The following is a 111,656-nucleotide window of genomic DNA, read 5'->3' as shown; positions in this document are numbered from 1 at the left end:
TAATCGATGGGAAGCAGGTTAATATTCCTGCACGACTTGTAATTGCGATGGGGGGACGGAGAAGGCTAGGTGGGCCAGGCGACGGTTGTCCTGGTGAAAGTGCGTAGGCGGTATCTCTAGGCAAATCCGGAGATGCAACGCTGAGACACGAGACGAAGCCACTACGGTGGTGAAGCCATTGATGCCCTGCTTCCAGGAAAAGCCTCTAAGCTTCAGATTACAAGTCATCGTACCCCAAACCGACACAGGTGGTCGGGTAGAGAATACCAAGGCGCTTGAGAGAACTCGGGTGAAGGAACTAGGCAAAATAGAACCGTAACTTCGGGAGAAGGTTCGCTCTTGACAGTGAAGTCCCTTGCGGATGGAGCAGTTGGGAGTCGCAGTGACCAGATGGCTGGGACTGTTTATCAAAAACACAGCACTCTGCAAACACGAAAGTGGACGTATAGGGTGTGACACCTGCCCGGTGCCGGAAGGTTAATTGATGGGGTTAGCGCAAGCGAAGCTCTTGATCGAAGCCCCGGTAAACGGCGGCCGTAACTATAACGGTCCTAAGGTAGCGAAATTCCTTGTCGGGTAAGTTCCGACCTGCACGAATGGTGTAACCATGGCCATGCTGTCTCCACCCGAGACTCAGTGAAATCGAATTCGCCGTGAAGATGCGGTGTACCCGCGGCTAGACGGAAAGACCCCGTGAACCTTTACTACAGCTTGGCACTGAACATTGAACCTACATGTGTAGGATAGGTGGGAGGCTTTGAAGGCGTGACGCCAGTTGCGCTGGAGCCGTCCTTGAAATACCACCCTTGTATGTTTGATGTTCTAACGCAGGGCCCTGAATCGGGCTCGCGGACAGTGCCTGGTGGGTAGTTTGACTGGGGCGGTCTCCTCCCAAAGAGTAACGGAGGAGCACGAAGGTTGGCTAATCCTGGTCGGACATCAGGAGGTTAGTGCAATGGCATAAGCCAGCTTAACTGCGAGACGGACAGGTCGAGCAGGTACGAAAGTAGGTCATAGTGATCCGGTGGTTCTGAATGGAAGGGCCATCGCTCAACGGATAAAAGGTACTCCGGGGATAACAGGCTGATACCGCCCAAGAGTTCATATCGACGGCGGTGTTTGGCACCTCGATGTCGGCTCATCACATCCTGGGGCTGAAGTCGGTCCCAAGGGTATGGCTGTTCGCCATTTAAAGTGGTACGCGAGCTGGGTTCAGAACGTCGTGAGACAGTTCGGTCCCTATCTGCCGTGGGCGTTGGATGATTGAAGGGAGTTGCTCCTAGTACGAGAGGACCGGAGTGAACGAACCTCTGGTGTTCGGGTTGTCACGCCAGTGGCACTGCCCGGTAGCTAAGTTCGGAATCGATAACCGCTGAAAGCATCTAAGCGGGAAGCGAGCCCTGAGATGAGTCATCCCTGACCCCTTGAGGGTCCTAAAGGGCCGTTGGAGACCACAACGTTGATAGGTGGGGTGTGTAAGCGCGGCGACGTGTTGAGCTAACCCATACTAATTACCCGTGAGGCTTAACCATACAACACCCAAGAAGTGTTCTGGGCCTTGTAGCAAGTGAACGAACTACTACCTAATTCAGTGATAATGACAAAGCAAACTAGCTAAGTCGTTATTCACGTCAGCTTTCCGAGATTGAAGTTTTTTGCCTGGCGGCCATAGCGCCGTGGAACCACCTGATCCCATGCCGAACTCAGAAGTGAAACGCGGTAGCGCCGATGGTAGTGTGGCATTCGCCATGCGAGAGTAGGACACTGCCAGGCACCCAATTAGAAGAAACCCCGCTCAATGAGCGGGGTTTTTTATTGCCTGAAATTCAGCGCTTCAGCACTGATTTTCTTATGGAGCAGAGAACGCTCAGGCCATCTGCCTCAATAAATGGCCCGTTGTTTAGCCACTTGATTACCTTTCGACCCTTCTACTCTCTCGCCCACCAACCCTGATAGCCCCTGGCTATGCCTCCTGCTTATGCCCACTATTGCCGTAATGGGGAGTGACAAGGCGGGCTGGATCCATAGACTGTGAGTTTCATCGGCAAGGGAGCTGTGTATGTTGGGGATCCACGATCTGGCGTTGTTTATCGTATCCGGGCTGTTGCTGAACATGATGCCGGGGCCGGACTCTCTGCTCATCATGCTGCGCAGTGGCTCGCAAGGCTGGCGAGCGGGCTCGGTGGCCGCGCTGGGCATAGGAACGGGCACCATGGTGCATGTGCTGGCGGCGGCCCTGGGGCTGTCTGCGCTGCTGAGTGCCTCGGCCGAGCTGTTCGCCGTCATCAAGCTGATGGGGGCGCTCTATCTGGTCTATCTGGGGATTTCCCTGCTCAGGCAAGGCGCAAGCTCATCTGTTGCGAGCGAGCCCGCAGTATCGCTGCCAGCGCTCTCCTATGGGCGGATCTTTAGGCAGGGCCTGCTGACCAATGTACTCAACCCCAAGGTCGCGCTCTTCTTCCTCGCCTTTGTACCTCAGTTTATCGCCCCCGATGCGCCGCAGAAGGCGCTGGCGTTTATCGTGCTGGGCTGCATCTTCAACATTAACGGGATGATCTGGTGCCACCTGCTGGCCTTCTCGACCGCCTATGCGAGTCGCAAGGTGCGCCTGCCTGCCCGGCTGGGACGCTGGCTCAATCGCTTGATGGGGGGCCTGTTCGTGGGGCTCGGCATCAAGCTGGCCGCGGAGTAAGGCGCTGTCCGGAAAGCCGGCCATAGAAAAAGGCGTATCCCATCGCTGGGATACGCCTTTATCTGCACTGCAGCAGGATGATTGAAATCAGTTCATGCCGTAGCGCTTGAGTTTCTTGCGCAGGGTGCCACGGTTGATGCCCATCATCACGGCAGCGCGAGTCTGGTTACCACGGGTGTACTGCATGATCACGTCCAGCATGGGGGCTTCGACTTCGGAGAGAACCATATCGTACAGATCAATCACTTCCTGACCGTTCAACTGGGCCAGGTAGTTACGCAGGGCCTGTTGCACAGAGTCACGCAGGGGGCGCTGGGTCGGCTCGGCAGCGTGATTGTGAGTAGTTGTTACCAATGCATCAGAAGTCAGGGTTTGTTCGAACATATTCGGTCGGCTCTTTAGTTATGCGTTAACCTAATCCATCGAAATACATTTCAAGCGCGTTCAACTGTGCGTCTGCACAATCCAGGGCATTGAAGTGCTTACGGAATTCTCGGCCCGTCTCTTCTTCATCCAGATACCAGCCCACGTGTTTACGGGCAATGCGCGCTCCCAGATATGCACCGTAAAACTGATGCAGATTGGTAACATGCTCGTTCATCAGGGTGCGAACCTCTTCCCTGTCGGGAGGCGGCAGCTTGGTGCCCGTCTCAAGAAAATGACGGATTTCCCGGAAAATCCAGGGTCGTCCTTGCGCAGCACGGCCGATCATCACGGCGTCGACGCCGGTATAGTCGAGGACATACCGGGCCTTCTCCGGGCTGTCTATGTCACCATTGGCGACAACAGGAATCGATACGGCCTGCTTAATCGCCCTGATAGTGTCGTACTCCGCTTCGCCCTTGTAGAGGCAGGAGCGGGTACGACCATGCACGGCAAGGGCCGCGATACCGCAATCTTCGGCGATTCGGGCGATCTCCTCGCCATTGCGGTTATCCGGATCCCATCCTGTGCGGATCTTCAAGGTGACAGGTACCTCTACTGCATTCACCACAGCCTGGCAGATGGATCTGACCAGATCGGGTTGGCGCAGCAGGGCGGAGCCTGCCAACTTTTTATTCACTTTTTTTGCCGGACATCCCATGTTGATGTCGACGATCTGAGCGCCCTGCTCCACGTTGTAGCGGGCAGCAAACGCCATCATCTCGGGGTCGGCTCCGGCAATCTGGACCGATCGCAGTCCGGTTTCGGCAGAGTGGCCCATTCTCATCCTGGTTTTCTGGGTATCCCAGACATCCGGGTTGGCCAGCAGCATCTCGGAAACGGCCATGCCTGCTCCCAAACGTAAACAAAGTTCACGAAATGGTCGGTCTGTTACACCGGCCATGGGGGCCACGATCAAGGGAGTTTCAAGCGTGTGGGGACCTATCTGCATTCCACGGTTACCATCGGCTTAGGGCGGCGTATATTACGCATTTTTTAGTCAGGAGAAAAGGTTAGTATTTGAGCGTCAGCCATTTTTTTCTGAAAAAAACGTCGCGCCAAGGCTTGCAAATTCAGGAGTGCTTGAAAATCAGACATATTGTCTGGGACCATGGTCAGGGTCAAATGAGTGAGGGACTCGGTGATTTGCCAGTCTCTTTCCGGCGCCTGTTTACGCTATGATAGCGAGCCTGAATCGAGCAAAGGCTCCACACAATTTTATTACAAACATAAATTGGGGATGTATGACGTCAAGGTTCATCAAATTGCTCTGCCCGGGCCTGCTGGGAGCCATGCTGGGCTCGGCGCAGGCGCAGACCGTCAGCTTCACCGAGGCCTGGAGCCGGGTCATCCAGCAAGATGACGGGCTGGCGGCGGAGCAGGCCGGGGTGGCGCGGGCAGAGCAGTTGCGCGAGGCGGCCAAGGGCATGTACCTGCCCAAGGTGGATATGGGGGCCAGCTATACCCACCTCGATCAGCCGATGGAGCTGGACATGCTGGATCTGAACCCCATCGCCAATCATCCGGAATTTGGCAAGGTGCTGGGCCCCGTCATGCAGGCGCTCAACCTCAGTCCCAGCGACTTCGTTACCCCCCTCACCAAGCAGAACGTGGTCACCAGTTCGGTCAAGATGCTCTGGCCCCTCTTCACCGGTGGACGCATAGATGCGGCCCAGGACATCCGCCAGGCGCAGGTGAGCGAGGCGCAGCAGCTGCTGGTGCTCAAGCAGCAGTCCACCTTCGAGAGCCTCTCCCAGACTTACTTCGGCGTGGTGCTGGCGGCCCAGGTGGTGCAGACCAAGCAGGAAATAGAGCAGGGGTTGGCCCACCATCTGGATCATGCCAAAAAGCTCGAAGCCCAGGGCCAGATAGCCCGGGTCGAGCGACTCTCCGCCCAGTCGGCCTATGACAGGGCACGCATCGATACCCAGAAGGCGCGGCGCAGCCTGGAGATAGCCCAGCTGGCGCTCGGCCACATGCTCAAGCTCAAGCAGGCGGAGCCCAATACCCGGCTCTTCATCAACGAGGGGATGCCACAGCTCACGCCCTTCGTGGAGGAGACCCTGGCGGTACACCCTGGCCTCAAGCTGCTGGCGGCCAAGAAGGAGCAGGCCCAGGGCATGATCAAGCTGGAGAAGGGCAAATACGCCCCCGAGCTCTTCCTGTTCGGCAACTACAACCTCTATGAAGATGACTCCATCGTCTCCAAGACCACCCCGGACTGGCTGGTCGGGGTCGGGGTCAGCATGCCGCTGGTGAGCCGCGACGGCCGCTCCGAGACTGTGCAGGCGGCCAAGAGTGCCGAGCTGCAGGTCAACCTGCTGCAGGCCAAGACCCGCCAGGATCTGGAATTGCTGGTCGAGAAGACCTGGCGCGAGGCGGCGCAGGGGCTGGAGGAGTATCACGCCCTCTCCTCGACCCAGGCCCTGGCCGAGGAGAACGTGCGGCTGCGGGACAAGGCGTTTGGTCAGGGGCTCTCCACCTCCCTGGATGTGGTGGATGCCCAGAGCCAGCTGGCCGGGGTCAAGACCCAGCGTGCCGCGGCAGCCTATCAATATGTGATCTCCCTGGCCCGCCTGCTGGCGCTCTCCGGTCAGATGAACAGTTTCAATCAATATCAGCATGGTCAGGCGATAGAGGTGAATTCATGACTTCGACCCTGCAGGTCCATCTGTCCATCACTGTTTCGACCGCCAAGGGTCGCCCTTTTGCCGAGGTGAATTCATGAGTCATCCCCCCATCAAGAAGAAGATGAGCCAGGGCAAGCCTTGGTTGCTGCCACTTGCCCTGGTGCTGCTGGTCATCTGGCTGGGCTGGCGTTTCTGGCTGGCTTATCAACCGGAGCCGGTGCGCCTGCAAGGGCAGATAGAGGCGCAGCAGTATGCTGTCTCCTCCAAGGTGGCGGGGCGCATCGACGAGGTGCTGGTGAAGAAGGGAGATCAACTGGCCAAGGGTCAGCTGGCGTTCACCCTGGCGAGCCCGGAAATCGAGGCCAAGCTGAGCCAGGCCAAGGCCGGTCAGGCGGCCGCTGGCGCCATGGCGCAGGAGGCCGAGAAGGGGGCGCGGGCCCAGCAGATAGCCGCGGCCAAGGATCAGTGGCAGCAAGCCAAGGCGGCCGCCCTGCTCCGTGGAAAAACCTATGAGCGTATCGCCAGCCTGCATAGGGACGGCGTCATGCCGCTGCAAAAGCGTGACGAGGCCTGGACGGCCTGGCAGGCGGCCAAATACAGCGAAGGCATGGCCTGGCAGCAATATCAGATGACCCTGGAAGGGGCGCGGGAGGAGACCAAGGTCGCGGCACGGGAGCAGGCCAAGATGGCGGCAGGCGGAGTGGCCGAGGTCGAGGCCTATCTGGCCGACACTCGCATCGCCAGCCCCCACACGGGGGAGGTCGCCCAGGTGCTGCTGCGCAGCGGCGAGCTGGCGCCCCAGGGCTTCCCCGTAGTGACCCTGCTCGACATGAAGGATGCCTGGGCCCAGTTCCATATCCGAGAGGATCTGCTGCCCCGTTTCCCTGTCGGCACCGAGTTTGATGCCCGCATCCCGGGCCTTGGCGATCAGACGGTACGCTTCAAGGTGGCCCATGTGGCCGCGATGGGGGATTTCGCCACCTGGCGAGCCACCGACACCCGTCAGGGGTTCGACATGAAGAGCTTCCAGGTGGAGGCGCGCCCCTTGCAACCGGTTGAAGGGTTGCGGGTTGGCATGAGCGTGCTGGTCGAACTCTGATGGGACGAGAATGGCGGCTGCTGTGGCAAGACCCCTTCAGCCGGGCCCTGACCAGCTGGATCCCGCTGCTGCTGATCGGGCTCTTGTGCTGGATCTTCTCGGCGGGGTTGGCGCGGGATCTCAAGGTGGGTCTGGTGGATCTGGACAGGAGCTCGCTCTCCCGCCAGCTCGCCTTCTCGCTGGATGCCTCCGCCGGGCTTAAGATAGCGCAGCAGTTTGACACCATAGACGAGGGTGCCAGGGCGCTGCGTGGGGGGGACATCTATGCCCTGGTGGTGATCCCCAACCACCTGGAGCGGGATGCCCGCGAGGGCACCCAGCCCAAGGTGACCGTCTTCAACAACGGCCAGTTCATCCTGATCGCCAAGCTGGTCAACGCGGCCCTGGCCCAGGTGGTGGGCACCCTCAACGGCCAGGTGGGCGTGCTCGCGGCCATGGCCGACGGCAAGGCGCTTCCCGGGGCGCTGGGGCAATCGGTGCCCATCGCGAGCCAGGTGACGGCGCTCTACAACATCAACTCCAGCTACGCCCAGTTTCTACTGAGCGCCCTGCTGCCCGCGGTGTGGCAGATCTTGGTGGTGCTCTATGGCCTCAACGCCCTGGCCCGCACCGATCGACTCGGTCTGGACTGGACCACCAGAGGGGTCTGGTTCGGCCTCTGGCGCACCTTGCTGCCCCATGTGCTCATCGGGTGGGGGTGGGGGCTGGCGTGGAGTCTGCTGCTGTTCAAGGGGTTGGGTTATCCCATGCAGGGGAGTTGGCTGGTGTTGACGCTGGGTCTGGGGCTGGCCTCGGCCGCCTGCGTCAGCATGGGGGCCTTCTTCTACGGCGTCATTCGGGATCCGGCCCGTGCGCTCTCCCTGGCGGGAGCCTACACGGCGCCGGGCTTCGCCTTCATGGGGGTGACCTTCCCGGTCAGCGCCATGGGGGATGTGGCCCAGTTCTGGCGCAGCCTCTTGCCCATCTCCCACTATGTCGAGCTGCAGATAGGCCAGACCAACTACGGCCAGCCGCTGACGGCGGCCCTGCCCCAGTTCGGCGCCCTGCTGTTGTTCCTGCTGCCGCTGCTGCTGGTGGTGCGGCGCTATCAACCCCAGGCAACTGCTGCCCGAAGCCAGGAGGCGTCCACGTCATGATGGGATTCTGGGATCTGGTGCGTCTCGAGTTGCGTACCCTGCTGGCGGACAGGGCCATCATGCTGACCCTGTTTGGCGGCGTGTTCTTCTACTCCTTCCTCTATCCGCAACCCTATCTGCATCAGTTGCCTCGCGAGGAGGCGGTGGTGGTGGTCAACGATGATGGCAGCCAGCTCTCCCGTCAGCTGGAGTTCATGGCCGACGCGACGCCCCAGGTGAAACTGGTGGCGCGGGTCGACAGCCTGACACAGGCCCGTCAGTGGCTGCTGACCGGCAAGGCCAGCGGCATATTGCACATTCCCCGTCACTTCTACCGGGATCTGATGCTGGGCAAGAGCGTCACGCTGAGTTACGCCGGGGACGCCTCTTACTTCCTGGTCTACGGCACCATAGCCGAGGGGCTGGCCCAGGCCGGAGGCACCCTGGCTGCTCAGGTCAAGGTGGCCAGGCTGCTGAGCCAGGGCGAGGCGCTGCCCCAGGCCGCCATGGGCTGGAATGCGGTCGGGCTCAACGTGGTGCCTGTGTTCAACCCTTCCATGGGTTATGTCAACTACGTGGTGCCGGCTGTCTTCGTGCTGATCCTGCACCAGGTGCTGCTGATGGGCACCGGCATTCTGGGGGCGACCCAGAACCAGCGAAGCGGGCGAGGGGAGCAGGGCTATTGGCAGCAGGTGCCCGTGCTGGCGTTGCTGCTGGCGCGCACTCTGGTGGTGGGGGGGCTGTTTGTGCTGCCAGTGACCTACTTCTTCGGCTTCTGCTTAGACTACTACGGCATAGCCCGCACCGCCGAGCCGGCCGCCTTGTGGCTGTTCACCCTGCCTTTCCTGCTGGCCACCACCTGGCTTGGGGTGGTGCTGGGGGCCTTGTTTACCCGTCGCGACCTGCCGACCCAGGTAGTGCTCATTTCCTCGTTGCCGCTAGTCTTCCTCGCGGGCTTCATCTGGCCGCTGGAGCTCATTCCGACCCCTCTCAACTGGCTGGCCCAGTGGGTGCCGAGCACGCCGGCCATAGAGGGGTTCCTGCGCCTCAACCAGATGGGGGCCGAGTTTGCTCAGGTCTCCCACTACTGGTGGCAGCTATGGGGGCTGGCACTGCTTCATGGCGGCCTCGCCTGCCTGCTGCTGCGTTGGCGTCAACAGTCGCTGCCGGTTGCCAAGGTGGCGAGTGTCACGGCCGCCAGCCAGGCGAGATAATGCGGCGGCGACAGAGTGTGAAACGGTCAGCCCAAGGGCTGACCGTTTTTTTATGCGGTGGATTGGGTCTTGGATGGGTCAGGTGCGATGGAGCTCGGGATCGCCGATGGCGTAGATCTGCCCCAGCGCAGCTTCATCGGTCAGCAGGCGCAGGCCATGGGCGGCCACGTCGGCGCGGCGCACTAGGCCGTGCACCTCCTTGCCCTGGCTCAGCTCGGCACGCCCGGTTGCCTCCCCATCCTGCAAGCCGGCCGGCCTAAGGATGGTCCAGCCGAGCGTGCTGCTCTGCAGCCAGCTCTCCGCCAGGCTCTTCAAGCGCACCTCATGACCAAACGCCGCCCTGGCCCGCTCGGGCAGGTATTGCCAGCTGTCGCCGCAGCCGAGGGACGTCACCAGCAGCAGGCGTATGAGCCCGGTCTGCTCCATGGCGTCGATGACGTTGCGATTGCCTTGATAATCCACGGGTTGTGGCTGACGGAAGCTACCGAGGGTGGAGATGACCCGGGCAGTTGGGCCCGCTTGCGCGCAAGCCTGCTGCACGGCGGCCGGGTCCAGCGCATCTCCTTCGATGACCTCGACTCCCAGGGTGCGCAGCTCGGCGGCCATCTCAGGTTGGCGAACCAGGGCCAGGACCCTGTGACCCTGGCGCAGGGCCTGATCGGTGAAGGCGCGGCCCAGCCCGCGGCTGGCTCCGAAGACAAGTGTGGTTGGCATGTGCTGCTCCCTGTGGCGAAAGGGTTAGCCTAAAGGGTTGGCACAGCGCTGTAAATGAGAGTTGTTTTTATTTGAGAGGAGGGAGAAATGCGGCGAGCCCGGGCAACTGGCCCGGGCTCGCACAGGGTCAACCGTTGTAGTGGCCTATGCTGGGGCGACGACTGGGGCCGCTCAGGTGGATATCCACAGGGTTGAACGCCTTGATCGCCTCGAAGCTGAAGTCACCTATGGCCTGATGCAGGCTCTGTGGACTGTGGTTGGTGATGATGATGACGCTTTTCGAGAGGTTGCGACGGCGGCGCAACAGGTGGCCGAGGAAGCTGGACTGGCTCTCCGCCATCTTGGCGCGGTTGGCCGCGACCTCGTCGATGATCAGCAGGTCCACCTCTTCCAGGGCGCGGCGGTACTGGTTGCGCTCCTCCTGATCCTGGATCACGTTGAAGAAGAGCCTGTCCACTATGGATGCCCACTGCTGGAAGATCACCGATTTCTGGTGGCGCTCGATCAGCTCATGGGCCACGGCACCCGCCAGGGTGGACTTGCCGGTGCCGTAGTCGCCGTAGATGAGCATGCAGCCGCCGCCGCTCTTCTCCCAATGCTCGAAGCCGCTGATGAAGTAGCGGGCAGTCTCCATGGGGTATTGCAGCGCGGGGTCGCCGGCATCCATCTTCTCGAAGATCCAGTCCGGGTTGAGGTCGGCCTGGGCGATCAGCTTCTGGATCCGCTCCTGGCGCGCCGCCTTCTGCAGTTCGCGCACCTCGGCATTGGCCTTGGCATCGTACTCCTTGCGCAGGGTCTCGTAGTCGTACTGAGTGCCGCCGGTTTGGGCCTGCAGGCGACGAATGCGCTCGAGCAGGCCGCCCACGTGTTGGCTCAGCTCGGGATCGTGCACACGATGGTCCTGTTTGGCCTTGGCGATCCTCCGGCGCTTGGCCTCGATCTCCTCCAGCTCCTGGCGCAGAGGGTCGTGCGGATCTGTCATGGGATACTCCTTCTGCTGGGGCTAGGGTGGCAAGGGGTTAATAGTGCCTGCTGCGGGCATCCGGGATCAATCATTGTCCGGCTCCTGGGTCTGGGCCAGCCGCTTGGCGGCCTCGATCATCTCCTGGGCCCGCTTGCTCGGTCCCGAGTCGACGGGGGCTGGAGTGATCTGCTGATAACCGGCCACCTCGGTCGGCTGACGCCTTGTGTATCGCCGGCTCTTGAGGGTTCGGATGAATTTGAGCATCCACTGATGCTGGGAGTCGAACACCTCGGGGCGGCCCAGCCAGTAGGCGATGAACTCCCCCAGATCCTCTTCGCTGTAGCTGGCATCGATCACCCCGCACAGGCGGGCGAGGGCGGGCAGCTCTTCATCCGGCCGCCACCGCAGATGCATCTGGAAGGGGCGCTCCGGTAGCGGGCTGCGCACCCGCTGGCTCAGCAGGGGCAGCTGGAAGGGGCACTGATGGTAGTGCTCACTGTCCGCCTGTGCCTCGACCTGCAACAATTCGGCTTCCATCAGCTCATCGAGCAACTCGGTGAGCTGGCGGGCATTGACCTGATAGCAGAACCCGCTGGGATTGCCCGGATCGACCACCGCCAGGGCGCGCCCGAGTTCGGGATAGTTGAGCCTGGGCAGCCGATTTTCCAGCACCAGCCGGCGCAGCTGCAGGGTATAGAGGCTGCGCGCCGGATGGGAGAGTCTGGGATGGGCGAGGGCGCTGTATTCGGCTGGCGTCATGGTCTGCTTCACGATCTAGAGTGGGGGGCATTATCCCTCATGGCGGGGTTGCATACAATTCACGGTGCCCATGGATGACAGCCTGATGATGCCGTGGCGTCCCTTCATCCAGTGCGGAATGGGGGCGCTGACCCTCCCGCTCGGCAAGGAAGAGGCATAAATTGCTGACAAAATAATCAGCCCATTTCAAATGCTTGGGTGGCCGACTGACCATTTGAAGGGGCTGTCCGGCAATATTGGGTGGCAAGATGGCGCTCCCATGATCTAGGCTTAGTGCTCAAATAACCGTCTGACTAATAAGAGCTTTGTCAAGATGTCAAAAGCCGGACTACGGATCTTGGTGGTGGAAGATGAAGCGGTTTTTCGCCACTCGCTGGTCACTTATCTCGAGCATGATGGGGCCTGTGTCTTTCAGGCCGAAGATGGAATCGAAGGGCTCTCTGCAGCCGCACTCTATCACCCCGATATCGTGTTATGCGACCTGAACATGCCCAACATGGATGGGCATGAGGTGATCGCCTGCCTCACCGCCCGCTACCCAGAGGTGCCTGTCATCGTCATCTCGGGCCAGGATCAGATGGCCGCCATCGAGCGGGCGTTGCGGGCGGGAGCGAGCGACTTCTTCATCAAGCCGGTGGATGACTATGGCCAGATCCGGCGCAGCATAGATCAGTGCCTGACGAGCAACGCCCACCAGAGCCAGCAACTGGAGCTGATGGAGCACATTGACTTCTTCCGGGCTCACGATCTGGCGTCCAGCCGCCTGCTGGCCTGGCTGGCACCACCGGGCATGCAGGAGTGGGGGCCCTGGCAGGTGACGTTCGCCGGCATGGGCAATCTGTTCATTCCCGACACCTTCAAGCTGGGCGACAAGCTGCTGGTGCTGGTGATGGAGCTGCCCATCCTGGGGGTGGATGCCGCCTTCTGCGGCGCCCTGGTGCGCTCCTTGATGAACGGCCCCTATCGCCAATATCAGCAGCAGGAGAGCCAACTACTGACCCAGCCCCACAGGTTGCTCGACTACCTCAATCTGCAATTGCTGGAGTCGGGTCTGCGCCACTCCTTTTCCATGGCGGCATTGCTGTTCGATCAGGAAGACGGACTGGTGTTTGCCAATGCGGGCCTCACCTCCCCCCACTGGCTGATGCGCTCGGGGGGATTGCCGCTCGGACTGATGCGCAGCAGCCGCTATGGGTTGCACAAACGCAGCTGGCACGAACCCTTCGAGCTGCAGTTTCGCAGCGACAACGGCAGCGCCCTGAAGATGCAGGTTCGTCACCACTGAGGCCGTGCTTTAGAGCCGAAACAAACAGGGCGCCCAATGGGCGCCCTGTTTGCTGTGCAGTCCGGACCGGTTAGACGGCGGCGGATTGCAGCTTCTTGTCGTGCTCGTCGGCCTCTTTGGCGGGGCCTTCGGCACCGTGCATCCAGTAGACCAGGCGGTTGGCCATGGTCAGCAGGATCAGGGCACTGATCACGGCGGCCAGGGCGATGCCACCGAAGATGGCGATCGGACCCGCTTCACCGACGAAGGAGCCGATGAAACCGGCCGCATAGTTGGCCAGGGCGACGAAGCCGAACCAGGCACCCATCATCAGAGAGGCCAGGCGCAGCGGTGCCAGCTTGGTGACCATGGAGAGGCCGATGGGGGAGAGGCAGAGCTCACCCAGGGTGTGGAACAGGTAGGCACCGACCAGCCAGAACATGGAGGTCTTGACCGCCTGATCGCCGCCTTGCTCCAGCACGGCACCGATCATGAAGAGGAAGCCGACGGCCAGGAACAGCAGACCCATGGCGAATTTCACCGGGGAGTTTGGTTCCTTGCTGCCGAGCTTGATCCAGATGGCGGCTACGATCGGGGCGAGCGTAATGATGAAGAAGGGGTTCAGGGACTGGAACCAGGCGGTCGGCACTTCGAAGCTGCCGATCATGCGGTCGGTATACTCCTGTGCGTACAGGTTCATCAGACCACCGGCCTGCTCGAAACCGGCCCAGAAGATGATGGTGAACAGACCCAGCACCAGTATGACCTTGATGCGATCCACTTCCTGCTTGGTCAGCGGGGCTTTCTGCTCCTTGGAACGCTGCATGGCGGCGCGCTGGGCGGCCGGCACGCGGCCGATGTCACCGAGGAAACGCTGGGCCATGGTGGCTTGTACCACTAGGGAGAGCAGCATGCCGATACCGGCGCTGACGAAGGCGGCTTGCCAGCCGTAGGCGGTGGCGGCGGCGCCACAGATCACCCCTGCCAGCAGGGAGCCCAGGTTGATGCCCATGTAGAAGATGGTGAAGGCACCGTCACGACGGTGGTCACCTTCCTGATACAGGTCGCCCACCATGGTGGAGATGTTCGGTTTGAACAGACCGTTACCCAGGATCAGCAAGCCAAGGCCTGCGTAGAAGACGGTGTTGACCATGTCCGGGAACATGGCGTGGGGCAGGGCCAGGGTAAACTGACCCGCAGCCATGAAGATGGCACCGATCAGGATGGCGCGGCGTTGACCGAGGAAGGTATCGGCCAGCCAGCCCCCGATGATCGGAGTGATATAGACCAGGCCGGTATAGATGCCGTACAGCTTGAGGGCGTCGGCCTGGGTCCAGCCCATGCCGCCGTTGGCGGTCATGTCAGTCAGATAGAGGACGAGCACGGCACGCATGCCGTAGTAGGAGAATCTCTCCCAGAGTTCGGTACTAAAGAGCAAAAAGAGCCCTTTAGGGTGACCTAAAAAGGTCCCTTTGGACGGGTTATTCATTGGAACTTCCACCTGTGTCTTATATTTTTTTAGAAATTTTATGCAAGGGCTAGGAACAAGCCATATTCCTTATAAAACAAGCAGGATTGAATTACAACGAGAGCTTTTGACGATATTTTATCTATCAATGGTTGAATTTTTGTTTATAAAATGAAAATGGGCATCGAATGATGCCCAGTCTTTTATTCTGTGTATTGTGTGAATTTTCAGCAATTACAACTGTTTGACGAACTGCTTGAGCCAGGCGGTAAATTCGCTGTCCATCTCCCGATGGCGTACCGCGTATTCCACGTTGGCCTTCATGTAACCCAGCTTGCTGCCGCAATCGTGGCTGCGACCCTTCATGAAGTAGGCATTGACCTGTTCGTGTTCCATCAGCATGGCGATGGCATCGGTCAGCTGGATCTCGTCGCCCGCCCCGGCCGGGGTCTTCTCCAGCAAGGGCCAGATGTTGGCGGAGAGCACATAGCGGCCGACCACGGCCAGGTTGGAAGGCGCCTCGTCGCGCGGCGGCTTCTCGACGATGGCCTGCATCGGCAGTGACATGCCGGCGCTCAGGGCCTCGCCCTTGATGTCGGCGATACCATACTTGTCCACTTCGCTCTCGGGGACGGCTTCCACCATGATCTGGCTGATCTGGTCCGCCTCGAACATATGCACCATCTCGGCCAGGTTGTCCTGCTTGAGATCGCTGGCCACCTCGTCGATCAGCACGTCAGGCAGCAGCACGGCGAAGGGGTTATCCCCGATCAGCGGGCGGGCGCACAGCACCGCATGGCCCAGGCCCTTGGCCTCGCCCTGGCGCACGTGCATTATGGTGACGTCTTTCGGGCAGATGTGCTGTACCTCTTCCAGCAACTGGCGTTTGACCCGCTTCTCCAGGGTCGCCTCCAGCTCGAAGCTCTTGTCGAAATGGTTCTCGATGGAGTTCTTGCTGGAGTGGGTCACCAGGATGATCTCCTTGATGCCGGCGGCGATGGCTTCACGCACCACATACTGGATCAGCGGCTTGTCGACCACCGGCAGCATCTCTTTGGGGATGGCCTTGGTGGCGGGCAGCATGCGGGTACCCAGACCGGCAACGGGGAGGACGGCCTTGCGAACAACGAGGGGTGTCTTTTTCATGGAATGAGTCCGAGGATACAAAGTGCGTTCATGATACCCCAAGACAAATAGGGCAGCCACAGGCTGCCCTCGGATGACAGGGATTCAAACCGGTTACTTGACGATAATCATGTCCCGGTTCGCATCCAGGGTGGCGGGCCCGATACCGCTCACCTCTTCCAACTGATCCACCGAGGTGAACTTGCCCTGTTTATCGCGGTAATCGACGATGGCTTGCGCCTTCTTCTCGCCAACGCCCTTCAGCGCCGCGAGTTCATCGGCACTGGCGGTGTTGAGGTTGATCTTGCCGGCCTCCTTAGGGCTGGTGACGGTCGTAGCGGGCTTTACAACCGGCTTGTCGGCGGCGAGCGCAGGCTGGCTCAACAGGGGGAGTCCGCTCAGCAACAGGGTGGCAATCAGGATCTTTAGGTTCATGGTTTCACGTCCTTGTGTGGTGCCGTATGGCTATAAAAAGCTAGTCGAGCAGCGCCACTTTTTGTCTGTCAGAAGTAGCAAGGAATAACTCAGGCAAATCGGCTATAAGCCAGACAGGTCCGAAATAGGTACACTGGCTAACCATTTGAGCGAGATGTCTTTTCTATGTTCTTACCCGCCATTTCCGAGCTGGAACCCATCGCCCGCGCCGCCGGTGACGCCATCCTGACCATCTACCGTCAACCCTTTGCGGTGGAGTACAAGCAGGACGAGAGTCCGCTCACCGCCGCCGATCAGGGGGCTCACGAGGTGATAGTGCAGGCGCTGGCCCGCTTGACACCGGATATCCCCGTGCTGTCGGAAGAGTCGGACGCCGAGACGATGCAGGCACGGCTCGGCTGGTCCCGCTACTGGCTGGTGGATCCGCTCGATGGCACCAAGGAGTTCGTCTCCCGCAACGGCGAATTCACCGTGAACATTGCGCTGATCGAGGAGAGCAGGCCGGTCTGGGGACTGGTCTATGCCCCTGTGCTGGACAAGCTCTGGTATGGCGGTAAGGGGGTCGGGGCCTGGCGTGTGGCCGATGGCACGCATAAAGCCATTCAGACCCGCCCCCATGAAGCAGGGCAAGCGTGGCGGGTGGTGGGTAGCCGCAACCATCTCTCCCAGGCAACCTTGGATTACCTGGCGCCGCTCGGTGAAGTAGAACTGGTCTCCATGGGCAGCTCCCTCAAGTTCTGCATCATCGCCGAAGGGGGCGCCGAGCTCTATCCGCGCCTCGCCCCCACCTGCGAGTGGGACACGGCGGCGGCGCAGGCTGTGCTGGAAGGGGCGGGTGGGTCCGTGACCCAGCTCGATGGCTCTTCGCTTGCCTACAACAAGCCGAACATCCTCAACCCCTGGTTTGTGGCGCGGGCCTGATTGTCGCCGCCAGGGCGTGCAGATGTAAAAAGGCCGGACAGTGTCCGGCCTTTTGCATTTTTGCGTTTAAAGATGCCAATCGTCCCGCTTCAGAACACCTTCTTGAACGGCTTGATGGTCACCTTGGCATAGACGCCAGCCGCCACGTAAGGATCCGCATCGGCCCAGGCCTTGGCGTCGGCCTGGCTGGGGAATTCGGCGATGACTGTGCTGCCGGTGAAACCCGCATCGGCCGGATCCTCGGCATCGATGGCTGGATTGGGGCCGGCCGTCAGCAGGCGCCCCTCATCCTGCAGCGCCTGCAGACGGGCGAGGTGAGCAGGGCGAGCCAGCTTGCGCTGGGGCAGGCTGCCGGCGACATCTTCGGAGTAGATGAGATACCACATGAGAGGGTCCTTTTCTGATTGCGGTTATTTTTTCTGTTCTGCTTTCTGCTCGGCCGGCATGTGGCGATAGAGGTAGACGCCGCTCAGCAGGGTGAACACCAGCGTCATGCCCAGCAGGCCGAAGACCTTGAAGTTGACCCACATCTCCTGGGACAGGTTGAAGGCCACATAGAGGTTGAGCAGACCGCAGAGGGCGAAGAAACCGACCCAGCCGAGGTTGACGTTGTCCCAGACGCGGTCGGGGGCTTGCAGCTCCTTGGCCAGCATCTGCTTGATGAGATTCTTGCCAAAGCCGTAGCGGCTGATGAGCAGGGCCAGGGCAAAGAGTGCATTGATCACGGTCACCTTCCACTTGATGAAGGTATCGTCGTGGAAGAAGACGGTGAGGCCGCCGAAGAAACCGACCAGCAGGAAGGTAAACACCTGCATCTTCTCGACCTTGCGATAGCGCACCCAGCTGTAGAGCAGCTGAAGGCCGGTGACGACCACCAGGGCGCCGGTGGCGGTGTAGATGTCGTAAAACTTGTAGACCGCGAAGAAGACGATCAGGGGAATAAATTCAATAAACTGCTTCATGCTGGGCTCTAACCTCAAAATTTCATTCAGTGTACCTGCCCGTTAGGCAACGGCAAATGAATAAGACCGTTCATTTAGTGTGCAGTTCCCCGCTGCGGGGTCTTCATCCCTCGGGGTGAGGATGGCACTTGCTGCCTTATGCCACAGGACCTTGTTGCTGCGTCTGGTCGAACAGCTGGCTGGCAATGAGGCTGCCGAGCCGCAACTGGTCATCCAGCAAGCCGCGGATATGGCGCTCCTCGATGAGGGGATTGAGCAGGACGGCGCGCAGCAGGGTGAGCGGTTGTGTGCCGTAGCGACTCACCGCCCGCTGGGTACGGGAGACGAAGCTGTGCCCCTCGGCGCGCTGCGCCTTTTGCAGCGCCACGTTGAAGGCGTTGATCTGCTCGTTGGCCGCCTCGTCCAGGGCCTTGCCCTGCAGGTGGGGCGGAATGCAGCGATAGGAGAGCAGGTTCATCACGGGGGCCGACATCAGCTCGAAGGCGGGGTGGGCATTGATGAGCTCCGCCATCCGCCGCGCCCTGTCGTAATTGGTGTCGATCAGCTGGGCATAGCCCTGCTGGCCCAGCAACTGGAAGGCGGCATCCAGATAGAGCGCGTTGGCGGGGCGGGTGCCCTCCAGGGTGAAGCGGCCCTGATCAAAAGAGCTGGCGCGAATGGCGTAGGGAGCCTCCCGCTTCACCGTCATCATCAGGTCCGGCTGGCGGCAGAGCAGCATGCCGGTGCCGAGCGGTACCAGCAGCTGCTTGTGGCCATCCAGGGTCACGGTATCGGCCTGCGCTATGCCGTCCAGCAGGCCCTGATAGCGGGGGGAGAACAGGGTCGGGCCACCCCAGGCGGCATCCACGTGAAAGTGGATCTGCTCGCGTCGGGCGATGGCCGCGAGCTCGGGCAGGGGATCTATTGAACCGAAGTCCGTGCTGCCGGCGACCCCCACCAGGGTCAGCACCTTGAGCTTCTGCTCCCGGCATTGAACCAGTGCGCGCTCTAGGGCCGAGAGGCAGAGCCGGTTGTCGGCATCCGTCTCGAGGCGCCAGACGCGGCAAGCCCCCAGCCCCAGCAGATCCATCCCCTTGTCGAAGGAGTAGTGCATCAGCCTGGACCCCAGGATCACGGCGCCCCGGTAGCCCTGCTCGTAGAGGGAAAACAGATCGTCGCCACAGGCCCGGTTGCGGGCCAGCCAGAGGGCGGTGACGTTGGCTATGGTACCGCCGCTGGTCATGACGCCGAGGGCCGCATCCTTGGCATGCATCTGCGCCTCGTAAAAGTCGTCGTTCTCCCGATAGACGAGGCGGTGCAGCTTGGCCAGCACCTCCCGCTCCAGGAAGCTGAGCAGGCGGGAGGACTCCATCTTCATCGGATTCTGGTTGAGCATCACCAGCAGGCGGGAGAGCTCGGCGGTGAAGGCCGGCAAGGGCGCCGTCATGTGCCCCATGTAGTGGGGCGAGGTGAGATGGGAGGCGCCGGGCACCAGGGCGGCGAGACGCGTGAGGTACTCTGTCATGCTCATGCCGCTGGCGGGCATGGACGACTGATCGAGCTGGTGGACGAAACTGTCGCGCTGATAGGGGGCCTGACTGTCATCCGAGTGATGGAAGGTCTCCAGCAGGGCCGTCATGGCCTGGCCGAAGTCAGGATCCGGTTGTGTAAACAGTTCAGTCAGCTTCATCAGGTTCTCCAGACCAGCCTGTCGGGCAGAAAGTACCGGGCGCGCGCCGTGCCGGACAGACACGGCCATCTGCGCGGGGGGCGTCGGCCGCAGAGCATACACCAAAGGGGCGGGGGGAACAGCCACCTCCTGACGCCAAGACTCCCCCCGAGCCGACCCCCTTTTATTTTGAGCTAACACTTGTAGCCTGAAACGCCGGCCGCTAGAGTGGATCGGATCTTGGCTGGAGGTAGTGATGACAGATGTGACGGGGTATTCCCCACGGGAAGAGTGGGCCAATCGTCTCAGCCACGGGCTGGGGCTGCTGCTGGGGATCATCGGCCTGATCCTGCTGCTGCACAAGGGCTGGGATCAGGGCCCCCAGGCGTTGCTGAGCTACGGCCTCTACGGCACCAGCCTGGTGCTGCTCTATCTCGCCTCGACCCTCTACCACAGCATGGGGTCGGCGGTGGCCAGACGCCGGTGCAAGCTGCTTGATCACTGCGCCATCTACCTGCTGATCGCCGGCACCTACACCCCCTTCCTGCTGGTGGCGCTCGATACCCCGCTGGCGCAGGGCTTGATGGTGGTGATCTGGGGGCTGGCCCTGGCCGGGGTGGTATTCAAGCTCTTGTTCATCAACCGCTTCAAGCGCCTGTCACTGTTCACCTATCTGATGCTGGGCTGGCTGTCTCTGGTGGTCGTCTATCAACTCTATCTACATCTGGATGGCACCGGGCTCCTGCTGCTGGGGCTTGGCGGGCTGATATATAGCCTGGGCACCATCTTCTACATGGCCAGACAGATCCCTTACAACCACGCCATCTGGCATCTGTTCGTGCTGGGGGGGAGCCTCTGTCACTTTGTGGCCATCTATGGCTATGTCGCCTGACTAGCCCTTAATTGGTATTTTCGCACCCATCAAAGCCTGAATTCGTGCGGCATCCCACAGTTGCCCCCTTCGTTTGCTGACAAGCTAGTGCCAGTTCAGCTTGGAAAGGATGCAAAAATGAGTGAGATCGCGCTTTCCATCAGCATGTTGTCGCTGGTGGCGGTGCTGGGACTCTGGCTGGGAAACTGGCGAGTCTATGGCGTGGGTTTAGGAATTGGCGGTGTGCTGTTCGGCGGCATCATAGTGGGTCATTTTGCCGGGCTATCCGGCCTGAAGCTGGATGAGCAAACACTTCATTTTATTCAAGAATTTGGTCTGATCCTGTTCGTCTACACCATAGGCATCCAGGTCGGTCCCGGCTTCTTCTCTTCCCTGCGCAGCTCGGGGCTCAAGCTCAATGGCTTCGCCGCCCTGCTGGTGCTGCTCGGCTGCGTGGTGGCCGCGGCGCTGCACCAGCTGTTCGACGTGCCGCTGCCGGTGATCCTCGGGGTCTTCTCCGGTGCCGTGACCAACACCCCTTCGCTGGGGGCGGGTCAGCAGATCCTGGCCGAGCTTGGGGCGGATCCGGGCTCCACCGGCCTGATGGGGATGGGCTATGCGGTGGCCTACCCGTTCGGGATCTGCGGCATCCTGCTCACCATGTGGCTCATTCGCATGTTCTTTCACGTCAAGATCGACGAAGAAGCCGCCGCGTTCGAGCAACAGGCGGGCAAGACCAAGGAGAGCCTGCAAACCATCAATATCGCGGTGCGCAACCCCAACATGCACGGCCTGATGCTCCGCGAGATCCCGAGCCTGGACGAGGCCGATGTCATCTGCTCCCGCCTCAAGCGCGGTGACGAACTGATGGTGCCCAAGCCCGATTCGCGCATCGAGCTCGGCGATCTGCTGCACCTGGTGGGAGAGCGCCACGCCCTGCACAAGGTGCTGCTGGTGCTCGGGGAGGAGGTGGATACCTCCCTCTCCACCCGGGGCACGGATCTGCGGGTCGAGCGGGTGGTGGTCACCAACGAGCAGGTGCTCGGCAAACGGATCCGGGATCTCGACATCAAGCAGAAATACGATGTGGTCATCTCGCGCCTGAACCGGGCCGGTATCGAACTGGTCCCGACCAGCCAGACCAGCCTGCAGTTTGGCGACATCCTGAACCTGGTGGGGCGGCTCGATGCCATCGAAGCCGTGACCAGCGTGGTCGGCAACGTCCAGCAAAAACTGCAGCAGGTGCAGATGCTGCCGGTCTTCATCGGCATCGGATTGGGTGTATTGCTCGGCTCCATTCCCTTCTATCTGCCGGGATTCCCGGCGGCCCTCAAGCTGGGTCTGGCGGGCGGCCCTTTGGTGGTGGCCCTCATACTGTCCCGCATCGGCAGCATCGGCAAGCTCTACTGGTTCATGCCGCCGAGCGCCAACCTGGCGCTGCGGGAGATAGGCATAGTGCTGTTCCTGGCGGTGGTGGGGTTCAAGTCAGGGGCCGGTTTCATCGACACCCTGATCAACGGGGATGGTCCCGCCTGGATGATGTACGGCGTGGCCATCACCCTGATCCCGCTGCTGGTGGTCGGGGTGCTGGCGCGCCACTATGGCAAGGTCAATTATCTCACCCTGTGCGGTCTGCTGGCCGGATCAATGACGGATCCTCCCGCCCTGGCCTTCGCCAACGGCATGCACCCCACCAGTGGCGCCAGCGCCCTGTCATACGCGACCGTCTACCCCCTGGTGATGTTCCTGCGGATCATCTCTCCCCAGCTGCTGGCCATCCTGCTCTGGGCCGGGGCCTGAATCGACGTGAAATGGGAGCCAAAAAGGCTCCCATCTTCGTTCTGTCATTTTTGATGCTATTGATTTAACTAATTTTATTACCCTTCAAACACCCTTCGTTTTCGGCGCGAATCCAAGCCTCATTTCGGTCTGTTCGTTCGATTTTTCTCACTGGTATCTGGTCGGACGAACGGGCACATTGGAGGCTGGAAATCTATGCCCATTGATATTTCAGGAGAAACCATGAGCAGCAAGAGCATCGTACTGGATCAGGATGTCGTCGTTACCCAATTGCAAGGCAAAGTCTACCTGGTTGCCGCTGACGGGAGCCAGACGCTTCTTTCTGAAGGCGATGTGCTGCCCAAGGATGCAGTATTGCTCGCTCCTGAGGGGGCCAGCTTCCAGGGGGGGGAGACCACCTTCACCCTGAGCCCGAGCAACACTCCCGAGGCTGAAGAGCCCCAGCTGGCACAGCAGGGGCAGGGGGATGTACCTGACGACATCGCCGCCCTGCAGCAGGCGATTCTGGCGGGGACAGACCCGACCCAGACATTTGAAGCGTCGGCGGCGGGCGGGGCACCCGCTGCGGGCAACGTAGGCGGCGTTGCGGGTGCCAGCGGCAACGGTGGCTTCATCACCATCGACAGAACCGGTGATGCCACCATCTCCACCGCCGGCTTTGATTCCGCCAATCCGGATGATGCCGCTCCGCTGGCCGAAGCGCAGGATGACGAGGATGAGCTCCTCGATCTCACCGCACCCACCATCACTGTGTCCGCGCCGGACAACATCAACGACAGCACCCCGACCCTCACCGGGACCACGGATGCCGCTCCCGGCAGCACAGTGACCCTGGTGGTGACCGATGCCAACGGCAACCAGCAGACTCTGATCACCACTGTCAATCCGGATGGCAGCTTCAGCGTGGATGTGCAGACCCCTCTGCCGGACGGCGGCTATGACGTGACCGCCAGCGTGACCGATCCTGCCGGCAATACCGGCACCGCCGCCGACGATGGCAGCGTGGACAGCACGGCGCCTTCTGCGCCGCTGGTGGAGATCCAGGATGGCGCGGACAACATCATCTCCGCCAACGAGCGGGAGAGTGGGGTCGATATCATCATCCGCCTGCCGGCCGATGCAAAAGTCGGTGATCGTCTTGATGTGGACTGGAATGGAGATGGGGTACCTGACAGCACTTCCATTCTGACTACCGACGATATCAACAAGGCTCAGGTCAATCTGACCATTCCCACGACGGATCTGCCGAACAATGGTCCCATCTCGGTCGATGCAACCCTGACTGATCCGGCGGGCAATACCTCGCCCAAGGGCACGGACAGCAGCATGGTGAACGCCCCTCCCTTGCCCGAGAATGATCAATTCAGCGTGGAGGAAGACGGCACCGTCACCATCAATGTGACCGGCAACGATGCCGATGCCGATGGCGATCGTCTGACCATCAATGCCATCAACGGTCAGGCCATTGCCGAAGGTGGCTCTGTTGCCATCAACAATGGCACTGTGACCCTCAGCAATGGCCAACTGGTATTCACGCCCGCGCCAGATTTCAACGGTAGTATCTCCTTCGAATACACGGTCACCGACGGCCTGCACAATACCACCGCAGAGGTGACAGGCACCGTCTCGCCGGTTAACGATGCCTCCATTATTGGTGGCGCTGACAGCGGCAGAGTGACCGAGGATGCGAGCAACCCGACCCTGACCGAGACCGGCACTCTGAGCGTGACCGATGTGGACGGTGCGGATGAGGCCAAGTTCGTGGTTGGCAATGGCGTGGCCAGTGCTGGTGCACTGGGCAGCCTGTCCATCACCGAGGACGGTGCCTGGACTTACAACGTCGACAACAGCAAGGTGCAGTATCTGGGTGAGGGGGAGACCAAGGTCGAGAGTTTCATCGTGCAGTCGGTGGATGGCTCGACCACCACGGTCACCATCACCATCACCGGCACCGACGATCTGCCGGTCATCTCCGCCGACAGCGGCGCGGCCACCGAGGGGGATCTGACCCCGGTGACCGGCACCCTGACCGCGAGCGATGCCGACAACCCGGGCCTGACCTTCGTGGCGGGCAACGAGAGCCGTGACTACGGCCGCTTCGAGGTGGGCACCGATGGCAAGTGGAGCTTCGTGCTGGCGGACAACGCCACCGTCGATGCCCTGGCCGCCGGCGACAAACACACCGAGCAGTTCACCGTGAAACTGAGCGATGGCTCGACCACCACGGTCACCATCACCATCACCGGCACCGACGATCTGCCGGTCATCTCCGCCGACAGCGGCGCGGCCACCGAGGGGGATCTGACCCCGGTGACCGGCACCCTGACCGCGAGCGATGCCGACAACCCGGGCCTGACCTTCGTGGCGGGCAACGAGAGCCGTGACTACGGCCGCTTCGAGGTGGGCACCGATGGCAAGTGGAGCTTCGTGCTGGCGGACAACGCCACCGTCGATGCCCTGGCCGCCGGCGACAAACACACCGAGCAGTTCACCGTGAAACTGAGCGATGGCTCGACCACCACGGTCACCATCACCATCACCGGCACCGACGATCTGCCGGTCATCTCCGCCGACAGCGGCGCGGCCACCGAGGGGGATCTGACCCCGGTGACCGGCACCCTGACCGCGAGCGATGCCGACAACCCGGGCCTGACCTTCGTGGCGGGCAACGAGAGCCGTGACTACGGCCGCTTCGAGGTGGGCACCGATGGCAAGTGGAGCTTCGTGCTGGCGGACAACGCCACCGTCGATGCCCTGGCCGCCGGCGACAAACACACCGAGCAGTTCACCGTGAAACTGAGCGATGGCTCGACCACCACGGTCACCATCACCATCACCGGCACCGACGATCTGCCGGTCATCTCCGCCGACAGCGGCGCGGCCACCGAGGGGGATCTGACCCCGGTGACCGGCACCCTGACCGCGAGCGATGCCGACAACCCGGGCCTGATCTTCGTGGCGGGCAACGAGAGCCGTGACTACGGCCGCTTCGAGGTGGGCACCGATGGCAAGTGGAGCTTCGTGCTGGCGGACAACGCCACCGTCGATGCCCTGGCCGCCGGCGACAAACACACCGAGCAGTTCACCGTGAAACTGAGCGATGGCTCGACCACCACGGTCACCATCACCATCACCGGCACCGACGATCTGCCGGTCATCTCCGCCGACAGCGGCGCGGCCACCGAGGGGGATCTGACCCCGGTGACCGGCACCCTGACCGCGAGCGATGCCGACAACCCGGGCCTGATCTTCGTGGCGGGCAACGAGAGCCGTGACTACGGCCGCTTCGAGGTGGGCACCGATGGCAAGTGGAGCTTCGTGCTGGCGAACAACGCCACCGTCGATGCCCTGGCCGCCGGCGACAAACACACCGAGCAGTTCACCGTGAAACTGAGCGATGGCTCGACCACCACGGTCACCATCACCATCACCGGCACCGACGATCTGCCGGTCATCTCCGCCGACAGCGGCGCGGCCACCGAGGGGGATCTGACCCCGGTGACCGGCACCCTGACCGCGAGCGATGCCGACAACCCGGGCCTGACCTTCGTGGCGGGCAACGAGAGCCGTGACTACGGCCGCTTCGAGGTGGGCACCGATGGCAAGTGGAGCTTCGTGCTGGCGGACAACGCCACCGTCGATGCCCTGGCCGCCGGCGACAAACACACCGAGCAGTTCACCGTGAAACTGAGCGATGGCTCGACCACCACGGTCACCATCACCATCACCGGCACCGACGATCTGCCGGTCATCTCCGCCGACAGCGGCGCGGCCACCGAGGGGGATCTGACCCCGGTGACCGGCACCCTGACCGCGAGCGATGCCGACAACCCGGGCCTGATCTTCGTGGCGGGCAACGAGAGCCGTGACTACGGCCGCTTCGAGGTGGGCACCGATGGCAAGTGGAGCTTCGTGCTGGCGGACAACGCCACCGTCGATGCCCTGGCCGCCGGCGACAAACACACCGAGCAGTTCACCGTGAAACTGAGCGATGGCTCGACCACCACGGTCACCATCACCATCACCGGCACCGACGATCTGCCGGTCATCTCCGCCGACAGCGGCGCGGCCACCGAGGGGGATCTGACCCCGGTGACCGGCACCCTGACCGCGAGCGATGCCGACAACCCGGGCCTGACCTTCGTGGCGGGCAACGAGAGCCGTGACTACGGCCGCTTCGAGGTGGGCACCGATGGCAAGTGGAGCTTCGTGCTGGCGGACAACGCCACCGTCGATGCCCTGGCCGCCGGCGACAAACACACCGAGCAGTTCACCGTGAAACTGAGCGATGGCTCGACCACCACGGTCACCATCACCATCACCGGCACCGACGATCTGCCGGTCATCTCCGCCGACAGCGGCGCGGCCACCGAGGGGGATCTGACCCCGGTGACCGGCACCCTGACCGCGAGCGATGCCGACAACCCGGGCCTGACCTTCGTGGCGGGCAACGAGAGCCGTGACTACGGCCGCTTCGAGGTGGGCACCGATGGCAAGTGGAGCTTCGTGCTGGCGGACAACGCCACCGTCGATGCCCTGGCCGCCGGCGACAAACACACCGAGCAGTTCACCGTGAAACTGAGCGATGGCTCGACCACCACGGTCACCATCACCATCACCGGCACCGACGATCTGCCGGTCATCTCCGCCGACAGCGGCGCGGCCACCGAGGGGGATCTGACCCCGGTGACCGGCACCCTGACCGCGAGCGATGCCGACAACCCGGGCCTGATCTTCGTGGCGGGCAACGAGAGCCGTGACTACGGCCGCTTCGAGGTGGGCACCGATGGCAAGTGGAGCTTCGTGCTGGCGGACAACGCCACCGTCGATGCCCTGGCCGCCGGCGACAAACACACCGAGCAGTTCACCGTGAAACTGAGCGATGGCTCGACCACCACGGTCACCATCACCATCACCGGCACCGACGATCTGCCGGTCATCTCCGCCGACAGCGGCGCGGCCACCGAGGGGGATCTGACCCCGGTGACCGGCACCCTGACCGCGAGCGATGCCGACAACCCGGGCCTGACCTTCGTGGCGGGCAACGAGAGCCGTGACTACGGCCGCTTCGAGGTGGGCACCGATGGCAAGTGGAGCTTCGTGCTGGCGGACAACGCCACCGTCGATGCCCTGGCCGCCGGCGACAAACACACCGAGCAGTTCACCGTGAAACTGAGCGATGGCTCGACCACCACGGTCACCATCACCATCACCGGCACCGACGATCTGCCGGTCATCTCCGCCGACAGCGGCGCGGCCACCGAGGGGGATCTGACCCCGGTGACCGGCACCCTGACCGCGAGCGATGCCGACAACCCGGGCCTGATCTTCGTGGCGGGCAACGAGAGCCGTGACTACGGCCGCTTCGAGGTGGGCACCGATGGCAAGTGGAGCTTCGTGCTGGCGAACAACGCCACCGTCGATGCCCTGGCCGCCGGCGACAAACACACCGAGCAGTTCACCGTGAAACTGAGCGATGGCTCGACCACCACGGTCACCATCACCATCACCGGCACCGACGATCTGCCGGTCATCTCCGCCGACAGCGGCGCGGCCACCGAGGGGGATCTGACCCCGGTGACCGGCACCCTGACCGCGAGCGATGCCGACAACCCGGGCCTGATCTTCGTGGCGGGCAACGAGAGCCGTGACTACGGCCGCTTCGAGGTGGGCACCGATGGCAAGTGGAGCTTCGTGCTGGCGGACAACGCCACCGTCGATGCCCTGGCCGCCGGCGACAAACACACCGAGCAGTTCACCGTGAAACTGAGCGATGGCTCGACCACCACGGTCACCATCACCATCACCGGCACCGACGATCTGCCGGTCATCTCCGCCGACAGCGGCGCGGCCACCGAGGGGGATCTGACCCCGGTGACCGGCACCCTGACCGCGAGCGATGCCGACAACCCGGGCCTGATCTTCGTGGCGGGCAACGAGAGCCGTGACTACGGCCGCTTCGAGGTGGGCACCGATGGCAAGTGGAGCTTCGTGCTGGCGGACAACGCCACCGTCGATGCCCTGGCCGCCGGCGACAAACACACCGAGCAGTTCACCGTGAAACTGAGCGATGGCTCGACCACCACGGTCACCATCACCATCACCGGCACCGACGATCTGCCGGTCATCTCCGCCGACAGCGGCGCGGCCACCGAGGGGGATCTGACCCCGGTGACCGGCACCCTGACCGCGAGCGATGCCGACAACCCGGGCCTGACCTTCGTGGCGGGCAACGAGAGCCGTGACTACGGCCGCTTCGAGGTGGGCACCGATGGCAAGTGGAGCTTCGTGCTGGCGGACAACGCCACCGTCGATGCCCTGGCCGCCGGCGACAAACACACCGAGCAGTTCACCGTGAAACTGAGCGATGGCTCGACCACCACGGTCACCATCACCATCACCGGCACCGACGATCTGCCGGTCATCTCCGCCGACAGCGGCGCGGCCACCGAGGGGGATCTGACCCCGGTGACCGGCACCCTGACCGCGAGCGATGCCGACAACCCGGGCCTGATCTTCGTGGCGGGCAACGAGAGCCGTGACTACGGCCGCTTCGAGGTGGGCACCGATGGCAAGTGGAGCTTCGTGCTGGCGGACAACGCCACCGTCGATGCCCTGGCCGCCGGCGACAAACACACCGAGCAGTTCACCGTGAAACTGAGCGATGGCTCGACCACCACGGTCACCATCACCATCACCGGCACCGACGATCTGCCGGTCATCTCCGCCGACAGCGGCGCGGCCACCGAGGGGGATCTGACCCCGGTGACCGGCACCCTGACCGCGAGCGATGCCGACAACCCGGGCCTGATCTTCGTGGCGGGCAACGAGAGCCGTGACTACGGCCGCTTCGAGGTGGGCACCGATGGCAAGTGGAGCTTCGTGCTGGCGAACAACGCCACCGTCGATGCCCTGGCCGCCGGCGACAAACACACCGAGCAGTTCACCGTGAAACTGAGCGATGGCTCGACCACCACGGTCACCATCACCATCACCGGCACCGACGATCTGCCGGTCATCTCCGCCGACAGCGGCGCGGCCACCGAGGGGGATCTGACCCCGGTGACCGGCACCCTGACCGCGAGCGATGCCGACAACCCGGGCCTGATCTTCGTGGCGGGCAACGAGAGCCGTGACTACGGCCGCTTCGAGGTGGGCACCGATGGCAAGTGGAGCTTCGTGCTGGCGAACAACGCCACCGTCGATGCCCTGGCCGCCGGCGACAAACACACCGAGCAGTTCACCGTGAAACTGAGCGATGGCTCGACCACCACGGTCACCATCACCATCACCGGCACCGACGATCTGCCGGTCATCTCCGCCGACAGCGGCGCGGCCACCGAGGGGGATCTGACCCCGGTGACCGGCACCCTGACCGCGAGCGATGCCGACAACCCGGGCCTGATCTTCGTGGCGGGCAACGAGAGCCGTGACTACGGCCGCTTCGAGGTGGGCACCGATGGCAAGTGGAGCTTCGTGCTGGCGAACAACGCCACCGTCGATGCCCTGGCCGCCGGCGACAAACACACCGAGCAGTTCACCGTGAAACTGAGCGATGGCTCGACCACCACGGTCACCATCACCATCACCGGCACCGACGATCTGCCGGTCATCTCCGCCGACAGCGGCGCGGCCACCGAGGGGGATCTGACCCCGGTGACCGGCACCCTGACCGCGAGCGATGCCGACAACCCGGGCCTGACCTTCGTGGCGGGCAACGAGAGCCGTGACTACGGCCGCTTCGAGGTGGGCACCGATGGCAAGTGGAGCTTCGTGCTGGCGGACAACGCCACCGTCGATGCCCTGGCCGCCGGCGACAAACACACCGAGCAGTTCACCGTGAAACTGAGCGATGGCTCGACCACCACGGTCACCATCACCATCACCGGCACCGACGATCTGCCGGTCATCTCCGCCGACAGCGGCGCGGCCACCGAGGGGGATCTGACCCCGGTGACCGGCACCCTGACCGCGAGCGATGCCGACAACCCGGGCCTGATCTTCGTGGCGGGCAACGAGAGCCGTGACTACGGCCGCTTCGAGGTGGGCACCGATGGCAAGTGGAGCTTCGTGCTGGCGGACAACGCCACCGTCGATGCCCTGGCCGCCGGCGACAAACACACCGAGCAGTTCACCGTGAAACTGAGCGATGGCTCGACCACCACGGTCACCATCACCATCAACGGCACCAACGATGCGCCGACACTGAGCATCGACAAGGGAGCTGTGGTATCCGAAGAGGGCCTCGTCGGCGGTATTGCCGATACGGCAGGCAGTAGCGATACGACTGACAGCGTGGCTGCCAGCGGCAAGATCACGGTCGGTGATGTGGATAGCCAGGATAACCTGACCGTCAGCCTGAGCGGGCCGGCCGGCCTGACATCCAGTGGTGCTCAGGTCCAGTGGAGCTGGAGTGCGGGCAGCAAGACGCTGGTCGGTTACACCGGCACCATAGGCGCTGCCGACTACAAGGCAGTGGTAGAGGTCAAACTGACCGCGCCGACTGGCAGCACCCAGGGGGACTGGAGCTATGATGTGACCCTGAAGGCCCCCCTTGACCACCCGGGCAAAGTGAGTGAAGACGCACTCGACTTCCAGATCGGTGTGACGGTGTCGGATGGCAAGACTACCACTACTGACAGTCTGCCCATTTCGGTCGAAGATGACTCCTCCATCGCTGGCAATGCCGATGCCGTGTCCGTCGTCAAGACCAATATCCCGAACACCTTGACCGGGTTCTTCGATCTGACCCAGTTCAGCGGCAACCATTCGACCCTGAACATGACGGGCTTCACCATCAGTGGTCTCGGCTTCAAGTCGGCCACCGACTCAGAGTTGGTTGAGGCGAGTGTCAACGGCTCCGGATCGGGTCTGGGGGTAGCCAGCGGCGCGGCGCCCTATCACAACATCGCCAACGAGATCGACTTCCGTCACTTTGCGGATGGCACCTCTGCCTCCGAGCAGTTGGTCATCAAGCTGGATGCGGGCAAGGTCGCCTATGGCGCCAATATCAAGTTCAGCCAGATGTTTGGTGGCGAGCTGGAGAGCGGGGTGGTGGAGTTTTATCGCGGTGGTGTGCTGATCAATACCCTGGTATTCAACTCGACGGCAGCAGGCGGGGAGTTCAACCAGAACTTCCAAGTGCAACAAGGCGGCTTCGATACCATGGTGATCAAGGCGACCAACAACGGCAACACCAATACCCAGGACAACAGCGACCTGACGGTGAAGAGCATCGAGTTCCTCGGTGCCGATACGGCGCAGGCCATCGCCTATGGCTCCGGCACTGTGACGCCACAATGGGGGGCTGATGGCAAGGGCTCGATGGGACTGGTCCTGGATCCAAGCGCCTTCGAGAGCGGCCTGCGGACGGCAGCCGGTTCTCTGATCACCATCAGCTCAAGTGGGGCCAACACCCTGCTCGGCAAGGATGCGGGCGACAACCTGGTCTTCAGGCTGGAGTTCACCCCCGCCACCGGCAAGTGGGAGTTCTTCCAGTATCAGAACATGTCCAAGCCCCAGGGGGACAGCGACATCGACTTCCAGATCAAGGTGACGGATGGCGATGGTGACGTGAGTATCGGGTCGTTTGCCACCAAGCCACTCTTTACGCCCATCGTTCAGGGGATCTCTGCCGACAGCGTGACCGAAGGCGGTAGCCTGCAACATACGGTGACCCTGTCCGACGCGACCCAGGAGGCGACGCAATATGACTTCGCCATCAGGGGCAGCGGCAGCAACCCCGCATCTAACCTGGATTGGGGGACTGCCCAGTTCAGCAACGGGGTGACCTACAACAGCACCACCGGCAAGATCACTGTGCCGGCCGGGGTATCCGGTTTCACCGTGACGATACCTACGGTGAACGATCGTCTGGTCGAGGCAAACGAGACCCTCTCGGTGACCATAGGTGGCCAGAGCGGCACAGGTACTATCGTCGACAACGATCGGGCGCCGACGGCGGCCGGGGGCCACAGTGCCGGGCAGGAAGACAAGCCCCAGGTGCTGACCTGGGCCCAGTTCGGTGCCAGCGACGATCAGGCTGCGACCGATCTCGGGGTGAAGATCAACACCCTGCCCCTGAACGGTACCCTCGAATACCTCAATGCCGCGGGGCAGTGGGTTGCGGTGCAAACCGGATCCCTCATCTCCTACGCCGAGGTGAATGCGGGCCATCTGCGCTTCGTGCCCGGTCTGAATGAATCGAGCACCAATGCCGCCAACGGAAATGGCGCCCTGGCCGGCAATATGAAGGGGGACTATGCCAGCATCGGCTATCAGATAAGCGACGGTGCTAACCTCAGCAACGGCGGCAAGCTGGTGATCGATGTGGCGGCGGTGGCTGACAAGCCGACCGTGGATGTGGTGCTGAGTGGTAATGGTATCCCCCTTTACCAGGGGTTCCCGAGCTCTGGCATCAGCACCGACAGTTTCCAGTCAGGCACTATCGACCGGACCGCACTGGGAGTCGGTGCTCCGCAGCGGGATGCCAGCAGCAGTAATGATCAGCTGAATGGATCCAATACCAAGAATGACTACCTGTTGAGCAGCAAGGGCGGCGGCGACATGCTCTACGGCAAAGGGGGAGATGACCTGCTGGTTGGCAGTGACTCGACACAGGGGGACTCTCTCTATGGTGAGGCTGGCAACGATATCCTAGTAGCTGGTCTTGGCAGCGATGGTCTCTATGGTGGCACGGGCGATGACATTGCCGTACTTCGCGGCAACCGGGCCGATTATGTGGTTCAGAAAGGGAGTGGCCACTCAATCCATGATGCCTGGTTTGATTTCAGCGTGAGTGAAAGGGGCGTCGGGATCATCAAGGCGCTCCATGACATAGAGCATGTGCAGTTTGACGACGGCATTTATGCCATCAATCAGACCACGGGTGAGCTGACTCTGGTACAGCCGACCAAGGTGGATTACCCGATCGACATTAAGGTTTCCCTCACTGATCGCGATGGCAGTGAAGTACTCGACAGCCTGGTGCTGAGCGGCATGCCGAAAGGCTCCGAGCTCTATAAGGGCGATAAGTTGCTGGGCACAGTCGGGGATGATGGCAAGCTGACCTTCACCGCAGCGGACAAGCTGTGGAGTGGCAATGCCTTGGATCTGAATCTGACCGGGCTGACCCTGAGGGTGCCTGGCGCCAGTGCTGGCCAGGTCGACCTCAAGGTTGAGGCTATCGCCAGGGAGGTGGGCACCGATCAGACCAGTACCGCGACCGATGATGACAGCATCCGCCTGAGCTACTTCAACGCCACCGAAGGGGAGCCGGGCAATCAGAACCGCACCTATGGCAGCGAGCACAATATCGTGGTGGGGGATCTGGATGGCAGCGTGGTGTTGCCGGGTCAGAACTACAACATCGCCTTTATGGTCGACAGTTCCGGCAGTATCGGCAGCGATGCCATGGCGACCATCCGAACCCAACTGTCCCAAGTGTTTACCAGCCTCATGAACTCCGCGGGGATGGCCGGGGCGGGTAAAGTCAATATCTTCCTGGTGGACTTCGATACGTTGGCCAACAAGTCAGTGAGCGTCAATCTCAAGGACTCGGATGCGTTGACCAAGTTGCAGGCGATCCTCGATAGCATGGATGGCAGCAAAGACAACGGCGGTGGTACCAACTATGAAGATGTGTTCCAAACCACGGCTAACTGGTTCAACGGCTCTACGGCACAAAGCAATACCAATGCCAAGAACCTCACCTACTTCATTACCGATGGCAAGCCGACCTTCTATCTGGATAGTCAGGGAGGCAATCCGATCGTCAATGACAAGTGGTGGGATTCAGATGATGTGCGTCTTAGCTCGGTGCTCAATGGCAGCTATGTGACGGGCAGAGTCTATAGCAACGATGGAAAGACCATCATCGATGCTCAGGGCAAGGTTTACTCCTACGACTGGAGGGGAGCCCAGAGCACCATTGGGGCCATGCGAACTGATGGTAAAGGTGGTTATGTGTACTGGTCTCTTGGCGGTAATGGGCAGGACTCCTCCGACACAACCATCACCAACTCGGTAGCTGGCTTCGGGCTGCTGAGCGGAATGGGGGTGACAGTCGAGGCAATCGGACTGGGGGCGAATATCTCCTATAACGATCTCAAGTCCTACGACTCTGACGGCGTCATCAAGACCGGGGTCAATGCCTCCGATCTGGCCAATACCATCCTCGGAACTTCCGTCAACAACCTGCCGGGGGCCGATCGCTTCGATGGTGGGGCGGGCGACGACATACTGTTTGGCGACGCGGTGCGCTTTACCGGCATCAGCGGGGAAGGGTATGCGGCCATCAAGCAGTATGTGGCCGGCAAGCTGGGCGCAGGGTCGGTGACCGATGCCCAGGTGCATTCCTACATCAGAGATCATGCCAGCGAGTTCGATCAGTCGTCGGCCAATGACAAGGGTGACACCCTCTACGGTGGGGATGGCAATGACATCCTGTTCGGCCAGGGGGGCGATGACTTCCTGTACGGCGGTGCCGGCAACGACACCCTGTTCGGCGGCAGCGGCAACGATATCCTCTATGGTGAAAGCGGCAACGACAGTCTCTCTGGCGGCAGCGGCAACGACACCCTCTATGGCGGTACCGGCAATGACATACTGAGTGGCGGGCTGGGCAACGACATCCTCATCGGTGGGCTTGGCAACGATGTTCTCAAGGGAGATGCCGGGGCTGACACCTTCACCTGGCTGAAGGGGGACACGGTCGCAGGCTCCGTTGCCAAGGACTATGTGGTCGATTTCTCCAAGTCGGAAGGGGACAAGCTGGATCTGAGCGACCTGCTCGACAGCGATGGCAGCAAGAACCAGAGCTCCCTGAAGAGCCTGCTCTCTGTGTTCCAGGACAGCGAAGGGGTGCACCTGCAGGTGAAAGAGAGCAGCGCGGCACCTGTGACTCAGGAGATAGTGCTGGTGAACCACACCTTCGACACCCTGACCGGGGGATCGGGGTCCACGGCCAACCAGGTCATCGACTACATGTTGAATAACAATCTGCTGGATATCGACAAGTAAGCCAGCCAGATGGACACAAAGCGGCAGAGCAATCTGCCGCTTTTTTTATGTGCGTCATTCGGCTTGTGGGGTGATGGAAAGTGGGGTGAAGGAAAGAGGGGGGTATGCAGGTCAGGGGAGGGGGCCGTTGACCCTGTGTTGCCGCATAAAAGAAGGGCGCCACCTCGCACGAGGGGCGCCCCGGGGTCATCAGCATTGGGTGCTCAAGGATCAGGCATTGACCTGGGCCAGACGGGAATCGCGCTGAAAGCAGTTCACCAGCAGCAGCAGGGTGGTGACGCCGACGGTGCCGAGCACCAACCAGGGCAGCCAGGGTTGTCCCTGGGCCATGGCGTAGTCGTGCAGGGCGCCGCCCCCCACGTAACCCGTCATGCCACCCAGCGCCAGACCCAGGCGACTGAACCCCATGTAGCTGCCGCGCGCACCCGGCTGGGCCAGCTTGGTCATGAGCGTCTCCCGCGCTGGCTCGGCGATGACGATGCCGAGATAGAAGCAGGCAAGCAGCATGAAGACGGCGGGCAGGGTGGTGGCAAAGGCCACCAGCCCTATCCCCGCCGTCATCAGCAATACCCCCGCCATCAGGCGGTTTTCCAGCTTGAAGTGGCGCTCGCCGTAACGGGCAAGGGGGTAGAGCAGGGCCAGGGAGATGGCCGTCTCCAGGGTATACATCCAGCCCACCGCCGTGGTGCTGCCCGCCATCTGCTTGACCAGGATGGGGAAGATCAGCATCACCTGCACCCAGAGTGCGTAGTAGCCGCTCAGGATCAGCACCAGCCGGCAGAAGGCCTTGTCCGCCAGCACCTGACCCAAGCCTGTCCGGATCGGCGTCGGGCGCAGGGAGAGCTTGTAGGGGGGCAGGATCAGCAGGTTGCACAGGGCCGCGCAGACGAACAGGCCGGCCCCCAGCAGGCAGACATATTCAAAGTCGAAGTTGAGCAGCCAGCTGCCGAGCAGGGCCCCCACTACGGCGCCGGCGCTCTCCAGCATCATCAGCAGGGAGATGTAGCGGCCGCGCTCCCGCGGGCGGGTGAACTTGATCACCAGGGCGGCGCGGGGGGGATCGAACAGGCAGCCGCCTAGCCCCGAGATGATGCAGGAGACGATGAGTTCAAGCCCGCTCTGGGCGTAGGCCAGGCTGGCAAAGCCCAGCGCCCGCAGCAACATGCCGCAGACGATGAGGGGGCGAGCCCCGAACTTGTCGGCGAGGGAGCCGCCGAAGACCCCCAGCCCCTGCTGGGTCAATTGACGCAGGCCCAGCGCCAGCCCGACCACACCGGCGGCCCAGCCAAGCTGGTCCACGAATCGCAGGCTTATCATGGGCATCACCACGAAGAACCCCAGGATCACCAAGAGGGAATCCAATGCCAAGAACCACCGCCCCAACCGCCTCGCCCGCTCCACCATGACCCTTATACCCCTGCTTGCTTCGATGACATTATTTGTTGTGTACTCATTATCCGAATGGCGCCGTCACCAAACAGAGCCAAGGGCGACGATAAGTCCCTGACTCGCTGGCGTTCTGCCATTTCACGACGATTGATGCTGCTATTCTGGTGGGGCTCCAGATATAGTGGTAGCCGACAACTGGCTATATTTCATATTGGATTTGGTTATGGCTGTGACACTCGACGATTTGCAATTGCTGCTGGATGTGGCCAACCGTGGCAGCTTCAGCAAGGTGGCGGCCATTCGCGGCTGGTCACAACCCATGGTCAGCCAGCGGATCGCCGTGCTGGAGCAGGAACTGGGCCAGTCCCTGTTCCGCCGTCACCGCCGTGGCGCCACCCCCACACCGGCCTGCGAGCAGTTCCTGCCAGCGGCCACCAGCGCTTTGAGTGCTCTGGAAGGGGGGCGGCTGGCGATGCAGGGGGCGCCCGCCCTGCCGCGGATCCGGCTCTCCTGCCTTCCCTCCCTGACCACGGTCGTGTTTGGTCCCTTGCTGCTGGCCCTGGTGGACGAGGCCTTCGAGATCCGCTGCAGCACGGATCACTCCGGCGTCATCATGCAGGAGCTGCTGACCGGGGAAACCGATGTCGGCTTCATCCTCAAGTGTCCCGCCATCGCCGGCATCCAGCTCGAGCTGCTCTATCGCTCCCCCATCATAGCCGTGGCCTGCGCCACCCACCCGCTGGCCGGACGGCAGGGGCTGACCCTGCAGGACATCGCCAACGAGCGGCTGGCCCCCCAGCAGTGGGGCACAGGCTGCGACGAGCTGATCCTGCAACTGCGGCTGCTGCGCCAGGTGGCCAGCCCGCTGCACGCCATCCAGCCCGCCAGTGCGGCGCGGGAGCTGGCGCTAGAGCACGGCTTCATCACCCTGATGCCGGCGCTCGCCATCACCCGGGATCTGGAGTTCGGTCGCCTGGTGAAACTGGATGTGACGGATCTGCCGCCGGATCATTGGGACGTGATGATGGCCTGGCGTAGCGGCAAGCGGCCCAACCCCGCCAAGGAGCGGGTGCTGGAGGCGGCGCGGACTCTGGCCAGGCGCTGGTCGGGCAAACCCACATGAAAAAAGCGCCGGACAAGTCCGGCGCTCTCTCTTCACTGACATTCGGGATCAGTAGCTGGCCTTGAGGCTCACCCCCGAGAAGGCACCGAAACCGCTCAGCTGCACGTGCCAGGTGCCGGCCTTGGGTGCGTTCAGGGTGCAGGTCTCGGCGTTGCCGCTCTTGTAGGGGCGGCAGTCATAGCTGCTGCTGGTCGGGGCCGAGCCGAATTTCACGTAGAGATCCGCATCCCCGCTGCCGCCGCTGCTGGTCACCACCAACTGGCTCTTGCCGGTCGGCACCTCAATGGTGAAGTTCAGCTTGCCACCCTTGGCGGCGGATAGACCGCTCACCGGTACCCCATTTTGCAGCACACTGCCGGGTTGCGGCGTGGTGCCACCACAGGAGGCATTGACCCCCACAGTGGTAAAGGCCGCCGCCACGTCGGTCAGGCTGTAGCCGAGATCGGTAGCCGCCCTGGTCACGCCGCAGGCGCCCTGATCGAAACTGGTGTTGGCCCCCCAGTAGAGGCGGTTTGCCAGCACGAACACCTCGAATGCCTTGCGGGTGTTCCAGCCGCCGGTGTTGGCCAGCAGGTAGAAGGCGCGGTTGTAGACCCCGGAGCTGTGGTGCACGTCGATGCCGTCATAGTAATCGCTGGCATGGCCGATGGAGCTGCCATCCCGGGTCGGATCCTCGAAGTAGCGCAGAGAGCCGTTGCCCTTGAAGATCTGGGCCCCCACCAGCCAGTCGTTGCTGCCCTTCATGTAATTCTCGGCCGCTTCCCCCGCCATGTCGGAGAAGGCCTCGTTGATGCCGCCCGACTGACCCGAGTAGACCAGTCCCGAGTTCTGCTCGGTGAAGCCGTGGCTCACCTCGTGGGCCGCCACATCCAGGCTCACCAGCGGATAGAAGGTGGTGGCACCGTCGCCGAAGGTCATCTGGCTGCCGTCCCAGAAGGCGTTTTCGTAGTTGCGGCCGTAGTGCACCCGCATCTTGAGCTTGAAGCTGAGCGGCGCCGTGTTGTACCAGTTGCGGTACATGTCGAACACCACGTTGCCGAAGTAGTGGGCATCGTTGAGGGGGGAGTAGGCGCCGTTGATCTCCTTGACCCTGTTTTCCGGGCAGCTGAACTGGTGCACTGCGCCCCCACTGGTGGCGTGATTGAGGTTGATGGTGTCCACGTTGGTGCTGCTCATGCGGCAGCTGTCGTCCACCTTGAGGGGACCAAAATCGGCGCCATAGAAGTACTTGCCGGTCTTGAGGTTGCCGCCAGGGCCTGTGGCGTCCTGGTGATTGATCCCCTCCCAGCGCTTGATCTCGGTGCCGCTCTGGGCATCGAGCATCACGAAGGGACGGCTCGGCTTATCGCTTGCCGCGAGCCAGGAGACCAGATAGACCAGACGGGCCTGACCGGCGTCGTCCTGCATCACGAACAGTTTGACCTGCTCGTTGCTGCCCTTGGCACCGGCGCGGGCCTTGAGGGCGGCATCGGTGGGGGAGAGCGCCGCCGTGGGGCTGGCGACGTCGGCGCCGATCTGGCGCAGCACCCGGCCGGAAACCTGATTCACCTGACCCGCGGGAGATTGCTCCGCCACCACCACCTGACCCCAGACCGGGATGCCTTGCCAGGTCTGCTCATAACGCACCCGCTGCTGGCCGTTGGGCAGCTTGACGACCCGTACCTGGCGAAACTCGCCATCCCCTGTGGCGAGGGCGCCTATCCTGGCGGCGCCGCTCACAGCGCCGGTCAGGTCTGAGACCTGGTTCACTTCCACCTGTTCTGCCGCCATGGCGGCGCTTCCCCAGCAGGCCAGTACCACGGCCAAATAGACTTTGTTCATCTCGTCTTTCCTTAGTCGATGAAGATTGCACGCCGGGTCCGTTGCCCGGCGCTCTTACACTAGTGCGCCGGTCTGAAATAACTGCCTGTCATATGTGACAGAGCAGCATAAAGGCATAGCAGATCTGACTGTTGCCATTTGTGACTGCTGAAATTCGTCATGAATAGGGTGACTTGTGCCAAGGGAAGGGCTGATTGCTGCAAGGTACAAAACAGTGCCCAAATGGGCACATCCATATAGGGATTGCCTGCCGGTTGAAGGCGCCGAAAGTCCTTGGCAAACAAGGGATTGATTGACTACATTGGCTCCCATGACGGCGGATGCCGGACCAAAGGCGGGGGAGGAGCAATGTTTTCATGGCAACTGGATGACGAGCTGGCGCTCCTGTTTCTGCAGCCCGACATGGCCAGCGAACTCTTTCGCCTCTGTCAGCGCAATCGCGACTATCTCTCCCAGTGGCTGCCCTGGGTGCCCCATATCCAGCAGCCCTCCGACAGCGCCACCTTCATTCGCCACGCCATCGAGAAATTTTCCCGAGGCGAGGGGCTGACCACCGCCATCGAGTATCAGGGGGAGGTGGTCGGTGTCATCGGTTACAACCAGATCGATCAGGGGCTGGCCAAGGTCAGCATCGGCTACTGGCTGGCGGAGCGCTGGCAGGGCAATGGCATCATCACCCGGGCCTGTCAGGCCCTGATCCATCACGCCTTCGAGGAGATGGGGATGGAGAAGGTGGAGATCAGCGCCGCGCTGGAGAACGAGCCCAGCCGGGCTGTGTGCGAGCGGCTCGGCATGCAGCAGGAGGGGATCACCCGGCGGGCGGAGCGGCTGGCGGACAGGGTAGTGGATCATGTCCACTATGGTCTGCTGCGAGATGACTGGCTCAGGCTGCGGGAAAGGGATTACTGATGGGGTCCCGGCCCAGCCCGGTCGCTGGCACCCTGCATGGCCAGTATGGGGAGGCACAGTGCTGACCCTGCCCCATATCACCACGGCCCGCACCCGGCTGACCGTCCTGCCCCCGGAGCGGGCCGAGCTGATGCTGGATTTCTACCGGCGCAACCGCACCCATCTGCAGCCCTGGGAGCCGAGACGGGACGAGAGCTTCTATACCCTGGGTCACTGGCAGGGGCGGCTGCGCGACGGTTATGGCCAGTTTTTCGACGGCAGCGCCGTGCAACTGGTGGCGCTCGATCCCAAAGGGGAGCGGGTGCTCGCCACCTGCAATTTCACCCACATCATGATGGGCATGTTCAAGGCATGCCATCTGGGCTATGCCATCGACCAGGATCATGAGGGGCAGGGGCTGATGCAGGAGGTGGTGGCCGCCGGCATCGACTACCTGTTTCGGGAGCGCGACCTGCACCGCATCATGGCAAGCTACATGCCGGTGAACCGGCGCAGTGGCGCCCTGCTGGCGCGTCTCGGGTTCGAGCAGGAAGGCTATGCCCGGGACTACCTGATGATCAACGGCCGCTGGGAGGACCATGTCCTCACAGCGCTGCTCAATCCGGCCGGTTGAGGAGCATGTGGCTTTCTTAGTGCGGGACCAGTTCCTCGCCAATCCATGGGCGCAGGCCGTCCTGGATCCTGGCTCCCCATGATTTGGCGGCTTTTTCACGGCAAGATCGCACTATCTGTATGCCTCTCATACCCCTGACCCCAAAAGCGTGTAAAATTGCGCCCTGAATTTTCCCGGCCAGCAGCAGCTGGTCGCGACTCCATACATGCAAGGCTGACATTGTGACAGAAGTAGATAGATTCGCGGACATTCGCCCCTATCGCGATGACGAAGTGCCGGCTGCCATCGAGCGGCTGATCCAGGATGACGAGTTTATCGGCGCCATCGCCAAATACCGTTTCGGTTCCCTGATGAGCTGGCTGGGCTGGGCCATTCGCCCGCTGATCCGCCAGTTCCTGCGCCACAAGTGGGCCAAGGTCAGCACCATCCATCAGGTGCAGATGGGGGTGACCCGCTACATGAGTCGCATGATAGCCACCTCCACCCAGGGGGTGAGCTTCTCCGGTCTCGAGCATCTGAAGAAGGAGCAGGGCTACCTGTTCGTTTCCAACCACAGGGACATCGCCATGGATCCGGCCTTCGTCAACTGGGGGCTGCACACCCATGGCTTCGATACGGTGCGCATCGCCATCGGTGACAACCTGCTGCGCAAGCCCTGTGCCACCGAGCTGATGAAGCTCAACAAGAGCTTCATCGTCAAGCGCTCCGCCAAGGGGCCGCGGGAGATGATGAAGGCCCTCGGCGAGCTGTCGGCCTACATAGGCCAGTCGGTGCACGAAGGGCACTCCATCTGGATCGCCCAGAAGGAAGGGCGCGCCAAGAACGGGGACGACAAGACGGATCCGGCCATCCTCAAGATGTTCTATGTGGACGGCAAGAAGCAGAAGATCGACTTCGTCGATTACATGCGCAGCCTCAACATAGTGCCGGTCAGCATCAGCTACGAGGTGGATCCCACCGACAAGGCCAAGGCGCGGGAGCTCTACGAGAAGTCGGTCAACGGCAGCTACGAGAAGGGCGAGTTCGAGGACATCGAGAGCATAGTCGCCGGCATCGTCGGCCAGAAGGGGCGGGTACATGTCTCCTTCGGCGCCCCCATTACCGAGGGCTTCAGCGATCCGGACGAACTGGCCGCGCTGATCGACAAGGCGATCTGGAGCAGCTATCGCCTCTTCCCCGGCAACTACCTGGCCGCGGATGTGCCCGGCAAGGCCAGCACCATAGAGCAGACAGCCTTCCTGACCCGTCAGTCGGAAGTGCCGGAAGAACATAAGGCAATCTGGCGTGCCATGTATGCCAAGCCGGTGGAGAACGCCAGCAAGGTTTGAATGACGCCGATTCGGTGAAAAAAACGGGAGCAGATGCTCCCGTTTTTGCGTCTGGTCAAAGTCGGTGGCAATGGACTAGTGAATAATATTGTTTCAACTGGTACGATCATCGGGTAAATGAGCGGGTAACTCTTGGCAAGGGGCGGGCGACTGTGCAACAGTGACCCGGCGCCAACAAGATGAACCAGGCGCTCTTCGAGTCTGCACGGATGGCAGGCGACGCAGAATAAGGACCTTTAGGGGTCCTTTTTCATTGATGGACAAAGATAGACGGCAGATATACCTAAGGATGCGAACCCCATGATCACCGGCAGTCTGGATACCTTGCAACGCACCCCCTTGCCCGCGCCGCTGGCCCGCATCATGGCCGAGGTGGTGAAGAGCCTTGCCCACTGGCGTGAGGCGCCCCTTGGCAAGCAGGACATAGACGGCCTCAAGCTGTTCTGTCTGGTGAGCGAAGAGCCGACCGAGCCGGTCGCGGATCGCCGCGGCGAGTTTCATGAGCAGTATCTGGATATCCAGCTGCTGCTGCGGGGGGAGGAGTGGATCGGCGTAGGGCCCCATGCCTATGTGAGCGACGGCGCCGATCATCCCCACCCCGATCTCTGGTTCGTCGATGACGACCAGACCAGTTATCTGGCGTTGCAGCCCGGCGACTTTGCCATCTTCTGGCCGGGAGAACTGCATCGCCCTCTCTGTACCCTGACTACCCCAGGCTTGGTGAAGAAGCTGGTTGTCAAGGTCCACCAGTCGCTGCTGAGCTCGGTCTGAGCCGCAGCGCCGGGTGCCCGGGCACCCGCCAGGACAGGGCCGCGTCGAATGGGCGCTGGCCTGTCCCGCATTGACGATTCGATGTTCGCGCCAGCCTCCGGGTCTGCACCAGAGCGTTTGAGAAAGATGAGCGCGCCAGACTATGGGTCGGTGCCAGAGAGTTTGAGAAAGATGAGCGCGCCAGACAATGGTCGGCGCCAGACAGTTTGAAAAATTGGGCGCACTTTCCTGCGACCATAACGCCCCCGGCAGGGGAATCCCATCCATGTTGGATGACACGACACTGTCGGCATAAAGCCGAAGCACAGGAAGATGTAGAACATGAGCAAGTTGGTATTGATCCTTAACTGCGGTAGCTCTTCCCTGAAATTTGCCGTAATGGACGCCGAAACAGGTGAGGACATGCTGTCCGGCCTGGCCGAATGCTTCAATCTGGATGACGCACGTATCAAATGGAAACTCCACGGAGTCAAGGGCGAAGCCATGCTGGGCGCCGGTGCCGCGCACCAGGCCGCCCTTGACCACATAGTTGGCCACATCCTGCCCCAGGATCCGACACTCGCCGAGCAGCTGGTCGCGATCGGCCATCGCATCGTGCACGGTGGCGAGCAGTTCTCCCGCTCCGTTCGCATCGATGATGGCGTGATAGCCGGCATCGAGGCCGCCATTCCGTTCGCCCCCCTGCACAACCCGGCGCACCTCATCGGCATCCGTGCCGCCCTCAAGGTCTTCCCGGCCCTGGCCGAGAAAAACGTGGCCGTGTTCGACACCGCCTTCCACCAGACCTTGCCGCAGGAAGCCTACCTCTACGCGCTGCCCTACAAGCTCTATCAGGAGAACGGCATCCGTCGTTACGGCGCCCACGGCACCTCCCACCGCTTCATCGCCGAAGAGACCGCCAAGGCGCTGGGCAAGCCGCTGTCCGAGCTCAACATCATCAACTGCCACCTGGGCAACGGTGCCTCCGTCTGCGCCATCAAGAACGGCGAGTCCGTCGATACCTCCATGGGCCTGACTCCGCTGGAAGGGCTGGCGATGGGCACCCGCTCCGGCGACATCGATCCCGCCGTGGTCTTCTTCATGCACGACCAGCTCGGCTACAGCGTGGACGAGATCAACCATGTGCTGACCCGCGAGTCCGGTCTGCTGGGGATGACAGAGGTGAGCAGCGACTGCCGCTATGTCACCACCAACTACGCCACCGACGCCGGCGCCAAGCGGGCGCTGGATGTGTTCACCTACCGGGTAGCCAAGTATGTCGGGGCCTATGCCGCCGCCATGGACGGTCGCCTGGACGCCCTGGTGTTCACCGGCGGGATCGGCGAGAACGCCGCCATGGTGCGCGAGATGGTGCTGGCGCGTCTGGCCCTGTTCGGCTTCAAGGTCGATAAAGAGGCCAACAACGCCGCCGTGCTGGGCGGTGAAGGCCCCATCACGGCCGAAGGCAGCCGCCTGGCCCTGGTGATGCCCACCAACGAAGAGCTGGTCATCGCCCGCGATGCCCTGAGCCTGGTCGGCTAAAGCCCCCTCGCACCGAAACAACGCCCGGCCTGTGCCGGGCGTTGTTGTTTCAGCGGCACATTGAGCAAGCTGTCATTTGACATGAGGGGCCAGATACGTACCCTGACGGCAGTTTCACGTCGCAGAGGTAGAGATGAAGGAGATATTTTTCAACTGGTTGTCCGGTCTCGGGGTGGAGGTCACCGCCATGATGGCGCTGGTGATCGCCCTGAGCTTCATCGTGCTGACCGCATTGGCACTGCACCTGGTGCTGCACCGCATCCTGCTGGTGCGCCTGGTGGGGCTGCTCGGCAAGACCAAGCAGGTGTGGCTGCCGCCCCAGTTGCAGCAGCGGCTCTTCTACCGGCTCGCCCTGGTACTGCAGGGGGCCGTGCTGCTCGGTCAGGCGGAGATCTGGCTGCCCAAGGCATCCGACAGCCTGCAGCTTATCGAGATGCTGGCCCAGCTCTGGATCCTGCTGTTCCTGCTGCTTGCCCTGTTCGCTCTGCTCGACTGCCTGCTGTCGGTGAGCCGCTATACCCGGCTCGGACGGGATCTGCCCCTTCGCGGCATCTTCCAGGGGGTGAAACTGGTGGCCAGCATACTGGTCGGCATCCTGATGATAGCCCTGCTGCTCGGCAAGTCGCCGCTCTTCCTGTTCAGCGGCCTGGGGGCCATGACTGCGGTACTGATGCTGGTGTTCAAGGACCCCATCCTCGGTCTGGTGGCCGGGATCCAGCTCTCCGCCAACCGCATGCTGAGCGTCGGTGACTGGCTGCAGATGGACAAGTACGGAGCCGATGGCGAGGTGACCGACATCGGCCTCACCACGGTCAAGGTGTCGAACTGGGACAAAACCATCACCACCATTCCCACCTATGCCCTCATCTCCGACTCCTTCAAGAACTGGCAGGGGATGACGGAATCCGGTGGCCGGCGCATCAAGCGCAGCGTCAACATCGACATGACCAGCGTGCGCTTCCTGACCGCCGAGGAGCAGCTGACACTCAAGCAGGCCAAATTGCTGGCCCCCTATCTCAGCCGCAAGGAGCAGGAGCTGAGCAGCTACAACCAGCAGCTCAGCGACGCCATCAGCTGCCCCATCAATGGCCGTCACCTCACCAACCTCGGCACCCTGCGCGCCTACCTGGATGCCTATTTGCACGCCCATTCCGGCATTCGCAAGGACATGACCCTGATGGTGCGCCAGCTGGCACCGACTTCCGACGGCCTGCCCCTGGAGATCTACTGCTTCACGGCGACCACCGCCTGGGCCGATTACGAAGGGATCCAGGCCGATATATTCGACCATATATTCGCCATTATCGGGCAATTTCATCTGCGGTTGCATCAATCGCCAACCGGTTATGACATGCATGCCTGGAAGAACGGGTGATTTGATCCTTGTTACAGGATGAGGCCAGGGGAAAACGCCATATTAATCATCGACCCGTCACCACGTGTCGGTTGAAATTTGCGGTGCAGAGGAGAAAAATGGCGGCCTTCTCTTCGCCCCGGGCGCGCACGCCCCGGCCTGGCCAGAGTCCTGAATCACCCCAATATCACAGGAAAGTTATGAAGCTCCTCCACAACACGGCGGCTGCACTGTGCTGCAGCCTGCTCCTGACCGCCATGCCCGTGCTTGCCGTCGAATATGCCCTGCCTGCGGCCAACAGCCGCCTGGTGGGCGAGAACCTGGAATACGTGGTGCCGGCCGAAGAGGCGGGCCAGCCCCTGGAAGCGGTCGCCGCCAAGTTCCAGCTGGGATTGACCAACATGCTGGAAGCCAACCCCAAGGCGGATCCCCTGCTGCTGCAGGCGGGCGAGAAGCTGGTCGTGCCGCACCAGCTGATCCTGCCGGATGCCCCCCGGGAGGGTATAGTGCTGAACGTCGCCGAGATGCGCCTCTACTACTACCCGAAAGGCAAGAAGGTGGTGGAGGTGCTGCCCATCGGCATAGGCCAGCTCGGCACCGACACCCCGGAAGACTGGGTGACCAGCGTGCAGCGCAAGAAGGCGGGCCCGACCTGGACCCCAACCGCCAAGATGCATGCCGAGTACGCCGCCCGTGGCGAGACCCTGCCTGCGGTCTGGCCGGCCGGCCCGGACAACCCCATGGGGCTGTTTGCGCTCTACATCGGCAAGATGTACGCCATCCACGGCACCAATGCCCAGTTCGGCATAGGTCTGCGGGTGAGCCACGGCTGCGTGCGGCTGCGTAACGACGACATCGAGTATCTGTTCAAGCAGGTACCGGTCGGCACCCGCGTCCAGTTCGTGAACCAGCCGATCAAGGCCTCGGTCGAGCCGGATGGCAGCCGCTATCTGGAAGTGCACCAGCCGCTCTCCCGCAGCCAGGAGGAGTTCAACTCCAGCCTGCCGGCGCCCTTGTCCATGTCGACCGCGGTGACCCGTTTCATCGCCCACGCCGACAGCGATTCCCAGCTGGTCAAGCAGGCCCTGGAGCAGCGCAGCGGCATGCCTATCGCCATCAACCGCTGATCCGCTTGCCCTCGATGTCGAGCCCCGGCCAAGGTCGGGGCTTTTTTATGATGCAGAAGAAGGGGGCTGCCCGGGTAACTCCTTGCACCGTCGGGATAAAATCCGGCCTAACCCCTCTTGATTGGTTACTTGATTAGGTGTGAAACGTTTTCTCTGTGTTTTTTATTTGTTAAAAGTGGTTGTGATCAGGCGATCTGCTGATTAATCTAGGCCGGTTTTTTAAGGAAGAGCCCGTCGCGAGAACGGGTACAAGAGTCACATAACGGAGTTTTGAATGACAGCTAGCACCCCAATGCTCATCACCTTCCTGGTGTACATCCTGGGTATGGTCCTGATCGGTTTCATCGCCTATCGCGCCACCCGTAACTTTGACGACTACATTCTCGGCGGCCGCCGCATGGGGAGCTGGGTGACAGCCCTCTCCGCCGGGGCCTCCGACATGAGCGGCTGGCTCCTGATGGGCCTGCCTGGCGCCGTCTTCATCGGCGGCATCTCCGAGAGCTGGATCGCCATCGGCCTCACCATAGGTGCCTACTTCAACTGGCGTTGGGTGGCCGGTCGGCTGCGGGTTCACACCGAGAAGAACCGCAACGCCCTGACCCTGCCGGACTACTTCACCTACCGCTTCGAGGACAAGAGCCGGGTGCTGCGCATCCTCTCCGCCCTGGTGATCCTGCTGTTCTTCACCATCTACTGCGCCTCCGGCGTGGTGGCCGGTGCCCGCCTGTTCGAGAGCACCTTCGGCATGAGTTATGACACCGCCCTCTGGGTCGGTGCCGCGGCCACCATCACCTACACCTTCTTCGGCGGCTTCCTCGCGGTGAGCTGGACAGATACGGTGCAGGCCACCCTGATGATCTTCGCCCTGATCCTGACCCCGGTGTTCGTCATCATCGCCGTCGGCGGCATCGACACCGCCATGGTGCAGGTAGCGGCGCAGAATGCCAGCAACCTCGACATGTTCAAGAACCTGGACTTCATCGCCATCATCTCCCTGATGGCCTGGGGCCTGGGCTACTTCGGCCAGCCCCACATACTGGCGCGCTTCATGGCGGCGGACTCCCACCACTCCATGGCCAGCGCCCGTCGCATCAGCATGACCTGGATGGTGTTCTGCCTGGGCGGCGCCGTGGCCATCGGCTTCTTCGGCCTCTCCTACTTCTCCACCTTCACCGAGCAGGCTGCCGGCGTCACCGCCAACCCGGAGCGCGTCTTCATCGAGCTCTCCAAGATACTGTTCAACCCCTGGATTGCCGGCGTGCTGCTCTCCGCCATACTGGCGGCCGTGATGAGTACGCTGAGCTGCCAGTTGCTGGTCTGCTCCAGCGCCATCACCGAAGATCTCTACAAGCCCTTCCTGCGCAAGAATGCCTCCCAGAAAGAGCTGGTGTGGGTCGGCCGCGCCATGGTGCTGGTGATTTCGCTTATCGCCATCGCCGTGGCGGTGAACCCGGAGAACCGGGTGCTGGGGCTGGTGAGCTACGCCTGGGCCGGCTTCGGTGCCGCCTTCGGTCCCGTGGTGCTGCTCTCGGTGCTCTGGTCGCGCATGACCCGCAACGGCGCCCTGGCAGGCATGCTGGCCGGTGCCCTGACCGTCATCGTCTGGAAGCAGTTCGGTTGGCTGGGTCTGTATGAAATCATCCCGGGCTTCGTCTTCGCCACCCTGGCCATAGTGGTGTTCAGCCTGCTGGACAAGGCGCCCTCCAAGGCCATGCTGGATCGCTTCGACGAGGCAGAGCGTGAGTTCCAGACTCCCATGCCTGACGCCATCCCGGTGAAATGACCCCCTGTGACAGCAAACAAGAAGCCCCGCAACTGCGGGGCTTTTTCATGGTGGCGCGGGTTTATTGGCCGCTGACCCGGCACTGCCGGGTGGGTTGGTCATAGCGCTCCAGCCTGGCCTCGTTCCCCTTGGTCAGCAGCGTGAGATTCTGCCCCTCGTAACGGGCACCGCTGGCGCTGGGGGCTTCAAAGGCGAGCACCTGCGACTGCTGCGCCCCCTCGCTCAGGTTGATCACGGCGGCGGGCCGCTTGGCCTCGTGATAGAAGTAGGTCGAGAGCCGGATCTCGCCATCGCACTGGTAGTCGACCGGGCTGGGCACCATCAGCTGGCCCCCCTTTATCTGCAACTCTGTGATGCGCAGCTGGTAGCTCTCCTCCACGCATTGGCGCGAGTCGCTCTCTTTCCAGCACTCGTTGCGTCCCTTGATCCAGCCGCGCTGCATCGCCTTCTCCGTCTTCTGCTGCTCGGCCGACAGATTAGCCAGCGCCTTGGGATAGAGGGCGGCGAGTTCGTTATCCAGCGCCGCCAGCCCGGCGTCCTGGCAGACAAGCTTCTCGGCCGCGCTGTGGGCCTTGGCGCAGTCAAAGGAAGGGGTAGCGGCACTGGTCAGCAGCGGCATCAAGGCGAGGGTGCCAAGCAACATCTTGTTCATCGAAAAGGCTCCAGCAAGGGGGATTCCCACTTACTACAGCACAAGGGTGCCGGGCCGCCGAGGACTTTTTCACCCCAGGCAAGCTTGTCCGTCTCTTTGGGCCCCGCTGCCGACAACCCTAGTCACCAGGGACGCCGCCGCCCTGACTCAGGTACGTCGCCGCGCCAGCCGCTGCACATCCTGGCGAGCCGCAGCCTCGGCACGGCCCAGCCAGCGCTGTCGCTCCCGCTCGCCCGAGGTATGGACAGGCCCCAGATGCTGGCGATGGGTCAGCTTGATGCCACAGAGCCCCAGCACGGGCTTGTCGAGGGTGCGCTCGACGGGGGAGCCCAGCCACCAGCGGTAGTACCAGAGCGGGCTGTCCATGGTGAGCAGCAGGCGCGCCGTCTTGCCCGCCAGCAGGCGCTCGGGAAGGGCCTTGCCCTTCTGATAGCGAAAGGCAAACCCCGAGAGCAGCGTTCTGTCGAGCAACCCCTTGAGCCGGGCCGGCAGGTGGCCCCACCAGAGGGGGGCGACGATCACCAGATGGTGGGCCTGCTTCAGACTCTGCTGCAATGCCAGCAGATCGGGTTCGAGGGGCTGCGCCTCGTCATAGCCATGGTGCAGATCCGGCTCGAAGGCGAGCTCCCCCACGTGATGCAGGGTGACTTCTGCGCCGCCCTCCTCGGCGCTGCGGGCATACTCTCTGGCCAGGGCATGGCAGAGGCTGTCGGGTTTGGGGTTGCCGTTGATGATAAGCAGCTTGGGTGTCATGGCGTGGCTCCTTGAAGTGAGCCCCCATTACACCCCTTGTCCCATGGGACAGAGTCAAGCCACCTTGTGCGCCCGTCCTGCAAGCCCTTGCTCAGCCTGTGGGAGCGGCTCGCTCTGGCCGGGGGCGCCATAGCGGCAGGGGTGCTGCGCCAGCAGCGCGGCGCACTGGGTCAGGGAGTGGTGCTGGTGCTGCAGCCTGGCCACCTCGGCCTCTATCTGCGCCAGCTTGCCCGCGATAAGCTGCTCCACCTTCTGCCAGGGAAACTCGGCGAGACTGGTGAGGCCCGCCAGCAAGGGGACAAGCTCGCTCAATTTGCAGCCGAGCTGCTGGGCCTGGCGAATAAAGCCGACCCACTCCAGATCTTCGGCCCGGTAGATTCGATACTTGCCGCGCCGCCTGGGCTCGGGAAGCAGCCCGAGCTGTTCGTAGAGGCGGACTGCCTTGGGAGTGGTGCCCGCCAGCCGGGCAAATTCGCCGATATACATACTGCTGCTCGCAGAGGTTGTTCGAGTAGGGGCTCACTATAGGCCAGTGGCAGGGGGGATTGAATCCCCACAGGGGAGGGGCGATTTGGATTGGCAGGGGACATCCACCTTGCTAGGCAAGTCTGCTATCGAGATGGTGGGTATCATAAATTGTTATATGGAAACCACCTTAATCACTAGAATCAACGTGAAGCAGAAATACCAAGCGTTACAAATCACTTTTAAACGCTTTGTTATACATGTTTTCTTCAACATAAAAAATATTAGTGCTTACATCCAGAAATGCATAAGCGGCTTCTACCTTTTTAAGAAAAGACTTATCCCTAGAAAGTAATATGTCAGCGAAAGTTGCGAAACTTGCATGACTTTGGTCACTTATCGAGGCAATGAATCGCCGTTCTATATGAACCTTTGAATCAGGATGATACCCCAGCATATTTAACATGTGATATATTGAGTTGACTTCCTGATACTTAAAAAATTCTATTGTTGGGTAAATGGGGTTGCTTTCTATACCGAAAAATTGCTCTAAGGTTATGTCTGCTTCTTTTGGGAGTTTTTCATGAAAAAGAGACCATATCTGCTGAATAACGTTTGGTGGTTCTATGTTATTCAACTGTATCGGCCCTATATCTAAAGATTTACGAAAGTCTCTTATGCCCGACCAACCAATAGAGTCACTAACATTCTCTGACGCAAGTCTTGCGCTCTCAGAAATGGCATCTGACACCTTCTTTTTAATTTCACTGGATTGAGTTTCTAACTGTACTGCTAACTCAGGGAAATGGGGTTTCAAATCTTCAATGTTTTTAAGCATGAAATCATGCAACTCATTATAAGCGTCAATTTGTGTATCTCTGATGTCCCAAAATGTATTCTGACTTAAACCACCGTAAACCTTTTGAACATTAAGCATCATTGATTGATAGATGCGTTCGTATACTGGTTCGTTTGAGTTGTATTCATTAAAAGAAAGATAACTATCTCTTTCTGTAATTGTTGCCTTACCTGTTGGCTGGAAGTGCTCATCCAAACAAATTTTCAAATGAAATGCACCTAGCTGGTTCAGTATTTCAAGAAATTTGCTCTCATAGCCAACTGAACGCTTTATCTCTTTTAGAGTTTCATCTGAGTAAATGACTTGGTATTTACAAGCAAGCATTTTTCCAAGTTCACCTAAGCCAAATTTCATGAACATATCTAACATGTTTTGATCTAGATAAACTGTCAACTTACCTTGATATATCGGAATGTTTTCCATGTTGTTTCTCGTAATGCATATAACAGTTAATAGATGGAGGGTGGTATTAATCCGATAATCGAGTCTTCCGCATAACTCCGTACCTACTTTATCACTGTGACGGAAAATTATTTAAAATAATAATATTGCCAGCTTGGCTCTGAGTCTGCCCGTCTTCGCTTGACCTCTTCATCTGGCGCTACCATTACGACTGAATAAAAATACAGTCGATAAGAAACTCTGGGCGTCACTATGTTGAGCAAGGCGTAGCCACCTCGTTGCACCTTGGCGAGGCCCATATCACCGGCGTTTCGCTCTCTTGCTAAAACCGAATTTCCACTGACCCCGCACTCCGCTTTGCCTCGCCGTGATATACAGCTTCGATATTATTGCCGTCGGGGTCGAGCACAAAGGCGGCGTAGTAGCCGGGGTGATAGACCCGCTCGCCGGGGGCGCCGTTATCTTTGCCGCCGTTGGTCAGGGCCGCCTGATAGAAGCGATCCACCATGGCCCTGTCTTGTGACTGGAAGGCGAGGTGATGGCGGCCGGTCAGTACGCCAAGCGCAGCCGGGCTGTCCACCGCCGTGACAAATAGCTCGTCAGCCCAGAAGTAACCATCACCCGTGCCGCCTATGGGCACATCGAGGGCGGCCAGCGTGGCCCTGTAAAAGCGCTGGCTGGCAGTAAGATCCTGCACCACCAGCTGGATATGGTCGATCAGCCGACCCCGATGCAGTGTTTGCGTTTCCATGCACAGCCTCCACTCAGAAATTTTTGGACAAGAAACCGGTCTGATTGCAGGTTATCGCTTTTGGGCAAGCTACCGCCCCTGAATGTCAGCTTCCAGTGTGCTGCTATTTGGCTGCGCTTGGGGGATGGCGTGACTCATGGGTGACTCCAACGAGGCATATATTGCCATTCGGGTATGTTAGCGAGGGTGGCGCTGAGGGGAAGGGCAGGGTGATGGATTTTCGGGCGGGATCAAAGAATGAGTCGCTATGGCAAGGGATGTGTCGGCGTAGCGGGTCTGTGAGAGGGGGCTCATTGGGCTCATGGGGCCAGTTTTGCTGGCCTCCTTTAGGCCAGCACCAGGGTTTGGCGGCTGTTATAGCCGCTCGTGAAGGGGAAGGGCTGGTTGCCCTCCATTATGCCAGCGCCAGTTGCTGGCGGGCGCGCCACAGCCGCTCGTGGAAGAAGAAGACGACGGTATTGATAGCGGGCTCTATCAAGGCCATCACGCCACCGGTGAGCAGCTCGCCACTCAGCAGGTAGGCGACGGCGAAGGCCACCGAGAAGTGCACCAGGGCGAAGCTGCTGGTCTTGGCCTGCAGGCTGTGATCGGGTTTGAGCTTGTGCCAGCCAAGGTCGTGGAAGTAGAAGGCGACGGTGTTGACGGCGGGCTCGATCAGGGCGATCAGGCTGGCGGTGAGCAGTTCGCCGGTCAGCAGGTAAGCCACTGTGAAGGCGACACTGAAGTGCAGGACGGCAAAGCTGATGGTCTTTTTCATGATGGTGTCTCCTCTGGCGATGAGTGCAGTATCACCCGGAATCACATCAAATGAAAACTATTCTCATCTATCAGCTGGATAGAAAAAGCCTATCGACCGAGGTCGAAACCACTAGATTGGGGACTTGCCTGGGGCCACGGCGGCGATAGAGTATGTCTTTTGCCATGAAAAAGGAGTTTTCATGACCCTCAATGCCAACATTTATGTGCTGTTCATCTTGCTGCTGATGATCGTCGTCGGCGTCGTGGCCTGGCGACTGGCCCGCCGCAAGAGTCGGCATCCTGTGCTTATCACCTTCCTGTGCGTGCTGCTCTGCTTGGCCCCGCCTTTGGTCCTGCTGGCCTTGCTTGTGCTGGCGCTCTGGCGGGATCTGCCCGTCCGGGCCTGAGGCGTCATTCCGGCAACGGCAGACAGAGAAAAGCCCCTTTCGGGGCTTTGTCATTTTTGTGAGCGATGAGGGCTCAGTCGGCGGCTTTGTTGAGCCACTCCACCCTGTACTGGGCGCCAGCGCCCTGAGCCAGTTTGGCGCACAAGGGTTTGAGGAAGGTTTCAATCTGCTCGGCCAGCATCCAGGGTGGGCTGACGATCAGCATGCCTGAGCCGTTCATGCCCCAGTCGGCAGTCTGACCGGCCACTTCCAGCTCGGCCACCAGGACGTTACCGAAGTTTTCCCGCTTGATCGCCTTGAGCATGTCGCGGGACTTGTCCGCCTCCTGCCCGAGGATGGGATACCAGAGGGCATAGATGCCGGTGGCCCAGCGTTTCTGTGCCTTTTTCAGGGTGTCGACCACGGCGAAGTAATCTTCCTTCAGCTCGTAGGGGGGGTCGATGAGCACCAGCCCGCGGCGCGGGGTGGGGGGCAGCAGGGCGATCAGCCCCTCGAAGCCGTCACGGTGGTGCACGGCGACGCGGGGGTCATAGCCCATGTTGGCGCGCAGGTCCTCCACCTCGTTGTTGTGCAGCTCCATCAGCGCCAGCTTGTCCTGCTCGCGGGCGAGACGGCGGGACAGCTCGGGGGAACCCGGGTAGTAGTGCAGCTGACCATCGCTATTCATCTCGTCGATGACGCCAAGATAGGGGGCCATGGCGGACCACTGGGCCCGCTCGTCCCACAGCCGGCCTATGCCGTCGGCGTACTCCGCCTTCTTCTGGGACCAGTCGCCGCGCAGGTCGTAGAGACCGCCGCCGGCATGGGTGTCCAGCACGATGAAGGGTTTCTCCTTCTTCTTGAGGGACTCGATGATCAGGGCCTGGACGGCGTGTTTCAGGACGTCGGCATGGTTGCCGGCGTGAAAGGCGTGGCGGTAGCTCAGCATATTAGGTCTCTGAGGGGGCCCTGCTGGGCACCCAATAACGATAGGTAGTTCAACAAGTTGTGGCTCTTGCCACGAAACAGGGAGAGGCCGCGCAGGGTCTGCAGCAAGACCCCCTGTTGCAACCGCTCCAGCTCCAGCTCGTGGGCCAGCATGGCCTGATACTCTTCCTCGGCCAGCCGCGCCTTGGCTTGCTGGCGCAGGGTGCGCCAGGGGAGCAGCACGGCCTCGGTCTGGACCAGGGCCGGTTGCAGATCGGTGAGATCGACCGGGATGCCCAGCAGATCCAGGTGGTGCAGCAAGAGCGCCAGATTGACGTTGCCCCCCAGCGTCTGCACGTTGAGCCAGTCCTGGCTGCGCTCACCATAGACCTTGCCGCTCCAGTGCCAGAAGCCGAGCGGCGTCGGCAGCTCGTGCACGGCGACCCGCTCGCTTGCCATCAGCTGTTCGTCACGCAAAGAAGGCCTGCTCCATGGTTTCCAGCTCCTCACAGAGGCTCATCCACTCCAGCTCCACCTCTTCCAGCTGCTCCTTGAGGGGGCCCTGGGATTTGAGCAGCTCGGAGAGCCTGGTTTTAGCGTTCTCTTCGTAGATGGCGGGATCGGCCAGCTGGCTCTCTATGTCGCCGAGCTTGCCCTGCAGCTTCTCCATGCTGGCCTCGAGCTTCTCGAGCTTCTGGCGCAGGGGCCGGGTCTGCTGACGGAACTGGGCCTCGAGCCGCTTCTGATCCTTGCGAGCCACTGCCGAGTTGGCGGAGACGGTGCCGTCCGTCGGCTTGGCGTTGGCCTCTTTCTCCTGCTCCCCGAGCCACTTGTGATAGTCGTCCAGATCGCCGTCGAACGGCTCTACCCGACCACCGTGCACCAGATAGAAGTCATCCGTGGTGGTGCGCAGCAGGTGACGGTCGTGAGAGACCACCACCATGGCCCCCTCGAAGCCTTGCAGCGCCATGGTCAGGGCGTGGCGCATCTCCAAGTCCAGGTGGTTGGTCGGTTCATCCAGCAGCAGCAGGTTGGGCTTTTGCCAGGTGATGAGGGCCAGCACCAGCCGCGCCTTCTCGCCACCGGAGAAGGGGGCCACCTTGTCCAGCGCCTTGTCGCCGTGGAAGCCGAAGCTGCCGAGGTAGTTGCGCAGCTCCTGCTCGGACTTGTCCGGCGCGAGGCGAGCCAGGTGATCGAGGGGGGTATCGTCCAGACGCAGGGTTTCGAGCTGATGCTGGGCGAAGTAGCCGATGCTGACCCCGGCGCTCACCTCCAGCTTGCCCGACAGCGGCGCATTGGAGCCCGACAGCATCTTGATGAAGGTGGACTTGCCGGCGCCATTGCGTCCCAGCAGGCCGATGCGCGAGCCCGGCACCAGGTTCATCTTTATCTTCTCCAGGATCACCTTGTCACCGTAACCGGCGCACAGGTTCTCCATGGCGATGAGGGGTGTCGGCAGGGCCGAGGGCTCGCGAAACTCGAAGCTGAACTCGGAGTCGGCGTGGGCGGGCAGTATCTTCTCCATCCGCTCCATGGCTTTGAGGCGGCTCTGGGCCTGGCGCGCCTTGGAAGCCTTGTAGCGGAAGCGGTCCACATAGGCCTGCATGTGGGACATCTCCCGCTGCTGCTTCTCGTACATGGATTGCTGCTGGGCCAGTTGCTCGGCGCGCTGCAACTCGAAGTCGGAGTAGCCGCCGGTGTATTCGTTCAGCTTGCCGTTCTCGATGTGGATGATGCGATTGATGACCGAATCGAGAAAGTCGCGGTCGTGAGAAATCAGCACCAGCGTGCCCTGATAGCCCTTGAGCCACTTCTCCAGCCAGATGACGGCGTCGAGATCCAGGTGGTTGGTCGGTTCATCGAGCAGCAGCAGATCGGAGCGGCAGAGCAGGGCCTGGGCCAGGTTCAGGCGCATGCGCCAGCCACCGGAGAAGCTCTTCACCGGCGAGTCGAGCTGATCGCCACCAAAACCAAGACCGTGCAGCAGCTCGGCTGCGCGGGCGCGGATGCTGTAGGCGCCTATGGTGTCGAGCCTGCCGTGCAGCTCGGCGACCAGGAGGCCATTGTCATCCGCCTCGGCCTGGGCCAGCTGGGCTTCGAGGGCGCGGAACTCCTTGTCGCCATCGACCACGTATTCGAGCGCGGAGCAGTCCAGCGCCGGGGTCTCCTGGGCCACGCCGGCAATCTGCCAGCCGGCGGGCAGGCTGAAGCTGCCGTTGTCGATGGCCAGCTCGCCCCGCACCAGCGCAAAGAAGGTGGACTTGCCACAGCCGTTCTTGCCCACCAGGCCCACCTTGTGGCCGGGGTGAATGGTGGCGGACGCGTTGTCCAGCAGCGTGCGGCCGCCGCGGATCAGTTCGATTTGACTGGCAACTATCATGGATGGATCTGCTTGGCTCAATGAAGGGGAGAAACTGGCGCGGATCTTACGTGAAATGACTCGGATTTGCACTTGAGGCTGGGGGGCATGGCTGGCTGCGGCAAGAAAAACGTGCCATAACAGAGACATCTGTCAGGGGGCAGGAGGCTTCCATGTTGATTAAAGAGATCATGACGACCCGGGTCGCGACCGTTTCCATGGATGACAGGCTGGGTGTCATCAAGGAGATCTTCGAGCAGGCCCACTTTCGCCACCTGCTGGTGCTGGAAGAGGAAGTGCTGGTGGGAGTCATCTCGGACAGGGATCTGCTACGCGCCCTAAGCCCCTATCTCGACACTGATGCCGAGATGAACCGCGACACCGAGACCCTCAACCGGCGGGCCCATCAGATCATGAGTCGCCAACCCATCACCATCTCTCCCGAATCGTCCTTGCCGGAAGCAGCGGCCATCATGCTGGAGCAACATGTCTCCTGCCTGCCGGTACTGGAAAACGGCGCCCTGGTCGGCATCGTCAGCTGGAAAGACCTGCTGCGCGTCATGCGGGACTGGCAACCTGCCTGAGGCCTCTTTGGGAGCGAGTGGAACCCGCTCCCTCGAGCTTTCATTGACCCCTCCTCGATATAACCCTCTGTCATTTATAGTTATGGCATTCCTGTTGTTCTGAATTATTCATTTAATTGGCTTGAAATTCTACAGCCATCTTTATTTGCGACATTTTATGTCGCAACAGGCAGGATAAATCGAGTATTTCTAATTAATCGACCCCTTCTTCAGTTCCCATCAAGGTTCGCAGATCTACCCTAGGTCATCGGAAATGAACCCGATTCAAAATGACAACGACCGAGCACAGGTCTGGTTTACACCTCAGAGGAACGAACAATGAAAAAGACAGCATTGACGATGGCCATCTCCAGCCTGCTGCTGGCCGGTGGTGCACAAGCTTCTACCGTTTACAACCAGGATGGTACCAAGCTTGACATCGGTGGCCGTGTTCAAGGCATGTACTACGGTAGCGACAACGACGACGAGAGTGGCGATCAGAGCTACCTGCGTCTGCGCATCGGTGGTGAGACCCGCATCAACGAAGAAACCGTCGCCAACGGCTTCGTCGAGTACAACGTACCGACCAACGGCTCCGACACCGAACTGCGTTATGCCTACGTTGGCATCAAGAACGATCGTTTCGGCGCCTTCAGCTACGGTCGTCAGGATGGTCTGATTGCCAAGGCCGTTAACGATTACACCGACGTTCTGCCGGAGTGGGGCGGAGATGGCCTGGGCAAGGGTACCGAAGTGTTCGGTACCGGTCGTACCAACGGCCTGGCTCAGTACCTCTACACCTTCGACGGCCTGGTGCTGGGTGCCCAGTTCACCGGCGAGAACGAAGCGCAAAATGGTGATGATGTTACTGTCGGCGGAGTTAACACTGGCTACAAATCTAGCTGGATGAGAGGCTCTGAAGAGGGCTACGCCCTGTCTGCCAACTACAACTTCGACATGGGCATCAGCCTGGGTCTGGCCTATAACCAGGCTGGCAAGACTGCCGATCAGGCTGCCAACTCCAACTTCGGTGGCAGCGAAGACGCCAAGCTGACCGCTGTCGGTATCAAGTACAACGCCAACAACCTGTACGCTGCCGCGACCTACGCCTATGGCGAAGACCACGTCTATGTGAACCAGTCTGGCTACAACGGCTACGCCGAAGAGAGCAACGGTTACGAAGCCGTGGTTCAGTACACTTGGGGCCAATGGAAGCCGTCCCTGGCGTATAACCGCCTGGATGTGAAGGGTGAAACCTTCGACGACACCCTGACCGAATACGTCTCCATCGGTGCCTGGTACAACATCAACGATAACTTCGACGTCTACGTTGATTACAAGGCCAACCTGCTGAGCAGCGACGGCACTGACGGGTACAACAAGTTTGGCCAGAACACCGACGACGTCGTTGGCGTGGCCATGCAGTACCACTTCTAAGTCGTTCCCTGACTGCCTACTGTATTTTTTTGACCGGCCGCCTCGCGGCCGGTTTTTTTATGGGCGCAAAACCCGCAGTGCCCTTTGTCGGCCGTCTGGCCAATCCCGGGTTCAGCATTGTCCCCTCCTGGTCGATAACTCTTATTGTCGGGTCGATGGGGATGAGGGGTTGCTGGCATGGGGCTATGGGGTGAGGATCACGCCCCGCGGTCAAGATCCTATCTTTTCTCGACCCTTTTCATTATTTGTATAGAGACTTGCGTTGCTCCTGTCGGGGAAATGCGGGTCTGGTTGGCATGCTGGCGCCCCATCGCGGGGCGGCACTCGGGAAACGGACGTAAGGGCTTTATATGGCGAGCATATTGGATTCAGTGGATCAACGTACCCAGCTGGTGGGGGAGAATCGCCTGGAGTTGTTGATGTTCCGGCTGGGTACCCAGCAGCTGTTTGCGATCAACGTCTTCAAGGTGCGGGAGGTGGTGAAGCTGCCCCATCTCAACAAGATGCCGGGCTCCCATCACAACATCAGCGGGGTGGCGAACATCCGCGGCGTCTCCATTCCCGTCATCAACCTGCGCGGCGCCATCGGCATGCGCCCCATGGCGGTCGACAACGAATCCAACCTCATCATCACCGAATACAACCGCACCATTCAGGGGTTCCTGGTGGGGCAGGTGGCCCACATCGTCAACATGACCTGGAAGGACATACTGCCGCCTCCCCGTTCGGCGGGTCGTGCCAACTACCTCACCGCCATCACCCGCATCCCGGAGGGAGGGGTCGACCAGATAGTCGAAATCATCGACGTGGAGAAGGTGCTGGCGGAGATCATCACCTATGACATCCGCATCTCGGCTGAGGTGCTGGACAAGGAGATCCTGCCCCAGATGCAGGGGCGCCGGGTGCTCATCGTCGATGACTCCAGCACGGCACGCAATCAGGTGCGCGAGACCCTCGCCCAGCTCGGCCTCGAGGTGATCGAGTGCCAGGATGGGCTGCAGGCGCTCAAGCTGCTCAAGGGGTGGTGCGATGCGGGCAAGAAGGTGACCGACGAGATCATGCTGATGATCACGGACGCAGAGATGCCGGAGATGGATGGCTACCGCCTGACCCACGAGGTGCGCAGCGATCCGCGCATGGCCGATCTCTTCATCACCCTCAACACCTCCCTGAGCGGCAACTTCAACGAGGCCATGGTCAAGAAGGTGGGATGTGACCGCTTCATCTCCAAGTTCCAGCCTGATCTGCTGGTCGGGGTCACCCAGGAGCGCATGCGCCAGATACTGGGGGTTTGAATAAATACGATGACAAAGCACCCGCCTCGGCGGGTGCTTTGTTTTAGGGACTAGCGGCCTATCACAAGGGGCTATTGGGTCAGCAGGGGCTCGATAAAGCTGGCAACCCGGTCGCGGATCTGGGGCTGCGCCGCCGCCGTGGGGTGGAGCCCATCGTTCATCATGAGTTCAGGGCGCAGCACAATATCATCGATAAAGAAGGGCATCAGCGGCAGGTCATTGGCCTGCGCCAGCTCCGGGAATATCTGCTCGAACTGCTGCAAATAGCGGGCGCCATAGTTGCGGGGCAGCTGGATCTGGGTCAGCACAGTCTTCGCCTGGCTGGCCTTGGCCAGCTCCACCATCTTGGTGAGGTTGGCCCGGGTGATGGCGGGGGCAAAGCCGCGCAGGCCATCGTTGGCCCCCAGTTCGATCAGCACCCAGTCAGGCTTGTGCTCCGCGAGCAGGGTGGGCAGGCGGGCCAGCCCCCCCTGGGTGGTTTCACCACTGATGCTGGCGTTGATGAGCCTGTGCTCGCCACCCTGCTGCTGCCACTTCTCATTGAGCAGGGCAGGCCAGCTCTGTTCGGCCTGCATCTGGTAGCCGGCACTCAGGCTGTCCCCCAGTACCAGCAGGGTTTGCGCCTGGACCGATGAGATCCAGCAACACAGGCAACTCAAGACGAACAAGACACGCGTCATGCATTCAACTCCCACGATCTATTGTCATTACAGGTTAAGGTAAACAGGAAACGCATCATGAGTTCAACGCCCATTATCACCGTCAGGGGGCTCGGCAAAACCGTTCGCCTCGGCCAGGAAAGTCTCACCATCCTTGAAGGGATCGATCTGCAAGTCAATACCGGCGAGACGCTGGCCCTGGTTGGCGCCTCCGGATCCGGCAAGTCCACCCTGCTCGGCCTGCTGGCCGGACTCGACCTGCCGAGCAGCGGCGAGATAGAGATCCTGGGCCAGTCCCTGACCCGGCTGGACGAGGAGGGGCGGGCCAGATTGCGCGCCGAGCAGGTGGGGTTCGTGTTCCAGTCCTTCCTGCTCTTGCCCACCCTGAGCGCCCTGGAGAACGTCATGCTGCCGGCCGAGCTGCGCGGCGAGACCGACTGTGAGCCCAGGGCCCGCGAGCTGCTCACCCAGGTCGGGCTGGCCGAGCGGCTGCACCACCTGCCGCCGCGCCTGTCCGGGGGGGAACAGCAGCGGGTCGCCATAGCCCGGGCCTTTATGACCCGCCCCAGCCTGCTGCTGGCGGACGAGCCGACCGGCAACCTCGACAGCAAGACGGGGGAGACGGTGATCGAACTGCTGTTCCGTCTCAACCGTGAGCACAACACCACCCTAGTGGTGGTGACCCACGATCATGAGCTGGCCCAGCGCTGCCAGCGGCAGCTGGTGATGGCGGCGGGACGGCTGGAGGCGGATGCGCCAGCATCCGAAGCCACCTTGGCTCCCCGTGTCAGGGAGCTGTCATGAGCCAGTGGAGAAAGAACCGCCCGGGATTGTCAGGGCTTGTGCAGGCGCCGGGTATGGGGAGCAAGTCATGAGTCAATGGAAGAAACGGGAATTCAAGCTGCTGCGCCGGGAAGGGTTCAGCGGTGAGCTGCTGTTCTGGCTTGTGCTGGCGCCGGGCATGGGGAGCAAGTCATGAGTCAATGGAGACTGGGTTTCAAGCTGCTGCGCCGGGAAGGGTTCAGCGGCGAGCTGCGCTGGTTCGTGCTGGCGCTGGCCCTGAGCGTGGCCTGCGTGCTGAGCGTGGCCCTGGTGGCTGACCGGCTGGATGCGGGGCTCAAGGCCTCGGGCCGTGACTTCATCGGGGCGGATCGGGTGCTGCGCTCCGCAACCCCGGCGCCCGAGGCCTGGCTCGCCCAGGCGAAGCAGGAGGGGCTCCTCGTCCAGACCACGGTCAGCTTCAACAGCATGCTGTTTCACGGCGACGGCCTGCAACTGGCGTCCATTCGCGCCGTGCCGAGCGATTTCCCCTTCTATGGCAAGCTGGAGCTGATGCCCCAGCGCGCCCCTGCGCCCGGCGAGATTTGGCTCTCCTCCCGGGTGATGCAGTTGCTCGGCGCCAAACTCGGGGACGAGCTGGAGGTCGGCAACACCAGATTGAAGGTTGCGGGGGAGCTGGGCCAGGAGCCGGATCAGGGCTTCAGCCCCTTCCAGATGGCGCCAAGGGCGCTGATCCACAGCGCCGATATCGAGGCGACCGGCGCCCTCTTGCCGGGCAGCCGCCAGCAGTGGCGTTATCTCATCAAGGGGCCCCGGGAGGGGATCGCCCGCTATGAGCGCTGGCTGAAGTCCAGACTCACGGCCGGGCAGAAGCTGATCAAGCCCGACGATCAGGGCTCCCAGGTCGGCAAATCCCTGGCCAATGCCGAGCGCTTCTTCCGCCTGGCGTCCCTGGCCGGCGTGCTGCTGGGGGCCCTGGCCATGGGCATAGCGGTGCGTCACTTCGCCGAGCGCCAGACCAACATGGTGGCGCTGCTCAAGACGCTGGGGGCGTCGCGGCGTACCCTCTGGCAACTGATGGGGACCCTCCTCGCCTCCCTGACCCTGATAGGTGCCCTGATCGGCCTGGTGGCGGGGAGCGCCATGCAGTGGCTGACGCTGCAACTGCTGGGGGATCTGCTGCCAGCTGATCTGCCACCGCCCTCCTGGCGTCCCTTTGCCCTGGGTCTGGCGGTCGCCTTCTTCATCACCCTGCTGCTGGCCTTCATCCCCTTCCTGCGCCTGCTCAAGGTGCCGCCGCTGCGGGTGCTGCGCCGGGAGCTGGAGGCGGGCATTCCCCCCTGGCTGACGTTGCCCGTGGGCCTGCTCGGTCTGTTCGCTCTGGTCTGGGGCTTTACCGCCGATGCCAGGCTGGCGCTCGGTCTCATCGGGGGCATGGGGTTGCTGATGGTGCTGCTGGCGCTGCTGGCCTCCGGGCTGCTGCGACTCGGTGGTCGGCTCAAGGGACCCCATGCCCTGCGCCTCGCCATCAGCCACCTCTCCCGCGAGCGCGGCAGCGGCCTGTTCCAGCTGGCGGGCTTTGCCCTGGCGCTCATGCTGTTCGGGCTCCTGTGGGCGGCGCGGGTCGATCTGCTGGATGATTTTTCCGCCCGTCTGCCCGCGGATGCCCCCAACCGCTTCCTGGTCAATGTGGCCGACGGGGAGCGTGACGGCATACTGGCGGACCTGCACAAAGCAGGTGCCATCACCTCGGACTTCTATCCCATGGTGCGCGGGCGTCTGACCCGGATCGCCGGTCAGGCGGTGGGTGAGGATGCGGCCCGGGAGGGGGTGAACCGCGAGCTCAACTTCACCACCACGGCGACCCTGCCCCCCGACAACCAGGTCACCTCGGGCCAGTGGCTCGGCGGCAAGGGGGAGGTTTCCGTCGACGAGGTGCTGGCGGGCCAGCTCGGCATCGCCCTGGGGGATGCCCTCAGCTTCACCATAGAGGGGCGCAGCTTCGAGGCCAGGGTGACCAGCCTGAGGTCCATCAAGTGGGATAACATGAGACCCAACTTCTACATGATCTTCTCGCCGGACGTGCTGGCCCCCTTCTCCCAGACCTGGCTTGGCAGCTATCGCCTGCCGCCTGAGGGACGCAGTGCCGAGGTGGAGCTTATCCGTCGCCACCCCACGGTGAGTCTCATCGATGTGGAGGATCTGATTGGGCGGCTGACTGTGGTTTCGGATCAGGTAAGCAGGGCACTGGGGCTGATGCTGGGGCTGGTGACTGTGGCCGCCCTGCTGGTCCTGCTGACCCAGACCCAGGCCAGCATGGCCGCCCGGCGTCGGGAGCTGCTCTTGATGCGCACCTTGGGGGCGGGCAGCAAACTGCTGGAGAAGATGCTGCGCTGGGAGCTGGTGGCCAGTGGCGCCCTGGCGGGGCTCTGCGCCGCCATGGTGGTGGAGCTCTGCTCCTTTGGCCTGCAGTGGTGGTGGTTCGATGGCCAGTGGCAGTTCCACTGGGCCATCTGGGCCGGCCTGCCCTTGCTGGGGGCCCTGCTGGTGACCCTGGCCGGTCAGGGCATGCGCCGCCAGCTGCTGGCGGGCACCCTGAGCGACCGGCTAAGAGGACTGGGGCAGGGGTTGCTGTAGGTTCGATTAGCCACGAAGTGGCGTAATCGGACTAACGGGGATGCTGATGCTTGGTTGCCAGCTACGCGAGCGTTCGATGACTAATCGACCCAGCACCCTTCTCTCAAAAAGCGCCCGGCCTTGGCCGGGCGCTTTTTTATGGATCTCAGCGCGGGGGCTGCAGCAGGTTGCCGAGGGCCTCGGGGAGCGCCGGATAGGTGAAGTGGAACCCCGCCTCCTGCAAGCGTGCGGGCAGTATGTGCTGGCCGGTGAGCAGCAGATCCGCCGCCTCCCCCATCAGCAGCCGAAGCAGCTGGGCCGGCACCATGCAGAAATGGGGGCGATGCAGTGTCCTGGCCAGGGTCTGGCTGAACAGGCGATTGCTGACCGGCTGCGGGGCCGTGCCATTGAAGATCCCCTCGCACTCGTCGTGCTCGAGGAGAAACAGCATGGCCCGCACCAGATCCTGCACGTGGATCCAGCTCATCATCTGGCTGCCCGGGCCCATGGGGCCGCCGAGCCCCAGCCGATAGGGGGGCAGCATCCTGGGCAGGGCCCCCCCATCGGTGCCGAGCACCAGGCCGATGCGCACTACGCAGACCCGGGTCTGGGGGCTGCGGGCCTGCAGGGCCAGCTGCTCCCACCGCTGGCAGAGGCGGTGGGTGAACTCGTCGTGGGGATGGTGGCAGCGCTCGTCCAGTGGCTCATCCCCCTGGCGGCCATACCAGCCGATGGCGGAGGCGTTCAGCAGCAATCTGGGGGGCGTGCTGGAGAGCTTGACCAGATCCACCAGTTGTTCGGTCAGCAGCCAGCGGCTGTTGCACAGCAACTGCTTGCGGGATTCGCTCCAGCGGCCATTGGCGATGGGCTCCCCGGCCAGGTTGATGACGATGTCCACATCGTTGAGGTGGTCCAGCCGGTCCAGGTTGTCCAGCAGAGTGACATCATGGCCAAGCAGCTCATAGGCCCGGCTGCCCTGGCGGGTCAGCACCACCACCTCGTGTTGCACCTTGAGGTGTGCCACCAGGCGGCGGCCGATAAAGCCCGTTCCCCCCGTGATCAGTATCTTCATGTCCTGCCTCCCAGATGGCTGTTGGCTCTACTCTAGAGGCTGGGCACTGGATGGACAAGCTCCTGTTTTTATGAGCATTATAAATTCATGATGTCGCCGCCTCGCACGCCTTGCGCCAGGGGACTTGCGCTGGCGCAAGGCATGGGATCTGGATGGGGAGTGGGGCTTGCCTCCCAGAGTGGGCGCCATTCGGGTTTTGCCCGAGCGCATTATCATTGCTTGCCAAGCGGGCTGTGGCGGGTAAACTTGTCCGCTTTTTCGCCGTTACCATGAGGACGGTTATGCCATTTCGTCGTTTAAGGGTGCGTCAATTCTATGTCCGGCTGGTCTGTGCCCTGCTGGCGGGTTTGCTGCCCATGGTGCTGGGGCTCGCCGTCATCACCTGGCAGACCGCCACCGGGGTGCGGCAGGATGCGGTGGAGCGGCTGCAACACGCCAGGCTGATGTTTGACCGCACCCTGGATAACGCCCAGCAGGCGGCATCGGCTCTTGCCGGCAGTTTGAACAAGCCCTGCCTCGAGGTGGTTCAGGGGCTGCGGGATCAGGTGGCGACAGTGCCGGATGTGCGCAGCGTCAACCTGGCCGAGGGCACGACCATCTACTGCACCTCCCTCTATGGCCCGGTCAGCGGGGAGATCCAGCTGAACGACTACGTGGGTGGCAAGCTGGATCTGATGAAGGGCAACCCCGTCACCCCGAATCGCCCCCTCATCGTCTACCGGGAGGAGATCGGCGCCTTCAGCGTGCTGGTGGGGGTCGATGGTTACTACCTGCTCAACATTCTGGATATGCTGAGCCGCAACTCCCCCCTCGGGCTGGTGGTGGGTCAGAAGATGCTGCAGCGGGACAGCCAGCTCACCGATCGCCTCATCCCGCCGGACAGCCAGGGCTATCTGGAGGAGGCCTCCGGCAAGTATCCGTTCAAGGTGGTGACCCGGGTATCGGTCGATGAGTACAGGGCCCACATCTGGGACTACTCCAAGGTCGGCATCATAGTCTATCCCCTGCTGAGCGTGCTGTTCGGGGTGGGGATCTTCTGGCTGACGGGGCGCTCGACCTCCCCGACCCAGGAGCTGAAGCGGGCGCTGGATCAGCAGGAGTTCATCCCCTATCTGCAACCCGTGGTGACGGGGGAGGATGCACACTGGAGCGGCTGCGAGGTGCTGATGCGCTGGCAGCATCCCCGGCAGGGCATGATCTCGCCGGATCGCTTCATTCCGCTGGCGGAAGACAGCGGCCTCATAGTCCCCATGACCCGGCTGCTGATGGCCCAGGTGCGGGAGGCCTTTGCCCCCCTGGCGGACCAGCTGCCCAGGGGGTTCCACTTCGGTTTCAACATCAGCGCCAGCCACTGCAAGGATCTGAGCCTGCTGGACGATTGTCGGGACTTTATCGGTGCCTTCCGGGGGAACCCCATCAAGCTGGTGCTGGAGTTGACCGAACGGGAGCTGATAGTGGCGGACGAGACGACGGATCGGCTGTTTGCCGAGCTGCATCAGCTCGGGGTCTTCATCGCCATCGACGACTTCGGCACAGGCCACTCCAGCCTGACCTATCTGCAGGCCTTCCAGGTGGACTTCCTCAAGATCGACAAGAGCTTCGTCGGCATGATTGGATCGGATGCGCTCTCCAGCCACATCGTCGAGAACGTCATCGATCTGGCGACCCGGCTCGGTTTGCTGCTGGTGGCGGAAGGGGTGGAGAACCAGGTGCAGGCCGATTATCTGAAGGAGCGTCAGGTGAGCTTCCTACAGGGCTACTTCTATGGCAGGCCCATGCCGATGACGGCCTTTGCCAGCCTGCTGCCCACCCAGACGTCGCCGTCAGCCTGAGGGGGCCGCGCCAAGGCGCTCGGCTCCAATGGCTTGCCGCCCGCTCACAGGGGCTGACGGCGAGGCATAAAAAAAACCAGCGACCCAGGTCGCTGGTTTTTTTTCATCCCCGGAGGGCTCAGAGCATGCGGGACAGGGCGCGGCAGAGGCGCTTGATGCCCTCTTCCGTGGTGGCCTCATCCACACAGGAGAAGCTCAGACGCAGGGTGTTCTGGATCTCGGGGCGCACATAGAAGGGGGCGCCGGGCACGAAGGCGACCTTCTCCTTGATCGCCTCGTCGAACAGGGCCATGGCACTGATGCTGGGCGGCAGGGTCAGCCAGAGGAACATGCCCCCCTCGGGGCGGGTGTAGCTGACGCCGGGCGGGCAGTGACGGCTCAGGGCGGCCTCCATGGCGGCCCGCTGGCGGCCATAGACCTCCTTGATCTTCTCCAGATGAGCGTCGAGCGAGTGATCGGTCAGGAAGCGGTGCAGCACCTGCTGGCTGAAGGCGTTGCTGTGCAGATCCGTGGCCTGCTTGGCGATGGTGACCTTCTTGCGCAGCCAGTCCGGCACCAGCATCCAGCCCAGACGGAAGGCGGGCACTACCGTCTTGGAGAAGGAGCCGAGCAGCACTGTATTGTTCGGCGCCAGCTTGGCGATGGGGGGCAGGTGTTCACCCTCGAAGCGCAGCTCGCCATAGGGGTCGTCTTCCACCATCAGCAGATCGTGGCGCACCAGCCGCTCGGCCAGCGCTTCCCGGTTGGCACGGCTGTAGGAGACCCCGCTCGGGTTCTGGAAGTTCGGCACGCCGTACAGCAGCCTGGCGCTGGAGCCCTGCTCCAGCAGCGCATCCAGCGCGGCCAGATCCAGTCCCTCTTCCCCCAGGGTGATGGGCTTGAAATTCGGTTGATAGACGGAGAACGCCTGGATGGCACCCAGGTAGCCCGGTTCTTCGATGATGAGATCCTGCCCTTCGTTCACCAGCACCTTGCCCAGCAGATCCAGCGCCTGCTGGGAGCCGCTGGTGATGAGGATGTTGTCCGGGTTGACCTCCATGCCGTGGCGGCTCTGGTAGCGATCGGCGATGTACTGGCGCAGCGGGGCGAACCCTTCGGTGGTGGCGTATTGCAGCGCCGCGGCGCCCTGTTCGCGCAGCACGTCCTGGCAGGCTTGCTCTATGGCCTTGACCGGGAACAGGTGGGGATTGGGCAGGCCGCCGGCGAAGGAGATGATCTCCGGATTGGCGGCGACTTTGAGGATTTCACGGATAAAGGAAGGCTCGACCTTCTCGAAGCGCTGGGCAAAAAACGGCTGCATAGGGTTCTCTCTGACTAGGTGGCGGTCGCTCCATTCAACCGCCAGGTTATCCGTTTGTATCAGATTTCAGAAATGAGGCAATGGCTGTCACAAAAATCCATAAAAAAGGGCAGGTTTGGCACCTGCCCGAATTTTATCGTCTCTACCCTGGCCGGGGGCGCAAAAACCCCTGTCAGGTGTTCATCTGCCCTGAGCCTGGAGCCCGGGTTCTTTCAGCTTGAAGACGCAGATCATCGGCTTGGTGCTCAGAGCCCGGGTGCTTTCAGGAAACTGATCATCAGATCCGTGTTGGCACCGAGTTGCTGCTGGACCCGGCCCGGGAACAGTTCGGCCATCTTGTCGAGGCGGTCGTGCTCTGTGTGCCAGATCTTGCCCCACTGGGTCTCGCTGTCCCGATCGCAGGCGCTCTTGCTGGCCTCGTCGTAGCAGTCCCACAGCGCCGGGTTGGTGCTCTGGGAGTAGCCGTCATAGCCATCTTCCCCGTTGATGGTGAAGTTGGTGGCTTCCACGTAGGCGATGGGCACCCCCAGGCAGGCAAAAGGCGCATGATCCGACCAGCTGCCGGTCTCCCCTTCCGGGTAGCCGCCGTAGCTGGGGTGAATGGCGAACGGGGTGGCGCTCTGCTTGGAGATGGCCAGCAGGCGGTCGCGCACCTTGGGATCGAAGCTGTAGCGGCTCGGCTCGGCGCAGTTGTACTCGGCCACGTCCGAATGGGCGGAGTGGACGTAGACGATGTCGCCCCCGGCTATGGTATCGTAGTTCACCATGGCCAGCAGCTTGGCGACGGCGTCGGCATCCAGGCTGGCGGCATAGGCCTTGGAGCCGTTGAGGCCGTTCTCCTCAGCCCCGAAGAAGGCGAAGCGCACAGTGTAGGGCAGGGTTTGATCCTTGAGCGCCTCGGCGACCGCCAGCAGGGCCGCGACACCGGCGCCGTTGTCGGTGGCACCTTCGGAGCCCTTCTTCTCGCCTGTGCTGTCGTAGTGGGCACCGATGAGGATCACCTTGTCACTCTGGCCCTTGAGCTCGGCGACCAGGTTCTGGGAGTGCTTCTCGGTGCCGCTTCGGGTGTAGGTGAAGGGCTGGTTCTGCACCTCGTAGCCCCAGCCGGTCAGATGGTCCTGGATCCAGGCGGCGGCGCGGGTCTCGGCCTCGGTGCCCGTGGGTCTGGCACCTATTCCCTCGGCACTCGAGCTCAGCTGCACCAGGTATTCATAGGCTTGAGTGGCAGGGGCGGGGGGCTGGGAGTCATTGTCCGAGAGGTTGCACCCGGCCAGCAGGGCCGAGATGGCGAGGGTCAAAAGGGCTTTTTTCATACTGCAATCCTTTGTTGTGTATGGTTTTATTTTTCCGCGTCAGGATGCACCTGACGCCCCGCAGATTCTGTGAAGGGGGTGGCATTTGTCAACCGCAGTGGCGGAATTGGTCAGTCAGGGGGGATTTGTTTTGCGAAACACTTGCGCCTTGGGCCTATCTTGGGATAATTCGCTCCCCTGTTTTTGCCGATTGATGAAATAACGAACCAACCAGGTCGGCCTAAACCCGGATTGACCCCGGTTCTGTTACCCGGATTGATGAAATAACGAGACAATTATGCCTGTGACCCAAGATGTATTTAACGAAGACGGCAAGTTCATGCGCAAGATCCGCAGCTTCGTCCGTCGCGAAGGCCGCCTGACCAAAGGGCAGGAGAAGGCCCTGGAAGAGCTCTGGCCGGTCATGGGCATAGATTTCGCACCACAGCCCCTCGACATGGTGGCGCTGTTTGGCCGCGAGGCTCCGGTGGTGCTGGAAATCGGCTTCGGCATGGGCGCCTCCCTGGTGGAGATGGCCAGGAATGCCCCCGAGAAGAACTTCATCGGCATAGAGGTGCACTCCCCTGGCGTGGGTGCCTGCCTCGGCACCGCACAGGAGGCGGGCGTCACCAACCTGCGCGTCATCTGCCACGATGCGGTGGAAGTGCTGGAGCACATGATCCCGAACGGCTCACTCTCCTGTCTGCAGCTCTTCTTCCCGGATCCCTGGCACAAGAGCCGTCACCACAAGCGCCGCATAGTGCAGCCGGCCTTCGCCCAGGACATCCGCCAGAAGCTCGCCATAGGTGGCGTCTTCCACATGGCCACCGACTGGGAAAACTATGCCGAGCACATGCTGGAAGTGATGAGCGCCGCCGAGGGGTACGAGAACACCTCCGCCACCGGCAACTGGGTGCCCCGTCCCGACTGGCGTCCGCTGACCAAATTCGAACAACGTGGCCATCGTCTGGGCCACGGTGTCTGGGATCTGATTTTCAAGCGTGTCAGCTGAGCTGGCACGTCAACTCGCGTATCAACTAACTTGAGGAGCTATCATGGCCAATCGTAGCCGCCGTCTGCGTAAGAAACTGCGCGTCGATGAATTCCAGGAAATGGGTTTCGACATCAGTTTCAACTTCCCGGTCGGCACTGCCGAAGAGACCATCGATGCGGTAGTCGATGCGATGATCGATGAGGTTGTTGAACCCCGCAAGCTGGCCTTCGCCGGTTCAGGCCACCTGGCCTGGGAAGGGATGATCTGCACCCAGCAACTGGGCAAGTGCACCGAAGAGGACCGCGCCGTCGTCAAAGCCTGGCTGGAAGGCAAGGGAATGGAGGCCGTGGTGGTCACCGAGCTGTTCGATCTCTGGTACGGCGAGCCGGCCTGATATCTGACTGCCTCTCGGGCAGATAGAAAATCCCGCCGCCGGCGGGATTTTTGTCGGTGAGCCTGGCCTCACCCCGTCTCACGTCATGGAATCGTCTATGGTGTTGTCATCCGAATTACTGGCCAGCATCCTGGAAGAGGTGCGCCCGCTGCTCGGGCAGGGCAAGGTGGCCGATTACATTCCCGCGCTGGCGCAGGTGCCGGCGGACAGACTCGGGATCGCTGTCTGCACCGTGGAGGGGGAGCTGTTCACCGCCGGTGATGCCTTCGAGCCCTTCTCCATCCAGAGCATCTCCAAGGCCTTGAGCCTGACCCTGGCGCTCACCCTCTATCGGGAGGAGGAGATCTGGGCCCGGGTGGGCAAGGAGCCCTCCGGCCAGCCGTTCAACTCCCTGGTGCAGCTCGAGTTCGAGCACGGCATTCCCCGCAACCCCTTCATCAATGCCGGCGCCCTGGTGGTGAGCGATCTGCTGGAGACCCGGCTCACCGCCCCGCGCCAACGCACCCTGGAGCTGGTGCGACGCCTCTCTGGCAATCCGGCCATCATGGCGGACCAGGTGGTGGCTCGCTCCGAATATCAGCACGCAGCCCGCAACGCCGCCATCGCCTACCTGATGAAGGCCTATGGCAACTTCGAGAACGAGGTGGACAAGGTGCTGCAGAGCTACTTCAATGCCTGCGCCATCCGCATGAGCTGCGTCGATCTGGCACGGGCATTCATCTACCTGGCCAACCGCGGCGCGCCGCTCGGCGAGAGCACGCCGCTCTTGCCTGCCCGTACCACCAAGCAGGTCAACGCCCTGCTCGCCACCTGCGGCCTCTATGACGAGGCTGGCGACTTCGCCTACCGGGTCGGCATGCCGGGCAAGTCCGGGGTGGGGGGCGGCATCATGGCGCTGATCCCCGGCGAACTGACGGTCTGCGTCTGGTCCCCCGAACTCAACAAGGCGGGCAACTCCCTGGCGGGCACGGCGGCGCTGGAGCTGCTGGCCGAGCGCCTCGGCCGCTCCATTTTTTAACTTTGTTCACTATGCATCGAGACAACATCATGAAACGAATGACTGGACTGTGGCGAAGCGGCCTGGCTGCCTTGCTGCTCTGGTGTGCCTGGCCCGCCCTGGCCGCCGAACTGCCCCCTCTCTCCCTGGCCGATGCCAAGGCGAAGCAGGCCGTGATCCTGGATACCCGCCCCAGCTACTTCTACCAGGGCTGGCCCATGGCGGGCGAGAAGCAGGGGGGCCACGTGGCTGGCGCCGAGAACCTCTCCGCCGAGTGGAAATACAGTGACGAAGAGTGGCCCAAGGCGCTCGCGAGCAAGGGGCTGAAGGCCGATCTGCCGGTCGCTCTCTACGGCGCCCCGCGGGAAGTGGCCGAGGTGGCCCGCCTGCTGCGCCAGCAGGGCATCAAGCAACTGTTCGAGCTGCAGGGCTGGCAGAGTGCGCCGCGCGAGCACCTGGCCCGCTGGCAGCAGCTGGTCTACCCGCTCTGGCTCGCCGATCTGCAGGCAGGCAAGCCGGTGGCCGCCGCTCCCAAGGGGGACTGGAAGGTCTTCGAAGTCGACTGGGGTGCCCCCAAGGCTTATCTGCTGAGCCATATCCCGGGGGCTGGTTACATCGACACCAACCGCCTGGAAGAGGAACCGCTGTGGAACAAGGTGTCTGACGAAGCCCTCAAGCAGCTGCTGCTGGAGAACGGCATCCGCCATGACACCACCGTCATCCTCTACGGTCGCAACACCATGGCGGCGGCCCGTGCCGCTCACCTGATGATGTATGCCGGGGTGGAAGACGTGCGCCTGCTGGACGGCGGCCTGGATGCCTGGTTCGTGCAGCACCTGCGCACCGAGACCGGCCTTGCCAACAAGTTTGAGCCGGTGAAGGAGTTTGGCGTGGCCATTCCGGCCCACCCCGAGTATTACACCACGCTAAGTCAGGCTAAAGAGCTGCTCAAGCAGCCCGATAGCGCCCTGGTCAGCGTGCGCACCTGGGACGAGTTTGTCGGCAACACCTCCGGCTACAGCTACATCAAGCCCAAGGGCGACATCCCAGGGGCCAAGTGGGGTCACGGCGGCGTGGATGCCAACAGCATGAGCGACTTCCACAACCCGGACGGCACCATGAAACCGGCCCGCGAGATCCTCGCCATGTGGGACCAGTGGGACATAGCGCCCACCCAGCAGGCCGCCTTCTACTGCGGTACCGGCTGGCGCGCCTCCGAGGCCTTCTTCTACGCCTGGCTGATGGACTGGAAGCGGATCAGCGTCTACGACGGCGGCTGGTACGAGTGGAGCTCAGACCCCAAAAACCCCACAGTCACAGGTGAGCGCAAGCCGCAGGGCTGATAACGCCAATGCGTTGCCCACTCGAAGGCCGGACCCATGTCCGGCCTTTTTTCATCTGGGTATCCTGGCGCATCCCGCTGTTAACCCGCTGATTCAGCTCGCTGTTCTCATATTTTGGTGACACTCATTCGGGTGAGGGCGCTTGAGCTAGGCTTCAAGAAACATCCTCGTCCTGAGGATGCAGGAGGGAGAAGAGGCGGGCGATGAAACGACTGATGATGGTCCTGGTGTGCATGCTGGGGCTGGTGGCGTGCAGCTCTCAATACATCATGAGCACCCGGGACGGGAAGATGATTACCACCGACAGCAAGCCCAAGCTGGATGAGGACACGGGCATGTACCGCTACTACGACGAAGAGGGGCGGGAGATGTTGATCAACAAGGATGACATCACCCAGATCATGGAGCGCTGACCCTGACTGGCTGCTGGATGTGTTCACAGGGGCGTCTCGAAGGAGGCGCCCTTGCCATTTTCTGGCAGGCATTTATTCATCGTTACAAGAGGTGGCCCCATCCTTGGTCGACATGTCCAGCCAGGGTGACAGCCCTTAAATAATGAGGCTATACCTGCCTTCTTCATCCTCCTTTCTATGACTTGAATCCCATGGTGGTGCTGGCGAACCCGTTGTCTGGCTGGGATAAAAAGGCAATATTTTCCAATACAAATTCATCATGAATGGTGTCATATGACCTCATATTACATGGAGGTAAATGATGAAGATGGAATTTTGGCCCCCCAGGGCGACGCACTCTGTCCATATGCTGACGCTGATGCCGCCCCCTGCGCTCCCACCCAGGCTGCGGGAGGATATCTGCCGCGTGCTGAGCCTGGTTGCCAGTCTGCGTGAGCTGGAGGGAGACCTTGAGGGAACACGCCCTCAGCAAAACCGTCTGTGCGAGTCCCTGATGATATTACTCGCGGAGATGGCCCAGCGGGCAGAGGATCCCGAGCTTGGACAGCTGTTCGGTGCCTTGTCGGAGAGCCTGGTTGGTGAGAGTCAAAAGAGCTCGATGTTGGCCGCGTCTTGGGCAGCAGGGCCCTGGCAGGGAGAGGGTGACCGTTACCATCAAACCATCTGGGAGAAAGTGTGACATGGCATTTTACAATGGATTTCTGTTGAGTCTTTCTCTGTGCCTAGACATAGGCCTGGCCAACATGGCGATGATCACCCTGGCCATGTCCCGCGGCTTTTCCCATGGCTTCTGGCTCGGGGTGGGAACCTGTGTGGGGGATCTGATCTATGCCATGCTCGCCATGGTGGGCATGGCCGTGCTGTTGCAGTTTGAAATGGTGCGCTGGAGCCTCTGGATATTTGGTTCGGTCACCCTGATCTGGTTGACCATCAAGATGGGCTACGCGGCGCTGCAGGCACAGGATGGCGAGTTGAATGGCGTTGCGCAGTCTGGGGGGCGCTGGCGCCTGTTCGGCCGCGGCATGGTACTGGCGCTCTCCTCACCGACCGCCATCCTCTGGTTCGCGGCCGTGGGGGGCGCCATCATCGCGAGGCAGGGGGCGGATCCCCTGAATGCCGGGCTCTTCCTCTCCGGCTTCTTCAGTGCGGGGATCTTCTGGGCCCTGGTGCTCTGCACCCTTGCCTATCAGGGCGGGCGGTTGCTGGGGGAGAAGATGGTGCGCTTCTCCTACCTGGCGTCGGCACTGATCTTCGCCTATTTCGCCTGTTACGTGATCTATCAGGGTTATGTCGAGTTTGTGCCGGGGGCTCCGTAGCGGCTCGGACTGATCCCCATGACGCGGCGAAAGGCGTTGCTCATGTGGCTCTGGTCATAGAAGCCCAGCGCCAGCGCTATCTGGGAGGGCTTCTCTCCTTGCAGCAGGCGGCGACGGGCCTCCATCAGTCTCAGCTGGTTGAAATAGTGGATGGGCGGAACGTGCAGCGCCTGCTGAAAGCTGCGAACCAGGTGGAATTTGGAGCAGCAGGCCACCTGGCAAAGATCATCCAGGCTGATCTCCTGGCTGAGGTGGTCGCGCATGTAGTCAAGCAGTTGGGGCAGCCGCCCCTGCAGCAATCGCGGTGCGGGGTCGCTACTGCGTTGCAGAGCGGCGAGCAGGCGCACCAGCGCCTCTTCCCGCTGGTTGGCCGAGGGGTGTCGATGCAGGTCCAGAATGGCATGGAACAACGCCGGGATCTGGTGTACTCCCTCCATGAATGCGGGGGGCGACTGGCCGGACAGGAGTCCCGCCTCATCCAGCAGACTCTTCACCCGCTCCTGTGACAGATGCAGGCTGATGAAGCGGGTATCTTCCCCAAAGGTGGAGGCCTGCATGGTCAAGGGGTTGTAGAGCGTTACCTGGCCCGGCACCACCTCCTGCTCCTTGCCGTCAAACCAGATACGTTCCTGGCCGCTCAAGTTTGCCGAGAGCACATATTCCTCGTGGGTATGGCGAGGGTAACCCCCTCCCTGGCTGCTGATCAGGGCGACTTCCAGCTGTGGTTGGCGCGCAACCACCTCCATCCTTGGAGACATGACACATCCTTGTGATCCTGACTGTTTCGGGCTCTTTTTATAGCAGCTTTGCTGCTCGGTTGGTATCCACATGAGAATTGCTTTTTGCGATGCTTCCGATAAAGCAAGGGCTGCCCGCGGGCAGCCCTTCTGACGTCGGCGAGGCAACGCCGATCTTAGCCCGTCAGCTCCCCTACCTGGCGGTTCACCTGACCGGCAAACAGCTGGTGGAAGCGGGAACCCGGATTGGCCAGCAGGCTGACCGGGGATCCCTGCTCCACCACAGTGCCTGCCTCCATCACCACGACTTTGTCCACCGACAAGAGCGGTTCCAGATGGTGGGCTATCACCAGGTAGCTGGCCTCTGGCCGGTAGCGATAGAGCAGCTCGGCCATCTTGCGCATGCCGCCGTGGCTGAGATCCGAGGTCGCCTCGTCCAGCACGATCAATGGGCGGCGCGACAGCAGGATGCGGGCGATCACCAGCAGCTGGGTCTCGCCGGCGGAGAGTTGCAGCCTGTCGAGGTCCTCGTCCAGCCGGCCAGCGCAGCGCTCGGCCAGACCCACCCGACTCAGCGCCTGCTCCAGCGCTTCGTCGCTCTGCTCGCTCAGGGGGGCGAGATTCGCGCGCAGGGTGCCGAAGAAGGTGAGAGGGATCTGGGAGACGGTGTCGTAGAGATCCCGCACCGCCTCCGGTGCCAGTGCTGACAACGGCTGATCGTCGTAATGGATCTCCCCCTGGGAGCTTGGATACATGGCCTGCAACACCCCGAGCAGGGAGCTCTTGCCCGCGCCGGTGCGGCCACAGACGCCCACCTTCTCGCCGGGGGCCAGCTCGAAGTTGACCCTGTGCAGGGCCCATTGGCTGGCACCCGGGTAGCGCAGCCCCAGGTTGTCGAAGCGCACCGCCGGATGGGAGGTGGCGAGGGCCTCTCCCTCCTGGCGTTCGCTCTCTATCTCGCTGTATTCGCGTACCCGCTCCACCGCGTTCATCACCTGTTCCACTTCGGCGAAGGTACGGATCAGGGAGTTGAGCATGGCCGAGGCGGTGAAGGCATAGGTGATGGCCACGGCCCCCAGCAGCGGGCTGTTGCCAAAGGCCACCATCAGCGCCACGGCTCCCACCAGGGCGGCGGAGAGCAGGGTCTGGTGCATGCCGAGCCAGCGGTTGATGGAGGTGGTGGTGTACCAGCTGCGCAGGTTGTTGTCATAGTGATGCAGCACCTGATCCAGGGCGAAGCGCTCGGCCCCGGCCAGACGCAGGGCAGGGGCGCCGCGAATGGTCTCGCTGATGCTGATATAAAGCGGGGAGCGCAGCACCGAGGACTGGCGCCGCAGCTTGAGCTGCACCGCCCGGTAGCGCCGTTGCAGCACGTAGAGCGCCCAGCCCACCAGGGGGGCGATGAGCAGCAGCAGGGGAATGTTGATGCCGATGACCACCACCTGCAGCAGCACAGAGACCAGCATGCCGAACAGTCCCATCAGCATGGAGAGCAGCACCTCCTGGGCCTCCCCGAGATCCCGGTCGAAGCGGTTGAGGATGCGCCCCTGGGGCACCTTGTCGAAGAAGGCCATGGGGGCGCGGCTGATGCGGCCCAGCATGCCGTCGAACAGGGTCCAGGCCAGCTTGAGGCCGAGTTTGTAGTTGATGACCCGCACCACCATGATGCAGACCAGCGATCCTGCCCCCAGCAGCACATAGATGCCGAGCAGGGTACTCACATCGCTCACCTCGGCCTTGCCGCCGAGCCAGAGATCCGAGGCGATGCGCAGCCCCTCCTGACCCAGCGTGAGCAGCAGGGCGATCAGGATGGCGCCTGGGGCGGCCAGGCGCTGCCACATGAAGCCAAACAGGCCCCAGTCCACCTTGCCCTCCACCACCTTCTCCTCGCTGAACTGCTCCGCCTCCTGGGGCGCCACCAGAGGGGTGGGCTGCGGGTGCTGGATGAGATCCGCCAGCTGGTGGGCGCCTAGCTCCACCAGGCGGCCCTGCTCGATACGGATCACCCGATCGCAGTGGGCCAGCACGTCCGGATCATGGCTCACCAGCAGCCGGGTCGGCCCCGGCTTGAAGGCGAGCCCCTGCTCCAGCACCTGGGCCGAGACCATGGGATCCAGTGCAGACAAGGGGTTGTCCAGCAGCAGGATGTCGGCCTCTGCATAGAGGGCGCGGGCCAGGGCGACCCGCTGCTGCTGGCCGCCGGAGAGGCGGGTACCAAGCTCCCCCACCAGCGTCAGATCCCCGTGGCTCAGCAGCCCCAGATCCGTGGTGAGGGCGCAGGCACCGAGCACCCAGTGGTAGCGATCCTCGTGCCAGGGCTGGCCGAACAGAATGTTGTTGCGGATGCTGTCGTTCATCAGCCAGGGCTTGTGGCCGAGGTGCGCCACCCGGCCGTTGCGGCGGATAGCCCCCTCAAAGCCGTTGTCAAAACCGGCGACCAGGTGCAGCAGGCAGCTCTTGCCCGCCCCGGTCGCCCCTGTGATCCCCACCAGCTCCCCCGGCTGTATGTTGAGGCTGACCTCTTGCAACACAGATTTTTGCTGGTGAAGGGCTGTGACCTCTTCCAGCACCAGGCTGCCGACGGGCAGGCTGGTGTCGGTGAGATCCCTGTGCTGCTCCGGGCTGCTCAGAAACTCGCACAGCCGGTTGAAACCGGTATTGAAGTTGATCAGGGTACGGATGAGGTAAGGCAGCCGCATCATGGGGATCCGCAGCACGGCGAACAGGGCTATGGTAGTGAACACCTGGGGCAGGGTCAGGCTCTGGCCCGAGGCCAGATAGGTGGTGAAGGTGGCCAGGGTCACCAGCAGCGGGGTGCTCATCATCAGGAAGCTGTTGATGGCATCGAGCTTGAGCACCCGACCCAGCACCCCCAGCTCCTGCTGGCGCTTGGCGTTGGCCGCCCGGGTGAAGAAGGCGCCGAGACCGTTCTGGCGCACCAGCCGCAGCTTCTTGATGTATTCGGCCAGTATACCGTTGCGCTCGTCCTGCTGACGCTTGAGCTGCTGCTCCTGCTGGTTCATGCGGCGCACCACCCGGGTGGAGAGCAGCAGCAGCAGGGTGAGCACCGCAAAGCCCACCAGCCCGGCGCTGCCCACCTGCCATACCAGCAGGGCTATGGTGCCCGCCAGTTGCAGCGCCATTGTGAGCGGCATGGCGGGATCGGCCAGGATCCAAGTAATGTCCCATACGTCCCGGTTGATGAGGTTCTGTACCCGGCCGCCGGCCCTGTCATCGAAGCTCTTGCCGCCGAGTTTCATCACCTTGGCGAGCAGGGACTCGGCCAGCAGGCGGCGAATGGGGACGTGCATCTTGAGTGCCAGCTGCAGGGAGTGCTCCGCCAGCATGCCGGCGGCGAGCACAGAGGCAAACAGGGCGAAGGCCAGCAGCAGCTTGTGGCCTGTGCTGGCCCCGGTGCCGAGTTGGGTCATGCTGTGGTTGAGCAGCCAGGGACTGGCCAGGGTGGCCAGCATGCCGATCAGCTGCAACAGGGTGAGCAGGCCGATGCGGCGGCGGTAGTGACGCCAGATAAAGGCCATGATGGGCCAGGGGCGCACCGGCGCAGCGGCGGTGAGCGCGAGGAAGGCATCGGCCCGCTCGTCGCGCCTGTCTTCCGGCAGCAGGGGGTAGAGATCGTCGAGACCGACCTGGGGCTCGGTCAGCCCCTTGCGTTGCAGCGGGCCCGTCCAGTGATAGAAGAGGCGGCTCAGCCAGCCGGCCGAGATTTCCGGATGATCCAAAGGGTGTCCTTGTTGTTTTGTGTTGCTTCCGACAGGGCGGGGCGGCTCATGGGCCGCCCTCGATATTCATTTTATGGCCGGGCTCGTCGCCCGCGGGGGATCAGCAGCCCCGGTTCAAGCGGATGAGTCTGTCCAGGATCTGCTCGCCGTCGACTCTCAGGCCGTTGTGCTCGTACTCGTTGGTGATCCAGGCGCGGCTGTTGCCAAGGCCCCTGAGGGTATCGCGGCTGTAGTCGAACTCCACGTACATGTCCTCGGCATAGACGGCGCAGGCCACCGGCACCCGGTTTCGGGCCAGCTGCGCCTGGTCGTAGAGGGGGCCCCAATCGGCCTTCTTGGCCAGCAGGTGGGCGGCCTCCTTGAGCGGCATCAGCTCGCGGAACTGCTCGAACATCCAGGGGAAGATCATCTCGCCGGTGAAGGCGAAATCCTTGCCGGGCGCCCAGGCCAGGGCCGGAAACTCCCCTCTGACCCGCTCGGCCGCCCAGTTGCTGGCGGCCCCTTCGGCATAGATGGATTCATGCAGTATGGCGAACACCGGATTGGTGTTGAACGGTTGCATGGCCTGCACCTTGTAGAGGAAGGCGGGGTTGATCCGCTCGCCGATGAAGGCATCCTCCAGCAGGTAGTAGAGCTCCTCGAAGGCGCCGCTGGCGCCGAGATCCAGCCCCTGCTGCTGCAACTGCTCCACCGTCAGGCGCTGGCCGTTGGGCAGACGCACATCGTGGCGGTGCAGGTGGGTCGCCAGCCGGTTGGCGATGGCCTGGGCATGGGGGAAGCGGGCGAAGAAGGCGCGGTTCTTGTCCGCCACCCTCTGGTAGGTGGCGCGGTAGACCTCGTCTGCGCTGCGACCTATGGGGGCCACGCCGCCGGTGAGGTAGACCTCGTGCAGGCTGTCCGGGAAGAAGGAGAGATAGGTGAGGCTGCAAAAGCCGCCGAAGCTCTGGCCAAGCAGGCTCCAGGGCCGGTCCGGGCTCAGGGTCTCGCGAATATATTCGGCGTCCCGCACTATGCTGTCGGCACGAAAATGGCTGAGGTAGTCGGCCTGCTCCCCAGGGGTTAGCCCTGCCAGCGCCTCGGCGCTGATGGGGGTGGAGTGGCCTGTGCCGCGCTGATCGAGCAGCAGCACCCGAAACTCCTGCAGGGCCCGCTTTATCCAGCCGCCGCTCGCGGTCGGGCGCGGCGCGCCAAAGCCCGGCCCCCCCTGCAGATAGAGCAGCCAGGGCAGCTCATCGTCCAGCCTGTCCTGGCGACAGAGAGTGCGGCCAAACAGGGTGATGCTCTCCTCGTCATCCGGTTTCTGGTGGTTGAGGGGCACGGTGAAGAAGTGTGGCTCGCAATGGATGCCATCCAGCACATAGTGCAAGGGGCTGCTCATCTGGGGTCTCCCTGGGATCGGAAATCGTCGGCCTCATCATAGCCCCGGCTCGCAGACGGGTCACGCCGGTTTTCCCGATAATGAGCGGACCTATGACGAGGCCCTCTCCCAAGTGCCCGGCCGCTTTATTGTTGCGGACCGATTGACCTTGAACTGAACCGGGATCAAGATGAGCGGCCTGCCGAGGAGGGCAGGGGAGCTGGACACAACAGGATGAGGTGGGCTCGATGAAGCCGCGATGGATAAGGTTCAGAAAGAGAAGAAAAGAGACGGATCCTGAGGGAGTGCTGCAGGCGGGGTTGCTGGTATTCAGCGCCACCTGCGGGGCGACCCTGTTGCTGGCGGCCTGTAACGGCGGCTAGCAGTCATGAAAGGCCCATCCGGCAGGGTGGGCCTTTTCATTTGCCCCACTTTCCCGGCAGCGATGGACCGGCCTGGAGCCCTTTGCTGGCGCGGGTTTGCGGTAGTCAGATACCTGCTGCTATGGTCAATTTACGACGGGATCCACAGAGGGAGGCGATCATGAATAGTCGTGAAAGAGTACTGGCTCATTTGGCCACAGATCACCGGGTTGCAGGATTGACCGCTGGCGAGGCTCTGGCCGGTATCAGCCACTCGATGAGTTCGCTTCTGCTGCAACAAGATCAGCATTTCTTCCGCTGTCATGCCGATGACCCTTGCCACGAGGTCGCCCGGGCATGTTCCGCCGGACATGTCTGGCACGGCGACGAGAATCGCTATTAGGGAATGACGTTTCGGGAAGGGGAGATGCAGAAAGGCCCGCTCAGATGAGCGGGCCTTTCGAATTTGGCTCCTCCTGCTGGACTTGAACCAGCGACATACGGATTAACAGTCCGCCGTTCTACCGACTGAACTAAGGAGGAATTATTGGTGCCCAGAGACGGAATCGAACCGCCGACACGGGGATTTTCAATCCCCTGCTCTACCGACTGAGCTATCTGGGCAACGGCGCGCATTAAACCCTTTCTGCGTCTAGGTGTCAACCGCTGGGGGAATAATGCGGTGCCGTTCGCTCGATAACCGAACAATCGATCCTGTTTTCCCCGTTTTTTCCGCCCTGTCGCGCTGTTTTCATGGGCAACTCGAGTAAAAGGAGGCCAGATCCCTTGAACGAAAGTCATGGTTCAGTGACGGCCATGACCTGATGTCCAATCACAAGGGCCGAGCCGATGAGCGGGCTCCTTGCTTCTGATTGTGTGTCATTCAAACGAGTTCTTTTATGCTCCCGGGCTGACCCTTTGTCATCAGTAGCTCCATGGTGGAAAACACTGTTCCCCAAAGAGCCTGCAATGTGTTTTGTTTACCTTGAGCTGGAGGGCGACGGTATCTGTGGTATCGCCTGTCAAAGGCGGGTTATTGCACTTTTTGACCTTTTTGCGGACACCGCCATTTGGGCGGGGGGCGGGCAAGGCAGTTATCTTGGTTTGCCGCATTGAGCCCGTTGCGCTCTGCGGGTATGCTTTGCCGCAACCATCCCCCTGGCGGCGACCCGGGCCAACGCGGCCTCAGCGTGCCTGCCAGCAGGGGCTGACATCCATCCAATACCGCCTGGGGTTTATATGAGTATCAACATGCAAGAGTGGCGCGACGAGACCACCGCCATCGTCAACGAGCTGCTGGCCGATGGCAGCAACCCGAGTCTGGACTACGAGATTGAGCACCACTTTGCCTGTCAGAACTTCGATCTGCTGGAGAAGGCGGCGGTGGACCTGTTCAAGGCCGGCTTCGAGGTGACAGATGCCGAGGAGATGGAGCTGGATGACGGTGCCACCATCTTCTGCTTCGATGCCACTGTGGAGTGCAAGCTGGATATCGAGACCATAGTGGCCGATATCGAGAAGATGCTACCGATCCTCGAAAAATACGGCGTGGACTACGACGGCTGGGGCACCTACTTCCAGGAGTAAGGTGTACTCGTCAGCGCATCGAGAAGATGCTGCCCATGCCCTCGACAGATAATAAAAAGGCCACTTCAAGTGGCCTTTTTGCTGTGCGCGAGTCAGTCGGGCAACTGGTAGTTGCGGGCAAACTCGGCGGGGGGCAGGGGGCGGCTGAACAGGTAACCCTGCAGGCGATCGCAGCCCGCCTGTGCCAGCCAGGCCTGCTGCTCCACGGTTTCCACCCCTTCGGCGGTGATCCTGATACCAAGTTCATGGCCGAGCCCGATGACTGAGCGGACGATGGCGGTGGTGGCCTGGTTGCTGGCCAGCCCCTGGGTGAAGCTTCTGTCGAGCTTGAGGGTGGCCACCTGCAGCCTGGGCAGGTAGGCGAGGGAGCAGTAACCTGTGCCGAAGTCGTCGATGGCGAGCTGGAAGCCCGCCTCGATGAGGCAGGCGAGGTTGCTCTCTATCTCGTCGGCATTCTCCATCAGCACCCCTTCGGTGATCTCCAGTTCCAGCTGCCAGGGGGCCAGCCCGTGGCGCTCGATGCAGTCGAAGATCTGCGGGCAGAGTTCGGGATCGCGGAACTGCAGCGGTGACAGGTTGATGGAGAGCACCAGATCCGGGGCCGCCACCTGCCAGCGGGCCAGCTGGGCACAACCCAGCTCCAGCATCAGCTGGCCGAGCTGGCCGATGAGGCCCAGCTCCTCCGCCAGGGGGATGAACTCGTCGGGGGAGATCATGCCGAACTCCGGATGAGGCCAGCGGCAGAGCAGCTCGGCCCCGTGCAGCCGGTTGCTGTGGGTGCAGATGATGGGCTGGTAGACGGCAGTCAGCTCGGCCGACTTGATGGCCAGCGGCAGCTGGGCGGCGATGAGCTGACGGCGCTTGAGCTTGGCGTCCAGCTCGGGGTCGAACAGGGTGCAGTGCTGCTGCTGGCGCTTGCCCTGGGCCAGAGCGGCTTCAGCGTGGCTCAGCAGGCGCTCGGCCTCCTTGGCCTTGCCGTGGGCTATGCCGAGGAACACCGGGATCTGGATCCTGTGCTCCTCGACCTGGTAGGGGGCCATCAGCTCCTGTTGCAGGTTGCGGCTCCACTCATCCAGGGAGAGGGGGAGCTCGGGCAGCAGCAGGGCGAAGTCATCGGCGGCGACCCGGCAAAGCAGGGACTGGGGCGGCGCCAGCCGTTGCAGACGGCGCGCCACCTGGCTGAGCAGGCGGTCGGCGACCCGGATGCCGAAGCGATCGTTGATCTCGCGAAAATGTTGCAGATCCACCAGCAGCAGGCTGGCCTTGCGGGCGCCGAGGTGGCGGCTGGTCTGCAGGAAGTGGGAGAGCTTGAGCAGGCCGGTGAGGCTGTCGTAGTGCTGCTCCTGTTGCAACTGGGCCTGGGTGGTACGCAGCCCTGTGATGTCACGGCTCAGGGTGAGAATGCCGAGGGAGTTGCCCTCGTCGTCCGGCACCTCGACCCGGGTGACCTCCAGGTGACGGCCCTTGCCCTGGGCATCCACCACGCAATATTCCCCCTGTCCCAGGGTCTGTTCGACGGGCAGGCGGGGCGGCACTCGCCGACCCAGGGCGTCGCTTGCCGACAGTCCCATGAAGTCGAGGAAGGCCTGATTGCAGTCGATGAGTACGCCTTGGTGATCTTCGAGGCGAATGAGATCAGGGATGGCATCCAGCAGGCGGCGTTGCAGCAGCTGCTGCTGGCGGAAGGTCTGCTCCAGCTCCTTGCGCTGGTCGATGGCGCTGACCATGGCGAAGAGGGCGAGGGGGTCGCCCTGCTCGTCATAGAGCGGCACCTTGTGGATCTCCATCCAGTTGGCGCCGGCGCCGCCGTGGCAGTGCAATTGCTGGTGCAGCAGGGGTTTGCCTTCGGCCAGCAGGCGCCCGTCTTCCTCGCGGAACAGATCGCCCCAGGGCATTTCGGCGTCCGTCTTGCCGATGAGATCGCCCGGCTTTGACAGCCCGGCCTCCCGGGCGAAAGCCTTGTTGGCAAACAGGTACCGTCCGGCCGTATCCCGGCAGAAGATATTCATGGGTAACTGGTCGATGATCTGCTGCAGCAGCGCCAGGGAGAGCGAAGAATTCACGTGAGCACTCACGGAGGAGACTTCGAGCAAATCTATGATAACAGGCCAGTTTTGTAAAGCGTGGGTTAAGAATCCGCCATTTATGTGGATCCCTGCTGACAGTCTGTGTCGTGATCGCCATAATAGCCGCCGGTTGGCCTATGGCCTTATGGACGAGAGAAGCAGCATGAAGAAGATAATGGGGGGCGCCCTGGCCCTGTTGATGGTGGGTTGTGCCAGTGACAACAATGGTGGCGAGCAGTACCGCTATACCCCGCCGGTTGCCAAGGCGACCAACAACACCCAGGAGATGGCAATTCCGGTGGATCTGGTGTGGGCCCGCGCCGAGAAGTGGTTTGGCGATCACGGCCTGAACATCGAAAACAGCCAGCGTGGCTCAGGTCTGATGACCGCCAACGTCGAAAACGCGGCCGAGGGGCTGGAGTGGCTGGATTGCGGCACCATGGGTTCCAAGGTCGCGCTGGGCAACCCCAATCTGCAGATCAACCTGATCATCACCCAGAGCGGCAACAACAGCGTGGCGACCGTCAACGTCAAGGGCAACACCCAGCTCTACTTCGTCGAGTCCTCCGGCGAGCGCGTGCTGGCTCCCTCCATCACGCCGGTCTGCGTCTCCCGCGGCAGCCTGGAGCAGAGTCTGTTCGCCACCCTGGGCAACTGATCCTGCCCTGCCGGAAGCATGAAAACCCCGTTGCCTGCAACGGGGTTTTTGTTTTGGGTCGCGAGCGCCTAGAGCCCGAACCGGCTCTGGGCCAAAAACAAAACCCCCGGCTGAGCCGGGGGTTTTGTCGTACTGGCAGCGGTTGCCGTTAGAGGGCGCTGTCACCGTGAAACAGTGCCCGCTCGCCGGACTTGAGCACATAACCCTTCCAGGGGAAGAGCTGGTAGGCTCCTCCCTGCCAGGACCAGTTCCCTTCCTCGCCCTGGCGCTCAAGAGGGATCAGCTCGCCGCTTGGCAGGGTCAGCTCGGCCTTGCTCTGATCGGCGTTGAACAGCACGAAGGCGCTGCCGGTCTCGGTGGCCTCGAGGGATTGCAGGCGCACCGCCTGCTCGAACAGGCGTACGCACTGGCCGAGCAGGGGGGACCACTGGTAACCGGCGCTGGCACGGCAGCCGTGGGCATCCTGATCGTTGCCGACCAGCTGGGGAGGCTGGGTGCTGCAGGCCGCCAGCAGCAGGGAGGCGGCCATCAGAGTCAGGGTTCGCATACTTACTCCTGCTTGTCTTCGAGAGTGTCCCGTTCGATGATGACGTTGGAGAAGCCCAGCTCCTTGAAGTAGTTCTCCCTGTAGTCCTTCACGCTCTTCTTGTCGCGGCGGCACACCTGGGCCAGCTGGGCCTCCATGGCGTGGAAGCTGGAGAGATCCAGCCCCTCGGCCGCGGCGATGGCGTCGTAGATGCTGTTGAACTTGTCGTTGGCGTAGCCTATCTCTTTGGCCTGCTTCTTGTAGGTGTAGGTAATCTTAAACGCCACTGGGGTCTTCCTTCTGTTTGGCCTGTTTGCGTTGCACGTAGAGATAGAGACTCTCTACCTTCTCTCGCGCCCAGGGGGTCTTGCGCAGGAACTTGAGGCTCGACTTGACGCTGGGATCCTCGGTGAAGCAGCGGATGTTGATCTGCTGCCCCAGGGCTTCCCAGCCGTAGTGCTCGACCAGGGCGGTGACAATCGCCTCCAGGGTCAGTCCGTGCAGCGGGTTGTTTTTCTGCGAGGCGCCTGGCTTGGACTGGTCACTCATGCCTGATCCGCCAGCTTGGCAAAGGGCTGACCCATGCGGGTGGTGACGCCGTTGGCCAGATGGGGTTCGAAACCGGCCAGCATGCCGGGGCCAAACAGGCAGACGACTGTGCTGCCGAGCTTGAACAGACCCATTTCGGCGCCTTTTTGCAAGGTGATGGCCTCGTCGCCGGTGTAATCCCAGCGCACCACTTCCTTCTGCTTGGTCGGCGCTATGTTGCCGGCCCAGATGGTTTCGATGCTGGCGACGATAGTGGCGCCAACCAGCACCAGCGCCATGGGGCCGTGGGGGGTGCGGAAGGTGGCGACCACCCGCTCGTTGCGGGCGAACAGGTTGGGTACGTTTTCGGCGGTGAGCGGGTTGACGGAGAAGAGATCCCCCGGCACGAACACCATGCTCTCCAGCACGCCGTCCAGGGGCATGTGGATGCGATGGTAATCCTTGGGCGCCAGATAGATGGTGGCAAAGTCGCCATCCTTGAACGGCGCCACCAGATCCTCGAAGCCACCCAGCAGCTCGCGGGCGCTGTAGTCGTGGCCCTTGGCCTGGATGATGCGGCCCTGATGGATGGGACCGAGTTGGCTGACGGTGCCGTCCACCGGCAGGGCCAGGGTCATGGCATCCTCGACCAGCGGACGGATCCCCGGCTTGAGCTCGCGGGTGAAGAAGGCGTTGAAGCTCGCATAGTGGGCCGGATCTTCGTGCAGCGCTTCGCTCATGTCGACGCCGTACTGCTTGATAAAGGCCTCGATCACCCGGGTAGTGAGGTTGCCAGCCTCGGCGGCGGCAAGCTTGCCGACCAGGCGGGAGAGGGCGTGTTTGGGCAGGCAGTATTGACCGGCAATTTTCAGGTTGTCAGTGATGCTCATGATCTTCATCTGCTCTTTCTAAAAAGAGGGAGGTTGATTGGGTCACAGCCGGGCTTGTTGCCGACCGTGGCGGGCTTCCTGCATGGTTTCCAGGATGCGGTGATAGTTGTGGAAACGGTCAGGGCTGATGGCGCCACTGCTGACCGCCGCCCGCAGGGCGCAGCCGGGATCGTCCTTGTGGGTGCAGTCGCGGAACTTGCAACTGCCGAGGTAGTCGCGAAACTCCACGAAACACCAGGTGATGCGATCGGCTTCCAGGTGCCAGAGGGCGAACTCGCGGATCCCGGGGGAGTCGATGAGATCGCCGCCGCTCGGGAAGTGATAGAGCCGCGCCGTGGTGGTGGTATGGGTACCCAGCCCCGAGTTTTCGGAGATCTCGCCGGTGAGCACGCCGAGCCCCGGCATCAAAGCGTTGGTCAGGGACGACTTGCCCACCCCGGACTGGCCGACGAAGATGCTGATCTTGTCGGTCAGGGCGGCCTTGAGCTGGTCGAGCCCCTCGCCGCTCTCGCAGCTCACCAGGATCACCGGGTAGCCGAGCTTGCGGTAGGCGGCGAGCTGGCCCTCGACCCGGGTGCGGGCCGCCTCGTCCAGCATGTCGACCTTGTTCAGCACTATGAGGGGGGCGATTTCCACATCCTCGGCGGCCACCAGATAGCGGTCGACAATGTTGGTGGAGAACTCGGGCATCACCGCCGAGACGATGACTATCTGGTCGATATTGGCGGCGATGGGTTTGACCCCGTCGTAGAAGTCCGGCCGGGTCAATACGGAGTGACGGGGATGCACCGCCTCGATGACCCCGGCGGTCGCGGCATTGAGGCCGGGACGCCAGACCACCTTGTCACCGCACACCAGACTGTTGATGCTGCTGCGACGCAGGTTGCTGCGGTGTATGGTGCCGTCGACGGCTTCCACGTCCGCGTGCTGGCCGAAGCGGCTGATCACCACCCCTTCGATGGCCGGGCCGAACAGTGTGTCATCCACTACTGTGGTGTGATCTTTTTGCAGCCGCCGCTCGCGGTTGGCCTGAACGCGCCTCTGTTGACCCAGATTGAGTTTTGCTTTCTTTGCCACTCGATTCGCCAGTTTATGAACAGATCCAAAGCCAGTATGATACATGCAAATTGGCAAAATTCCGCCATTCCTCCCAATAGAGAGAGCAATCATGACAGTCAGCGCGCAGAACCTGGTATGGATCGACATGGAGATGACGGGTCTCGACCCCGAAGAGAACGTGGTTCTGGAGATTGCCACCATCATTACCGACAAGGATCTGAACGTGCTGGCACAAGGGCCCGTCATCGCCATTCACCAGAGCGATGAAGAGCTGGCCAAGATGGACGACTGGAACGTCAACACCCACACCAAGAGCGGACTGGTGGCCCGGGTCAAGGCGAGCGAGCACGACGAAGCCCGCGCCGTGGCCGAGACCCTCGACTTCATTCGCCAGTGGGTGCCGGAGCGCACCAGCCCCCTGTGCGGCAACAGCATAGGCCAGGATCGCCGCTTCATGGTCAAGCACATGGGCGAGCTGGAGGCCTTCTTCCACTACCGCAACGTCGACGTCAGCACCATCAAGGAGCTGGTGCGCCGCTGGCAGCCGGAGCTGCTGGATCAGTTCACCAAGAGCGGTTCCCATCAGGCGCTGGACGACATCCGCGAGTCCATCGCCGAACTGCAGTTCTACCGCAGCCACGTCTTCAAAATCTGAGTCCCCGGCAAGGGGTTGCCGTCGCTCGGTTGCTAAAATCGGCAGTTCGGCCAGCTTTTGAGCGAACGGCTGCACAGTGACAAAAAAGCCCTTGCAATTGGAATGACTGCTCTTATAATTCGGCTCCCGTACAGTAGCGCAAGCAACCAAATGCTGTACGGCCGTTTTAAGGCAGTTGCGGGAATAGCTCAGTTGGTAGAGCACGACCTTGCCAAGGTCGGGGTCGCGAGTTCGAGTCTCGTTTCCCGCTCCAAAATCTGATGATGACACTGGTTCAATCCAGCCCGATGCGGGAATAGCTCAGTTGGTAGAGCACGACCTTGCCAAGGTCGGGGTCGCGAGTTCGAGTCTCGTTTCCCGCTCCAATCATCAGTCAGCCTCAAGACAATCTATGTTGCGGGAATAGCTCAGTTGGTAGAGCACGACCTTGCCAAGGTCGGGGTCGCGAGTTCGAGTCTCGTTTCCCGCTCCAATACGTATTAGTAAGCTACTGCAGATGATTATTCCGATGCGGGAATAGCTCAGTTGGTAGAGCACGACCTTGCCAAGGTCGGGGTCGCGAGTTCGAGTCTCGTTTCCCGCTCCAATCACTTGCAGAAGACATCCTGTTGCGGGAATAGCTCAGTTGGTAGAGCACGACCTTGCCAAGGTCGGGGTCGCGAGTTCGAGTCTCGTTTCCCGCTCCAATACGTATTAGTAAGCTACTGCAGATGATTATTCCGATGCGGGAATAGCTCAGTTGGTAGAGCACGACCTTGCCAAGGTCGGGGTCGCGAGTTCGAGTCTCGTTTCCCGCTCCAATCACTTGCAGAAGACATCCTGTTGCGGGAATAGCTCAGTTGGTAGAGCACGACCTTGCCAAGGTCGGGGTCGCGAGTTCGAGTCTCGTTTCCCGCTCCAATTTCTCCTCGAAGTTCACGAATCCAATATTTCTATACATTCATTGCCACATCCAGTTGGTAGAGCATGATCCGCGCCTTGCCAAGGCTGGGGTCGCGAGTTCGAGTCTCGTTTCCCGCTCCAATCTCTCCTCGAAGTTCACGAATCCAATATTTCAATACACTCATCGCCACATCCAGTTGGCAGAGCATGATCCGCGCCTTGCCAAGGCTGGGGTCGCGAGTTCGAGTCTCGTTTCCCGCTCCAATCTCTCTTTGTAGTCCTAGTCGTCCATTATTTTTCTTATCCCCGTTCGAATAGATTCCGTATCGCGCCGCGATGCTTTGCCATATCCGCTTGTCAGCACCTATGCCGGTTTCCCGTCATTGCCCTAGGTCCATGGACTATGGCGGCGGCAGCTGAGCGTAGGCGGCTTGGGAGAGGGGAGAGGCAGGTCAGGGCGGCGAAGAGCTCGCCTGATACGGGGCGGGAATGGCAGACAAAAAAATAGGAGGGGCCTTGGCTCCTCCTGCGAGTTCACGGGTGCGGCTTAGAGCAGAGTCACGTTCTCAGCCTGCGGGCCTTTCTTGCCCTGGGTCACGGTGAACTGGACTTTTTGACCTTCAGCCAGGGTCTTGAAACCTGTGCTCTGGATGGAGGAGAAGTGAACGAAAACGTCCGGTCCCTGGGATTGCTCGATGAAGCCAAAACCCTTGGTTTCGTTGAACCATTTTACTTGGCCGGTGCGAATGTCAGACATGTGGTAAGTCCTATCTATAACAAAATGAAACTAACGCCTTGTTGGGCAGCATTTGCCTAGAATGCAGGGGCCTACCCATGACTGACTACGTCGATGTGTTCCAGTGGCATGCAGTACAATCCCTGTCTAAAGCACAACCGATTGTACTGGAGCCCGATCCCTTGTCAATTTGGCACTTTTCATTTTTTGAGCGAGCTAAAAGTATTGGGAAGTCAGCGGCTTGTTTCATGCTTCTGGTCAAAAAAACGGGAGGCCATGGCCTCCCGTTTCATCACTCCCTGAGGGCGAACCCTTCGCCCTGTCGGTCGTAGCGGTAGTTTGCCTGACCGAAGGAGCGGATCTCGACCCGCTGGATGCGGCGGCTGTCATCCACCAGGATGAACACCGACTTGCCCGATTGCAGCCGGGTCAGCGGCCTGTCCGGCCCCTCTATGGCGATCAGGCGGCTCAGCTCGGCCCCGGGCAGTTCAAACTTGCGCCAGATGGAGTAGAGGGTCTCGCCAGCCTGCACCTCGTGCTGCAGCCAGGTGCCATCGACTTTCTCCTCGACCGGTTTGGCCGCGGCCGGCGCACTGCTTGCGGCCCCGTTGCCCACGGTCAGCGCCTGGGTCGGAACGGCCAGCGGCACGGCGAGCGAACCGGAAGGCGCCGCCTTGGGAGCGGTGGGGGCGGGTTCCCAGGCCAGCAGCAACAGCCAGAGAGGCACCAGCACCAGCAGGCCTATGGTGTGCTTGCGCGGCAGCGGGCTCGCCAGCTTGAATGAAGCCGCCTTCGGCTCCTTGTTGCGTTGACCCAAGCCGCCCAATCCCTGGCCAAGACGTTGACGCAGGGGCAGGGTAGCGGCATTGATACGATGGAGCAGGGTTCCTTGTGATTCGTCTTGGCGACGCTGCTGGGCTCGTCTGTTATGGCCACGTGGGCGACGGTCCGGGGTGGGCACGGCATTTACCTCTCACTACATTGCCTGCCATCAGGCAAATATAGTGCCTATGGTAAACGGACTCGCCCCCGAGGGGGAGAGCCCTGAGCATGAAAATTATCAGCTGAGACGAAATTGCCCCAGCAACTGCTGCAAACGCTCGGCCGCCTGGCGCAAGGCCTGGCTGGCTTTCGCCGTATTGGTGGCATCCTGGGCTATGTCGTTGGCCAGTGCGTTGGTTTTTGACAGGTTGCCTGAGACCGTCTCGGAAACCGAGCTCTGCTCCTCGGCGGCGGAGGCTATCTGATAGGTCATGTCGTTGATGGTGGCGATGGCCTGGAAGATGCTGTCCAGCGCCGCCTCCGCCAGATCGGCCTCGCCCACGGCCTGATGGGTCAGCTGCTGGCTCTGCTGGATGGCGTTGACCGCATTGGCCGAGCTGTGGCGGATCTTCTCGATCAGCTCCTGGGTATTCTGCACCGCCTGCTGGGTGTTGCCCGCCAGCTTGCGCACCTCGTCGGCCACCACCGCAAAGCCGCGCCCCTGCTCGCCGGCCCGGGCCGCCTCGATGGCGGCGTTCAGCGCCAGCAGGTTGGTCTGATCGGCGATGCCCTGAATGACGGTGAGTATGCTGGTGATCTGCTCGCTGTCGTGGGCCAGCCCCTCGACCACCTCGGCTCCCTTGCCCGCCTCGGCCGCCACCTTGTGCATGGACTGGATCACCTGCTGGAAGCGCACCTTGCCCTGATCCGCCGCACCCTGCGCCTGCTTGGCCGAGTCGGCGGTGTTGTTGGCGTGGGTGGCCACCTCCTGACTGACATAGGACATCTCCTGCACCGCGGTCAGCATCTGCTCCATCTGTGCCTGGTGATGCTGCAGGTTGCTGTCGGTCTGGCCGGCGATGCGGTCGGTATCCCCTGCGTGGCGATGGACCTCGCTCGCGGTTTTCTGCACGTCCCCGAGCAGCACCTGCAACTTGTCGATGAAGCGGTTGATGCCGCGGGCCAGTGCCCCCAGCTCGTCCTGGGCACGAGTGTTCAGGCGCTTGGTGAGATCCCCCTCGCCATCGGCGATGTCATCCACCAGGCTGACCATCTGGCGGATGGGGCCCGTGATGCTGCGTGCTATCGCCAGCATGGTGGCCAGGGCCAGCACCAGTACGATGAGGGCACCTATGAGCTGCTGGGTCATGGCGGCCCGGTTCATCTCGGTGAGCTGGCTCTCCAGCTCGTCGGCCCCCGCCAGCACCACCTGGTAGGGCAGGGTGACTATGATGGCCCAGTTGCGGGCCATGCCCGGCACCGCGATGGGCACAGAGATGCGAAACGCCTCGTCGAGCTCCTGGCGTTGCAGCTCGGGTTTGAGGTATTGCTGCCAGCCGTCGCCCAGCAGCTTGTCGGCGCGGCTGCCGAGCAGGCTGGCGTCCCCGCTGGTGCCTGTGATGACGCCGGCGGAGCTGACGATCAGGGTCTCTCCCTTGCCGTCATAGATGTTGCTGTTGAGGGACTGGGCCTGGCGGCTGATGGAGTCCACCGCCAGATCCAGCGCGGCAATACCCTTGAACTGACCGCCCACCAGTATGGGGGTGGTGATGGTGCTCACCAGCACCTGCTGGCCGTTGATGTCCACCTTGAAGGGATCTATGAGGCAGGAGCGCCCCTCCCGTTTCGGGCAGGAGTAGTAGTCGTTGGCCGGATTGCCGAATTCGTCCGCGTCGCTCTTCTCGATGGAGAGCAGCAGATCCGAGCCAATGTTCTCCTTGTCGCGATAGAAGTAGGGGACGAAGCGCCCCTTGTCATCGCTGCCAAGGGCGCTCTGGCCTGCGAAGGCGCTGTCCTGGCCATCGAAGCCGTTCGGCTCGAAGCCCGCGAAGGCACCATAGAGTTGCGGCTCCAGGCCGAGCTGCGCCTTGAGCAGGTCCGTGGCCTGCTGGCGATCCAGCGGCAGCTTGCCCTCCTGCTGCAGGGCGAAGACGCTGGCCATCTGCTGGGTATAGGAGAGCCCCTTTTGCAGCAACTGGGTGATGGTGGCGGCCTCGGCGCGGGCGTTGGCACTCACCTTCTGCCACGCCTCCTGCTGCAGGGCCGCGCGACTGGAACTGATGGTCAGTTGCTGGGTCTGCTTGCTCGAGTATTGGTTGAGCAGGATCAGGATGACCAGGGCCGTGGTCATGGCGACCCCCGCCAGTACCAGGATGCGATTCTGGATAGAGCGAAACTGCATCTCGTGTTCCTTGTGAGTAGAAAGTTGTATGAATTATCGGCATGGCGGGAGATTCCTCCAGCAATGTTGATCAGCAAAGCTGAAAATGAGGGGAGGTTTTGCGATCCCTCTCAAAGAACGGCGCCCCGGCCGAATCAAGACCTGTTTAGGCCCCGGCTATTGCATGGTTTTCCCATCCGTGATTCTGAGTGCTAAAATGCGACGGTTTTTTCTAACGCATTGGCCCAAGGCCCTCTACACAAGGCTTAAAGATGAAAGTCAAAACCCGTTTTGCTCCCAGCCCGACCGGCTTTTTGCATGTCGGCGGTGCCCGTACCGCACTCTATTCCTGGTTGTTCGCAAAGAGCCAGGGCGGCGAGTTCGTGCTGCGTATCGAGGATACCGATCTGGAACGTTCCACTCAGGAGGCGATCGACGCCATCATTGAGGGCATGGAATGGCTGGAGCTGAACTGGGATGAGGGCCCCTACTACCAGACCAAGCGCTTCGATCGCTACAACGGCATCATCGACGAGATGCTGGCCGATGGCCGCGCCTACAAGTGCTTCTGCTCCAAGGAGCGCCTGGAGGCGCTGCGCGAAGGTCAGATGGCGAGCGGCGAGAAGCCCCGCTATGACGGCAAGTGCCGGGATGCCGCCCACGATCACCCGGCCGATGCGCCCCACGTGATCCGCTTCCGCAACCCCACCGAAGGCTCAGTGGTGTTCGATGACCACGTCCGTGGCCGCATCGAGTTCGCCAACACCGAGCTCGACGATCTCATCATCCGCCGCACCGACGGCGCGCCCACCTACAACTTCTGCGTGGTGGTCGATGACTGGGACATGGAGATCACCCACGTGGTGCGTGGTGAAGACCACATCAACAACACCCCGCGCCAGATCAACATCTACAAGGCACTGAACGCGCCCGTGCCGGAGTTTGCCCACGTCTCCATGATCCTGGGCGACGACGGCGCCAAGCTCTCCAAGCGCCACGGTGCCGTCTCGGTGATGCAGTACCGCGACGACGGCTACCTGCCGGAAGCCCTGCTGAACTATCTGGTGCGTCTGGGCTGGTCCCACGGCGATCAGGAGATCTTCACCCTGGACGAGATGATCAAGCTGTTCAGCCTGGATGCCATCTCCAAGTCTGCCTCCGCCTTCAACACCGACAAGCTGTTGTGGCTGAACAACCACTACATGCGCAGCCTGGATCCGGCCTATGTTGCCAAGCATCTGGAGTGGCACATGGCCGCCCAGAACATCGACACCAGCAAGGGCCCGGCGTTGCCAGCCGTGGTGACCCTGCTGGCCGAGCGCTGCAACACCCTGGTAGAGATGGCCGCCCAGAGCCGCTATCTGTTCGAAGATTTTGAGGCCATCGACGAAGCCGCTGCCAAGAAGCACCTGCGCGGCGTCGCTGCCGAGCCGCTGACTCTGGCCAAGGCCAAGCTGGCGGCGCTGGAGACCTGGACCACGGAAGCGCTGCACGAGCTGATTGAAGCCACCGCCGCCGAGCTGGGTCAGGGCATGGGCAAGGTCGGCATGCCGCTGCGCGTCGCCGTCACCGGTCTGGGCCAATCTCCTGCCATAGACGCCGTGATGGCGCTGGTGGGCAAGGAGCGTGTGCTGGCCCGCATCGATCGCGCCCTGGCCTATATCGAAGCGCGTATGGCTGCCGAATAAGCGCCAGTCGCTGACAACAAAGGGCTCCCTGACGGGGGCCCTTTGCATTTTGGCCTCAAGCGGATTTACGACGTAAAACAGCGACATAGCGACGCTGTTGGCGGTAAAAACAGCTAACTGCCTGAATTTTGACTAAACGCTCCAACCGGCGAAAATTTTGGGTTGACAGCAAAGCGGGTGATGCCTATCATGCGCCTCCGTTGCCAGAGATAACTTTGGTAGCGCCGAGGTGAGTTGGGGTTATAGCTCAGCTGGGAGAGCGCTTGCATGGCATGCAAGAGGTCCGCGGTTCGATCCCGCGTAGCTCCACCAAATTCTCCTCGAACAATCTGGAATCCAAGGGGTTATAGCTCAGCTGGGAGAGCGCTTGCATGGCATGCAAGAGGTCCGCGGTTCGATCCCGCGTAGCTCCACCAGGTTCCTGATTGTAGAAGTGCAGTACCCAGGGCAGTGCGGTGTGTATCACCCAGGCCGACCTTTGTGGGGTTATAGCTCAGCTGGGAGAGCGCTTGCATGGCATGCAAGAGGTCCGCGGTTCGATCCCGCGTAGCTCCACCACTATTTGATATTTGAATACCAGAGTGAGGGCAACAGGCCGCCAGAACCCGTTGTCTAATGAAGAAAGAATTTGGGGTTATAGCTCAGCTGGGAGAGCGCTTGCATGGCATGCAAGAGGTCCGCGGTTCGATCCCGCGTAGCTCCACCAAATTCAGAGTGAAGGTCTTGACCTTGATTCGCCACAACTTGGGGTTATAGCTCAGCTGGGAGAGCGCTTGCATGGCATGCAAGAGGTCCGCGGTTCGATCCCGCGTAGCTCCACCAAATTCTTGTTACAAGAAGCAAAAGGCCACCGTTATCGCGGTGGCCTTTTTGTTTGTTCAGGCATTTGTTTTTTTCATGACTAATGCCTCTTCATTTACAAATCAAATGGCCAGAATGAGAAAGCCCGCGACTGTCGCGGGCTTTTTGCGTTATTCAGCGCGGATCATGAGGTGTGCCGACGGCGCCAGGCCAGGGGCAACAGCGCCAGCAGCAGTGCCCCCATGGCCCCGCCACCGCCGCCCTTGCTCTGCTCGTTGAGCTTGAGGTCGACGATGATGGGGTCGTGGTCGGAGGCGCTGAACGGGTTGTCCGACTTGATCAGATCGCCGGTGAAGGCGCTGCCATATTCGAACAGGTTGCTCTCGAACGAGTTGATGTGCCAGTCGGCGACCGCGATCACCCGCTTGGCCAGCGCCGGGTTGGCGAGGGCGTAATCCAGGGTGCCGAGCTCGGCCTCGTAGCTGTAGGAGATGGCCTTCTCCTGATTGAACTTGAGGTTCACGTCGATCAGCCCGTAGTTCTTCTCCACCGCGCGGCCCATCTGCTCATAGCGCTGCTCGCCGATAAAGGTGTGGGAGGCGGAGCGGATCTGGCGATCCGCCGTGGCCGGATCGTAGTCGGTGAGCACCCGGATCGGGTCCTCCTTGGCGTAGGAATTGAAGTCCCCCACCAGCAGCACCTGACCCGGCATCTTGCTCACCGCGTCCCCCAGCACCTTGGCGGCACTGACCCTGAACTCGGTGCACTTGCCCTGCAGATCCGCAGGCTCGGTCTTGCCATCGCCGTTCTCATAACAGCCGGATCCCTTGGATTTCAGGTGGTTGACCACCAGCGTCAGGGGCTCGTCGCTGCCCGCCACGGTGAAGCGCTGCACCAGGGAGTCCCGCTGGCCTGCGCTCCTGGTGACGCCGCCTGTGATGTAGCGCTGCTGGGGCAGACGAATGACCTCGGCATCCCCGCTCGGGGTGAGCAGGGCGGGGCGATAGATGATGGCCACCATGATGGCGTCGCCGCCAAAGAAGCGATCCTCCGTGAGCAGGGCCTTGGGCAGGCTGACGAAGGCGTACTGCTTGCTCGCCTCTTTCTGCCGGGCGTTGAGGCTTTGCACCAGATCGCTGATGGCGGCGTGCTCGTCGAAGCCGTTGTTCTCCATCTCCATCAGGCCAAGGAGGTCTGCGTCCATCTCTGTGATGGCGTTGACTATCTTGGTGCGCTGCAACTGGAACTCCTCCAGGCTCTTGGCGCCGCGGTTGCAGCCCTTGGCGCTGTCCGCATCCGCCTGATCCGCACAGAGCACGTTGAGGGCGCCCCCCACGCTGGAGTGGCTGGTGAAGTAGTTGAGCACGTTGAAGCTGCCGATGCGCAGGTCGGTGCCATGGGCGCGGGCCGGTGCGCCCTGGCGGTCGTTCTCATCGGTGCGCAGCAGATCCCCCGCCGTGATGCGCTGATCCTTGGGCACTATCAGCCGGTACTCGTCAAAGCTGTAACCCACCAGGGCTTCCAGGTTGACCGGGGCATCGCCGATGCGCAGGTAACCCTGCTCCGGCTCCCAGGCCGGCAACCAGGGCAGCTTGCCGTTGGCGGCCTTGAAGTCCGACTCGAGGAAGACGCGGTTGCCCGCATTGGCCTCGGCCAGGGTGGTTGCCTCCTGACTGCCAGCCACATGGAGCTGGGTCGGCTTCATCAGTGGGGCGCCGTGGGAGAGCACCAGGTTGTTGCGCTTGGCGGCGTAGTCGTAGCTGAAGTTGCGGCTTACCTTGAGGGCGCTGTCCCCATCGAGGCGCACCCGCATCCCCTCGTGACGCTCCAGGGCCCGGGCCAGGGTTTCCCCCTCCAGCACCCGCAGCTCCGTGGCGGCCGGGGCGTCGCCCCGGGCCAGCACCGTCAGGCGCGGGGCGCTGCCGTCAAACAGGGGCTTGAGCTGGGTGTGGCCATGATACTCCTCGACCTTGGCCTCCAGACAGATCAGGGCACCCGGCTGGATGTCCGGGTACTTGGTCGCGAATTGCTTGTCGTTGAGGTAGACGAAGATGCCATCCGAGCTCTGGGGATTGCCGTCCCCTTGCAGATCCAGCAGGTAGAAGCCCTTGTTCAGGCTCTCGCCGAGGGCGCTGACCACCGCCTTGACCGAGACAGTCCCGAGGCTTTCGAACTGATGGTCCGGGACGAGGGGGCTCTTGTCGCCGCTGCCCTGGATGGCGGGGATGGGGGTGAGGGCGCTGTCGGCCGGGCAACTGAAGCCGGCGGCATGGAGAGACGGGGACGCGAGGGCGAGCCCCACGGCCAGGGACAGCAGGGTAGGTCTTCCTTTCATGGGTATTCCTTTTTTATTTTTGCCAGTGTTTCCATAGCCTTGGCGCTTTGGCCAAGGGCGCGCATTGTCACATTTCTGGCAGCTCTGACCAGTGAGGCAACGCACATTATGGGGAGACAAAAGAGGCTGATTCCGTTTTTTTGACGTGGCTAACAGATTGATATTAATGACTTAATAGTTAGTTTGCCGATGGAGGGGAAGTGTGAGCCGACCGGCATTCACATATTTTCCTTAGAGAATAAAGATTGAGCGGCCGCCACTTGCTTCCTATACTCGATCCGTTCCTCACGGAACCCAGGTTAAGGGCAAACCGGCAGTGATGCCGGGACGCAAAGCCTCCGATCTGCCCCACCCGGGCCAGACAGCGGGGTTACCCAGGGTGACTTGAGGGTTTGTGGCCCGTCCATGGCCTGTTGTCGCTCCCTTGTTCCCTGTTGCGATTGCGCTTTTCCCGGTATTGAAGCCAAGACAAAACAAGGATGATAACAAGATGCAACAGACCCTCAGGCCCAGCAGGCTCGCCATGCTGGTTGCCCTTGCGGCCATGCCCGCCTGGGCGCACGCCGCCTATCCCGCCTATCAGGCTGGCACCGCCTACAAGGCCGGCGATGTCGTCAGCAACGCAGGCGCCCTCTACGAATGCAAAGAATTCCCCTATTCCGGCTGGTGCGGGGCTTCCCCCTACCACTACGAACCCGGTGTCGGCGCCGTCTGGGCCGATGCCTGGAAACTTCATGGCGGTGAGGTGCCGCCGCCTGCTCTGGTCGTTGCCATCGGCTCCCCCGCCGTGGGCAGCAGCGTCAGCGAAGGTGCCAGCGTCGCCCTGGGGGTGACCCTGAGCGGCCCGATCTCGGCGCTGGCCAAGATGGAGTACCTGGTCGACGGCACCCTGGTCGCCACGGCCACGGCCTCTCCCTGGAGTACCAGCTGGTCTGCCGCCGGCGTTGGCAATCACGCCCTCAAGGCCCGGGCGCTGGATAAAGATGGCAAGGTGCTGAGTGAGGCGGATTCCAGCTTCAAGGTCGCCGCCGTGGTGGCGCCAGAGGCACCCAAGGCGAGCATCGCCAGCCCCGCCGCCGGGGCCAAGGTGACCCTGGGCCGCGCCCTCACAGTGACCGGCAATGTGACCGACGCCAATGACGACGTCGCCAAGGTCGAGCTGTTCGTCGATGGCAAGAAGGTGGGTGAAGACAGCAGCGCCCCCTGGCAGCTGAGCTGGACACCCCAGAGCAAGGGGCTGGCCGGTCTCAAGCTGGTGGCGACCGACAAGGAGAACCTCTCCGGCGAGTCGGCCCAGGTCGATGTCCAGGTGGAAGAGGCGGCGCTGCCCCCCACGGGTGGCAATCTCTCCTGCGACGTGCGCCAGATCTATCGCGCCGACGGCAGCGAGTGCATGGGGGATGACCATGGCCGCCGCGTCATCGGCTATTTCACCTCCTGGCGGACCGGCAAGAACGGGCTGCCCTCCTACCTGGTGGGCGACATCCCCTGGGACAAGATCACCCACATCAACTACGCCTTCGCGGCGGTGGACGAGCAGAGTCACCTCATCAAGGTGGATGACGCCGCCACCAAGCTGACCTGGGACGGGGTGCCGGGCGCCGAAATGGATCCCGAATTCGCCTATCAGGGTCACTTCAACCTGCTGTCTAAATACAAGAAGCAGTATCCTGACGTGAAGACCCTGATCTCCGTGGGTGGCTGGGCCGATACCCGTGGCTTCTACACCGCCACCACCAAGGGCGACTGCTCGGTCAATACCGCCGGCATCAACGCCTTTGCCAACTCGGCGGTGAGCTTCATCCGCCAGTACGGCTTCGACGGCGTGGATGTGGATTACGAGTACCCCACCTCCATGAAGGATGCGGGCAACCCCAACGACTTCCCGCTCTCCAACCAGTGCCGGGCCAAGCTGTTTGCGAACTACGAAGTGCTGATGAAGACACTGCGCAGCAAGCTCGACAGCGCCGGCACCGAGGACGGTCGCAAGTACATGCTGACCATAGCCTCGCCGGCCTCGGCCTACCTGCTGCGCGGCATGGAGAACTTCCAGGTCACCCAGTATCTGGACTACGTCAACCTGATGACCTATGACTTCCACGGCGCCTGGAACCACTTCGTCGGCCACAACGCCGCCCTGTTCGACAACAAGGCGGATCCCGAGCTGGCCCAATGGGGTGTCTACAACCAGGCCCAGTTCGGTGCCATCGGTTATCTCAACTCCGCCTGGGCGGCCCACTACTTCCGTGGTGCCCTGGCGGCAGGCAAGATCAACATAGGGGTGCCTTACTACACCCGTGGCTGGCAAGGGGTGACAGGTGGTACCCATGGCCTGGGGGGCAAGGCGGCGCTGCCGAGCCAGAGCGCCTGTCAGCCGGGCACGGGGGGCAGCACAGTTCCCTGCGGCAATGGTGCGGTCGGCATCGACAACATCTGGCATGATCTCGACAAGAACGGCAAGGAGATAGGCGGTGGCGCCGTGCCCATGTGGCACGCCAAGAACCTGGAGCACGCGGCCAGCCTCGGCATCACCACACTGCCGAGCTATGGCACGGCCTGGGGTCTGGATCCCAACAACCCGGCCCACGTGATGCAAGGCCAGTATGTGCGTTACTACGACGACAAGGCCCATGCGCCTTGGCTGTGGAACGAAGAGAAGAAGGTGTTCCTCTCCACCGAAGATGAAGAGTCCATGGGTCACAAGCTCGACTACATAGTCAATCGGGGCCTGGGTGGCGTCATGTTCTGGGAGATGGCGGGGGACTACGACTTCGACGCTGCCAAGAACGAGTATGTCATGGGCAGCACCCTCACCAGCCTGGCCTACGACAAGTTCAGCAAGGCGAGCAAGGCCAGCCTGAAGCAGAACGATCTGCCGGCCCCGGCCGCTCAGCTCGACATAGGCGTGAGCCTCTCGGGCTTCAAGGAGGGGGATTCCAACTACCCGATCAACCCGACCCTCAAGCTCACCAACAAGTCGACCCAGACCATACCAGGCGGCACCCGCATCGAGTTCCTGATGCCCACTTCCACCTCTGACACCATCACGGATCAGAGCGGCATGGGGCTCAAGGTAGTGGAGAGCGGCGGCAACCAGAACTCCGACGGCATCGCGGGCGAGAAGGACTTCCACAAGGTGGCCCTGACGTTGCCGGGTTGGAAGGCCTGGGCACCGGGCACCGAGGTGGAAGTGGCCATGACCTACTACCTGCCAGCCGCAGGGGTACCGAGCGGCATGCGCCTGATTGCCGGCAGCCAGACCATAGGCCTGAAGTCCGACTTCCCGGCCCTGGCCGAGGCGGTGCTGGGGGGCAGCAGTGGGGGTGATGGCGGCAGCGGTGGCACCAGCTGCACCAGCCAGAGCGTGGATCCGGCGGCCTATCCGGCCTATCCGAGCTGGCCGCGCGGGGATCACGCCAATGGCAACGATCGCATGACCAACGGCAAGGCAGTCTGGCAGGCCAACTGGTGGACCAGCAGCGAGCCCAAGGCGGGTGACGGCAGTTGGAAGCTGGTATGCAACTACTGATAATTGGTTGGGGGGTTAACCCCGCGTCAACGCAATGACCCAATCCGGAGCCCAGGCTCCGGATTTTTTTGCGCCTTATATAAGGAAGGAATGTCGTGACCACGCGGGGAGCTGCCCATAAAAAAGACCGCTCCGAAGAGCGGCCAATTGCCACCAGGCAAGCTGCGGGGCTGACCCCCTTGTGGATGGGCAGTCGCCATGGGCGGATGCTTGCCCATGACGTGCCGGTTTATTGAGTGACGGCGCCGCCCTGTTGCTCCTTCAGAAAGCTGATCCAGGGGGAGGCGCGGCCACTGACGTTGCCATTCTGGGCGGCCTGGGTGAAGGCGCTGAGCGCCTCCTTCGGTTTCTGCTGCTCGAAGTAGGCGACCCCGGTCAGGAACTTGAGATCCGCCCGCTGCTCGCCGCTGGCATTGGCGGCCGGTTTGGCGGCCAGGGCCACCAGATCCTTGTATCGCTTGCTCTGGATCATCATGCGCGCCATCTTCAGCTGCAGCTCGGCATTGGGGGCCAGCTGATAGGACTTGGCCAGGGTGTCGATGGCGGGATCCAGCTCCTTGGCCTGATGCCAGTAGTTGGCGAGGGTCTTGTAGTTGGCCGCGCTGCTCTCGATCTGCCCCTCCTTCATCGCCTTCTCCATCACGCGGGCGGCGCGATGGGGAATGCCGGCGAAGGCGAGGTAGTTGGCGAGCCGCTGCAACTCGGTCGCCTCGGTCAGCATGCCGAGGTTGTAGGCCGACTCGAGCGCCGCCAGCGCCTTGGCATCGTTGCCCGCCTGCATGTGCATGGCGGAGAGCTGGGTCCAGTACTTCTTCTTCTCCGGGTATCTGTCCACCAGGGCGGTCAGCACCTCGGTGGCCGGCTTGTACTGTTTCAGCTCGTAGTGGGCCGCCATCTTCAGCAGGTACCAGGACTCCGGCGCCTTGCCTGCGGAGAGCCTGATCGCCTGATCCACCGCCGGTATGGCCTCCCGGTACTGCTTGAGCTGCACATGGGCGTTGGCTAGCGTGATGTAGGCGTGGGGGGTCGGCTTCTCATCTTTTCCAAGGTTCGCGAACCACTCATTCATGGTGCTGATGGAGGCCTTGAAGTTGCCTTCCGCCATATAGAGCTGGGCCAGGTTGTAGCGCACCTGCTGGGCCACCGGCTGCGGCAGGCCGCCGGTGGCGATGGCGTCGGCGAAGTATTTGGTCGCCTGACCGTACTTCTCCTGCTGGGCGGCCACGAAGCCCAGGGTCTGCAAGATGACCCCCTTGTCGTAGACCCGATCGCCTGCGCCCGAGAGCGCATCCTGCAGCTTGGCATTGGCCTCGCCGTATTTTTTCTCGGTGATCAACGCCTGGGCCTTGTTGACCGCGCGGTAGGCGCGGTCAGAGAGGGCGGGCTGCTCGGCGGCCCAGCTGGCGGTGCTGAGCAGCACCGCCATGGCCACCGGGGCGAGGATCAGGGTATGTAACTTTTTCATCGCCACCTTCCTTAGTTGACCGCGAACTCGATCTCTTGCTGCATGCGACTGGCCTGGGGCTTGCCATCCACCATGGCCGGCTTGAAGGTCCACTTGGCTATGGTCTTGCGTGCCTCCTTGCCGAGGTCGTAGCTGCGGGGCTCTTCCTTGACGATCCGGATGTTGCTGACGGTGCCGCGCTCGGTCACGGTGAACTCCACCAGTACCTTGCCGGAGGCGAGGCCGGCCAGCGCCGCCTTGCGGGGCATCATGGGCTCGAAGGTCGCCATGGGCATGGCGCCGTTGTTGCCGCCCATGCCGCCGCCACCGCCCCCTGTGCTGTAGGCACCCAGGGCGTTGCCGCCGCCGATGTTGACCGGGAGGTCGAGCTTGGGCATGTCCATGGGCGCGCTATCCATCTTGGGCCTGTCGGTGCTCGCCACCTCCATCTCGGGTGGGGGAGGCGGGCGGTTCGGGGGCGGCGGCTTGGGCAGTTCCCGTTGTTTCTCTTGCAGTGTCTCCTGGGGCTTGAGGCGAATGAAGTCGGTCATGGTGACGTCTTCTCTCTCCGTCAGCTCCCGGTGATCCGGTGTGATCAGCTTGTTCATTCCCAGAAACAGGAAGAACACCACCACACAGGAGACAGCTATCGCTATCAGGTATCTCATGGTGCTCGCTCCGGCATCAGCTGCTCTTGCTCGCCGCGATGGAGATGTTCTGGACACCGGCCATGCGGATCTGATCCATGACCTGGACCACAAGCCCGGAACGGGACTCGGTATCGGCCTGGATCACCACGGCGCTCTCCGGGTTCTCCGCCCGCAGCCGCTCGATGTTGGCACGCACGGCACCCACCTCGACGACCCGTTTGTCGACCCAGACTTGGCCGTTCTCGCGGACCGCGACCATGATGTTCCCCTTCTTCACCGTCTCGGCCGTGCTGGCGCTCGGGCGGTTGATCTCCACGCCGGACTCCTTGACGAACGAGGTGGTGACGATGAAGAAGATCAGCATGATGAACACTATGTCCAGCATGGGGGTCAAATCGATAGCCGCCTCATCGGCACCGCTGTCGCTGTGACGTTTTCTCATGGCAAAAACTCCTTGCTTGTTCTGTGCCCCGGCGGGCAGTGCCCGGCCGGGGGAGTGCATCCTGCATCAGCCGTGTTTCAGGTTGTCTTCCAGCTTCTGCACCGCCAACTTGGCCTTGTGATCGAGCTGGTTGACAAAAAACAGGCCGGAAAGGGCGGCAATCATGCCCGCCATGGTCGGTACCGTCGCCTTGGAGATCCCCGAGGCCATGGCCCGCGGGGAACCCGTGCCCGTGATGGCCAGGGTGTCAAACACCTGCACCATGCCGACCACGGTGCCGAGCAGCCCCATCAGCGGACAGAGGGCGATCAGCACCTTGATGACCGGCATCCCCTTGTCCACCGCCATGGCGACCCGGGAGACCAGCTCGCGGCGGATCTGTTTGGCAGACCAGGAAAGGTGATCGCTGCGGGCAATCCAGGTCGCCTTGGTCTGCTTCACCTGCCGGGGGTAGACCGCCATGAAGTAGAACCAGCGCTCCAGCAGCAGGGCCCACATCATCAGGGTCAGGAAGAACAGGGCGACCAGCACGTCGCCCCCCAATCCCAGAAACCGGCGGACCGACTCGACTTCTTCAATCAACCAGAACCACATGGGTGACTCCTTAGGCTGCGGCTTTGGCGGCGTGCAGACGTTCCTGATAACGGGCGACGAAACCGGCGCTCTGCTCTTCCAGCACCTGGATGAGACGACGGCTCTGGGTCTGCACTATGGTGTAGAGGAACAGCATGGGCACCGCGACCACCAGACCCTGCATGGTGGTGACCAGGGCCTCGGAGATGCCGCCCGCCATCAGCTTGGGATCCCCGGTGCCGAACAATGTGATGGCCTGGAAGGTGGCTATCATCCCCACTACGGTACCCAGCAGGCCCAGCAGCGGTGCGACCGAGGCGATCAGCTTGATGATGCTGATGCCCTTCTCGAACTTGGGCACGTTGCGCAGGATGATCTCGTCGAGCTTGGATTCCAGATCCTCTATGTTGTCACCGCGGTGGGACTGATAGGCCCCCAGCATCTCGCCTATGGGATTGCCCTTGACGATCTGATCGGATTTCAGCTGCTTGCGCATGGCGCTGCCTATCATCGACAGGCGCAGGCCGCAGAAGATGGCCAGCAAGGTACCGAGCACGCCGAGCACCATGATGACGTAACCCACTTCACCCCCCTGATCGACGCGCTCCTTGAAGGTCGGCGACTGCACCAACAGGGAGAGGATCACCCCGCGGGACGGGTCGATGAAGATGGGCTCGACGGCGCCGTTGCCCTGCTCAAACTGGGCGATGGGCTCCAGCACGGCGTTGTCCGGCTGGCGGGAGAGCTGCTCGAACTTGCCGGTCTCAGGCACGAAGGTGAGGTACTTGCCCTCGGAGACGGTGTTGAACTCGCCTATCTGGGTCACCGTCTTCTCGGCCTGGTTGCCTTCCCCGTACACCACGGTCGCCGGGATCTGGCTCACCTTGCCACCGTCCACCATGCGGCCGAGGGTGGTGGTCCAGAAGGCGGTCAGATCGTCGCTGGAGGGGAGCTCCTTGCTCTCCGCCAGGCGGGTCAGCAGGGCCGTCTGCTCGGGGTGCTCGACCCGGCGGGCGGAGGCGTTGAAGATCCCCTTGAACTCGCCGGCGAACTGGCGCAGTACCCCGAACATCTCGCCCATGTTGCCGGAACGCTGGCGCAGGGTTTCGGTCAGTTCGGTGAGCTGCTTGTCGTTGGCATCGAAGGTGGCCTTGAGCTGCTCGCCCTTGGCGGTTTCGGCGGCGAGCTCGGCCTTGGCCTTGGCGAGCAGGGCCCCTTGCTCGTTCTTGTCAGCCAGGAAGCGGGCCTCCCGCTCCTTGTTGAGCTGGGATTCGCTGGTGCTGGCGGCCTTGACCTGATTGAGCAGGGCATTGAGATCCACCGGCTTCTCGGCGGCGGTCACCGGCAGGGTGATCAGGGTGGCTCCCGCTATCAGGGAGGCAATGGCGACTTTGATTCCTTTCATGATGCTTTCTCCGCAGTTTGAACCGGCAGCTTGATGAGGGCGGGAGGCGCCTGCTTCTTGGCGATGCGAAGGCCCTGTTCAACCGCGCTGCGATACTCCTGGGGCAACTCTTCCCACTGGCGGGTCTGCTTGTTCCACATGCCGGTCTCGTTGCCGTCCGGGGACTGGTAGAGCAGGGCGATGCGGCCGACCCGCAGGAACTCGTAGGTCTTCTCGCCGCCGTCCTTGTCCAGGCTGGCCTTGTAGGACTCTATGGTGCGGCTGAAGCCCTCCTCGATCTGGTAGGCCTCGAGGATCTTGCGGTACTTCTCGGAGATGGTGACGTCGGCGCGATTCATCAGGTCGGTCAGGGCCGCCACGCGGTCCTCCCGCTCGACCTTCTGGAACGGCAAGTCCAGGGCGACGAACTGATCGAGGGAGTCGATCATCTTGAGCATCAGGGGCACCACCTCGGTGCTGGTCTGATCGATCTGGGCTATCTGGCGCTGCATCGAGGCCAGCTCGGCACTCTGGGAGTCGACCATCTTGCCCACTTGCTCGTTGTAGGTGCGCAGGCTGTCGACCTGACGCAGGGCGGCCTTGTACTGGGCCAGGGCGGATTCGGCAGACTCGGCGTAGCTGTCGATCTTCTGCTGGGACACTTTGGAGGCATTGTCGGTGGCGGCTTGAGCGTCCACTGCCTGACCGGCAGAGGCGGCACTCAGATTGAAGCTGGTCAGCAGGGCAGCCGAAACCAGGCTGCCGAGGAGCGCTTTCTTCATTGTAATAGTCCTTGTTTTCATAGGATTACCCTATCTCCGTGACTTCCTTGGAACCTTGGGCAGAGCCGGCCCGAGGGGGCCGGCTCGTCACTTTCCTGGTGGATCAGAACTTCTGGGCGTAGTCGAGGTAGTAGATGCGACCGTCGATGCTGTAGAGCTCCTCGTCATAGGTGAAGCCATCGCTCTCGAGGGACGGACCCGCGTTGAACATGTTCTTCACCCCGACCTGGATCTTGCCGTTCCAGGGGGCATCCACGCCGACGTTCAGGTTCCAGGTGGTCTGGGACGCGATGTGGCCCACTTCCTCACCTGTGTCGGCGATGTAGTCCTGGCTCTGGGAGTCGATGTAGTTCGCGCTCAGGTAGGTATCCATGTTCCACCACTGGGGCACGTTGACACCCACGCCGGTGCTGAAGCGCATCTGCGGCAGACCGTTCTGGCCGATCTTGTCGATGACGGGGCCACCGGCGTACAGGCCTTCCTTGTACTCAAGGATGTAGGTGCCGCCGAGGTCATAGCGGATGGTGGCGGAGGTCAGGTCGTAGCGGTAATCCAGCTTGAGATCCAGACCGCTGGTGTTCAGGGTCCCCAGGTTGACCATGGGGGCGATGGCACCGCTGATCTTGCCCTGGCTGTTGCGGGTGATGTTGCTGGAGCCCCCGTTGTTCAGCTCGTCATAGATGACGGACTGCAGGGAGTTCAGCTGGATCACGTCCTCGATCTTGATGGTGTAGTAGTCCAGGGAGAGGTTAAGGTCATCCAGCGGGCTGTAGGCCACCCCGAAGTTCCAGGTGTCCGCCGTCTCTTCCTTCAGCTCCTCGTTGGAGGTACGGGTGGTGTCGTACTGGCGGTTCGGGCAGTCCGCCGCCGAGATGCCGTTGGCCTCGCAGTAGACATAGTCCTTGGCCCAGTCGGCCGAGTAGGAATCAGCCGCGTAGAGATCGCTCAGGCTGGGGGCTCGGAAGGAGCGGGACCAGGAGGTGCGCAGCATCAGGTTGTCCAGCGGCTGGTAACGCAGGCTCGCCTTGGGGGAGAAGGCGCTGCCGAAGTCGCTGTAGTCATCGAAGCGACCGGCCAGGTTCAGCTCAATCTGATCCGTGATGGGCACCAGGGACTCGATGTAGGCGGCGGTGACGTCGCGCACCCCGCCGGAGGAGTTGCCGGAGGAGCCTATGATGTTGCCGGCCTCGGACTGGGCATCGTACTTGTCGGCATAGACCCAGTCGTTGTACTCGGCGCCCGCATACCAGCTGACCGGACCGGCCGGCAGCTCACCCATGTCCCACTGGACACCGGCGTACCACTGGTAGAAGTCCATGGTGGAGCGGCGGCTGGTGTCGGCGGCCATGGCGGCAGTGCTCTTGGGATCGAACTCGCCCCCGACAAACTTGCCGTCGGCGATGGCCTGCTGGGCGGCGGATTGCAGCACGTAACCGGTGCCGTTCTCCTTGTTGTCGGTCTTGGAGTACATGTAACCGGCGTTCCACTGCATGTCGCCCACGGATTCTGTGGTGACAGTGCCCTCGAAGCCGAGGTTGAGGCTGCCGGTCATGTCGGTGACATAGTTGTCACGGGGGCCGACGTTGCTGAAGCGGTAGTAGGCGTAGGCGGCCTCACCCAGACCCTGGGTGGCGGCGGCGTCCAGCCCGTTATCGGCGAAGAACTGGGCGTTGTTCGGGTTGGACGGGTCTATGGCGAAGGCGCCGGCGGCGGGGGCGAAGCGGCCGAAGCTCTCGACCCGGGAGCCGATGATCTGCGGCACGAAGTCGACATTGTCGTTGATGTGGTAGCGACCGTTCACATAGAGGGTGTCACGGCTGCGGGAGGCCGTGGTGGCCGCGACCTGACCGTAGTTGAAGTTGCAGCCGCCCTCGAAGCCGATGAAGGGCTCCTTGCAGCTGCCGTCGGCATTGGTGGCACCGGCCAGGGGGCCGTATTTCCAGATGGGATCCCCGTTGGCATCGAGGCCGGTAATTCCCTCCACGTTGCGGCCGTAGGCGCTGGGGGCGTCGTTGCCCTGCTTGGCGAGATAGTCACGATCCCGGGCATAGACGACGTCTTTCTTGTCGTGCTCGTAGACCGCCATCAGCGAGCCCTTCTCGCCGTTGACGCCCGCCACGACGGAGCCGCTGGCTTCATCGCCGCCCGGCTCGGTCGGTGAGCCGAGGCGTCCCTGGAAGGTCAGGCCCTCATAGCCCTCTTTCAGCACCACGTTGATGACACCGCCGATGGCGTCGGAACCATAGATGGCCGAACCGCCATCCAGGTTGACTTCGACCCGCTCAACGGCGGCCATGGGGATGGTGTTGAGGTTGATGGAGGTGCCACCCATGGTGGGGGAGCCTGCCACCCGCTTGCCGTTCAGCAAGACCAGGGTGCGCTCCGAGCCCAGGCCGCGCAGGCCGACGGTGGATTGGGACTGGAAGGAGCTGCCGGAGGCCGGGGAGACGCCACCGAAGGAGTTGTAGGAGGCCTGTTTGAGGTAATCGGCGACGGTCTGCTGACCCGATGCTTCGATCTTGGCCTTGGTCACCGAGACGACAGGGGTGGACCCTTCCACATCGACCCGGGAGATCCGCGAGCCGGTGACCTTGATTTTTTGCAGTTTTTCGACGTTCTGGCCCTCTTCGGCCAGGGCAGGGGTGACCACAACTGCCGCGCTCGCCAAGGCAAACGCTACGGCAGCAGAGAGTCTGCTTTTCCTAAGCATCGTTAGTATCCTTCCTGATTGTTTTTTTGTTTGCTTCCCTTACCGCCCTCGTTGGAGCGGTGCGTAAGGCTTATCAAGCTTTGATGATTGACGTCAAATGGAGTGGCCAGGATGGTGACTGGAAGGGGAATTAGAAGACTGTGCAGGATTTAGGCGATTTTTTTGGCGTTTTATTCCGTAAAGAATGCGGATGCTCATGTAAATATGTTGTTAAATTTGTATTTCCCCATTTTATTGATTAGTTTTGAACTTATCGATAAACCGCCTGTCGCCATGACCTCGGTATCGTGGAATGACATTTTTGCAGTATTTAAATCTATCTTCGGTGCTAGGGGGATTTCAGTTCAGGTTCAGGCCGGAGGATATTTCCCTCTTCTTTAATAGGTAAAATGAGATGAGAGGGCGTTTGATTTTATCTGTATGTTTTTATTTGTATTTTTTGAATTTCAAACGGTCGTGTAATTAATTTTTTAATAATTAAAAACAAGTTAAATGAGAAGGCGTAGCAGTTTTTTATATTGAAGTTGGATTTTTTGGAAAAAAACATCGGTGAGTTATGCTGCGGACCTCACTGACGATCGATGGGCTTAGTTCTACTTGATTTTTGTTGCAGAGCTTTTACAGTGGCCGAGCGGGATTGTCTGCCAATACCAGTCAATTCAGTGAGTAATGCCAGGAAGCATAGGCCGGTCACCGGATGTGACTGACCATAAAAGAACAACAAGGACGAGGTTCCACCATGCTGTCGTATTTCTTACGTCGGATGCTTCTGATCATCCCGACGTTTCTCGGTATCACCCTGCTCGTCTTCACCATCACCCGCTTCGTGCCGGGCGGCCCGGTCGAGCGCATGTTGCTGCAGGCACAGGTCTCGCAGAACGAGACAGGTCGCTCCAGCGGCAGCAAGGGGGCGCAGGCGCTCTCCGATGAGCAGA

Annotated in this window: 86 protein-coding genes, 14 tRNA genes, 2 rRNA genes and 1 riboswitch (2 of these 103 cut by a window edge); of the genes, 54 read left to right on the top strand and 48 right to left on the bottom strand. The window is 61.8% G+C overall.

Translation table 11 applies throughout. From position 1 onward, the window contains the following. The 3 genes from Aeroheme_RS16810 to Aeroheme_RS16800 all read left to right on the top strand — a co-directional run. Positions 1–1,532, top strand: a 23S ribosomal RNA gene (locus Aeroheme_RS16810); it begins 1,358 nt to the left of the window's first position. Positions 1,533–1,658: 126 nt separating this feature from the next. Continuing rightward, positions 1,659–1,773, top strand: a 5S ribosomal RNA gene (gene rrf / locus Aeroheme_RS16805). A 286-nt stretch (positions 1,774–2,059) separates the two neighbouring features. After that, on the top strand, positions 2,060–2,692 hold the full coding sequence (locus tag Aeroheme_RS16800; protein ID WP_368168924.1) for a LysE family translocator: 633 nt from the start codon (positions 2,060–2,062) through the stop codon (positions 2,690–2,692). An 87-nt stretch (positions 2,693–2,779) separates the two neighbouring features. On the opposite strand, the gene fis is transcribed toward Aeroheme_RS16800, so the two are convergent. Both fis and dusB read right to left on the bottom strand, forming a co-directional pair. Continuing rightward, positions 2,780–3,076, bottom strand: coding sequence for a DNA-binding transcriptional regulator Fis (fis, locus tag Aeroheme_RS16795; RefSeq protein ID WP_005309538.1), 297 nt, complete (start codon positions 3,074–3,076; stop codon positions 2,780–2,782). A gap of 25 nt (positions 3,077–3,101) precedes the next feature. Further along, positions 3,102–4,067, bottom strand: a complete 966-nt coding sequence (gene dusB / locus Aeroheme_RS16790) for a tRNA dihydrouridine synthase DusB (protein WP_111911924.1) — start codon at positions 4,065–4,067, stop codon at positions 3,102–3,104. Between the two features lie 292 nt (positions 4,068–4,359). Here dusB and Aeroheme_RS16785 point away from each other — a divergent pair, with 292 nt between their 5' ends. The 4 genes from Aeroheme_RS16785 (at position 4,360) to Aeroheme_RS16770 (ending at position 9,173) form a co-directional block, all read left to right on the top strand. Then, positions 4,360–5,766, top strand: coding sequence for a TolC family protein (locus Aeroheme_RS16785; protein WP_408753592.1), 1,407 nt, complete (start codon positions 4,360–4,362; stop codon positions 5,764–5,766). A gap of 73 nt (positions 5,767–5,839) precedes the next feature. Continuing rightward, positions 5,840–6,844, top strand: coding sequence for an HlyD family secretion protein (locus Aeroheme_RS16780; RefSeq protein WP_394293420.1), 1,005 nt, complete (start codon positions 5,840–5,842; stop codon positions 6,842–6,844). After that, positions 6,844–7,980 (top strand): ABC transporter permease, encoded by a 1,137-nt coding sequence (locus Aeroheme_RS16775; protein ID WP_111911928.1) that lies wholly within the window; start codon positions 6,844–6,846, stop codon positions 7,978–7,980. The genes Aeroheme_RS16780 and Aeroheme_RS16775 overlap by 1 nt, the downstream gene beginning before the upstream one ends. Then, positions 7,977–9,173 carry an ABC transporter permease gene (locus Aeroheme_RS16770; RefSeq protein ID WP_106884862.1) on the top strand — a complete coding sequence of 399 codons (1,197 nt, stop codon included), beginning with the start codon at positions 7,977–7,979 and terminating at the stop codon, positions 9,171–9,173. Before Aeroheme_RS16775 ends, Aeroheme_RS16770 begins: the two co-directional genes overlap by 4 nt. A gap of 78 nt (positions 9,174–9,251) precedes the next feature. Here Aeroheme_RS16770 and Aeroheme_RS16765 read toward each other — a convergent pair whose 3' ends face one another. The 3 genes from Aeroheme_RS16765 to Aeroheme_RS16755 all read right to left on the bottom strand — a co-directional run bounded on the left by Aeroheme_RS16765 (position 9,252) and on the right by Aeroheme_RS16755 (position 11,610). Beyond that, positions 9,252–9,887 (bottom strand): SDR family oxidoreductase, encoded by a 636-nt coding sequence (locus Aeroheme_RS16765; RefSeq protein WP_234677424.1) that lies wholly within the window; start codon positions 9,885–9,887, stop codon positions 9,252–9,254. A gap of 127 nt (positions 9,888–10,014) precedes the next feature. After that, positions 10,015–10,869: a DnaA ATPase domain-containing protein gene (locus tag Aeroheme_RS16760; RefSeq protein WP_168234435.1), complete on the bottom strand. Its 855-nt coding sequence runs from the start codon at positions 10,867–10,869 to the stop codon at positions 10,015–10,017. 66 nt (positions 10,870–10,935) lie between these two features. After that, entirely contained in the window at positions 10,936–11,610 is a 675-nt protein-coding gene (locus Aeroheme_RS16755; RefSeq protein ID WP_042649095.1) for a DnaT-like ssDNA-binding domain-containing protein, read from the bottom strand. 313 nt (positions 11,611–11,923) lie between these two features. On the opposite strand from Aeroheme_RS16755, the gene Aeroheme_RS16750 reads away from it, so the two are divergent. Next, on the top strand, positions 11,924–12,895 hold the full coding sequence (locus tag Aeroheme_RS16750) for a response regulator (RefSeq protein WP_234677427.1): 972 nt from the start codon (positions 11,924–11,926) through the stop codon (positions 12,893–12,895). Positions 12,896–12,965: 70 nt separating this feature from the next. On the opposite strand, the gene Aeroheme_RS16745 is transcribed toward Aeroheme_RS16750, so the two are convergent. From Aeroheme_RS16745 to Aeroheme_RS16735, 3 genes are all read right to left on the bottom strand, one after another. Further along, on the bottom strand, positions 12,966–14,363 hold the full coding sequence (locus Aeroheme_RS16745; protein WP_106884859.1) for a peptide MFS transporter: 1,398 nt from the start codon (positions 14,361–14,363) through the stop codon (positions 12,966–12,968). Positions 14,364–14,576: 213 nt separating this feature from the next. Then, positions 14,577–15,488, bottom strand: coding sequence for a UTP--glucose-1-phosphate uridylyltransferase GalU (galU, locus tag Aeroheme_RS16740; RefSeq protein WP_025325880.1), 912 nt, complete (start codon positions 15,486–15,488; stop codon positions 14,577–14,579). A gap of 93 nt (positions 15,489–15,581) precedes the next feature. Further along, entirely contained in the window at positions 15,582–15,902 is a 321-nt protein-coding gene (locus Aeroheme_RS16735) for a ComEA family DNA-binding protein (RefSeq protein WP_411166237.1), read from the bottom strand. A gap of 165 nt (positions 15,903–16,067) precedes the next feature. Here Aeroheme_RS16735 and cysQ point away from each other — a divergent pair, with 165 nt between their 5' ends. Next, positions 16,068–16,823: a 3'(2'),5'-bisphosphate nucleotidase CysQ gene (cysQ, locus tag Aeroheme_RS16730; protein ID WP_290030800.1), complete on the top strand. Its 756-nt coding sequence runs from the start codon at positions 16,068–16,070 to the stop codon at positions 16,821–16,823. 89 nt (positions 16,824–16,912) lie between these two features. Here the strand turns inward: cysQ and Aeroheme_RS16725 are convergent, their stop codons facing one another. The 3 genes from Aeroheme_RS16725 to Aeroheme_RS16715 all read right to left on the bottom strand — a co-directional run bounded on the left by Aeroheme_RS16725 (position 16,913) and on the right by Aeroheme_RS16715 (position 19,454). Further along, the gene (locus tag Aeroheme_RS16725; protein WP_025325883.1) at positions 16,913–17,209 is read right to left on the bottom strand and encodes a YciI family protein; all 297 of its coding nucleotides are present in this window, start codon (positions 17,207–17,209) and stop codon (positions 16,913–16,915) included. Positions 17,210–17,233: 24 nt separating this feature from the next. Continuing rightward, positions 17,234–17,785: a septation protein A gene (locus tag Aeroheme_RS16720; RefSeq protein ID WP_411166236.1), complete on the bottom strand. Its 552-nt coding sequence runs from the start codon at positions 17,783–17,785 to the stop codon at positions 17,234–17,236. 136 nt (positions 17,786–17,921) lie between these two features. After that, on the bottom strand, positions 17,922–19,454 hold the full coding sequence (locus tag Aeroheme_RS16715) for an aminotransferase class V-fold PLP-dependent enzyme (protein ID WP_411166235.1): 1,533 nt from the start codon (positions 19,452–19,454) through the stop codon (positions 17,922–17,924). 235 nt (positions 19,455–19,689) lie between these two features. Here Aeroheme_RS16715 and trhA point away from each other — a divergent pair, with 235 nt between their 5' ends. From trhA to Aeroheme_RS16700, 3 genes are all read left to right on the top strand, one after another. Beyond that, positions 19,690–20,325, top strand: a complete 636-nt coding sequence (gene trhA, locus Aeroheme_RS16710) for a PAQR family membrane homeostasis protein TrhA (protein ID WP_042649093.1) — start codon at positions 19,690–19,692, stop codon at positions 20,323–20,325. A gap of 117 nt (positions 20,326–20,442) precedes the next feature. Then, positions 20,443–22,104 carry a putative transporter gene (locus tag Aeroheme_RS16705; protein ID WP_139439639.1) on the top strand — a complete coding sequence of 554 codons (1,662 nt, stop codon included), beginning with the start codon at positions 20,443–20,445 and terminating at the stop codon, positions 22,102–22,104. A gap of 222 nt (positions 22,105–22,326) precedes the next feature. Continuing rightward, the gene (locus tag Aeroheme_RS16700) at positions 22,327–35,124 is read left to right on the top strand and encodes a retention module-containing protein (protein WP_411166234.1); all 12,798 of its coding nucleotides are present in this window, start codon (positions 22,327–22,329) and stop codon (positions 35,122–35,124) included. 210 nt (positions 35,125–35,334) lie between these two features. On the opposite strand, the gene mdtH is transcribed toward Aeroheme_RS16700, so the two are convergent. Then, a complete protein-coding gene (mdtH, locus tag Aeroheme_RS16695; RefSeq protein WP_139746124.1) occupies positions 35,335–36,528 on the bottom strand; it encodes a multidrug efflux MFS transporter MdtH in 1,194 nt (397 codons plus the stop codon). Between the two features lie 208 nt (positions 36,529–36,736). Here mdtH and Aeroheme_RS16690 point away from each other — a divergent pair, with 208 nt between their 5' ends. After that, positions 36,737–37,636 (top strand): LysR family transcriptional regulator, encoded by a 900-nt coding sequence (locus Aeroheme_RS16690; RefSeq protein ID WP_290030751.1) that lies wholly within the window; start codon positions 36,737–36,739, stop codon positions 37,634–37,636. A 48-nt stretch (positions 37,637–37,684) separates the two neighbouring features. Here Aeroheme_RS16690 and Aeroheme_RS16685 read toward each other — a convergent pair whose 3' ends face one another. Continuing rightward, the gene (locus tag Aeroheme_RS16685) at positions 37,685–39,457 is read right to left on the bottom strand and encodes a M4 family metallopeptidase (RefSeq protein ID WP_411166233.1); all 1,773 of its coding nucleotides are present in this window, start codon (positions 39,455–39,457) and stop codon (positions 37,685–37,687) included. A 348-nt stretch (positions 39,458–39,805) separates the two neighbouring features. Here Aeroheme_RS16685 and Aeroheme_RS16680 point away from each other — a divergent pair, with 348 nt between their 5' ends. From Aeroheme_RS16680 to putP, 8 genes are all read left to right on the top strand, one after another. Next, positions 39,806–40,366, top strand: coding sequence for a GNAT family N-acetyltransferase (locus Aeroheme_RS16680; protein ID WP_411166232.1), 561 nt, complete (start codon positions 39,806–39,808; stop codon positions 40,364–40,366). Positions 40,367–40,427: 61 nt separating this feature from the next. Further along, positions 40,428–40,979 (top strand): ribosomal protein S5-alanine N-acetyltransferase, encoded by a 552-nt coding sequence (rimJ, locus tag Aeroheme_RS16675; RefSeq protein ID WP_289985140.1) that lies wholly within the window; start codon positions 40,428–40,430, stop codon positions 40,977–40,979. Positions 40,980–41,200: 221 nt separating this feature from the next. Beyond that, positions 41,201–42,307, top strand: coding sequence for a 1-acyl-sn-glycerol-3-phosphate acyltransferase (locus Aeroheme_RS16670; protein WP_025325894.1), 1,107 nt, complete (start codon positions 41,201–41,203; stop codon positions 42,305–42,307). A gap of 300 nt (positions 42,308–42,607) precedes the next feature. Continuing rightward, positions 42,608–43,078, top strand: a complete 471-nt coding sequence (locus Aeroheme_RS16665; protein WP_411166231.1) for a YhcH/YjgK/YiaL family protein — start codon at positions 42,608–42,610, stop codon at positions 43,076–43,078. Positions 43,079–43,399: 321 nt separating this feature from the next. Next, positions 43,400–44,599, top strand: a complete 1,200-nt coding sequence (locus tag Aeroheme_RS16660) for an acetate kinase (protein ID WP_042648912.1) — start codon at positions 43,400–43,402, stop codon at positions 44,597–44,599. 133 nt (positions 44,600–44,732) lie between these two features. After that, entirely contained in the window at positions 44,733–45,974 is a 1,242-nt protein-coding gene (locus Aeroheme_RS16655; RefSeq protein WP_042648913.1) for a mechanosensitive ion channel family protein, read from the top strand. Positions 45,975–46,153: 179 nt separating this feature from the next. After that, a complete protein-coding gene (locus Aeroheme_RS16650) occupies positions 46,154–47,080 on the top strand; it encodes a L,D-transpeptidase family protein (protein WP_404840067.1) in 927 nt (308 codons plus the stop codon). 274 nt (positions 47,081–47,354) lie between these two features. Further along, positions 47,355–48,863 carry a sodium/proline symporter PutP gene (gene putP, locus Aeroheme_RS16645; RefSeq protein ID WP_168234444.1) on the top strand — a complete coding sequence of 503 codons (1,509 nt, stop codon included), beginning with the start codon at positions 47,355–47,357 and terminating at the stop codon, positions 48,861–48,863. 61 nt (positions 48,864–48,924) lie between these two features. Here the strand turns inward: putP and Aeroheme_RS16640 are convergent, their stop codons facing one another. The 6 genes from Aeroheme_RS16640 to Aeroheme_RS16615 form a co-directional block, all read right to left on the bottom strand. Further along, positions 48,925–49,515: an MliC family protein gene (locus tag Aeroheme_RS16640; protein ID WP_411166230.1), complete on the bottom strand. Its 591-nt coding sequence runs from the start codon at positions 49,513–49,515 to the stop codon at positions 48,925–48,927. A 147-nt stretch (positions 49,516–49,662) separates the two neighbouring features. Further along, a complete protein-coding gene (locus Aeroheme_RS16635; RefSeq protein ID WP_411166229.1) occupies positions 49,663–50,268 on the bottom strand; it encodes an NAD(P)H-dependent oxidoreductase in 606 nt (201 codons plus the stop codon). Between the two features lie 54 nt (positions 50,269–50,322). Further along, positions 50,323–50,754, bottom strand: coding sequence for a MerR family transcriptional regulator (locus Aeroheme_RS16630; RefSeq protein WP_411166228.1), 432 nt, complete (start codon positions 50,752–50,754; stop codon positions 50,323–50,325). Positions 50,755–50,962: 208 nt separating this feature from the next. Continuing rightward, positions 50,963–52,015, bottom strand: a complete 1,053-nt coding sequence (locus tag Aeroheme_RS16625) for a hypothetical protein (protein WP_411166227.1) — start codon at positions 52,013–52,015, stop codon at positions 50,963–50,965. A gap of 301 nt (positions 52,016–52,316) precedes the next feature. After that, on the bottom strand, positions 52,317–52,745 hold the full coding sequence (locus Aeroheme_RS16620; protein WP_411166226.1) for a VOC family protein: 429 nt from the start codon (positions 52,743–52,745) through the stop codon (positions 52,317–52,319). A 394-nt stretch (positions 52,746–53,139) separates the two neighbouring features. Continuing rightward, positions 53,140–53,502 carry a DUF2061 domain-containing protein gene (locus Aeroheme_RS16615; protein WP_041205088.1) on the bottom strand — a complete coding sequence of 121 codons (363 nt, stop codon included), beginning with the start codon at positions 53,500–53,502 and terminating at the stop codon, positions 53,140–53,142. A 181-nt stretch (positions 53,503–53,683) separates the two neighbouring features. On the opposite strand from Aeroheme_RS16615, the gene Aeroheme_RS16610 reads away from it, so the two are divergent. Beyond that, complete coding sequence (locus Aeroheme_RS16610) at positions 53,684–53,890, top strand: hypothetical protein (protein WP_411166225.1); 207 nt, start codon at positions 53,684–53,686, stop codon at positions 53,888–53,890. Between the two features lie 73 nt (positions 53,891–53,963). On the opposite strand, the gene Aeroheme_RS16605 is transcribed toward Aeroheme_RS16610, so the two are convergent. Genes Aeroheme_RS16605 through Aeroheme_RS16595 form a run of 3 tightly spaced genes read right to left on the bottom strand, consistent with a single transcriptional unit; the run spans position 53,964 to position 57,176 of the window. After that, entirely contained in the window at positions 53,964–54,818 is an 855-nt protein-coding gene (locus tag Aeroheme_RS16605; RefSeq protein WP_411166224.1) for a 23S rRNA (adenine(2030)-N(6))-methyltransferase RlmJ, read from the bottom strand. Then, on the bottom strand, positions 54,812–55,273 hold the full coding sequence (locus tag Aeroheme_RS16600) for a DUF2390 domain-containing protein (RefSeq protein ID WP_162627311.1): 462 nt from the start codon (positions 55,271–55,273) through the stop codon (positions 54,812–54,814). Before Aeroheme_RS16600 ends, Aeroheme_RS16605 begins: the two co-directional genes overlap by 7 nt. Further along, positions 55,266–57,176, bottom strand: coding sequence for an ABC transporter ATP-binding protein (locus Aeroheme_RS16595; protein WP_411166223.1), 1,911 nt, complete (start codon positions 57,174–57,176; stop codon positions 55,266–55,268). The genes Aeroheme_RS16600 and Aeroheme_RS16595 overlap by 8 nt, the downstream gene beginning before the upstream one ends. 152 nt (positions 57,177–57,328) lie before the next feature. On the opposite strand from Aeroheme_RS16595, the gene Aeroheme_RS16590 reads away from it, so the two are divergent. From Aeroheme_RS16590 to Aeroheme_RS16580, 3 genes are all read left to right on the top strand, one after another. After that, positions 57,329–57,739 (top strand): CBS domain-containing protein, encoded by a 411-nt coding sequence (locus Aeroheme_RS16590; protein WP_106887734.1) that lies wholly within the window; start codon positions 57,329–57,331, stop codon positions 57,737–57,739. 318 nt (positions 57,740–58,057) lie between these two features. Then, on the top strand, positions 58,058–59,155 hold the full coding sequence (locus Aeroheme_RS16585; protein ID WP_395948914.1) for a porin: 1,098 nt from the start codon (positions 58,058–58,060) through the stop codon (positions 59,153–59,155). A gap of 350 nt (positions 59,156–59,505) precedes the next feature. Further along, positions 59,506–60,450, top strand: a complete 945-nt coding sequence (locus Aeroheme_RS16580) for a chemotaxis protein CheV (protein WP_163137216.1) — start codon at positions 59,506–59,508, stop codon at positions 60,448–60,450. 71 nt (positions 60,451–60,521) lie between these two features. Here Aeroheme_RS16580 and Aeroheme_RS16575 read toward each other — a convergent pair whose 3' ends face one another. Then, positions 60,522–61,130 (bottom strand): arylesterase, encoded by a 609-nt coding sequence (locus Aeroheme_RS16575; protein ID WP_111911970.1) that lies wholly within the window; start codon positions 61,128–61,130, stop codon positions 60,522–60,524. 57 nt (positions 61,131–61,187) lie between these two features. On the opposite strand from Aeroheme_RS16575, the gene Aeroheme_RS16570 reads away from it, so the two are divergent. Both Aeroheme_RS16570 and Aeroheme_RS16565 read left to right on the top strand, forming a co-directional pair. Further along, on the top strand, positions 61,188–61,913 hold the full coding sequence (locus Aeroheme_RS16570; protein WP_043132953.1) for an ABC transporter ATP-binding protein: 726 nt from the start codon (positions 61,188–61,190) through the stop codon (positions 61,911–61,913). Between the two features lie 171 nt (positions 61,914–62,084). Next, entirely contained in the window at positions 62,085–64,526 is a 2,442-nt protein-coding gene (locus Aeroheme_RS16565) for an ABC transporter permease (protein WP_411166222.1), read from the top strand. A gap of 145 nt (positions 64,527–64,671) precedes the next feature. Here Aeroheme_RS16565 and Aeroheme_RS16560 read toward each other — a convergent pair whose 3' ends face one another. Beyond that, positions 64,672–65,577 (bottom strand): TIGR01777 family oxidoreductase, encoded by a 906-nt coding sequence (locus Aeroheme_RS16560; RefSeq protein ID WP_163137214.1) that lies wholly within the window; start codon positions 65,575–65,577, stop codon positions 64,672–64,674. A 281-nt stretch (positions 65,578–65,858) separates the two neighbouring features. Between Aeroheme_RS16560 and Aeroheme_RS16555 the strand changes: the two genes are divergently transcribed. After that, positions 65,859–67,409 (top strand): EAL domain-containing protein, encoded by a 1,551-nt coding sequence (locus Aeroheme_RS16555; protein WP_234567675.1) that lies wholly within the window; start codon positions 65,859–65,861, stop codon positions 67,407–67,409. A gap of 118 nt (positions 67,410–67,527) precedes the next feature. On the opposite strand, the gene Aeroheme_RS16550 is transcribed toward Aeroheme_RS16555, so the two are convergent. Both Aeroheme_RS16550 and Aeroheme_RS16545 read right to left on the bottom strand, forming a co-directional pair. Beyond that, positions 67,528–68,709 carry a PLP-dependent aminotransferase family protein gene (locus tag Aeroheme_RS16550; protein WP_290030738.1) on the bottom strand — a complete coding sequence of 394 codons (1,182 nt, stop codon included), beginning with the start codon at positions 68,707–68,709 and terminating at the stop codon, positions 67,528–67,530. A gap of 245 nt (positions 68,710–68,954) precedes the next feature. Beyond that, positions 68,955–70,022 carry a M28 family metallopeptidase gene (locus Aeroheme_RS16545; protein ID WP_411166221.1) on the bottom strand — a complete coding sequence of 356 codons (1,068 nt, stop codon included), beginning with the start codon at positions 70,020–70,022 and terminating at the stop codon, positions 68,955–68,957. Between the two features lie 277 nt (positions 70,023–70,299). Between Aeroheme_RS16545 and trmB the strand changes: the two genes are divergently transcribed. From trmB to Aeroheme_RS16515, 6 genes are all read left to right on the top strand, one after another. After that, positions 70,300–71,013 carry a tRNA (guanosine(46)-N7)-methyltransferase TrmB gene (gene trmB, locus Aeroheme_RS16540; RefSeq protein ID WP_139436010.1) on the top strand — a complete coding sequence of 238 codons (714 nt, stop codon included), beginning with the start codon at positions 70,300–70,302 and terminating at the stop codon, positions 71,011–71,013. Between the two features lie 43 nt (positions 71,014–71,056). Then, complete coding sequence (locus Aeroheme_RS16535; protein ID WP_106887723.1) at positions 71,057–71,389, top strand: YggL family protein; 333 nt, start codon at positions 71,057–71,059, stop codon at positions 71,387–71,389. A gap of 97 nt (positions 71,390–71,486) precedes the next feature. Further along, on the top strand, positions 71,487–72,407 hold the full coding sequence (gene glsB, locus Aeroheme_RS16530) for a glutaminase B (RefSeq protein ID WP_411166220.1): 921 nt from the start codon (positions 71,487–71,489) through the stop codon (positions 72,405–72,407). A 38-nt stretch (positions 72,408–72,445) separates the two neighbouring features. Next, positions 72,446–73,729 (top strand): rhodanese-like domain-containing protein, encoded by a 1,284-nt coding sequence (locus Aeroheme_RS16525; RefSeq protein WP_411167257.1) that lies wholly within the window; start codon positions 72,446–72,448, stop codon positions 73,727–73,729. A gap of 203 nt (positions 73,730–73,932) precedes the next feature. Beyond that, positions 73,933–74,142 carry a YgdI/YgdR family lipoprotein gene (locus Aeroheme_RS16520; RefSeq protein WP_106887720.1) on the top strand — a complete coding sequence of 70 codons (210 nt, stop codon included), beginning with the start codon at positions 73,933–73,935 and terminating at the stop codon, positions 74,140–74,142. A 704-nt stretch (positions 74,143–74,846) separates the two neighbouring features. Beyond that, positions 74,847–75,458 (top strand): LysE family translocator, encoded by a 612-nt coding sequence (locus Aeroheme_RS16515; RefSeq protein ID WP_411166219.1) that lies wholly within the window; start codon positions 74,847–74,849, stop codon positions 75,456–75,458. On the opposite strand, the gene Aeroheme_RS16510 is transcribed toward Aeroheme_RS16515, so the two are convergent. From Aeroheme_RS16510 to Aeroheme_RS16500, 3 genes are all read right to left on the bottom strand, one after another. After that, entirely contained in the window at positions 75,428–76,216 is a 789-nt protein-coding gene (locus Aeroheme_RS16510) for a helix-turn-helix domain-containing protein (protein ID WP_411166218.1), read from the bottom strand. The genes Aeroheme_RS16515 and Aeroheme_RS16510 overlap by 31 nt on opposite strands. A gap of 155 nt (positions 76,217–76,371) precedes the next feature. Then, positions 76,372–79,935, bottom strand: coding sequence for an ATP-binding cassette domain-containing protein (locus Aeroheme_RS16505; RefSeq protein WP_411166217.1), 3,564 nt, complete (start codon positions 79,933–79,935; stop codon positions 76,372–76,374). Between the two features lie 100 nt (positions 79,936–80,035). Next, positions 80,036–81,313 (bottom strand): alpha/beta hydrolase, encoded by a 1,278-nt coding sequence (locus Aeroheme_RS16500; RefSeq protein WP_411166216.1) that lies wholly within the window; start codon positions 81,311–81,313, stop codon positions 80,036–80,038. A gap of 227 nt (positions 81,314–81,540) precedes the next feature. Here Aeroheme_RS16500 and Aeroheme_RS16495 point away from each other — a divergent pair, with 227 nt between their 5' ends. Both Aeroheme_RS16495 and Aeroheme_RS16490 read left to right on the top strand, forming a co-directional pair. Further along, on the top strand, positions 81,541–81,675 hold the full coding sequence (locus Aeroheme_RS16495) for a hypothetical protein (protein WP_080675077.1): 135 nt from the start codon (positions 81,541–81,543) through the stop codon (positions 81,673–81,675). Positions 81,676–81,835: 160 nt separating this feature from the next. Beyond that, positions 81,836–82,057: a hypothetical protein gene (locus Aeroheme_RS16490; RefSeq protein ID WP_106887714.1), complete on the top strand. Its 222-nt coding sequence runs from the start codon at positions 81,836–81,838 to the stop codon at positions 82,055–82,057. A gap of 64 nt (positions 82,058–82,121) precedes the next feature. On the opposite strand, the gene Aeroheme_RS16485 is transcribed toward Aeroheme_RS16490, so the two are convergent. Both Aeroheme_RS16485 and Aeroheme_RS16480 read right to left on the bottom strand, forming a co-directional pair. Next, a tRNA-Asn gene (locus Aeroheme_RS16485) sits at positions 82,122–82,197 on the bottom strand. A gap of 5 nt (positions 82,198–82,202) precedes the next feature. Further along, a tRNA-Phe gene (locus Aeroheme_RS16480) sits at positions 82,203–82,278 on the bottom strand. A gap of 627 nt (positions 82,279–82,905) precedes the next feature. On the opposite strand from Aeroheme_RS16480, the gene rraB reads away from it, so the two are divergent. Beyond that, a complete protein-coding gene (gene rraB, locus Aeroheme_RS16475; RefSeq protein ID WP_106887713.1) occupies positions 82,906–83,241 on the top strand; it encodes a ribonuclease E inhibitor RraB in 336 nt (111 codons plus the stop codon). 92 nt (positions 83,242–83,333) lie between these two features. Here the strand turns inward: rraB and Aeroheme_RS16470 are convergent, their stop codons facing one another. After that, entirely contained in the window at positions 83,334–85,304 is a 1,971-nt protein-coding gene (locus Aeroheme_RS16470) for a putative bifunctional diguanylate cyclase/phosphodiesterase (RefSeq protein WP_411166215.1), read from the bottom strand. 166 nt (positions 85,305–85,470) lie between these two features. On the opposite strand from Aeroheme_RS16470, the gene Aeroheme_RS16465 reads away from it, so the two are divergent. Next, a complete protein-coding gene (locus Aeroheme_RS16465; protein WP_106887711.1) occupies positions 85,471–85,965 on the top strand; it encodes a hypothetical protein in 495 nt (164 codons plus the stop codon). Positions 85,966–86,113: 148 nt separating this feature from the next. Here Aeroheme_RS16465 and Aeroheme_RS16460 read toward each other — a convergent pair whose 3' ends face one another. Genes Aeroheme_RS16460 through rsgA form a run of 5 tightly spaced genes read right to left on the bottom strand, consistent with a single transcriptional unit; the run spans position 86,114 to position 88,986 of the window. Next, complete coding sequence (locus Aeroheme_RS16460; protein WP_106887710.1) at positions 86,114–86,512, bottom strand: hypothetical protein; 399 nt, start codon at positions 86,510–86,512, stop codon at positions 86,114–86,116. Positions 86,513–86,514: 2 nt separating this feature from the next. Next, complete coding sequence (locus tag Aeroheme_RS16455; RefSeq protein WP_234677166.1) at positions 86,515–86,778, bottom strand: DUF2960 domain-containing protein; 264 nt, start codon at positions 86,776–86,778, stop codon at positions 86,515–86,517. Next, the gene (locus Aeroheme_RS16450) at positions 86,768–87,040 is read right to left on the bottom strand and encodes a VF530 family DNA-binding protein (RefSeq protein ID WP_163147077.1); all 273 of its coding nucleotides are present in this window, start codon (positions 87,038–87,040) and stop codon (positions 86,768–86,770) included. The genes Aeroheme_RS16455 and Aeroheme_RS16450 overlap by 11 nt, the downstream gene beginning before the upstream one ends. Beyond that, positions 87,037–87,909: an archaetidylserine decarboxylase gene (asd, locus tag Aeroheme_RS16445; protein ID WP_106888021.1), complete on the bottom strand. Its 873-nt coding sequence runs from the start codon at positions 87,907–87,909 to the stop codon at positions 87,037–87,039. The genes Aeroheme_RS16450 and asd overlap by 4 nt, the downstream gene beginning before the upstream one ends. 42 nt (positions 87,910–87,951) lie before the next feature. Further along, the gene (gene rsgA / locus Aeroheme_RS16440) at positions 87,952–88,986 is read right to left on the bottom strand and encodes a small ribosomal subunit biogenesis GTPase RsgA (protein ID WP_205648351.1); all 1,035 of its coding nucleotides are present in this window, start codon (positions 88,984–88,986) and stop codon (positions 87,952–87,954) included. A gap of 91 nt (positions 88,987–89,077) precedes the next feature. Between rsgA and orn the strand changes: the two genes are divergently transcribed. From orn to Aeroheme_RS16400, 8 genes are all read left to right on the top strand, one after another. Continuing rightward, positions 89,078–89,623: an oligoribonuclease gene (gene orn / locus Aeroheme_RS16435; RefSeq protein WP_111912002.1), complete on the top strand. Its 546-nt coding sequence runs from the start codon at positions 89,078–89,080 to the stop codon at positions 89,621–89,623. A gap of 177 nt (positions 89,624–89,800) precedes the next feature. Then, a tRNA-Gly gene (locus Aeroheme_RS16430) sits at positions 89,801–89,876 on the top strand. A 36-nt stretch (positions 89,877–89,912) separates the two neighbouring features. Then, positions 89,913–89,988 (top strand) — tRNA-Gly (locus tag Aeroheme_RS16425). Positions 89,989–90,019: 31 nt separating this feature from the next. Further along, positions 90,020–90,095, top strand: a tRNA-Gly gene (locus tag Aeroheme_RS16420). 38 nt (positions 90,096–90,133) lie between these two features. Next, positions 90,134–90,209: transfer RNA gene (locus Aeroheme_RS16415), tRNA-Gly, on the top strand. Between the two features lie 24 nt (positions 90,210–90,233). Next, positions 90,234–90,309: transfer RNA gene (locus Aeroheme_RS16410), tRNA-Gly, on the top strand. Positions 90,310–90,347: 38 nt separating this feature from the next. After that, positions 90,348–90,423: transfer RNA gene (locus tag Aeroheme_RS16405), tRNA-Gly, on the top strand. Positions 90,424–90,447: 24 nt separating this feature from the next. Continuing rightward, positions 90,448–90,523: transfer RNA gene (locus Aeroheme_RS16400), tRNA-Gly, on the top strand. 529 nt (positions 90,524–91,052) lie between these two features. Here Aeroheme_RS16400 and Aeroheme_RS16395 read toward each other — a convergent pair. The 3 genes from Aeroheme_RS16395 to Aeroheme_RS16385 all read right to left on the bottom strand — a co-directional run bounded on the left by Aeroheme_RS16395 (position 91,053) and on the right by Aeroheme_RS16385 (position 94,404). Continuing rightward, positions 91,053–91,262, bottom strand: coding sequence for a cold-shock protein (locus tag Aeroheme_RS16395; protein WP_005327092.1), 210 nt, complete (start codon positions 91,260–91,262; stop codon positions 91,053–91,055). 271 nt (positions 91,263–91,533) lie between these two features. Next, positions 91,534–92,202, bottom strand: coding sequence for a LysM-like peptidoglycan-binding domain-containing protein (locus Aeroheme_RS16390; RefSeq protein WP_411166214.1), 669 nt, complete (start codon positions 92,200–92,202; stop codon positions 91,534–91,536). Between the two features lie 99 nt (positions 92,203–92,301). Beyond that, positions 92,302–94,404, bottom strand: a complete 2,103-nt coding sequence (locus Aeroheme_RS16385) for a methyl-accepting chemotaxis protein (RefSeq protein ID WP_411166213.1) — start codon at positions 94,402–94,404, stop codon at positions 92,302–92,304. Positions 94,405–94,655: 251 nt separating this feature from the next. Here Aeroheme_RS16385 and gltX point away from each other — a divergent pair, with 251 nt between their 5' ends. From gltX to Aeroheme_RS16355, 6 genes are all read left to right on the top strand, one after another. After that, complete coding sequence (gene gltX / locus Aeroheme_RS16380) at positions 94,656–96,071, top strand: glutamate--tRNA ligase (RefSeq protein ID WP_234677164.1); 1,416 nt, start codon at positions 94,656–94,658, stop codon at positions 96,069–96,071. A 236-nt stretch (positions 96,072–96,307) separates the two neighbouring features. Beyond that, positions 96,308–96,383, top strand: a tRNA-Ala gene (locus Aeroheme_RS16375). A gap of 28 nt (positions 96,384–96,411) precedes the next feature. Beyond that, a tRNA-Ala gene (locus Aeroheme_RS16370) sits at positions 96,412–96,487 on the top strand. Positions 96,488–96,553: 66 nt separating this feature from the next. Next, positions 96,554–96,629 (top strand) — tRNA-Ala (locus tag Aeroheme_RS16365). Between the two features lie 72 nt (positions 96,630–96,701). Continuing rightward, positions 96,702–96,777 (top strand) — tRNA-Ala (locus Aeroheme_RS16360). A gap of 40 nt (positions 96,778–96,817) precedes the next feature. Next, positions 96,818–96,893, top strand: a tRNA-Ala gene (locus tag Aeroheme_RS16355). 163 nt (positions 96,894–97,056) lie between these two features. On the opposite strand, the gene Aeroheme_RS16350 is transcribed toward Aeroheme_RS16355, so the two are convergent. After that, positions 97,057–99,207, bottom strand: coding sequence for an ExeM/NucH family extracellular endonuclease (locus Aeroheme_RS16350; protein ID WP_411166212.1), 2,151 nt, complete (start codon positions 99,205–99,207; stop codon positions 97,057–97,059). Between the two features lie 294 nt (positions 99,208–99,501). Beyond that, positions 99,502–99,585, top strand: a riboswitch (cyclic di-GMP riboswitch). A 112-nt stretch (positions 99,586–99,697) separates the two neighbouring features. Between Aeroheme_RS16350 and Aeroheme_RS16345 the strand changes: the two genes are divergently transcribed. Continuing rightward, complete coding sequence (locus Aeroheme_RS16345; RefSeq protein ID WP_411166211.1) at positions 99,698–102,736, top strand: glycosyl hydrolase family 18 protein; 3,039 nt, start codon at positions 99,698–99,700, stop codon at positions 102,734–102,736. Positions 102,737–102,965: 229 nt separating this feature from the next. Here Aeroheme_RS16345 and Aeroheme_RS16340 read toward each other — a convergent pair whose 3' ends face one another. From Aeroheme_RS16340 to Aeroheme_RS16310, 7 genes are all read right to left on the bottom strand, one after another. Further along, positions 102,966–104,201, bottom strand: a complete 1,236-nt coding sequence (locus tag Aeroheme_RS16340) for a tetratricopeptide repeat protein (protein ID WP_290069880.1) — start codon at positions 104,199–104,201, stop codon at positions 102,966–102,968. Positions 104,202–104,212: 11 nt separating this feature from the next. Further along, positions 104,213–104,848, bottom strand: coding sequence for an energy transducer TonB (locus Aeroheme_RS16335; protein WP_411166210.1), 636 nt, complete (start codon positions 104,846–104,848; stop codon positions 104,213–104,215). Positions 104,849–104,864: 16 nt separating this feature from the next. Further along, complete coding sequence (locus Aeroheme_RS16330; protein ID WP_005327075.1) at positions 104,865–105,272, bottom strand: ExbD/TolR family protein; 408 nt, start codon at positions 105,270–105,272, stop codon at positions 104,865–104,867. 66 nt (positions 105,273–105,338) lie between these two features. Next, positions 105,339–105,866: a MotA/TolQ/ExbB proton channel family protein gene (locus Aeroheme_RS16325; RefSeq protein ID WP_411166209.1), complete on the bottom strand. Its 528-nt coding sequence runs from the start codon at positions 105,864–105,866 to the stop codon at positions 105,339–105,341. Positions 105,867–105,876: 10 nt separating this feature from the next. Then, positions 105,877–107,250 (bottom strand): MotA/TolQ/ExbB proton channel family protein, encoded by a 1,374-nt coding sequence (locus Aeroheme_RS16320; protein WP_411166208.1) that lies wholly within the window; start codon positions 107,248–107,250, stop codon positions 105,877–105,879. Continuing rightward, positions 107,247–108,011 (bottom strand): DUF3450 domain-containing protein, encoded by a 765-nt coding sequence (locus Aeroheme_RS16315; protein ID WP_106887697.1) that lies wholly within the window; start codon positions 108,009–108,011, stop codon positions 107,247–107,249. The genes Aeroheme_RS16320 and Aeroheme_RS16315 overlap by 4 nt, the downstream gene beginning before the upstream one ends. A gap of 103 nt (positions 108,012–108,114) precedes the next feature. Beyond that, positions 108,115–110,721 (bottom strand): TonB-dependent receptor plug domain-containing protein, encoded by a 2,607-nt coding sequence (locus Aeroheme_RS16310; protein WP_411166207.1) that lies wholly within the window; start codon positions 110,719–110,721, stop codon positions 108,115–108,117. Between the two features lie 739 nt (positions 110,722–111,460). Here Aeroheme_RS16310 and Aeroheme_RS16305 point away from each other — a divergent pair. Continuing rightward, a protein-coding gene (locus Aeroheme_RS16305; RefSeq protein ID WP_106887695.1) for an ABC transporter permease subunit crosses the window boundary here: on the top strand, positions 111,461–111,656 show its 5' end (the start). 830 nt of this gene lie beyond the right edge of the window; only the first 196 of its 1,026 coding nucleotides appear in the window; the start codon lies at positions 111,461–111,463; its stop codon lies beyond the right edge, outside the window.

It is taken from the genome of Aeromonas sp. DSM 116730 (genome assembly GCF_046581335.1).
Taxonomy (GTDB): Bacteria; Pseudomonadota; Gammaproteobacteria; order Enterobacterales; family Aeromonadaceae; genus Aeromonas; species Aeromonas rivipollensis.
This window is presented reverse-complemented; position numbering and strand designations above follow the sequence as displayed.

What these genes read in the sequence shown, in the direction of transcription:
- Aeroheme_RS16800 (WP_368168924.1), top strand. Translation starts at nt 2,060, where the DNA reads ATGTTGGGGATCCACGATCTGGCGTTGTTTATCGTATCCGGGCTGTTG.
- fis (WP_005309538.1), bottom strand. Translation starts at nt 3,076, where the DNA reads ATGTTCGAACAAACCCTGACTTCTGATGCATTGGTAACAACTACTCAC.
- dusB (WP_111911924.1), bottom strand. Translation starts at nt 4,067, where the DNA reads ATGCAGATAGGTCCCCACACGCTTGAAACTCCCTTGATCGTGGCCCCC.
- Aeroheme_RS16785 (WP_408753592.1), top strand. Translation starts at nt 4,360, where the DNA reads ATGACGTCAAGGTTCATCAAATTGCTCTGCCCGGGCCTGCTGGGAGCC.
- Aeroheme_RS16780 (WP_394293420.1), top strand. Translation starts at nt 5,840, where the DNA reads ATGAGTCATCCCCCCATCAAGAAGAAGATGAGCCAGGGCAAGCCTTGG.
- Aeroheme_RS16775 (WP_111911928.1), top strand. Translation starts at nt 6,844, where the DNA reads ATGGGACGAGAATGGCGGCTGCTGTGGCAAGACCCCTTCAGCCGGGCC.
- Aeroheme_RS16770 (WP_106884862.1), top strand. Translation starts at nt 7,977, where the DNA reads ATGATGGGATTCTGGGATCTGGTGCGTCTCGAGTTGCGTACCCTGCTG.
- Aeroheme_RS16765 (WP_234677424.1), bottom strand. Translation starts at nt 9,887, where the DNA reads ATGCCAACCACACTTGTCTTCGGAGCCAGCCGCGGGCTGGGCCGCGCC.
- Aeroheme_RS16760 (WP_168234435.1), bottom strand. Translation starts at nt 10,869, where the DNA reads ATGACAGATCCGCACGACCCTCTGCGCCAGGAGCTGGAGGAGATCGAG.
- Aeroheme_RS16755 (WP_042649095.1), bottom strand. Translation starts at nt 11,610, where the DNA reads ATGACGCCAGCCGAATACAGCGCCCTCGCCCATCCCAGACTCTCCCAT.
- Aeroheme_RS16750 (WP_234677427.1), top strand. Translation starts at nt 11,924, where the DNA reads ATGTCAAAAGCCGGACTACGGATCTTGGTGGTGGAAGATGAAGCGGTT.
- Aeroheme_RS16745 (WP_106884859.1), bottom strand. Translation starts at nt 14,363, where the DNA reads ATGAATAACCCGTCCAAAGGGACCTTTTTAGGTCACCCTAAAGGGCTC.
- galU (WP_025325880.1), bottom strand. Translation starts at nt 15,488, where the DNA reads ATGAAAAAGACACCCCTCGTTGTTCGCAAGGCCGTCCTCCCCGTTGCC.
- Aeroheme_RS16735 (WP_411166237.1), bottom strand. Translation starts at nt 15,902, where the DNA reads ATGAACCTAAAGATCCTGATTGCCACCCTGTTGCTGAGCGGACTCCCC.
- cysQ (WP_290030800.1), top strand. Translation starts at nt 16,068, where the DNA reads ATGTTCTTACCCGCCATTTCCGAGCTGGAACCCATCGCCCGCGCCGCC.
- Aeroheme_RS16725 (WP_025325883.1), bottom strand. Translation starts at nt 17,209, where the DNA reads ATGTGGTATCTCATCTACTCCGAAGATGTCGCCGGCAGCCTGCCCCAG.
- Aeroheme_RS16720 (WP_411166236.1), bottom strand. Translation starts at nt 17,785, where the DNA reads ATGAAGCAGTTTATTGAATTTATTCCCCTGATCGTCTTCTTCGCGGTC.
- Aeroheme_RS16715 (WP_411166235.1), bottom strand. Translation starts at nt 19,454, where the DNA reads ATGAAGCTGACTGAACTGTTTACACAACCGGATCCTGACTTCGGCCAG.
- trhA (WP_042649093.1), top strand. Translation starts at nt 19,690, where the DNA reads ATGACAGATGTGACGGGGTATTCCCCACGGGAAGAGTGGGCCAATCGT.
- Aeroheme_RS16705 (WP_139439639.1), top strand. Translation starts at nt 20,443, where the DNA reads ATGAGTGAGATCGCGCTTTCCATCAGCATGTTGTCGCTGGTGGCGGTG.
- Aeroheme_RS16700 (WP_411166234.1), top strand. Translation starts at nt 22,327, where the DNA reads ATGAGCAGCAAGAGCATCGTACTGGATCAGGATGTCGTCGTTACCCAA.
- mdtH (WP_139746124.1), bottom strand. Translation starts at nt 36,528, where the DNA reads ATGGTGGAGCGGGCGAGGCGGTTGGGGCGGTGGTTCTTGGCATTGGAT.
- Aeroheme_RS16690 (WP_290030751.1), top strand. Translation starts at nt 36,737, where the DNA reads ATGGCTGTGACACTCGACGATTTGCAATTGCTGCTGGATGTGGCCAAC.
- Aeroheme_RS16685 (WP_411166233.1), bottom strand. Translation starts at nt 39,457, where the DNA reads ATGAACAAAGTCTATTTGGCCGTGGTACTGGCCTGCTGGGGAAGCGCC.
- Aeroheme_RS16680 (WP_411166232.1), top strand. Translation starts at nt 39,806, where the DNA reads ATGTTTTCATGGCAACTGGATGACGAGCTGGCGCTCCTGTTTCTGCAG.
- Aeroheme_RS16665 (WP_411166231.1), top strand. Translation starts at nt 42,608, where the DNA reads ATGATCACCGGCAGTCTGGATACCTTGCAACGCACCCCCTTGCCCGCG.
- Aeroheme_RS16660 (WP_042648912.1), top strand. Translation starts at nt 43,400, where the DNA reads ATGAGCAAGTTGGTATTGATCCTTAACTGCGGTAGCTCTTCCCTGAAA.
- Aeroheme_RS16655 (WP_042648913.1), top strand. Translation starts at nt 44,733, where the DNA reads ATGAAGGAGATATTTTTCAACTGGTTGTCCGGTCTCGGGGTGGAGGTC.
- Aeroheme_RS16650 (WP_404840067.1), top strand. Translation starts at nt 46,154, where the DNA reads ATGAAGCTCCTCCACAACACGGCGGCTGCACTGTGCTGCAGCCTGCTC.
- putP (WP_168234444.1), top strand. Translation starts at nt 47,355, where the DNA reads ATGACAGCTAGCACCCCAATGCTCATCACCTTCCTGGTGTACATCCTG.
- Aeroheme_RS16640 (WP_411166230.1), bottom strand. Translation starts at nt 49,515, where the DNA reads ATGAACAAGATGTTGCTTGGCACCCTCGCCTTGATGCCGCTGCTGACC.
- Aeroheme_RS16635 (WP_411166229.1), bottom strand. Translation starts at nt 50,268, where the DNA reads ATGACACCCAAGCTGCTTATCATCAACGGCAACCCCAAACCCGACAGC.
- Aeroheme_RS16630 (WP_411166228.1), bottom strand. Translation starts at nt 50,754, where the DNA reads ATGTATATCGGCGAATTTGCCCGGCTGGCGGGCACCACTCCCAAGGCA.
- Aeroheme_RS16625 (WP_411166227.1), bottom strand. Translation starts at nt 52,015, where the DNA reads ATGGAAAACATTCCGATATATCAAGGTAAGTTGACAGTTTATCTAGAT.
- Aeroheme_RS16620 (WP_411166226.1), bottom strand. Translation starts at nt 52,745, where the DNA reads ATGGAAACGCAAACACTGCATCGGGGTCGGCTGATCGACCATATCCAG.
- Aeroheme_RS16615 (WP_041205088.1), bottom strand. Translation starts at nt 53,502, where the DNA reads ATGAAAAAGACCATCAGCTTTGCCGTCCTGCACTTCAGTGTCGCCTTC.
- Aeroheme_RS16610 (WP_411166225.1), top strand. Translation starts at nt 53,684, where the DNA reads ATGACCCTCAATGCCAACATTTATGTGCTGTTCATCTTGCTGCTGATG.
- Aeroheme_RS16605 (WP_411166224.1), bottom strand. Translation starts at nt 54,818, where the DNA reads ATGCTGAGCTACCGCCACGCCTTTCACGCCGGCAACCATGCCGACGTC.
- Aeroheme_RS16595 (WP_411166223.1), bottom strand. Translation starts at nt 57,176, where the DNA reads ATGATAGTTGCCAGTCAAATCGAACTGATCCGCGGCGGCCGCACGCTG.
- Aeroheme_RS16590 (WP_106887734.1), top strand. Translation starts at nt 57,329, where the DNA reads ATGTTGATTAAAGAGATCATGACGACCCGGGTCGCGACCGTTTCCATG.
- Aeroheme_RS16585 (WP_395948914.1), top strand. Translation starts at nt 58,058, where the DNA reads ATGAAAAAGACAGCATTGACGATGGCCATCTCCAGCCTGCTGCTGGCC.
- Aeroheme_RS16580 (WP_163137216.1), top strand. Translation starts at nt 59,506, where the DNA reads ATGGCGAGCATATTGGATTCAGTGGATCAACGTACCCAGCTGGTGGGG.
- Aeroheme_RS16575 (WP_111911970.1), bottom strand. Translation starts at nt 61,130, where the DNA reads ATGACGCGTGTCTTGTTCGTCTTGAGTTGCCTGTGTTGCTGGATCTCA.
- Aeroheme_RS16570 (WP_043132953.1), top strand. Translation starts at nt 61,188, where the DNA reads ATGAGTTCAACGCCCATTATCACCGTCAGGGGGCTCGGCAAAACCGTT.
- Aeroheme_RS16565 (WP_411166222.1), top strand. Translation starts at nt 62,085, where the DNA reads ATGAGTCAATGGAGACTGGGTTTCAAGCTGCTGCGCCGGGAAGGGTTC.
- Aeroheme_RS16560 (WP_163137214.1), bottom strand. Translation starts at nt 65,577, where the DNA reads ATGAAGATACTGATCACGGGGGGAACGGGCTTTATCGGCCGCCGCCTG.
- Aeroheme_RS16555 (WP_234567675.1), top strand. Translation starts at nt 65,859, where the DNA reads ATGCCATTTCGTCGTTTAAGGGTGCGTCAATTCTATGTCCGGCTGGTC.
- Aeroheme_RS16550 (WP_290030738.1), bottom strand. Translation starts at nt 68,709, where the DNA reads ATGCAGCCGTTTTTTGCCCAGCGCTTCGAGAAGGTCGAGCCTTCCTTT.
- Aeroheme_RS16545 (WP_411166221.1), bottom strand. Translation starts at nt 70,022, where the DNA reads ATGAAAAAAGCCCTTTTGACCCTCGCCATCTCGGCCCTGCTGGCCGGG.
- trmB (WP_139436010.1), top strand. Translation starts at nt 70,300, where the DNA reads ATGCCTGTGACCCAAGATGTATTTAACGAAGACGGCAAGTTCATGCGC.
- Aeroheme_RS16535 (WP_106887723.1), top strand. Translation starts at nt 71,057, where the DNA reads ATGGCCAATCGTAGCCGCCGTCTGCGTAAGAAACTGCGCGTCGATGAA.
- glsB (WP_411166220.1), top strand. Translation starts at nt 71,487, where the DNA reads ATGGTGTTGTCATCCGAATTACTGGCCAGCATCCTGGAAGAGGTGCGC.
- Aeroheme_RS16525 (WP_411167257.1), top strand. Translation starts at nt 72,446, where the DNA reads ATGACTGGACTGTGGCGAAGCGGCCTGGCTGCCTTGCTGCTCTGGTGT.
- Aeroheme_RS16520 (WP_106887720.1), top strand. Translation starts at nt 73,933, where the DNA reads ATGAAACGACTGATGATGGTCCTGGTGTGCATGCTGGGGCTGGTGGCG.
- Aeroheme_RS16510 (WP_411166218.1), bottom strand. Translation starts at nt 76,216, where the DNA reads ATGTCTCCAAGGATGGAGGTGGTTGCGCGCCAACCACAGCTGGAAGTC.
- Aeroheme_RS16500 (WP_411166216.1), bottom strand. Translation starts at nt 81,313, where the DNA reads ATGAGCAGCCCCTTGCACTATGTGCTGGATGGCATCCATTGCGAGCCA.
- Aeroheme_RS16495 (WP_080675077.1), top strand. Translation starts at nt 81,541, where the DNA reads ATGAAGCCGCGATGGATAAGGTTCAGAAAGAGAAGAAAAGAGACGGAT.
- Aeroheme_RS16490 (WP_106887714.1), top strand. Translation starts at nt 81,836, where the DNA reads ATGAATAGTCGTGAAAGAGTACTGGCTCATTTGGCCACAGATCACCGG.
- rraB (WP_106887713.1), top strand. Translation starts at nt 82,906, where the DNA reads ATGCAAGAGTGGCGCGACGAGACCACCGCCATCGTCAACGAGCTGCTG.
- Aeroheme_RS16465 (WP_106887711.1), top strand. Translation starts at nt 85,471, where the DNA reads ATGAAGAAGATAATGGGGGGCGCCCTGGCCCTGTTGATGGTGGGTTGT.
- Aeroheme_RS16460 (WP_106887710.1), bottom strand. Translation starts at nt 86,512, where the DNA reads ATGCGAACCCTGACTCTGATGGCCGCCTCCCTGCTGCTGGCGGCCTGC.
- Aeroheme_RS16450 (WP_163147077.1), bottom strand. Translation starts at nt 87,040, where the DNA reads ATGAGTGACCAGTCCAAGCCAGGCGCCTCGCAGAAAAACAACCCGCTG.
- asd (WP_106888021.1), bottom strand. Translation starts at nt 87,909, where the DNA reads ATGAGCATCACTGACAACCTGAAAATTGCCGGTCAATACTGCCTGCCC.
- orn (WP_111912002.1), top strand. Translation starts at nt 89,078, where the DNA reads ATGACAGTCAGCGCGCAGAACCTGGTATGGATCGACATGGAGATGACG.
- Aeroheme_RS16395 (WP_005327092.1), bottom strand. Translation starts at nt 91,262, where the DNA reads ATGTCTGACATTCGCACCGGCCAAGTAAAATGGTTCAACGAAACCAAG.
- Aeroheme_RS16385 (WP_411166213.1), bottom strand. Translation starts at nt 94,404, where the DNA reads ATGCAGTTTCGCTCTATCCAGAATCGCATCCTGGTACTGGCGGGGGTC.
- gltX (WP_234677164.1), top strand. Translation starts at nt 94,656, where the DNA reads ATGAAAGTCAAAACCCGTTTTGCTCCCAGCCCGACCGGCTTTTTGCAT.
- Aeroheme_RS16350 (WP_411166212.1), bottom strand. Translation starts at nt 99,207, where the DNA reads ATGAAAGGAAGACCTACCCTGCTGTCCCTGGCCGTGGGGCTCGCCCTC.
- Aeroheme_RS16345 (WP_411166211.1), top strand. Translation starts at nt 99,698, where the DNA reads ATGCAACAGACCCTCAGGCCCAGCAGGCTCGCCATGCTGGTTGCCCTT.
- Aeroheme_RS16340 (WP_290069880.1), bottom strand. Translation starts at nt 104,201, where the DNA reads ATGAAAAAGTTACATACCCTGATCCTCGCCCCGGTGGCCATGGCGGTG.
- Aeroheme_RS16335 (WP_411166210.1), bottom strand. Translation starts at nt 104,848, where the DNA reads ATGAGATACCTGATAGCGATAGCTGTCTCCTGTGTGGTGGTGTTCTTC.
- Aeroheme_RS16330 (WP_005327075.1), bottom strand. Translation starts at nt 105,272, where the DNA reads ATGAGAAAACGTCACAGCGACAGCGGTGCCGATGAGGCGGCTATCGAT.
- Aeroheme_RS16325 (WP_411166209.1), bottom strand. Translation starts at nt 105,866, where the DNA reads ATGTGGTTCTGGTTGATTGAAGAAGTCGAGTCGGTCCGCCGGTTTCTG.
- Aeroheme_RS16320 (WP_411166208.1), bottom strand. Translation starts at nt 107,250, where the DNA reads ATGAAAGGAATCAAAGTCGCCATTGCCTCCCTGATAGCGGGAGCCACC.
- Aeroheme_RS16315 (WP_106887697.1), bottom strand. Translation starts at nt 108,011, where the DNA reads ATGAAGAAAGCGCTCCTCGGCAGCCTGGTTTCGGCTGCCCTGCTGACC.
- Aeroheme_RS16310 (WP_411166207.1), bottom strand. Translation starts at nt 110,721, where the DNA reads ATGCTTAGGAAAAGCAGACTCTCTGCTGCCGTAGCGTTTGCCTTGGCG.